We start from the raw sequence: 113,817 nt of genomic DNA, 5'->3' as shown, positions 1-113,817 counted from the left end.
GGCGACGTCCTTCGACACGCTCGACTTGCCGCTTCCCGCCGGCCCGTCGATCGCGACGGCGCGCACTTCGGCGCCGTCGATGGTCGGGGTGTCAGTCATTCGAGAGGCTCGCAATCTTCCAGCCGCGCGCTTCCAGACCGTCGACCGCGTGGCGAAGCACCGCGGGATCGACGCTGATATCGGCGAGGCCGAACTGGGCACCCGGAGAATGCTCCAGGCGCAGGTCTTCCACGTTCACGTCGAGCTCACCGAGCTCGCCGAAGAGTCGTCCGAGCTGGCCAGGCGTGTCGTCGACCATGACGACCAGCTGCTCGAAGCGGCGGTTCTGCCCGTGTTTGCCCGGCAGGCGCTCCACGCCGTCGTTGCCGCGGCGGATCGTCTCGGCGACCGCACGCCGGGCGCCCGGCTCCTCCGGAGACCGCAGGGCCGCCGCGACCGCCGACAGGTCGTCGGCGAGCGCCTCCAACACGTCGACGACGGGGGCCGCGTTCGCGCCGAGAATCTGCACCCACAGTTCCGGGCCCGACGCGGCGATGCGGGTCGTGTCGCGCACACCCTGCCCGGCGAGGCGGAGCGAGCCGTCGGGCGCGTCGACGAAACGCCCGGCGAGAAGGGATGCCACGAGCTGCGGAACATGGGAGACGAGCGCGACGGCCTGGTCGTGCTCCTCGGGGGTCATCTCGATCGGTGTGGCGCCGAGGTCGAGCGCAAGACCTTCCACGAGGGCGAGGTCGGCGGCCGACGTCTCCTCGTCGCGGCAGACGACCCACGGGCGACCGATGAAGATGTCGGCCCGGGCCGAGATAGCACCGCCCCTCTCCCGTCCCGCCATCGGATGCGACCCGATGTAGTGCGTGAGGTCGACGCCGCGGGCACGCAGGGTGCGCAGCGGCTCGAGCTTGACGCTCGCCACGTCGGTGACGACGGCATCAGGAAAGGCGCCCAGCTCACGTTCGATCACGGCGGCGGTCACGTCGGGCGGCACGGCGACGACGATGAGCGACGGGCGGTCGCCGTCGGCGGCGGGCCGCCCGGCACCGTAGTCGACCGCCAGCCGCAGCTGCGCGGGCGACGCGTCGGCGAGGACCACGTCGACGCCGAGAGACCGCAGAGCGTGGCCGATGCTCGAACCGAGCAGACCGGCGCCGACGATGCGGACGGTCCCCGACGTGCGCGCCGCGCGGGCGCGCGCAGCAACGGAGGTCGAGTCGGTCACGGCAAATCCATCTCAGGTGGCGTCGGCATCGGCCGAAGGAGCGGCCTGGCGCGCGAGAGTGAGCAGCGCGCCGCGTTCCATCGTAGTCAACTCGCGCGCTCGGCCCGCTGGGAGCGTGCCCAGGTGGAGCGGGCCGAACTGTCGTCGAACGAGTTCGATCACCGGGTGGCCGACGGCGGCCATCATCCGACGAACGATGCGGTTGCGGCCCGAGTGGAGCGTGAGCTCGACGAGGCTGGTGTCGCTGCTGGCATCCAGGAGCCGCGCCTTGTCGGCGGCGATCGGACCGTCTTCGAGGTCGACGCCGCGTGTGAGCGTTGCGATCGTCTGCGGCGTCACGCGCCCGTCGACCTTCGCGATGTACACCTTCGTGACGCCGAACGAGGGGTGTGCGAGCACGTGCGCCAGGTCGCCATCGTTCGTGAGCACGAGCAGTCCGCTCGTCTCGGCATCCAGCCGGCCCACGTTGTACAGGCGCTCGGGCCAGTCCTTCGTGAATCGCCGCAGGTCGGGGCGGCCGTGCTCGTCGCTCATCGACGACACCACACCGGTGGGCTTGTTGAGCACGACATACCGCTTCGTCGCGTCGAGCTGGATCGCCGTACCGTCGACGTCGACGAGGTCGACGGCGGGGTCGATGCGGCTGCCCAGCTCTGTCACGACGGTGCCGTTCACCCGCACGCGCCCGTCGACGATGTACTGCTCGCACACGCGACGTGACGCCACGCCCGCATTGGCGAGCACCTTCTGGAGTCGGACACCGTCGGTGCGCTCGGGCAGGATGCTGCTCATCGCAGGACCTCGCTCTCAAATCCCTCGGCGCCGTCATCGAGCAACGGCGAGATGTGCGGCAACTCGTCGAGCGAGTTGATGCCCAGGTTCACCAGTAGGGCGTCGGTCGTGCCGTAGTTGATGGCCCCGGTGTCGGGGTCGGTGAACAGCTCCGTGATGAGGCCGCGGGCCACGAGGGTGCGCACGACGGAGTCGACGTTGACGGCACGGATCGACGCGACCTGGCTGCGGGTCACGGGCTGCTTGTAGGCGATGACGGCGAGGGTCTCCAGCGCCGCCTGCGACAGCCGCGACGGCGCCTGCGCGTTGACGAACTCGCTCACCAGGTCGTCGTGCTCCTCGCGCACGTACAGGCGCCAGCCGCCACCGACTTCCCGGAGCTCGAACCCGCGCCGCGGCCCCGCGCCTTCGCCGTCGTAGTCGGCGACGAGAGACTCGATCGCCTGCCGCACGGCAGGCACGGGCGCACTCACCGCGGCGGCGAGCGCGACCAGGCTGTGCGGCTCGTCGACGACGAGGAGGATCGCCTCCAGCCGCCGGGCCACATCGGCGGGCTCGGACGAGCGCGCGGGCGCCTCGTCGTCGGCATCGCCGGGCACGGCATCCATCACGGGTTCGGTCACATCATCGGTCATAGTCGGCTCCCAGCGAGGCGAGATTCTCTTCGGACCACCGTTCGGCGGTCCAGCGCAGCGTGAGCTCGCCCAGCGGCTCCAACTGCTCGAAGGTGAGGGCGGCGTGACGGTAGAGCTCGAGCACCGCGAGGAACCGCGCCACGACGACACCGGTCTGATCCACACCGGCGATGAGGTCGCGAAAATTCAGCTGTCCGGCGCCGCGCAGCAGCGTCACGACGACGGCCGCCTGCTCCCGGATCGAGATGAGCGGTGCGTGCAGATGGTCGAGGCCCACATGGGGAATCTCCTTGGGTGCGAAGGCCATCATCGCGAGGGCGGCGAAGTCCTCCTTCGACAGCGTCCACACAAGCTCCGGCACGGCGCGTCGATACTTCTCGTCGAGGCGAACGGCCCGCACGTGCCGTCGGTCCTCACGCTGCATGCAGCGCTGGAACCAGGCCGACACCTCCTTGAAGGCGCGGTACTGGAGCAGGCGGGCGAACAGCAGGTCGCGCGCTTCCAGCAGCGCTACCGACTCCGCATCGACGAGTTCACCCTGCGGCAGGAGTCCGGCGACCTTCATGTCCAGCAGCGTGGCGGCCACGACGAGGAACTCTGAGGCCTGTTCGAGCTCCTCATCGTCCTCCAGCCCCTTGAGGTAGGAGATGAACTCGTCCGTGACCTTGCTGAGAGAGACCTCGGTGATGTCGAGCTCGTGCTGGGAGATCAGGCTGAGCAGCAGATCGAACGGACCGTCGAAGTTCGTCAGCGAGACCCGGAAGCCTTCGGCGGCGGCATCGGGCGCCCCGGAAGCATCGGCACCCCCACTCCCGTCGGACGCTGCGACGTCGTCCGTCGCGGTGACCTCGCCGCTCTCGTCAGGCGACGGCGCCACGGGCGACCAGCTCCCGCGCCAGGCGCAGGTAGGCCTGTGCCGCGGCGTGCTCGGGCGCGAACTTCGTGATCGGCACGCCCGAGACGGATGCATCGGGGAACTTGACCGTACGGCCGATGACGGTCTCGAGCACATCGTCGCCGAACGCCTCGACGACCCGCTCGAGCACCTCGCGCGAGTGCAGCGTCCGCGGGTCGTACATCGTTGCGAGCACACCGTCGAGCGTGATCGACGGGTTCAGCCGGTCACGCACCTTGTCGATCGTCTCGATGAGGAGCGCGACACCGCGCAGCGCGAAGAACTCGCACTCCAGCGGGATGAGCACGCCGTGGCTCGCGGTGAGCGCGTTGACCGTCAGCAGGCCCAGGGAGGGCTGGCAGTCGACGAGGATGACGTCGTACTCCCCCGCGACCTTCCTCAGGACGCGAGCGAGGATCGTCTCGCGGGCGACCTCGTTGACGAGGTGCACCTCCGCGGCGGACAGGTCGATGTTGGCGGGGATGACGTCGAGGCCGTCGACCGACGTCGGCACGATGACCTCGTGCGGGTCGCGCTTGGTGTCCAGGAGCAGGTCGTAGATCGTCGGCACGTCGTGCGTCTGGAGTCCGAGGCCCGCCGACAGCGCGCCCTGGGGGTCGAAGTCGACGGCGAGGACACGGCGACCGTACTGGGCGAGCGAGGCCGCCAGGTTGATGGTCGTCGTCGTCTTGCCGACGCCGCCCTTCTGGTTGCACAGCGAGATGATCCGCGCCGGACCGTGACCGTCGAGCGCCGGCGGAGTGGGGAAGCCGTGGTACGGACGACCGGTCGGCCCCATCGGGGTCTCGTCCGGGGAGGCCTTCTTCGTCCCCCGCGTCATCTCCGCCACCGACACTCCTGCTTTCTGTTGCGTGCGTTCGATTCTCGCACAGCAGCGGCAGCGTCAGTCGATGCCCCGCAGGGTGTCGACATCGACCAGCCCGGCCCGCAGCCGCCCCCCGGAGATGAGCGACGGGATGGCGACGGTGCGGATGTCGTCCTCGACGACCTTCCGGGTGCGGGCGAGGGCGGCGGCCACCTCGTCCGACGCGGCGAGCGCGACCAGCTGGGTGATCTGCGGCTGGTCGTAACCGGCCTCTCCGAGCCAGACCTCGAGCTGCGCGCGCGCCTCAGCGTCGGTGGCGTTGTTCATCCAGAGCTGCCAGTCGAGCCCGTCGTCGTTCTGCTCCGAGAAGAGCTTCTCGAGGATGAACCAGTCGGCCGTCACACCCTCGGGCGGATTCTCGGTCCGCGCCTCGAAGAGCCGGATCGCGGTGAGGTACGACGCGACGAGCGGCGAGTTCGCGAACCGCGGCCCGTCGTCCGAGGTGATCGGGTAGACGAGGTACGTGACATTGTGCGTGCCGTCGAACCCGGCCTCGCGCATGTTCCGGAACAGCTGCGCACAGAACCGGCATCCGGGATCGATGACCTCCAGCGCGACCGGGCGGCCCTCGACGTACCCGCCCAGGTAGGTCGCGTCGTCGGTCGCGAACTCCGCGGCATCCCATTCGCGGAGGCGGCTGGGAACGGCGCCGATCGTCTCACCCAGCGACGCGAACTCGTTGCCGAACGCGCCGATGACGTCGCCCGCGCCCACCGACTCCCAGAAGCCGGGGGGCCCCGCGTCGATCGAGCACATCTCGGCGGCGAGCGAGCACGACTGACCGTCCTGCTTGTCGCACGTGCCGTACACGAAGAGGTTCAATCCGCTACGCCCGAGGATGAACAGACTCACGACGAACGAGAGCACCATGATCCAGGCCACGACCTCGATCGCGATGCTCGCCGGGCGCACGAGTCGCGGTGCCCGCAACGCCAGCGGCGCGAGCATCGAGCTCTTCAGGTCTTCGCGGAAGGTCGTGTCGCACGGACGGAAGGTGACTCTGCGCCACACGCAGCCCCACGCGCGCCCGAGGAGCCGACGATACTTCGCCGACACCGCCGAGAGCACGAGCACGACGACGAACGCGACGACGCACAGCATCAGAGCCCCCGCATCAGACGGCCCACGACGGCGAGGGTGCGGTCGACGTCCTCGTCGGTGTTGTGGGCGCCGAGGCTGAACCGGTTGAGAGGGTCGAGGCCGAGCCGCTCCTTCAGCCAGTGGTGGTTGCAGAAGTAGCCGCTTCGGACCATGACGCCCGCCTGGGAGAGGAACACGGCGAGCCGGTGCGCGTCCACGCGCGCGGGCACGGCCGACATGACCGGCGCGGCTCCTCCCAGGAGGCGGAGATGGGGCAGCTCGCTGAGGCCGGCGTGCAGCGTTCGCGCAAGGTGCGACTCGTTCGCTTCGATCGCGTCCACGCGAGGTTCCAGCCATTCCAGCGCCGTCCCGAAGGCGATGATCTCGCCCCACGCCTGCAGTCCCGGCTCCAGCCTCGTCCTCAGCTCCGGGAGGAGCGTGTACCCCTCCTCGGCTACGTCGGAGACCTGCCCGCCTCCGATGAACGAGATGTCCAGGGATGCCACGAGTTCGGTATCGGCGACGATCACCCCCAGCGAGGGCCCGTACATCTTGTGCGCGGAGAAGCACAGCGCGTCGGCCTCCAGACCGCGCAAGCGCGTCAGGGCGTGGGGCGCCGCCTGCGCCGCGTCGACGATCACGACGCCTCCTCGGCGGTGCACGTCGGTGACGAGTTCCGGCAGCCCCGCCGCGAACGTGCCCGACACGTTGTCCATCGCGGAGACCACGACCACGGCGTCCGACAGATCGCCGTCGCCAGCGACGATGCGGCCGTCGTCGCCGCGGGCGACGAGGATGCGCGGCACCCCCAGCCGGCGCGCGGCGGTCATGGTCGCCAGGAACACCGCGTTGTGCTCGGTGTGCGTCGTCACGACCCGCGCGAAACGCCCCACCGGCAGTTGCTGCAGCAGCAGGTTGATCCCATAGGTCGTGTTGAGGGTGAACGCGCAGACATAGCGACGAGCCGGCAGGCGCAGCGCAGCGAGCACGCGGCTGCGGGTGGCTGCCACGCCGTCCTCCACGCGACGACCCCAGGCGTACTTCACGCGATCGCCGCACGCACCGTAGCCCGTGTAGTACTCGGTGAGCGCGTCGATCACCGGGCGCGGCCTCAGTGTCTGACAGGCGCTGTCGAGATAGACGTCATCAGCGCTCAGATAGTCGAAGTCGTCCCGCGTCGCCGCGACGGTAGCCGCCCGACGACCGAAGAGCGAACGAAGCGGGGCGGTCGCGGCCATGGCCCCATTGTGCGTTCCCATCGGGACGCACAGAGCGCCGGTTCGCCGTGAAAATCGAGGGCTACAGGCTGCCCAGCACGTCGAGTCGCAGCTGCGCCGCGACGGCGATCACGAGGTAGTCCAGCAGCACGACCACCGGCAGCCACGACAGCAGCCAGCGGCCCGCTCGCCGCGGCGCGTTCCCCCACACCCCGGCGCGCAGGGTCCACCCCGCGACCGTCCAGAACAGGGGGATCGTGACGAGCCAGACGACCATGCACCACGGGCACAGCGATCCGTACTCGAACACACTGCGGTAGGCGAGGAGATGCACGAACAGGAACGCCCCCGTCACGAAGACGGCGAAGGTGCGCCAGTACCAGTCCGCGAGCCCGTCTCGCGCGGCGAGCGCGCTCACACCCGCGAAAACAGGGCCGAGGAACAGCACGATACCGATGAGCGAGTTGCTGAAGCCGAGCAGGTTCCCGCCCGGCGAGAGCAGGTTGGGTCCGCAGGTGACGATGGGGCTGATGTCGCACGAGATGATCGCATCGGCCCCCGTCAGCTGACCGATGTACTCCAGGTAGAGCAGGAACGACACGATCCACCCCGCTACGCCCGCCGCGATCCAGAAGATCGACAGGGCACGGCCCGGGCGGCGGGGGCCTTCGGTGGGGACGGTCACCGTTCCAGTGTCGGCGCCGACGGCATCCGAGGTCCGTCATGTCGGCCGTGACAAATCCCCTGGCCCGGGAGTGCGAGCTGGATGCCGGCGCCGTTCAGCGCGCTCGCGGGTGTGCGGTGACGTACACGTCGCGGAGCGCATCGACGGTCACGTGCGTGTAGATCTGCGTCGTCGCCACCGAAGCGTGCCCGAGGAGCTCCTGCACGACGCGCACGTCTGCGCCGCCCTGAAGGAGATGCGTCGCGAAGGAGTGCCGGAGGGTGTGTGGCGAGACGTGAGCGGTGAGCGCCGCGCGCTCGGCCGCCTGCTGGATCACGAGCCACGCGCTCTGACGCGACAGCGGAGCGCCGCGAGCGCCGAGGAAGAGCCGCGGTGTCGCCTTCCCCCGCCGCGACAGTTCGGGCCGCACACGGGCGAGGTAGGCGTCCACGGCCGCGCGCGCATACGATCCGACGGGAACGATCCGCTCCTTCGACCCCTTGCCGCGCACGCGCAGCACATCGCCGTGGGCGAGGTCGTCGACATCCAGCTGGATGATCTCCGACACCCGCGCACCCGTCGCGTACAGGAGCTCCAGCAGCGCCCTGTCCCGCAGACGCACGAGACCGGCTTCCCCCGTCTCGACCGCGACAGCAGTCGTCGCCCCGGCACCGGGCGCCTCTCCCCCGGTCGTGGGCGCCGGGCCTGCGCCGTCGAGCAGCGCCTCGACCTGATCGATGGTCAGGGCCTTCGGAAGCCGCTGCGGTGTCTTCGGCGGACGGAGGCGACCCGTCGGGTCGTCGACGGTCACTCCTTCGCGGGCGAGGAATCGGTGGAATCCGCGCACGGAGGACTGCAGCCGCGCGAGGGACGTCGCCGCCGGGGGCGGCTGCGCGGACGCGCGATCGGCGGCGAACGCGACCACGAGCGCCGCGGTGACGCCGTCGGTGTCGTCGACGCCCTGCTCGGCGAGCCACGCCAGGTACACCGCGAGGTCGCGGCGATACGCCGAGACCGTGTGATCCGACAGCCCGCGCTCGATCGTCACGTGACGCAGATACGTCTCGACCGCGCGGGAGAGCCTCATGGCCGCGTCGTCAGCCCTGCGCGGACCGCCGGGCCCGCTCCGCCGCCGCCATCACCCCGGCCGCCAGGATGCCGTTGCGCATGCGTCCGGCCAGCACCGCGTCGACGGCATCCGTGAGCGGCACCCACTCCAGTCGGATGTCGGCCTCCTCCTGCTCGCGGTCGTGCGTGTGAGGCGCCGGTGACAGGCCGCGGGCGAGGAAGATGTGCACGATCTCGTCGTTGCCGCCGGGCGTCGTGAAGATGCTGAGCAGCGGTTCGACCGACGCGGCGACCAGGTCGACCTCTTCGGCGAGTTCCCTGCGTGCCGTGTCGATCGGCGGTTCTCCCGCGATGTCGAGGAGGCCGGCGGGGATCTCCCAGTCACGATGGCGGATGGGGTGACGGTACTGCTGGATGAGCGCCACACGTTCCTGGTCGTCGATCGCGACGATGGCGACCGCGCCGGGATGCGCGACGTACTGGCGTACGATCTCGTCGTCGCCGTAGCGGACGGTGTCGCTGCGGACGTCCCACACGCGCCCCCGGTAGACGAGGTCGCTCGCCACGACCTCGGCGGTCACCGGCTCGTCGGCGAGCGACGTGATCGCCGCGGTTGCACGCGCGTCACGCATCGGCAGCGGTGACGTAGGGCTCGTCGTCGAACAGCTCGCTCGCGCGGTGCCGCTCGAGCGCCGCCGCGATCAGCCCGCGGAACAGCGGATTCGCTTCCGTCGGCCGAGACCGCAGTTCCGGGTGCGCCTGCGTCGCGATGTAGTACGGGTGCACGTCGCGCGGCAGTTCCACGTACTCGACGAGGTTCCGATCCGGCGACAGTCCCGAGAACGAGAACCCCGCCGCCGCGATCTGGTCGCGGTACTTGTTGTTGACCTCGTAGCGGTGACGGTGCCGCTCCGATGCGCGGGTCGCACCGTACACCTCCGCCGCGAGCGAGCCCTCGGCCAGCTCCGCCTCGTACAGCCCGAGACGCATCGTGCCGCCCAGGTCGCCGCCGGCGAGGATGTCGACCTGTTCGGCCATCGTCGCGATGACGGGGAACTCGGTGTCCGGGTCGAACTCACTCGACGACGCGCCGGCCAATCCGGCGACGTTGCGCGCGTACTCGATCACCATGCACTGCAGGCCCAGACAGATGCCGAGCGTGGGGATGCCCTGTTCGCGGGCGAACTTCAGCGCGCCGAGCTTGCCTTCGATGCCCCGGATGCCGAAGCCACCGGGCACCACGATCCCGTCGAGCGGAGCGAGCGCCTTCTCGGCTCCCTCGGGGGTCTCGCACAGGTCGGACGGGATCCAGGTGACCTGGACCTTCGTCTCCTGGGCGAACCCACCGGCCTTCAGCGCCTCGGTCACCGACAGGTACGCGTCCGGGAGGTCGATGTACTTGCCGACCAGGCCGATCGTCACTTCGTGCTTCGGGTTGTGGACGGCCTGCAGCACCTTCCCCCACCGCGTCCAGTCGACGTCGGCGGCCTTCGCCAGCCCGAGCTTGTCGACGATGTAGGCGTCGAGGCCCTGCTCGTTCAGCATCGACGGAATGTCGTAGATGCTCGGGACATCGACCGCGTTGACGACGGCATCCTCGTCCACGTCGCACATGAGGGCGATCTTGCGCTTGTTCGACTCGGTGACGGGCCGGTCGCTGCGCAGCACGAGCGCGTCGGGCTGGATGCCGATGGAGCGGAGCGCGGCGACGGAGTGCTGCGTCGGCTTCGTCTTCTGCTCGCCGGAGGCGCCCATGAACGGCACGAGCGAGACGTGGACGAAGAAGACGTTCTTGCGGCCGAGTTCGTGGCGGATCTGGCGGGCCGATTCGATGAACGGCTGCGATTCGATGTCGCCGACCGTGCCTCCGATCTCGGTGATGATCACGTCGGGCTTCGGCGACTCGTCGGCCTGGAGACGCATGCGGCGCTTGATCTCGTCGGTGATGTGCGGAATCACCTGAACGGTGTCGCCCAGGTACTCCCCGCGCCGCTCGCGCGCGATGACCTGCGAGTAGATCTGACCCGTCGTGACGTTCGCGGCCTGGCTGAGCTCGATGTCGAGGAAGCGCTCGTAGTGGCCGATGTCGAGATCGGTCTCGGCGCCGTCGTCCGTCACGAACACCTCGCCGTGCTGGAACGGGTTCATCGTTCCCGGATCGACGTTGAGGTACGGGTCGAGCTTCTGCATGACAACGCGAAGCCCGCGCGCCGTCAGCAGGTTGCCGAGACTAGCGGCCGTCAGACCCTTGCCCAACGAGGAAACGACACCGCCCGTCACGAAGATGTGCTTGGTGGTGTCGTTCGAAATGATGCCCGCGTCTGAAGTGTCCGTCACGGGCTTTCATCCTATCAGGCCGTTGCGGCACCGAGGCTCAAGAGCTCCCGTGCGTGTTCGAGTGCGGTGTCCGAATCGGCCAGTCCCGACAGCAGCCGCGCCATCTCGGCCTCGCGCTCGGCGCCGTCCAGGCGGCGGACGCTGGAGGCGGTGACCGATCCGTCACCGGACTTCACGACGCTGAGATGATTGCCGGCGAAGGCCGCGACCTGGGCGAGGTGGGTGACGGCGATCACCTGACTCGATCGCGCGAGTTGAGCCAGGCGGCGACCCACCTCGATCGCCGCAGCGCCGCCGATCCCGGCATCCACCTCGTCGAACACGAACGTGGGAACGGGGTCGGTGCTCGCGATGACGACCTCGATCGCGAGCATCACTCGGCTGAGCTCCCCACCGGACGCACCCCGGGCGACGGGCCTCGGATCGGCGCCCGGATGCGGCGCGAGGAGGATCGTGACGTCGTCACGGCCCGACGCGCTCTCCGCCCCCGGCTCGACCGCCACCTGCACGCGGGCGTCGGGAAGGGCGAGGTGTCGGAGTTCTTCCGTGACGGCGGAGCTCAACCGCGTCGCTGCGTCCCCGCGGGCGCGCGTCAGTCTCGCTGCAGCATCATCCAAGGCGGATGCCGCAGCGGCGTGCTCACTCGCCAAACGTTCCACGCGGTCGCCGTCGTCGTCCAGCTCGAGCAGGCGCGCAGACCCGGTCTGCTGAAGGTCGATCGCGGCGGCGAGCGACCCGTGCCTGCGAATCAGCGCGCCCAGCGCCGCACGGCGCTCCTCGACGGCCGCGAGCTCCTGCGGTCCCGCCTCGTCGAGGTCGGCGACGTAGCCCCCGAGCTCCGCCGCGAGGTCGGCGGCCCGGTAGCCCAGTTCCGCCACCTGATCGGCGAGCGCCGCAAGCCGAGGATCGCTCGACGAGGAACGCTCCAGCGCTCGCCTCGCCTCGCTGAGAAGGCCCGCGGCATCCGGTCGGTCATCGTCGTTGGCCAGGGCATCGTGCGCCGTCGCGGCAGCCCACCGCAGCTCCTCGACGTTGGCCAGTCGCTCGGCGCGGCGGGCCAGGTCGAGGTCCTCGTCGGGCTGCGGTTCGAGCATCTCGATCTCCGCGAGCGCCGTGCGCAACTCTTCCGCCTCGCGGGACCGCTCGTCGCGGTGCGCGGTGAGCCGGTCGAGTTCGGCGGCGATCTCGCGCACCCGTGCGAACGTCGACCGGTATTCGTCGAGCGCGTCGGCGACGGGCGCTCCCGCGAAGCGGTCGAGGGCGTCGCGCTGCGCTGCGCCACTGCGCAGGCGGAGCTGATCGGACTGTCCGTGGACGACGACGAGATCGTCGGCGAGGTCGGCCAGCACGCCCGCGGGGGCCGTGCGGCCTCCGACGGTGGCGCGGCCACGCCCTTCCGCCGAGATCGTGCGTCCGAGGTAGAGTTCGGCGCGTCCCGCACCGACCGGCTCGACGTCTCCCCCGGCTTCGCGCACTCGCTCCGCGACGCGCCCACCGTCGGGGACGATCCAAACCCCTTCGACGGATGCCTGGGCGGCTCCCGAGCGCACGGCGCCGGAGTCGGCGCGCTGGCCGAGGAGCAGACCGAGGCCCGTCACGACCATCGTCTTGCCCGCCCCCGTCTCACCCGTGATCGCGGTGAAGCCGGGGCCGATCGGAAGCGTCGCATCGGCGATGACGCCCAGATCGCGCAGTCTCATCTGCTCGATCACTCGGCCTCCATGACCGTGCCGGCGGGACCCCGCCAACCCGCGACCGGAAGTCGGAACTTGCGCACCAGTCGGTCTGTGAACGATGCCGGGTGGAGACGCGCGAGGCGCACCGGACGGCTCGAGCGACGCACGACGACCCGCGCACCGGGCGGCAGATCGTGGGAGCGGCGGCCATCGCACCACAGGATGCCGGTGCCGTACGTGCGCGCGAGCACCTCGATCGCGACGGCCGCTTCGGGGCCGACGACGAGAGGACGGGCGAACAGGGCGTGCGCCGACAGCGGCACCACGGCGATGGCCTCCACGGTGGGCCAGATGACGGGCCCTCCCGCGGAGAAGTTGTACGCGGTGGAGCCCGTCGGGGTTGCGACGACCATGCCGTCGCAACCGAACGTCGACAGCGGCCTGCCGTCGACTTCGATCACGACCTCCATCATGCGCTCACGCGACGCCTTCTCGACCGTCGCCTCGTTGAGTGCCCACGTCTCGTAGATGACCGACCCGTCGGTGTCCTTGACCCGCACCGACAGCGCCATACGCTCTTCGACCGTGTACTCGCGGTCGATCACGCGACGGATCGCTTCGTCGAGGTCTTCGGCTTCGATTTCGGCGAGGAACCCGACATGGCCCATGTTGATTCCCAGCACCGGCGCCGTGCCCTCGCGGACGATCTCCGCCGCGCGCAGGATCGTGCCGTCGCCGCCGAGGACGATGGCGAGCTCGATCTGATCGATCGTCACCTCGGCACCGAGCACGGCGAATCCGCCGACGCTGCGCAGCGCATCGACCAGTGCGTCGTCGTCGCCGGGAAGCACCGGACGGGCACCGGCCGACGACAGCGCGGACACGACGCGCGCGGCGGCGGCGATCGTGTCGGCCCGGTGCGCATGGGCGACGACGAGGATGTCGCGAGTGGTCATCAGGCTCCCGCCAGTCGGTTCACGGTGCTCAACCATTCTGTCGGATTGCCGTGGTCCGAGCCGTCTTCTCGCCTCCGGAAATGGGCGAGATACTCTGCGTTGCCGTGTGTGCCGACGATCGGCGACGCGATCACCCCGAACGTGCCGAGGCCGGCATCCCACGCGGACCAGAGCACTCCGGCGACAGCGTCGGCGCGCTTCCCGGGGTCGGTCACGACGCCTTCGCGCACGCCCGTCCGGCCCACCTCGAACTGCGGCTTGATCAGCAGGACGACGTCGCCTCCGGGGTCGAGGACGGCGGCGACGGCGGGGAGCACGTGCGCGAGCGAGATGAAGGACAGGTCGCCCGTGACGATCTCGGGGCGCACGTCGAACCCCGCGGCCTCGGCGAGGGCGGCGGTCGTCATGTGCCGCACGTTGAACCCCTCGACCGACACCACGTCGGGGTCGTCGGCGATCAGCGGCGACAACTGGCCGTGACCGACGTCGACCGCGACGACCGGCGCCGCCCCGCGCTCGCGGAGCACCTGCGTGAACCCGCCCGTGGAGGCGCCCATGTCCAGCGCAACTCTCCCGTCGACGGCGATCTCGAAGGCGGCGAGGCCGGCGATCAGCTTGTGTGCGGCGCGGCTGACGTAATGATCGGATGCCGCGACCTCGATCCGTGCATCCTCGGCGACCTTCGCGGACGGCTTGACCACCCCCACGCCGTCGACGGTAACCAGTCCCGCCTCGATGAGCTGCGTCGCGTGCGTGCGCGAACGTGCGAGCCCTCGGGCAGCGACCGTGGCGTCCAGCCGACCGCTCATGCGTGGGTGTCGCGCGGCCCGGACTCGAGGCGTCTCGCGAGCTCGTCGTGCAACGCCGCGTAGGCGACCGCCCGCTCCGCGAGCGGCTGCTCCTCGATCACTTCGAGCGTCGAGAGCAGATCTTCACGACGCGCCTCGTGGTCCTCGGCATCCATCGACATGCCCCCAGCCTACGGGGCGGCGGTTCAGGGACGGTGGAATGGATCGGCGTAGAGCCGTTCCGGCACGCGGAATCCGTAGATGGCACGCCCGGTGGACCAGATCGCCGCTGTTCCCGCGCGCACGAGGTCGACAGGTCGGTCGCCTTCGGTGACGATGTGCACGTCGGCGCCGTCGATGCGTACGGAGGCGCCGCCGACGGTGGTCACGTCGCCCTTGACCACGGTTTCCGGGTAGGGCTCGTGGAGTTCGCGGAGGTCCGACAGGATGAAGTCGGGTCGCGAGTGGCTGGGCGCGGCAAGAAGATGCTTGGGTCGGTCGATGCCGGTGAGGACGAGGGCGGATGCCATCCCGGCAGTCTGGGCGCCGGCGATGTCGGTGTCGAGCCGATCGCCGATGAAGAGGGGGCTGTCGGCGGCGAACCGGGCGACGGCTTCGTCGAAGATCGGACGCTCGGGCTTTCCTGCCACGACGGCCAGACGGCCGACCGCGGTGTGCACCGCCGACACCAGCGTGCCGTTGCCCGGCGCGATGCCGCGCGCCTGCGGGATCGTCCAGTCGGTGTTCGTGGCGATCCAGGGGATGCCACCCTCGTCTTCGGGCAGTGCCAACGCGTACGCGGCTTCCGCGAGCTGCGACCAGCCGACGTCGGGTGCGAACCCCTGGACCACCGCGGCGGGGCCGTCGTCGGCGCTTCGGGTCACACGGAAGCCGGCCTTCTCGAGCTCGTAGACCAAGCCGTCGCCGCCGACCACGAGCACGAGCGCCCCTGCGGGCACGCGATCGCGCAGCAAACGCACCGCGGCTTGGGGACTGGTGACGACGTCCTGCGGTTCGGTGCCGAGGCCGAGATCACGGAGGTGGCCGGCCACGGTTGCGTCTCGTCGTGACGCATTGTTCGTGATGTAGCCCAGAGGGCGCGCCTCCGCTGCCCGGTTCAGGCTCTCAACCGCGTGCGGGATCGCACCCGGACCGGCGTAAACGACACCGTCCAGGTCCGCCAGGAGCAGATCGACGCCTTCGAGCGGTGTCGGTCGTGCACGCGAGAACAGCGCCATCAGTCCTCTCGTTCCGAAGAACCGTCGATCCGGGATGCCGCTTCCGTCGCTTCGACCTCGTCGGCGTCATTGTCGTCCTCGGCGTTCGCGTCGCTGACGTCGTCCTCTTCATTCGAGTCGTCGCCCGGGTCGTCGACGTCCGAGTCGTCGACGTCCGAGTCGTCGTCGTACCCGTCCAGCACGCGGTCGTCGTCGACGTCGATCTCCTCGACTTCGTCGACCTCGATCTCTTCGAGATCAGCGTCGTTCGCCCCGAGTGCCTCGGCAGCGATCTCGGCCCGCTCACGCCACTGGGCTGCCTCATCAGCGCGGCCAAGTTCCTCCAGCACCGCCGCGCGAGCGGCGAACAGGCCCGGACTCCAGGTGAACGCCCGATTCGGGTCGAGCTCCGGGATGTCGAGCTCCTGCAGCGCGCGTTCATTCTGGCCAAGGTCGAGGCGCGCGCCGGACATGGCGATGGCGAGTTCCACCCGCACATCGACGGGCAGCGACGCGCGGTCGACCGCGCGCCCGACCTCGAGCGCTCTGTCGGAGCGTCCGACGCCGCGCTCGCTGTCGACCATGAGCGCGATCTGGTCGTCGCGTCCGGAGATCCGACGGTAGGTTCGCAGCTCGCGCAGCGCGAGCGCAAAGTCACCTGTCGCGTAGGCCGTAATCGCGACGGTCTCGCGGACGACGGCGATGCGGCCGGCACGACGAGATGCGGCGAGGGCGTGCTCGTGCGCAAGCGCGGGATCTTCCTCGATCAGCCGTGCGGCCATGGCCAGGTGTCGAGCGACCTCTTCGGCATTCTCCTTGCTGAGGGTCTTCAGCTCGTTGCGTGCCGGCCCGTTGAGATCGCGACCCGTGACGTCGTCCGGGATGACCGGCCCGCGCTCACGACGCCGATCGTCATCCTGGGGAGGACGGGACGCGCGACGGTCTCCGTCACGCTGAGTGTAGGGACGGTCCCCGTCGCGCTTCGCGTACGGACGGTCCCCGTCGCGCTTCGCGTACGGACGATCCCCGTCACGCTTCGCGTACGGACGATCCCCGTCGCGCTTCGCGTACGGGCGGTCCCCCTCCCGCTTGGCGTACGGACGATCCCCGTCGCGCTTCGCGTACGGACGATCACCCTCCCGCTTCGCGTACGGGCGGTCACCCTCGCGCTTCGCGTTCGGACGATCGCCGTCGCGTTTGGCGTACGGACGGTCACCCTCGCGCTTCGCATACGGACGGTCGCCGTCGCGCTTCGCATAAGGACGATCCCCGTCACGCTTAGCGTACGGACGGTCACCCTCGCGCTTCGCATAAGGACGATCCCCGTCACGCTTCGCATAAGGACGATCCCCGTCACGCTTGACGTACGGACGGTCACCCTCACGCTTAGCGTACGGACGGTCACCCTCGCGCTTGACGTACGGACGATCCCCGTCACGCTTAGCGTACGGACGGTCACCCTCGCGCTTGACGTACGGACGATCCCCGTCACGCTTAGCGTACGGACGGTCACCCTCGCGCTTGACGTACGGACGATCCCCGTCGCGCTTCGCGTACGGACGATCACCCTCCCGCTTCGCGTACGGGCGGTCACCCTCGCGCTTGACGTACGGACGATCCCCGTCACGCTTAGCGTACGGACGGTCACCGTCGCGCTTCGCATGGGGCTTCTCGCCATCCCGCTTCTGACCGTCACGAGGACTCGAGTCTCGCGAGCCCTGGCGGTCGGGGCGGCCACGACGTGAACCACTATCGGCAGGGGCGTACCGCGGCCTATCGTCGCGGCGGGGTCGCTCTTCTTCTGCCATCGCAGCAGTCCTCTCATGCGCGTTAACGAGAAATGGCCACCCAACTTTGGGTGGCCATTTCACGAAAGAAGTCCGGCGGTGTCCTACTCTCCCACAGGGTCCCCCCTGCAGTACCATCGGCGCTGTGAGGCTTAGCTTCCGGGTTCGGAATGTAACCGGGCGTTTCCCTCACGCTATGGCCGCCGAAACACTATTGATGTTTCAGTCTGCACAACGTTGATCACGAAGATCATTTCGTTATGCGGTTCTCGACCGTACATCGAGAACCACTCAGTGGACGCAAGCACCTAAAACGGTGTGTTATCAAGTCATCGGCTTATTAGTACCGGTCAGCTTCACGTGTTACCACGCTTCCACATCCGGCCTATCAACCCAGTAGTCTGGCTGGGAGCCTCTCGCCCGAAGGCATGGAAATCTCATCTTGAGGCCGGCTTCCCGCTTAGATGCTTTCAGCGGTTATCCATCCCGAACGTAGCTAACCAGCGGTGCTCTTGGCAGAACAACTGGCACACCAGAGGTTCGTCCAACCCGGTCCTCTCGTACTAGGGTCAGATCCTCTCAAATTTCCTACGCGCGCAGCGGATAGGGACCGAACTGTCTCACGACGTTCTAAACCCAGCTCGCGTACCGCTTTAATGGGCGAACAGCCCAACCCTTGGGACCTACTCCAGCCCCAGGATGCGACGAGCCGACATCGAGGTGCCAAACCATGCCGTCGATATGGACTCTTGGGCAAGATCAGCCTGTTATCCCCGAGGTACCTTTTATCCGTTGAGCGACAGCGCTTCCACAAGCCACTGCCGGATCACTAGTCCCGACTTTCGTCCCTGCTCGACCTGTCAGTCTCACAGTCAAGCTCCCTTGTGCACTTACACTCGCCACCTGATTGCCAACCAGGTTGAGGGAACCTTTGGGCGCCTCCGTTACTTTTTGGGAGGCAACCGCCCCAGTTAAACTACCCACCAGGCACTGTCCCTGAACCGGATTACGGTTCGAAGTTAGATATCCAGAGTGACCAGAGTGGTATTTCAACAATGACTCCACAAGAACTGGCGTCCCTGCTTCAAAGTCTCCCACCTATCCTACACAAGCCACACCGAACACCAATACCAAGCTGTAGTAAAGGTCACGGGGTCTTTCCGTCCTGCTGCGCGTAACGAGCATCTTTACTCGTAATGCAATTTCGCCGAGTTCGCGGTTGAGACAGTTGGGAAGTCGTTACGCCATTCGTGCAGGTCGGAACTTACCCGACAAGGAATTTCGCTACCTTAGGATGGTTATAGTTACCACCGCCGTTTACTGGGGCTTAAATTCTCAGCTTCGCCTTGCGGCTAACCGGTCCTCTTAACCTTCCAGCACCGGGCAGGCGTCAGTCCGTATACATCGTCTTGCGACTTGGCACGGACCTGTGTTTTTAGTAAACAGTCGCTACCCACTAGTCTCTGCGGCCTCCAAACGCTTTCGGAGCAAGTCCTAATACGTCGAAGGCCCCCCTTCTCCCGAAGTTACGGGGGCATTTTGCCGAGTTCCTTAACCACGATTCTCTCGATCTCCTTGGTATTCTCTACCTGACCACCTGAGTCGGTTTGGGGTACGGGCGGCTAGAACCTCGCGTCGATGCTTTTCTTGGCAGCATAGGATCACCCACTTTTTATCCGCATCGTGTCTCAGCCTATGTGAGAGACGGATTTGCCTATCTCTCGGCCTACGCACTTGCACCAGGACAACCATCGCCTGGCTTGGGCTACCTTCCTGCGTCACACCTGTTAATACGCTAACCGCACCAGCATGGGGTCGTGCGCTAGCTCCAACGTTCTCACCCCGAAGGGATCGATACAGAGGAATTCGGGCACTTAGCACCACTGGATTAGATTGGGGCGGTTCTTCGCCGGTACGGGAATATCAACCCGTTGTCCATCGACTACGCCTGTCGGCCTCGCCTTAGGTCCCGACTTACCCAGGGAAGATTAGCTTGACCCTGGAACCCTTGGTCTTTCGGAGGACGTGTTTCTCACACGTCTTTCGCTACTCATGCCTGCATTCTCACTCGTGTGGCCTCCACGGCTGGTTTACACCGCCGCTTCGCTGGCCACACGACGCTCTCCTACCCATCAACACGGCTGGACCACGAAGGCCTACCAATAATGTCAATGCCACAACTTCGGTGGCGTGCTTGAGCCCCGTTACATTGTCGGCGCGGAATCACTTGACCAGTGAGCTATTACGCACTCTTTCAAGGGTGGCTGCTTCTAAGCCAACCTCCTGGTTGTCAAGGCAACTCCACATCCTTTCCCACTTAGCACGCGCTTTGGGACCTTAGTTGGTGGTCTGGGTTGTTTCCCTCTCGACTATGAAGCTTATCCCCCACAGTCTCACTGCTGCGCTCTCACTTACCGGCATTCGGAGTTTGGCTGACGTCAGTAACCTTGTAGGGCCCATCGGCCATCCAGTAGCTCTACCTCCGGCAAGAAACACGCAACGCTGCACCTAAATGCATTTCGGAGAGAACCAGCTATCACGAAGTTTGATTGGCCTTTCACCCCTATCCACAGCTCATCCCCTCAGTTTTCAACCTAAGTGGGTTCGGCCCTCCACGACGTCTTACCGTCGCTTCAGCCTGGCCATGGATAGATCACTTCGCTTCGGGTCTAGGACACGCGACTGAATCGCCCTATTCAGACTCGCTTTCGCTACGGCTACCCCTCTCGGGTTAACCTCGCCACGTATCGCTAACTCGCAGGCTCATTCTTCAAAAGGCACGCTGTCACAGCTGCTAGGGCTGCTCCAACGGTTTGTAAGCAAACGGTTTCAGGTACTATTTCACTCCCCTCCCGGGGTACTTTTCACCTTTCCCTCACGGTACTTGTCCGCTATCGGTCATCTGGGAGTATTTAGGCTTATCAGGTGGTCCTGACAGATTCACACGGGATTTCTCGGGCCCCGTGCTACTTGGGATACTCTTCGCGCCAAGGGAGGCATTTCGACTACGGGGTTGGCACCCTCTATGACCTGGCTTTCAATCCAGTTCGTCTATACCTTCTTGTAACGCCGGCTGCTCGGCAGAGCAGCCTGAAAAGTCCCACAACCCCGAATACGCAACTCCTGCCGGATATCACACGTACTCGGTTTAGCCTGTTCCGGTTTCGCTCGCCACTACTAACGGAATCGCGGTTGCTTTCTCTTCCTGTGGGTACTGAGATGTTTCACTTCCCCACGTTCCCTCTACCCGCCCTATATATTCAGGCGGGAGTCACTGGGTCGGCACGCCGCCCAGCGGGGTTTCCCCATTCGGAAATCCTCGGATCAAAGTGTGCTTATCCACTCCCCGAGGCTTATCGCAGATTGCTACGTCCTTCTTCGGCTCCAGATGCCAAGGCATCCACCGTTTGCTCTTAAAGACTTGAAATCACATGAGTTTGAATCGTCAATTGAAATTGACTAATGATCTTTAAGATCATCTTCACGAGATGATGAATCATCTCGAAGATGCTCGCGTCCACTGTGTAGTTCTCAAAGTACGGGCGGTACCTTCCCCGCTTGCCGATTCGGCAGCCAGAAAAGGTCCTGAGGTTGGCTGGCTCCGAAGAGCTCATCCGGTCCCTCAGGACCCAACAGCGTGCATGTGCCGGCTGGCTTGCCCCGAACGTTTCCAGCTGCAAGCAGCGTACTGAGTTCGGAGGTCGCCCTCCGGCACCTTGTCAAATGTTCCACCCATGAGCTAACCGGCAGGACGCATTCGGTCCTGATCCGGCGCCTGGACACCCGAGGGTGCCAGATGCTCCTTAGAAAGGAGGTGATCCAGCCGCACCTTCCGGTACGGCTACCTTGTTACGACTTAGTCCTAATTACCGATCCCACCTTCGACGGCTCCCTCCACAAGGGTTGGGCCACCGGCTTCAGGTGTTACCGACTTTCATGACTTGACGGGCGGTGTGTACAAGACCCGGGAACGTATTCACCGCAGCGTTGCTGATCTGCGATTACTAGCGACTCCGACTTCATGAGGTCGAGTTGCAGACCTCAATCCGAACTGGGACCGGCTTTTTGGGATTCGCTCCACCTTACGGTATTGCAGCCCTTTGTACCGGCCATTGTAGCATGCGTGAAGCCCAAGACATAAGGGGCATGATGATTTGACGTCATCCCCACCTTCCTCCGAGTTGACCCCGGCAGTATCCCATGAGTTCCCACCATTACGTGCTGGCAACATAGAACGAGGGTTGCGCTCGTTGCGGGACTTAACCCAACATCTCACGACACGAGCTGACGACAACCATGCACCACCTGTTTACGAGTGTCCAAAGAGTTGACCATTTCTGGCCCGTTCTCGTATATGTCAAGCCTTGGTAAGGTTCTTCGCGTTGCATCGAATTAATCCGCATGCTCCGCCGCTTGTGCGGGTCCCCGTCAATTCCTTTGAGTTTTAGCCTTGCGGCCGTACTCCCCAGGCGGGGAACTTAATGCGTTAGCTGCGTCACGGAAACCGTGGAATGGTCCCCACAACTAGTTCCCAACGTTTACGGGGTGGACTACCAGGGTATCTAAGCCTGTTTGCTCCCCACCCTTTCGCTCCTCAGCGTCAGTTACGGCCCAGAGATCTGCCTTCGCCATCGGTGTTCCTCCTGATATCTGCGCATTCCACCGCTACACCAGGAATTCCAATCTCCCCTACCGCACTCTAGTCTGCCCGTACCCACTGCAGGCCCGAGGTTGAGCCTCGGGTTTTCACAGCAGACGCGACAGACCGCCTACGAGCTCTTTACGCCCAATAATTCCGGATAACGCTTGCGCCCTACGTATTACCGCGGCTGCTGGCACGTAGTTAGCCGGCGCTTTTTCTGCAGGTACCGTCACTTTCGCTTCTTCCCTGCTAAAAGAGGTTTACAACCCGAAGGCCGTCGTCCCTCACGCGGCGTTGCTGCATCAGGCTTTCGCCCATTGTGCAATATTCCCCACTGCTGCCTCCCGTAGGAGTCTGGGCCGTGTCTCAGTCCCAGTGTGGCCGGTCACCCTCTCAGGCCGGCTACCCGTCGACGCCTTGGTGAGCCGTTACCTCACCAACTAGCTGATAGGCCGCGAGCTCATCCCTGACCGAAGTTCTTTCCAGCTGCTGAAGATGCCTTCGCAGCTCGTATCCGGTATTAGACGCCGTTTCCAGCGCTTATCCCAGAGTCAGGGGCAGATTGCTCACGTGTTACTCACCCGTTCGCCACTGATCCAGCGGAGCAAGCTCCGCTTTCACCGTTCGACTTGCATGTGTTAAGCACGCCGCCAGCGTTCATCCTGAGCCAGGATCAAACTCTCCGTAAAGAAATGTTGCTGCGATCAGTCGGAAATTGACTGAAGCAGCGAGTTTGATCTGACCAAAGGGATGTCATTGCTGACTATCCGTTGCCGACACCGAAGTGCCGGACTTTGATCCAAAGGAATCTCATTCAGCCGAAGCTGAATCGAGGTTTTTTGGCATTTGACAAGTGCACGCTGTTGAGTTCTCAAGGATCGGATGCTCCTGCTGTTCGGCCTCTCAGCCTCCCCCGCAGGGCAACTTCTCTATCTTATCCGTCCCGTTCCGTCTGTCAAATCGACGCGCCGGGATCTTCAGATCCACGGAGACAGTCAACGACCGCGGTCCACGGGGTGGAAACTCCATCCTAGACCCGAAGGTCATGTTTCCTCTACGAGGAGTTTGGGTTGGAGGTGGTTCTCCGCTTGAGGGGGCGAGGCCTTCCGGCCTTCTCGCTCTTCCCTGTGGGGCGAACAAGTAATAAGTTACGTGGGTTCTGGCACTTGGGCAAATCGGGCTCGCATCCCGGGCGTGTCGCGCGCGAGAACCCCGTAATTCCGCGGATTCTCGAGGATCCGGCTTCCGTGCCCCGCGCGCCGCGGCGTAACGTCGGGCCATGAGCGACGGCAATCCCCTGCGTGCAGCACGCGCTCCCGTCCTGGGACTCGCCGTCGCGGCCGTGTCCGCAGCGAATGCGGCGGCGGCGCGCCTCGCAGGCCGTCCCGCTTCCGACGTAGACCCCGATCGTGTCGCCGTGGCCTACTCGAGCGAACGCTGGTTCCGTCTGGACGCCCGACAACCCCGAGCCTTCGCTCCGGAATCGGCCTTCTTCCCGACGCGCGACGGATGGGTGCGCACGCATGCCACCTACCCGCATCACGCGCGGGCACTTCTGGCCGCCCTCCGACTCCCCTCCTCGTCGACCGCCACAGAGGTCGCCTCGGCACTCGCTGCGGGGACGACGCAGACGGCTGTCGCCTCCGTCGCGGCGAGCGGCGGGCTTTGCGTCGCCGTGCTCCCGGTGTCCGAGACCGAGGACGCGCGCCTTCGCAAGGAACCGCTCGTGCACCTCGACCGCATCGGCCGGTCTCCCCGACGGGCGGCACTCGTCGGCGACGCCAGCGCGCCTCTGCGCGGCATCCGCGTGCTCGACCTCACGCGCGTGCTCGCGGGGCCCGTCGCCACGCGCACCCTCGCCCTGCTGGGCGCGGATGTCCTCCGCATCGACAGTCCGCGACTCCCGGAGATCGCCTGGCAGCACCTCGACACGGGCCACGGCAAGCGTTCGACGTTGCTCGACCTCGCCACGGCGCCCGACCGTTCGGTCTTCGACAGCCTGCTCGAGACCGCAGACGTCATCGTGCTGGGGTACCGCCCCGGCACCCTGGAGAGGTTCGGACTCTCGCCCAGCGCTCTCGCCGAGCGGCGCCCCGGCATCGTCATCGCGCGGGTGAGCGCCTGGGGCGAGACAGGTGGGCGCGGCTTCGACAGCCTCGTGCAAGCAGCGAGCGGAATCGCGCTGCACGAGTCAGCGAACGGTCACACCCCTACGGCGCTGCCGGCCCAGGCCCTCGACCACAGCGCCGGCTATCACCTCGCCGCCGCGATCCTCACCGCGATCGACAGGCAGACCGAGGAGGGAGGCTCGTGGCTGGCGACCACGAGTCTTCGGCGAATGGCAGCCCAACTGCTCGACGGGCACCGAGGCGAGCGCGGCGGCGAACACCGCGGCGAACACCGCGACGAACCGGATCTCCCGGTCGCCGAACACAGACCTTTCGACGCGGCGAGCCACCTTCAGCACTTCACGGTGGGCGAGCACGCGCTCACGACCACGGCACCGGCGATCTCCTACCTCGACGGCCCCGCCGCCTTCGCGCCTCCCCGCCCCTGGGCGGACGACTCCCCCGCATGGAAGGACACCCGCGATGCTCCCTGATTCGCGTCTGCGTCCACGCGAACGCGCCCTCGCCGCGTGCGAACTGTTCGGCCACCAGCGTGTGGTGACGTGGTGCGGCGAGCTGCTATCCGGTCGTGCGCGCGAGGACGATCCCCACTGGCCGGACATCGCTTGGCTGGGAGGCACCGTCGGGTGGCCCGAGTACTGGGCGCGGGTGTGGGGAGCGCGCGGGCTGCTCCACCTCGGACCGCCGGCGGATCCCGCCATCGTGCTCGCCGCGCTAGACGACCCGGCATGGCGGGTGAGAGAGATGGCCCTCAAGGTCATAGCCGCCCACGACCTCGAGGATCCGCTCGGGCACGTCGACTCGTGCACCGACGACCCGGTGGCGAGAGTGCGAGCTCAAGCGTGGCGCGTGCTGGGCATGCCGCCCTCGCTCTGACGACGTCGCATCACCAGAAGCGCGACGCACAGGGCGAGCGATCCGGCTCCCCACACGGCGCACGCCGGGGGAAGCACGCGGTAGCTCAAGTGGGCTGCCGTGAAGGTGCCCTCGATCGGCCCGAGGACCGCCAATCCGATGAGCCACGCGGTGACCAGGATCACCGGCAACGACAGCCACCAGACTGCGCGGACGACGGGCGGCAGCATCCGGACGGGCTCCGAAACCGGACGACGGCGCAACCACACGGCCGTGAACACGGTGAGCACCGCGAGACCGAGCGCCGTCGATCCGTACTGAAGCCACTTGAAGCCCAGCAGCGGACCCCACTGCTCTTGGAGCGCCGGAAGGACCTGAAGACCCCACCGACCCTCGTGCGTGAAGGCGTCCCAGACGATGTGCGAGACGACGCCGATGAGCAGCGAGAGGGCGACGAGTACCGGAAAGACCGCGCCCGTGCGCCAGACGTGAGCGCGCGAGCCACGTCGGGGGGCGCGAACGTGCCGCCAGGCGGCGGCGCCCGTGGCATCCCACTCCGGGGGAAGACGCCGGGCGAGCCACGCCGGCGAAAGCTCCCGCACCGCCGGCCGCAGGATGCCGTACCAGAGCGCCAGAAGCACGAGCGCCAGCAGCATCGTGAGGAGGACGTTGGTGTGGGTGAGCTGGTACGTGAGCGGCGTGAAACGGACGAAGAGCGGCAGATCCGGAGTCATCGCGCCGACGGCGATCCCCGCGGGAAGCAGCGGCGTGCGGACGAACGGCAACGCGACGATCGCGTGCGACGGCGTGAAGGGCACGATCAGACGACGAAGAGACCGGCGAGCGTCTTCTTGCCGCGCCGCAGCACGGAGACTCCCCCGGGAAGCGCCCCCGACACGACCGCACCCTCGTCGTCGACCTTGATGCCGTCGAGCGTGACGCCGCCCTGTGCGATCGCGCGCCGCGCTTCGCTCAGGCTCGCGACGAGACCCGTGTCGAGGAGCGTCTGCACGACGAGCGATCCCCGCGCCACCTCTGCGTGCGGAAGCTCACGCAGCGCGCTCCGCAAGGTCTCGGCGTCGAGTGCCGCGAGGTCACCCTGTCCGAACAGAGCCTCGGATGCCGCGATGACCGCCAGCGTCGCGTCGACGCCGTGGACGATTGTGCAGGCTTCCAGCGCCAGCCGCTTCTGGGCGGCACGACGGAAGGGCTCCGTCTCCACGAGATGTGCGTACTCGCCGATCTGCGCGCTCGTGAGGAAGGTGAACACCTTCAGCCGCTCGATCACGTCCGCGTCGGCGGTCGAGAGCCAGAACTGGTAGAACGCGTACGGGCTCGTCAGCTCGGCATCGATCCAGATGGCGTTGCCCTCGCTCTTGCCGAACTTGGTGCCGTCGCTGTTGGTGATGAGCGGCGTGCCGATGGCGTGCACCGACACCCCCTCCACCCGATGGATCAGATCGGTGCCGCTCGTGAGGTTTCCCCACTGGTCGGACCCGCCCGTCTGCAGCACGCAGTCGTACTGCCGGTAGAGCTCGAGGAAGTCCAGACCCTGCAGGATCTGGTAGCTGAACTCGGTGTAGCTGATGCCCGCGTCGGAGTTCAGTCGCGCCGCGACGGCATCCTTCTTGAGCATCGTGCCGACGCGGTAGTGCTTGCCGATCTCCCGCAGGAAGTCGATCGCGCTGAGCGGCGCGGTCCAGTCGAGATTGTTGACCATGCGCGCAGCGTTCTCGCCGTCGAAACTGAGGTACCGCTCGACCTGCGCACGCAGACTGGCCACCCAGGCGGCGACCGTCTCGCGGGAGTTGAGCGTGCGCTCCGCGGTCGGGCGCGGATCGCCGATGAGGCCGGTAGACCCGCCGACGAGACCGAGCGGCTTATGCCCCGCCAACTGAAGGCGACGCAGCGTCAGCAGCTGCACGAGGTGACCGAGGTGCAGCGAGGATGCCGTCGGGTCGAACCCGCAGTAGTAGGTGATCGGCTCGCCGCCCAGAAGCGCACGCAGCGCCTCCTGATCGGTGGACACGTGCACCAGGCCACGCCAGACGATCTCGTCCCACACGTTGTCGAACGCAGGATCGTTCGCGGGCGCCAGCGCACTGATCTCGGGAAGCGCGCTCACGTCGGAATCAGACACGCGCTCCAGGCTATCAGCGGCGGAACAGCCGTCCGGGCGGTGTCAGCCCTGGCCGCCCCACCACAAGAGGAACGCCGCCCCGAGCGCCGTCGCCCAACTGACGAGACTGCCGATGAGGAAGTACTCCGCACGCGTGCCGTTCTCCGTGTCGCGAGAGATCTCCGGAAAGCGGACGATCCCCTTGGCGGCCAGGACGGCCGCCAAGAGAGTGAATGCGCCCGTGAGGGTGAGCGAGAAGACGAGGATGCGTTCGAGTGGTCCGATGAGGCGCCCGCCTTTCAGCGCCGCAGGCTCTTCGTCGGAGAGCGCGCCGTCTCGGAGGGCGGCGCGCACGACCACGTTGCCGGACTCGGCCAGGAAGGCCAGGGCTCCGACGACGAGGACGGCGGCGTCGAAACTGAGGGCACCCAGCGGAGTATCGGTCGGCCACGCGTCAGACAAGGGCCCCTGCTCCGCCCGCACCCCCAGCGCAGCGACGGCGAGGACGCACAGCGCCGCGATCAGGACCACCGGCCACAGACCCGCCCTTCCGCCCGTGCGGCGAGGAGTGCCGAGCATCCACAGGACCGTGGCGCCGACCGCGACGAACATCCACGCGACGGCGTCGGCACCGGCAGACAGCACCAGCAGCACGATGGCGGCGCCGGCCAGCGCGAACGGCCGTCCTCGCGACGGGGTGTACTTCCGGATGAGGTCTCCGCTCCCGACTGCGAGCAGGATAAGTCCCGCACCGATCATGCGTCCTCCTCGAGCGCCGCGAGACCCGCCAGCAGTGCGGGCACTCCGGCCGACGACAGCGTCTGCGAAACCGCGGGTTGGGTGATGCCTTCGTCAAGCGCGAGTTCGCGCTGCGTGCGCCCGAGGGCACGACCGTAGGCCAGCCGCCGCGCGCGCTCGCTCATGCCGCCGACGAGCTCGTCGCGCACGCGGAGATACGCGTTTGCCAAGGGGACACGTGCAGACATAGCGGCATCCTCCTCCTGGGCTCCGACGACGCACGTGCGCGCCCGCGGCATGCCGCGATCCTGGAGCCGGTGCGCCTCATCGACGGCGGCGCGGGCGGCCCACCACCCGGGACCGTCGACGATGGCATCCGTGGCCGAGCCGACCGCGTCGACGGTGCCGATGCCGACGCCGAAACGCAGTTCGATTCCCTCCGGCAGTGCGAGCTGGATGAGCAGGAGCGACCGGAGCGCGTCGCTCACACAGCCGTACTCCCCCTGGAACTCGTCGCCCACCGTGGCCGCCAGAGGTCGACGTGCGATCGGGTGGTCACGCTCCGTGCGGGCGACTGCGTCTTCGATGGCGCGCTGGGCGGCCGTGCGGTCAGGCAGCGTGCGCGATCCGACGATGTCGGCGATGACTACAACGGCAGAGGTCATGCAATAAGACTATCACTTATTTCTCGGATCGATAAGCCTATTGCTTATTACTTGCCCGCATAAGCTCATATGCCCAGCGCGCGAGCAGCCTCCTGAGCTCGGGCTACGAGCTCGGCACGCTGTTCGGCGACGCGAACCGGTGCCGTGCCGCCTGCACCCGTGCGGCTGGCCACCGATCCCTCGATGGAGAGCACGTCTCGCACCGCGGGGGTCAGGTGGGCGGACACGGATGCCAGGAGAGCGTCATCGGCGTCCTCCAGTCCCATCCCCTTCTCCTCGCACGCGCGCACGAGAGAGCCGGAGACCTCGTGCGCGTCGCGGAAGGGAACTCCCTGCTTCACGAGCCACTCGGCGACATCGGTGGCGAGCGAGAATCCCTCCGGTGCAAGCGCCGCCATGCGCGCCGTGTCGAAGCGCAACGTCGCGATCATCCCGGCGAAGGCGGGAAGGACGACCTCGAGGGTCGTCACGGAATCGAACACCGGCTCCTTGTCCTCCTGAAGGTCGCGGTTGTACGCCAGCGGCAAAGCCTTCAGCGTCGCGAGCAGCCCGGACAGATTGCCGATCAAGCGACCAGCCTTCCCGCGCGCCAGTTCGGCGATGTCCGGGTTCTTCTTCTGCGGCATGATGCTCGACCCCGTCGAGTAGCCGTCGTCGAGCGAGACGAAACCGAACTCACGCGTGTTCCAGATGATGACGTCCTCCGCGAACCGCGACAGGTCGACACCGATCATGGCCGCGATGAACGCGAACTCCGCCACGACATCGCGGGCCGCGGTGCCGTCGAGCGAATTCTCCGCCGGCCGGGCCAGGCCCAGCGCGTCGGCGACCCGCTGCGGATCGAGCCCCAGCGTCGCACCGGCGAGCGCTCCCCCGCCGTAGGGAGAGACCGCCGCGCGCGCCGACCAGTCGCGCAAACGCTCGAGGTCCCGCACCAGCGGCCATGCATGGGCCTGAAGGTGATGCGCGAGGAGGATGGGCTGCGCGTGCTGCAAGTGCGTGCGCCCCGGCATGATCGCCGCCGCGTGCGCCTCTGCCTGGGCCACCACCGCGTCCACCAGCCGCAGCAGGTCGCGGGCGATCACCCGCGCGTGATCGAGGAGATACAGGCGGACCAGCGTCGCGATCTGGTCGTTGCGGCTGCGGCCGGCGCGCAGCTTCCCGCCCAGCTCCGGGCCGACCTCCGCGATGAGCGCCGCCTCCAGCGCACCATGGACATCTTCGTCGCCCGGCAACGCGACGAGCGAGCCGTCGTGCACGGAGCGCTCGAGGACATCCAGGCCCGCGTGCATGCGCGCCTCCTCGTCGGCCGTGAGATACCCCGCGGCAGCGAGCGCGGCGGCGTGGGCGTGGGACCCGGCCAGATCGTACGGTGCGAGCACCCAGTCGAAGTGGGTGGACCTGCTCAGTGCCTGGAGCTCGGGAGAAGGTCCGGTGGCGAATCGGGCGCCCCAGAGCGCCCCCTCGTTCGTGCCATGCGCTGCAGTTTCGCTCACCAGCCCAGCCTAGCCGGGCCGTCGAGGGCACCCTTCGACGTCAGGGACGGACGACCACCGCGGCGGCCCACGCGGTGACGCGCTCGAGCGGGCCGCGCCCCCACAGGAGCGCCCACGCCGTGCAGAGGGCGAGCGTGGTCCACACAAACGGACCGAGCGGATCGAGGGCGCGGAATCCGCCGAGGTCGCCGGTGTCGCCGAGCACGAGGGACGCGACGATCGCCCAGGCCACGAGTTGTCCGACGTAGGCCGTCAACGGCATCGAGCCGACAGCGCGAATCGGAAAGGCGACCCAGCGCACGAATGTGCGGCACACGAGGAGCGATGCCCCGAGGACGGCGACCGCGAAACCGCCCGAGCCGATGACCTCCGGGATGCCGACGGAGTGCGGCGCAGCGCTCCACACCGCGGCCGCCCATCCCTCGCGCGCAACGCCCGCCGCCGAACCCCACGCCGCCGCGCCGTACCCGACGGCAGCGGCCCCGATCCCGCCGACGAGGAGCACGAGCTGCGTGCGCAGTGCGGTCAGTCGGCTGCGCCCCACGGCCATCCCCGCGGCGACGAAGGAGATCCAGACGGTGAACGGGTAGTGCCAGCCCAGGACCAGTTCCACGTCGGGGCCGGCGAGCGCGACGACCTCGTCGATGCCGGGTTGAAGGAGCGGCATGATCAGGGCGGTGGCGCCGGCCAAGGCCCAGAGAGCGAGCGGACGCCACTGTAGGAGCGGAACAGCCAGGAGGAACAACAGCGCATACGCCGGCAGGATGACGAACACCGGCACCCCCGTGAGGATGAGAGCCGCACCGAGCACCCAGAGCACAAGTGCCCGGACGGCGAGCCTCCCCCGCACGATCCTCAGCCGGTCTCCATCGACCGCGGACCTGCCACCGCTGAGAAGCGCGATCGACACCCCTGCCAGGAGCGCGAACAGGATGGACGATCGGCCGTCGACGATTCCGCTCCACGTACCGGGGTCACCCCACCGCAGTTCCTCGGTCGTCGCCAGATGGGCGGTGAGCATCCCGAGAACGGCGAGCCCGCGCGCGAGGTCGACGCCCGCCAACCGGCCGTCGGCGTCCAGCAGGGTTCTCGCCCGCGTCACGGCGACCGGGTCACTGCTGTCGGAGCAGCCACACCAGGAGAGCCTTCTGCGCGTGCAGGCGGTTCTCGGCCTCGTCCCACACGACGCTCTGCGGTCCGTCGATGACCTCCGCGTCCACCTCGTAGCCGCGGTCGGCAGGGAGGCAGTGGATGAAGATCGCGTCGTCGTGTGCCAGCGACATCGTCTCCTGCGTCACCTTGTACGCGCCGAGGTCGCGGAGCCGCGCGATCTTCTCCTCCTCCTTACCCATCGACACCCAGGTGTCGGTGACGACGACGTCGGCGCCGCCAGCCGCTTCCAGCGGGTCCGTGTAGAGGGTCACCGAGCCGCCGGTCTGCGCGGCGATCGCGTCGGCATCCGCCACGACGTCCTCCCGGGGGGCGTAGTCCTCAGGGGACGCCACTCGCACATGCATCCCGGCCGTGACGCCGGCCAGCACGTACGAGTGCGCCATATTGGACTTGCCGTCGCCGAAGAAGGTCAACGTGAGTCCCGCCAGATCTCCCTTGTGCTCACGGATCGTGAGAAGGTCGGCCAGCAGCTGGCAGGGGTGGAAGTCGTCGCTGAGAGCGTTCACCACCGGGACGCGCGTGTCACGGGCCATCTCCTCGAGACCGGCCTGCGCATAGGTGCGCCACACGATCGCGGCCACCTGCCGCTCGAGCACCCGTGCGGTGTCCGACGGCGTCTCCTTGCCTCCGAGCTGACTGTTGGCGGTCGAGATGATGAGCGGCGATCCGCCGAGGTCGGCGATCCCCACGGCGAACGACACGCGCGTCCGGGTGGAGGACTTGTCGAAGATGACCGCGACCGTCTGCGGTCCCTCGAGGGGCTTGAGCTTCCAGCGATCCTTCTTGAGCGCGAGTGCGAGGTCGAGGATCTCCGCCTGCTCGGCGGGGCTCAGATCGTCGTCACGAAGCAGATGGCGGGTCATGCGGGATCCTCCGGGGTCGTGGGGGTGTCTTCCAAGAGCAGCGAGTCCGCGACGGTGTGAAGAGCGCGCGCGAACAGGTCGAGGAACTCGTCGACCTCGACATCGCCGATGTTCAGCGCCGGGGCCAGACGCACCGTCTCGTCGTTGGCGGCGTTCACGATCAGTCCGTGCTGCTGCGCGGCGGCGACGACGGCGCCGGCGACGGGATGCCGCAGGCTCACCCCGATCAGAAGGCCCTGCCCGCGAGTGGACTCGACGAGCGGGGAACCGAGATGCTCGATCGCGTAGCGGAGCTGAGTGCCGCGCTCGGTCGCGTTGGTCAGGAGATCGGCGCGCTCGATCTCGCGCAGCACAGCCGTGGCGACCGCGGTGCCCAGCGGGTTGCCGCCGAAGGTCGACCCGTGGGTGCCCGGGTAGAACAGGTCACCGGCCTCGCCGAAGGTGATGAGCGCACCGATTGGGAAGCCGCCCCCGATCCCCTTCGCGACGGTGATCGCGTCGGGCACGATCCCGCTGTGCTGGAAGGCGAACCAGGCGCCCGTGCGCCCGGCGCCGGTCTGGATCTCGTCGATGATGAGCAGTGCACCATGCGCACGGGTCAATTCGCGCGCGGCGACGAGGAACCCCTCGGGCAGTTCGACGACACCCGCCTCACCCTTGATGGGTTCGACGAACAATGCGGCGACGCGGTCGTCTATCGCCGCCTCCAGCGCCTCCACCGTGGCGTCGATGAACTCGACGCCCGGGATCATCGGAAGGAAGGGCTCCTGCATGGAGGGCTTCCCGGTGATGGCGAGGGTGCCCATCGTGCGCCCGTGGAAGGCGTTTTTCAGAGCCAGGATGCGAGGGCGGGCGGTGCCGCCGTTGCGATCAGCAGCGCCGTGGAGGCGAGCGAGCTTGAACGCCGCCTCGTTGGCCTCGGCGCCCGAGTTGCCGAAGTACACGCGACCGGCGTCGCCCGCACCTGCGAGCTCCTTGAGCAGCGCGGCGAGCTCCAACTGAGTCGGGGTCGCGAAAAAGTTCGACACCTGCGCGAGGGTCGCGGCCTGCCGCGAGATCGCGTCGACGAAGACGGGGTGCGCGTGACCCAGCGACGTCACGGCGATCCCGCCGAGGAAGTCGAGATAGCGTCGCCCGTCCTGGTCCCACAGGTACGCACCCTCGCCCCGCGTGAACATCGCCAAGCGGTCGGAGGCGTTGCGTACGAGGTCGCGCGAGGCATCCTCCTGCCAGCGTGCCTGCGTCGTCGTGTCGGTCACTTCGCCACCACCTCTGTTCCGATTCCCTGCTCCGTGAAGATCTCCACCAGCACCGAGTGCGGCTGCCTGCCGTCGATGATCGCCGCCGTCTCGACGCCGCCGTCGACCGCGTCGAGGCACGCCTGCATCTTCGGGATCATGCCCGATTCCAGACGGGGCATCATCGTCCGCAGCTCTGCGGCGGTGAGGTGGGAGACGAGGGAGTCGCGGTCGGGCCAGTCGGCGTAAAGGCCCGCGACGTCGGTGAGCACGACCAGCTTGGTCGCTCCGAGGGCGACGGCGAGCGCCGCCGCGGCGGCATCCGCGTTGACGTTCAGGGAGTGTCCCGGGTTGTCGTGATCGGGCGCGATGGACGACACGACCGGGATACGACCCGCGTTGAGCTGATCGATGACCGGCTGCGGGTCAACGCCGACGACATCACCGACGTAACCCAGATCGTGTTCGACGCCGTCGAGCAGGACGCCCCGGCGGCGACCGCGGAAGAGACCGGCATCCTCACCCGAGATACCGGTCGCCAACGGCCCGAAAGCATTGATACGAGCGACGAGCTGGGGATTGATCTGACCGGTGAGGACCATCCGCACGACGCCGATCGCCTCGGTCGAGGTCACGCGGTACCCACCCTTGAACTCGCTCGGGATCGACAGCCGGTCGAGCATCCGGGAGATTTGCGGTCCACCACCGTGCACGACGACGGGCTTTACCCCGACAAAGCGGAGATAGGCGATGTCCTGCGCGAACGCGTCCTGGAGCTCCTCCGAGATCATCGCGTTGCCGCCGTACTTGATGACGATGATCTGATCGCGGAAGCGCTGCAGCCACGGCAGCGACTCGATGAGGACGGCTGCCTTCTCCGCGGCCTCCTCCGGAGTGGTGTGCTGGAGATCGGTCATGAGGAGTAGGCGCTGTTCTCGTGGACGTAGTCGTGCGTGAGGTCGTTGGTCAGGATCGTCGCTTCGGCCGGGCCGACCTTGAGGTCGATGAGGATGTCGGTCGCGCGCGGGGTGAGATCGACGTCGTCCCGCGGGCGGTCGGGAGCTCCGGCGCTGCACACCCGGACGCCGTTGAACCAGACATCGACGTCGTAGGGGTCGAACGCCGCGTCGGTCGTGCCGATCGCGGCGAGCACGCGGCCCCAGTTGGGGTCGTTGCCGAAGATGGCCGCCTTGAAGAGGTTGTTCCTCGCGACGGAGCGTCCGACCACGACGGCGTCGGCGTCGGTCGCGGCGTGCGCGACGCGGATGGCGATGTCGTGGCTGGCACCCTCGGCGTCACCCTGCAACTGGGTGGCGAGGTCCTGGCACACCTGCACGAGCGCGGACTCGAAGGCATCCGCGGCGGGACGGATGCCGCTGGCACCGCTCGCCAGCAGGGTCACCTGGTCGTTCGTCGACATGCAGCCGTCCGAGTCGAGGCGATCGAAGGTCACCGCCGTCGCGCGGCGGAGAGCCGCATCCAGGTCTGCGGAGTCGACCACTGCGTCGGTCGTCACGACGACGAGCATCGTGGCCAGTCCGGGCGCGAGCATTCCCGCGCCCTTGGCCATGCCTCCGATCGTCCAGCCGTCGCGCGTGACCACGGAGCGCTTCGGGCGGGAGTCGGTGGTCATGATGGCGAGCGACGCGTCGTCTCCCCCGTCCTCGGACAAGGCTTCGATGGCGGCGGTCGTTCCGGCGAGGACCTTGGCGCGGAAGACCTCGTCGCCGGTGCCGATGAGCCCTGTCGAGCACACCAGGACATCTCCCGGGCTGACACCCAGGAGCGTCGCGGCGGTCTCGGCGGTCTGATGCGTCGTCTGGAAGCCGAAGGCACCCGTGAAGCAGTTCGCTCCCCCGGAATTCAGCACCACGGCCTCCGCGACGCCGTCGGCGATCGCCTGCTGCGACCACAGGATCGGATTGGCCTTTGCCCTGTTGCTGGTGAAGACGGCCGCGGCCGCTTTGCGGGGGCCGCGGTTGACGACGACGGCGACGTCCTTGGCTCCGGTGGACTTGAGGCCGACCGCGACGCCGGCGGCGACGAAGCCCTGTGCTGCGGTGACGCTCACGGGGCGACTCCGTTCACGGTCAGGCCCGTGGCCTCGGGGAGACCGAGGGCGATGTTCATGGACTGCACGGCGGCTCCGGCCGTGCCCTTGACGAGATTGTCGACGGCGGCCACGACGATCACGCGGTCCGCGGACCGGTCGATGGCGAGCCCCAGGAGTGCGGTGTTGGCTCCGAGCACGTCTGCGGTGCGGGGGAACTGCCCCTCGGGAAGCAGCTGTACGAACAACTCGTCCGCGTACGCCGACTCCCATGCCTGCCGGATCTCGGCGTCGGACACGCCGGGTGCGATCCGTGCGGAGCTGGTAGCGAGGATGCCGCGGGCCATCGGGACGATGACCGGTGTGAACGACAGCCGCACGTCGGCTTCGTCGATCCCCGACCCCGCGGCAACCAGCGCCTGCCGGATCTCCGGAATGTGACGATGCGTGCCGCCGACGGCGTAGGGGTTGGCCGAACCGAGGATCTCGGATGCCAGCAAGTGGGTCTTCGCGCTCTTGCCTGCGCCGGACGGGCCGACGGCCAGGACGCTCACGATGTCGCCGGGCTCGATCACCCCCGCCGCGACGCCCGGCGCGAGGCTCAGGGCGACGGTGGAGGCGTTGCAGCCGGGCGCGGCGATCCGCGTGGCCCCCTCGATCCGCTCGCGCTGACGTCCGCCGGCGACCGGCAGCTCCGGGACGCCGTACGCCCACGGCTCATGGAAGGTGCCACCGTAGAACGCGTCCCATGCCGACGCGGAGGTCAGCCGGTGGTCGGCACCCGCATCGATCACGAGCGGCACGTCGCCGAGCGCGTCGGTGTACCGGCCGGACTGCCCGTGGGGAAGGGCGAGGAAGACGACATCGTGACCCGCGAGGACCTCGGGGGTCGTGTCCTGCAGCGTGAGGTGTGCCAGCGAGCGCAGGTGCGGCTGATGCTCGGCGAGGGGTTGCCCCGCGTTGGAGTGGGCCGTGACGGTGCGGATCTCGACGTCGGGGTGGGCGGCGAGCAGGCGAAGGATCTCGCCGCCGGCGTAGCCGGATGCGCCGGAGACGGCGACCGAATAGGTCATTGTTCAACCTTATTGTCTGGGGAACGGGCCCCTCGACGGGGCGCGGCTTGAGGGACGGGACTCGGAAGACCACGGCGACACCGGGAGCTCGACCCGCGGGTGCGGGGAGCGCGCAGCATCGCCTAGCGTCGGCGCCCGGCCCGGCGTCGGCGCACGTCGAGCACCGTCGAGACGGTGAACGGGGCGGCCGAGGACATGCGGCGACCATATCGCCGGTGCCGCCGGTGCGCCAAATCGACCGTCATCCGCGGTCGTCGGCGGCGAGCGCATCAAGGAGGGCGACCTCGTCCTCGCGGCTGAGGCCCGCGCGCCGTGGACGATCCAATCCGCGCGCCCGCTCGTCGGCGAGGACGCGCGCGATCGTCTCGGGGAGCGCCCGGGAGCGTCCGCCGGCCGCCCGGAAGGCGCGCCCGTCGCGGGAGGCGAATCCGGGCATGTCGTCCGGCAGCCACAGCGGCAACGAACGCGGTCCGGCCCAGTACGCGACGTCATGTGCCGCCAGTCGAGCGGCCGGCACGGGAACGACGGCGCCCGTGTGACCGGCCGCCTCCCTCGCCGCCGTCAGCACCTCGGCGAGGGGAGTCGACTCCCCCACGGCGTTGACGACGCCGCGCCAACCCCTCGCGGCGGCAGAAACGACGAAAGCGGCGAGATCGTCCACGTCGATGACCTGCGCCCACGATCCCTCCGGCTCGGGGATCACGACGGGTTCGGCGGCGGCCGCCGCGAACCGGGCCGGCCAGTAGCCGAAGCGGTCGGTCGGATCGCCCGGGCCGACGATCAGACCCGGTCGCGAAATCGCCAGGCGATCGCCCAGCACTCCGACCGCCTCCTCGGCCGCAGCCTTCGCACGGGCGTAGTCGTCCGCCGCCCCGTACCGCGCGGGTTCGACGATCGCGGCCGACTCGTCGGCTCCGGGCTCCGCAGCCGAAGCGTAGACGGACACGCTCGACACATAGCTCCAGTGCACGGCCCGAGACTCCAGCGCCGATACGGCATCCACGACGTGACGCGGATGGGAGGAGATGTCGACGACCTCGTCCCACTCCCGCCTGGCGACTTCCTCGTACGCGCCCGGGCCATCCCGATCTGCCGTCACGAGGTGCGCGCCTGCCGGGGCGGGTCGGCCGCCCCGAGCCAGGCAGGTCACCTGCGCTCCCCTGTCGAGCCACGCCTGCGCGATGCGCCCGCTCACCCATCCCGTGCCGCCGAGGATCAGGACATCCGTCATGCGCTCAGCCCATCACGCGACGACCGCAGACGCCAGCGCGTCCGCTATGGGCGGAGCGTCAGACGGGGAAGGCCTTGATGCGCGCCAGAAGTTCGGGCGCCGTGCGGTCGAACGTTCGGCCCCCGAGAAGGACGCCGACAACGATCGACGCGGCCCCGAGGACGAGGCCGACCCCCAGCGCGACCCATCCCAGGGCAGCGTCGTCGCTCGCCACCGCGACCACCGCGACAACGACCGCGGGAGAGGCCAGCACCAGGGTCGCCGCCCACACCACGAACACCAGCAGGCTGTTGAGGAAGGTCTGACCGGGAACGGAGCGGAACGGACTGTCGCCCGGCGACGGTACCGGCGTGACGATCAGCGCGGAGGAGACGGCTGTCACGCCGTAGCCGCACAGCAGAAGCCCGAGGGCTGCCCCCAGGAGCGCCGGAAGCCACGCGGTCGATCCCGCCAGCACGCTCGTGACGACGGCGAGTACGACCAGGAGCGGGATGCCGACGCAGGCCGCCCCGGCGAGTCGTCCCCGTCGGTCGTCGCGACCCCTGACGCCGGCGGCGAGGACGGAGGCGAACGCCGTCCCGTCGTACGACACGTCGGCGTACCCCGCGATCGAAAGGACGAGGGCGGCGAGCACGGCGGACCCCGCGAAGAGCCAGCGGTCGACACCGGCGACCAGGCCGAAGACGACGGGAAACAGCGGAACGACGAGCAACTGCCGGAGGTAGCGGGGATCGCGGAGCCAGCCGGAGAGCGATCGCGCCCACGTCGCACCCGTCGCGCCGGTCGGGAACCGACCGAACACGTGCAAGGCGCCGGAGCGGGCGGAGCGCACCTTCGCGCGCGCGGGCGACCCCGTCGTCGTGTCCACGGTTCGCCACCATGCGCCCGCGAGCACCGCGAGCCCTGCAACGGCGATCGCGAACTTGGCGACCGCCTCTCCCCCGGCGCCGGCAGCCACGGCGGCGGGCACCGACCACGCAGCGCCCAGCGGCGTCCAGCCGAGGACCGCGGCGGCATCCGCGAACTTCTCCGCCAGATCGCTCGTCGCCCGATCGAGCACCGACAGCAGCCCCGTCACGATCGGACCGGCGAGCACCAGCAGGATCAGCACGATCGTGCCCATGACCTCCCGGCCGCGCCGCGAGCCGCTCGACTGTGCCAGAGACGCCATCAGTTGCGTGGCCACGATGCACGTGGCGACCCCGACGACGACCGCCGGCAGCGCCGCCGCCACGGCAGCGGGCTGCGGCATCCACAGCAGCAGCGAGGAGAGCGCGGCGAGGGAGGTCATGATGCCGGGGATGCCGGTAAGACCGGTCGCGGCGAGCGCGGCCATCAGCTCTCCTCGGCGCAGTGGGAAGGGTGCCAGCCGGGCCGCATCGACGGTCGAATCGAGGCCAGCCAGCAGCAGCGGTCCGAGGAGCCAGCCGAGCAGTAGCGCTGATCCCCCGAGGACCATCACGGCGCCCTTCACCTCGACCGCCTGCGTCGCCGAAAGGAGCACGAACGCGGCGACCACCGCGACGAGCAGTCCGAGCGCCCAGAGGACGCCCAAGCAGAAGCCCACCAGCTGCCAGGGGCGCCGGGACAGGTTGTTCCCGAGTACCCGGTACCGCAGCTTCAGGACGGTCAGGACGGTCGCAGCCACTGCGGACCCTCCGAAGTGTGCCGGCCTCCCACGAGCGCGACGAAACGGTCCTGCAGCGACTCCCCCGCACGCACTTCGTCGACCGTTCCTGCCGCCCGCACCCGCCCGGCGGCGATGATCGCGACGTGGTCGCACATGCGCTGAACGAGGTCCATCGAGTGGCTCGACACGATCACCGTTCCTCCTGAACGGGTGTAGCCGCGCAGCACGTCTTCGATGTTGGCGGCCGACACAGGGTCGACGGACTCGAACGGCTCGTCCAGCACGAGCAGCCTGGGCGCGTGGACGAGCGCGCACGCCAGGGCGACCTTCTTCGTCATGCCGGCGGAGTAGTCCGCGACGATCATTCCCGCCGCCTCACCGAGGTCCATCAGGTCGAGCAGATCGGCGACGCGCGGAGCGATCTGCGGGCGCCGGATGCCGAACATCATCGCGGTGTAGGTGATGAGCTGCTCGCCCGTGAGCCGGTCGAACAGCCGAACACCGTCGGCGAGGTTCCCGATCATGCGCTTCGCGGCGATCGGGTCGGCCCAGACGTCCACGCCGTGCACGTACGCTCCGCCGGCGTCCGGCCGCAGCAATCCCGTCGCCATCGACAGGGTCGTGGTCTTTCCGGCGCCGTTGGGGCCGACGAGACCGAAGAAGGAGCCGGTCGGCACGGTGAGGTCGATCCCGTCCACGGCGACCTTCGGACCGAACTGCTTCCGAAGCCCGGTCAGGTGCAGGGCGGGAGGGCTCGACGTCGGATCGCTCACCGTCCCGAGCCTATCCCGACCGCCGTGCCGCGTGGCCGGCGTGCTACTCCCGAAGTGCGGCGCCAAACCGCTCCGCTGCCACGGCCACCCCGGCGAGCTTCGCCTCGGTTGCCTCGGCCGCCGTGAGCGTACGATCGTCGGCGCGGAAGCGCAGTGCGAAGGTGACGCTCTTCGTGCCGTCCTCGACGCCATGACCGCGATAGTCATCGACCAGGCGGACCGACTCCAGGAGCGGACCCGCGCCCTCGGTGAGCGCGCGGCGCACCTCGGCCGCCGGGATGTCCGCACCGATCACGAGGGACACATCCTGCGTGGCGGCCGGATAGCCCGACAGCGACTCGGCGACCACACGAGTTCCGGCGGCCTCCAGGAGCGCATCGAGGTCGAGTTCGGCGACGATCACGCGACCCGGCAGGTCAGCGGAGGCCGCGACAGCCGGCAGCAGTTCGCCGACATAGCCGACCTCTGCGCCCGCCACCGAGACCGAACCTGCGCGGCCGGGATGCAGTGCCGCGCGCTGCGACTGCGCGATGTCGACGTCTACCCCCGCCGCTGCCGCAATCGCACGGACCGCGTCGACGCCGTCGGCCAGGTCGAAGGGTTCCGCCGCGACACCGGGCTGCTTCGCGATGCGGTCGCCCGTCAGCAGCACGGCGACACGACGAGGTTGCGGGGGCAATGAGGCGTCGAGCGCGGCGAGGGTCGCGGCATCCGGGCGCACCGCGGCGGGCGGGACCACGGTCGTCCCGTAGCGCACGCCGGGGGCGGGGAGGAAGACGGTTCCGGTCTCGAACAACGCGAGATCCGTGAGACCGCGCGACTGATTGCGGTGAGCGACCTGCAGGAGGCCGGGCACCAGGGAGCGGCGCAGGAAGGGCGCCTGCCCGTCGAGCGGGTTCGCGAGCTTCACACTCGGCAGGTGCTCTCCGGAGGCCGACCCGTGGAGGTCGTTCTGCTCTTCGGTGGTGAAGCCGAATGAGGGGGTCTCGACGAACCCCGCCGCCGCCAGTGCGTTCGCCACGCGCCGACGCCCGGCTTGCTCGGGGGTGAATCCGCGTCCCGAAGGCGGCACGGGCAGAACGGAGGGGATGCGGTCGTAGCCCGTGATGCGAGCGACTTCCTCCGCCAGCGTCCACTTGTCCGTGAGGTCGGGGCGCCACGACGGCGGGATGACCGCCCAGGCGTCGTCATCGTCGGCGGCGACCTCGGCTCCGATGGTCTCCAGCGCAGCGACCACCTCGGCATCCGTGTAGTCCACGCCGATGAGCCCCGACACGAACGGGCGTGGCAGGGTGACGGCCTCGACGAAGACCTCGGCGAACAGCGCGCCGCCACGGTCGTCGAGCGTGCCGCCCGCGTACTCGACCATGAGGTCGGCAACCCGCCGCGCCGCGACGAACGGCACCAGCGGATCGACACCGCGCTCGAAGCGCTTGGAGGCCTCGCTCGGCAGCTTGTGGCGACGGGCGGTGCGCGCGATCGTGACCGTATCGAAGATCGCGGCCTCGATGAGAACGTTGCGCGTCGCGTCGGTCATCTCGGTCGTGCTGCCGCCCATCACGCCCGCCAGTCCGATCGGACCGGACTCGTCGGTGATGAGGAGGTCTTCGGCGTGGAGCGCGCGCTCCTTGCCGTCCAGGGTCGTCAGCTTCTCGCCGGCATGTGCCCGGCGTACCGTAATGCCGCCGGAGAGCCGGTCGAGGTCGTAGCCGTGGATGGGGTTGCCGAGTTCAAGCATCACGTAGTTCGTGATGTCGATGAGGATGCCGAGAGGACGGATGCCGGCGAGTGTCAGACGCGCCACCATCCACGCCGGCGTCGGCTTGGTGGGGTCGACGTCGCGCACGGCCCGCACGACGAACTCGGAGGCGCCGACGCGTCCCCGCACCGGCGCGTCATCGACCACGCGCACCTCGAAGCCGTGGGTCGGTTGGGCGAGCTCGTCGAACGGCCGGTCCGCGGGGTCGCGGAACGGCGCGCCGGTCGCGTGCGAGTACTCTCGCGCCACACCTCGCAGGCTCAGCGCGTAACCGCGATCCGGCGTCACGTTGATCTCCACGGCCACGTCGTCGAGACCGAGGAGCGCAATCGCATCCGATCCCACCTCGGGGTCGAGGCCCAGCTCGACCAGGCGAAGGATGCCGCTGTGCTCCTCACCCAGTCCGAGCTCCTTCGCCGAAGCGATCATGCCGTCGGACACGTGACCGTAGGTCTTGCGCGCGGCGATCGGGAACGGGCCGGGCAGTACGGAACCGGGAAGGGTGACGACGACCTTGTCACCGGCGAAGAAGTTGCGGGCACCGCACACGATGCCGCGGACGCCGCCGTGCGCGTCGCCGACGTCGACCTGGCACCAGCGGATCGTCTTGCCGTTGGCCTGGGGCTCCTCGACGAACTCGACGACCTGACCGACCACGATCGGGCCGGTGAGGTCGAAGCCGTGGACGTCCTCCTCTTCGAAGCCGACGGACACCAGCGACGCCAGCACGTCGTCGGGGGTCGCATCGGCGGCGACATCGACGTACTCGCGGAGCCACGAAAGCGGGACGCGCATCAGACCACCATTCCGAACTGCTCACTGAAGCGGACATCGCCCTCGGCCATGTCGCGCATGTCCTTCACGTCCGAACGGAACATGAGGGTCCGCTCGATGCCCATGCCGAACGCGAAGCCGGAGTACTCCTCCGGGTCGATCCCGGCGGCGCGCAGCACGTTCGGGTTGACCATTCCGCACCCGCCCCACTCGATCCAGCGCGCCCCGCCCTTGAAGGTGGGGTGCCAGAGATCGAGTTCCGCAGACGGTTCGGTGAAGGGGAAGTAGTTGGCGCGGAGTCTGGTCTTCGCCTCGGCCCCGAAGAGCGCGCGAGCCACGTGGTCGAGCGTGCCGCGCAGGTTCGCCATCGTGATGCCCTTGTCGATGACGAGACCCTCGAACTGGCTGAAGACGGGCAGGTGCGTCGCGTCGAACTCGTCGGTGCGGTACACGCGCCCCGGCGAGACGATGTAGATCGGCAGTTCGCGGGTCAGCATCGACCGCATCTGCACGGGGCTGGTCTGCGTGCGCAGGAGGAGGTGGGCGGCGACCGGGTCGACGTAGAAAGTGTCCTGCATCTGCCGGGCGGGGTGGTCGGCATCGAGGTTGAGAGCATCGAAGTTGTACCACTCGTGCTCCAGCTCCGGCCCTTCCGCGACCTCCCAGCCCATCCCGACGAAGATGTCGCCGATCTGGTCCTGCAGGAGCGTGAGGGGATGCCGTGCGCCGACGCGTGTGCGCTGCGGCAGCGCGGTGATGTCGACGCGTTCCGCTTCGAGGCGGGCAGCCGTCTCGGCCTCGGCGAGTGTCTCCTCACGTGCGGAGTATGCCTGCGTCACCCGCGCACGAGCCTGTCCGACGAGCTTGCCGAGCTCGGCCTTCTTGTCGTTGGGCACGTGACGCAGCTGCGCGTTCAGACGCGCCAGAGCAGATCCCTCGGCCGTGTGAGCGTTGCGCGCGATCTTCAGGTCCGCAGACGTCGCGGACGCCTCGAACGCACGCAGCGCCTCGTCGATGGCGGACTCCACCGCCTCTGGCGTGATCTCTACGGGCTGGTTGTCGGGTGCGTCAGACACGAGAATCGAGTCTACCGGCGGCCGGTGATGCGACCGCGCGCGCTACACGGCGTTCGAGTCGTGCTTTCCGAGCCCACGACGCGCCGCCGCGATGTCCGCGGCGCTCTGCGCGCCGATGACCTGGGTGTCGGTGATGTCGTGCGCAGCGACATCCGCGCGCGTGATCCCGGAGTTGCGCGGAGAGCGCCCCAGTCGCTTCTGCGCGATGAAGGCCAGATAGCTGAGCGCGAGGCACATCGCGATGTAGATGACGCCCGCGATCATCGCCGACGGGATGAGCGGCGATCCGAACTGGGCGTTCGAGCCGAGGAGCTTCGCGGTGTAGAGGAGCTCCGGGTAGGTGATGATGAAGCCCAGCGCTGTGTCCTTGAGGGTGACCACGAGCTGCGCGATGATGACCGGCATCATGGCCCGGATGGCTTGGGGCAGCAGGATGAGACGGAGGACCCCCGCCTTACGGAGGCCGATCGCATACCCGGCCTCCTTCTGGCCGCGGGGAAGCGACTCGACTCCCGCCCGGATCACCTCGGCCAGGACGGATCCGTTGTAGGCGATGAGGGCGATCACCACCGCCCAGTAGCTGCTCACCCGGACGCCGATGACGGGCAGGCCGTAGAACAGCAGCATCATGAAGACGAGAACGGGCACTGCGCGAAGGATCTCTACGACGGCGGCGAACGGTCCGCGCACCCAGGCGTGATCCGACATCCGGCCGATGGCCAGCACGAAGCCCAGGATCACCGCGCCCACTCCGGCAGCGGCGAAGGCGGAGACGGTCGCGAGGGTGGCCTGCCCGATCATCTCCCACACGCGCGTGTAGGTGAACAGGTTCCACTTCTCGGCCGACAGCTGGCCGGTGTCGAGCAGCCGCCAGAAGAAGAATGCGAGGACGGCGGCGACCACGACGACCGTGAGGATGCCGATGAGGCGGTTGCGGACGATCGCGCGCGGACCGGGGACGTCGTAGAGCACAGAGCTCATCGTGCGATCCTCCACTTCTTCTCGAATGCCCGCTGGGCGGCTGCCAGCACCAGCACGAGCGCCACGAAGATGGCCATGACGAGGAGGATGGTCACCATCTGGTTCTCGCCGTTCTCGCTCATGTTGGCGCGGATGCTTCCGAGGTTCATGACGGAGAACCCCGATGCGACGGTGGTGTTCTTCAACAGGGCGATGAACACGCTCATCATCGGCGGGATGACCGAGCGCGCAGCCTGCGGGAGCACGACGTAGCCCATGACCTGGCCGAAGCCCATGCCGAGGGCGCGCGCTGCTTCGGCCTGCCCCACCGGCACGGTGTTGATGCCCGAGCGCAGAGTCTCGGCCACATAGGTCGCTGTGTAGATTCCGAGCCCCAGAATCGCCAGCAGGAGGAAGCTGCCGCGCGGGACCTCGATGAGGATCGGTACCGCGAAGGCGAAGAAGAACAGGACGAGGGTGAGCGGGGTGTTGCGGATCGTGTTGACGTAGACGGCCCCCACGACTCGCGCCGCCGGGATCGGCGAGACGCGCATCGCACCCACGACGAAGCCGAGCACGAGCGCGATCACCCCACCTGCCGCGAAGAGCACGAGGGTGCCCACCACGGCCTGTTGCCACAGCTCCGGGTACTCGAAGATCTGGTCCATCACGCTCCTCCTGGCGTCGGACGGGGTCCGGGGCGGCGCTACGCCGCCCCGGACGTAACTCACTCCGCGGGATCGACGGCGGGCTGGGTGCCCTCGACGCCGGCAGCGCCGAGGTTCTTGTCGAAGATCTCCTGCCAGACGTCGCCGCCGTCGGTGAACAGCGTGTTGACGTGCTCGACGAATGCGGTGTCGCCCTTGACGATGCCGACGCCGTAGCGCTCCTCGCTGAAGGGCTCACCGACGACCTTCAGGTTGTCGGGGTCGTTGGCCGCGTAGCCGATGAGGATCGCCTCGTCGGTGGTGACGGCATCCGCCTGACCGTTCTTGACCTGCTCGACGCACTCGGAGTACTTGCTGAGCTCGACCGTCTTGGACGGGGTCTCCTCCTTGATCCGCTGGATCGAGGTCGAACCCGTGACCGAGCACACGACGGTGTCGGCGGTGAGGTCGTCGACGCCCGTCAGCGCAGAGTCCGCGGCTACGAGCAGGCCCTGACCGGTGATGAAATAGGGACCCGCGAAGCTGATCTGCTCCTTGCGGTCATCGGTGATGGAGTAGGTGCCGACGTAGTAGTCGATCTGTCCGTTGATGATGGCCTGCTCACGGTTGGCCGAGTCGACGACCGTGTACGTGATCTTGTCTTCGTCGTAGCCGAGGGATGCCGCGATCCAGCGGGCGATGTCGACGTCGAAGCCGCTGCGCTCACCCGTGGTCGGGTCGAGATAGCCGAGGTTGGGCTGGTCTTCCTTGACGCCGATGTTGACGGAGCCGCGCGAGGTGATCGCGTCGAACGTGGGGCTCCCCTCGAGCGTGACGTCGGTTGCGACGGTCCAGGGGTTCTCCGCCGGCTCGTCACCGCCCTGGCTGGGGTCGGCGCCGGGCGTGCCGCTGTTGCACGCGGTCAGGGCCAGCGCTGCGACGGCAATGCCGGCGAAAGCGCCGGCGACACGGGTGATACGCATGTGATTCTCCTGGTTTCGTTTCGTATCTTCTGGGGCACGCGTCGCTGCAGGACGCGTGGGTCTCAATGGGTGATGAGCTTGGAGAGGAAGTCTTTGGCGCGGTCGCTCTTCGCGTTCGTGAAGAACTCGTCGGGGGTCGCCTCTTCGACGATCTGCCCGTCGGCCATGAACACGACCCGGTCGGCGGCCTTGCGCGCGAATCCCATCTCGTGGGTCACGACGATCATCGTCATGCCTTCCTGCGCGAGGGTGACCATGACGTCGAGCACCTCGTTGATCATCTCGGGGTCGAGCGCGCTCGTGGGTTCGTCGAAGAGCATCACCTTCGGCTTCATGGCCAGCGCGCGGGCGATGGCCACGCGCTGCTGCTGACCGCCCGAGAGCTGCGCGGGGAGCTTCGCCGCCTGATGCCCGACGCCGACGCGGTCGAGCAGCTCCTTGGCGAGCTTCTCGGCCTCCGCCTTCTTCATGCCCTTCACCTTGATGGGTCCGAGCGTCACGTTCTCGAGAATCGTGAGGTGGGAGAACAGGTTGAAGGACTGGAACACCATGCCGACGTCGGCGCGGAGGGCGGCGAGACCCTTCCCCTCCTTGGGGAGTTCCTTCCCGTCGATCGTGATGCTGCCGCTCGTGATGGTCTCGAGGCGATTGATCGTGCGGCACAGCGTCGACTTCCCCGAACCCGACGGACCGATGACCACGACGACTTCGCCGCGGTTGACCGTGAGGTCGACATCTTTCAGGGCGTGGAAATCTCCGTAGTGCTTCTGCACGTTCTCGATGACCACGAGGGGGTCGCCGCGGCGGACGGAGATGTTGGACGTGGCCGGTGCTGACTCGTGTGCTGCGTCGTGCTCAGAAGCCGTCATCCGGCCAGCGTAGGCGCTACCGGGGGTGCGTGCTGGGGTTTTCCACAGCACCTTTACCGATCTGTAACAGGTCCGGAACCTGGCACGCGCGCGTCGCCCGCTGTCCTCAGGATCGGCGGAACAGCGATCGCAGCCAGGCTGCCACACGGCGCCACCAGGGCGGACGCGGGCCCTCGGTGCGGCTGTTCGTCTTGGAGAACGGGCTCACGGCCGCGCTCCGCTGCGCTGCGCGAACGCGCTCTCGTAGAGGCAGACGCTCGCGGCGGTCGCGAGGTTCAGCGACTCGGCTCGACCGTAGATCGGGAGGCGCAGCGTGAGGTCGACCAGCGAGAGCGCGCCGTCTTCCAGCCCCCTCGCCTCGTTGCCGAAGAGCCAGGCGGTCGGCTCGGCCAGTGTCGGCCGATGCGCGAGGAAGTCCTCGCCGCCGACATCCGCCGCGACCACACGCAGCCCGACGCTGTGCGCGCGCGTCACGATGTCGGCGAGGTCGGCTCCGACGGCGATCGGCAGATGGAAGAGCGAGCCCGTCGTCGCGCGGACGACCTTCGGATTGTAGGGGTCGACCGTCCTCCCGGTGAGGATGACGGCATCCGCACCTGCGGCATCCGCCGCGCGGATGATGGTTCCGAGGTTGCCCGGGTCGCGCACCTCTTCACAGATGGCGATGAGTGAGGGCGAAGCCGCGAACACATCCTTCACCGCAGACGGCGACTGCCTCGCCACCGCGACGATCCCCTGAGGCGTCACGGTGTCCGCCATCGCGTCGAGCACGGCCTCTGTCGTGAACTCGATGTCCAGACCGGCGTTCCGGGCGGCGTCGCGCACATCCTGGTGCTTGTCCATCGCCGCGGGAGTCGCGAAGATCTCCACGATCGTGTCGGGGCGGTAGGCGAGAGCCTCACGAGCCGCTTGGGGACCTTCCAGGAGGAAGAGTCCGGTCTCCTGACGGGCGCTGCGCTTGGTCAGCTTGGCAACGGCGCGCACACGCGGGGAACGGGGGTTCTCGAGCACGGTCTCAGTGTAGAGCCGACGCGCTCCCCCGCCGGGAACGACGACAGGGCGCCCTCCGAGGAGGACGCCCTGTCGGGAGTGCGTGGACGCTTACGCCTTGGGTGCGTTGACGTCAGCCGGCAGCGCCTTGCGGGCCGTCTCGACCAGCGAGGTGAACACGGCGGGCTCGTTCACGGCGAGCTCGGCGAGCATACGGCGGTCGACCTGCACACCCGCCAGGCCGAGGCCCTGGATGAAGCGGTTGTAGGTGAGGCCGTTCTGGCGGCTCGCAGCGTTGATGCGCTGGATCCACAGGCGACGGAAGTCGCCCTTGCGCTTGCGACGGTCGCGGTACGCGTAGACGAGCGAGTGGGTGACCTGCTCCTTCGCCTTGCGGTACAGACGCGAACGCTGGCCGCGGTAACCGGAGGCGCGCTCGAGGATGACGCGACGCTTCTTGTGGGCGTTGACAGCCCGCTTGACTCTTGCCATTTCTTCTTACTTCCCTGTGTTCTTCAAACGCTCGATGCGCCGGCGATCAGATGCCGAGCAGCTTCTTGGCGACCTTGGCGTCGCCGGGGGCCAGGATCTTGTCGGCCGACAGACGGCGCGTACGCTTGGTCGGCTTGCCCTCGAAGTTGTGGCGGAGGTTCGCCTGCTGCTTCTTGATCTTTCCGCTTCCGGTGACCTTGAAGCGCTTCTTGGCACCCGAGTGGGTCTTCTGCTTCGGCATGGTTCTTCCTTCGTTGTGGTTCCCGCTGAGCGGGAGTCTGGGGGCCGGCGTGGCCGGAGTGCTTATTCCGCTTCGACCGTCTCGGTGGCCGGAGCCTGACCGGTACGAGCCTCGCGAGCAGCCTGCTTGTTCGCTGCGCGGGCGGCATTCTGCTCGGTCTTGACCTCGGACTTGTTCTTGTGCGGGGCGATCACCATCACCATGTTTCGGCCGTCGATCGTGGGGTTGGACTCCACGGTTCCGAACTCGGCCACGTCTTCCGCGAACTTGCGGAGGAGCCGCACGCCCTGCTCCGGGCGCGACTGCTCGCGACCGCGGAAGAGGATCATCGCCTTGACCTTGTCGCCCGCCTGGAGGAAGCCCTCCGCGCGCTTGAGCTTGGTCGTGTAGTCGTGCGCCTCGATCTTCAGACGGAAGCGCACCTCCTTGAGGATGGTGTTGGCCTGGTTGCGTCGTGCTTCCTTGGCCTTCTGCGCCGCTTCGTACTTGAACTTGCCGTAGTCCATGATCTTGACCACGGGCGGCTTCGAGTTGGGAGCCACCTCGACCAGATCGAGATCGGCTTCCTGTGCAAGACGCAGCGCCACCTCGATACGGACGACGCCGACCTGCTCACCCGCGGGGCCGACGAGGCGGACCTCGGGGACACGGATGCGGTCGTTGGTGCGGGGATCGCTGATGTGCGGAACTCCTCTTCGTGCGGGGACTGCCACCGTGACACAGATGAGTGTCGCGGGCGGAAGATGATCACGTCCACCAGCACGATGCGCGCGCATCGGCTTCCCGTCTTCTGCACCCTGTTCCATGACGGACTACCCTGCGCGAGCGGGGCGGAGTGCGTGACCCGGTAGCCTGGAGCGGCAAGCGCGGGTGGGATGTGATCCTCTTTCGATCCGGAGTAGAACACTCCGGTGCGCGCCAAGTCTAGCAGAGAGCAGCACGTGAACACGATTCGGCCCGAACACGGCGACCAGGGCGAGAGCCACGACGCGCGGCACCAGCGCTGGGAGGAGCAGGAGCGAGCGGCACAGGCAGCCACGCGCGACATCGCCGACGTGCCCGCCGTCGAGGTCATCACGACAGCGGCCGTTCACCTCATGAGCGCCGCCGCCGTCAAGGTGGGGCTGGCCGACGCACCCGAGACGCAGACCGACCTCGACGAAGCGCGCAAGCTGATCAACGCGCTCGCGGGCCTCATCACCGCCGGAGCACCAGAGATCAGCGACATGCACGCCCGGTCGCTGCGCGACGGTCTGCGGTCGCTGCAGCTCGCCTTCCGGGAGGCATCGGTCCTTCCGGACCCCATCGGGCAGGGGCCGGGCGAGAAGTACACCGGACCGGTGAACTGAACGCCGGGATCAGGCTCCTCGTCGAAGCTTGACGGTCACCGAGTCGGCGAGCACAGCGATCCGATCGTCGGCGGCCCAGCGCTGAGCCAGCCGGCCGAGCACGGCGTCGAGCGCTTCGCGGGCCAATCCGTCCATCAGCTCCAACACCACCACGAGCTCGGGACCGCGCAGCCGCGCGTCGGGGTCACCCGCGACGACGGCGACGTCGATCACGGACAACTCGGATGCCACGCTCTCCTGCAAGGCGCGGAAGACCTCCGGCGAGTGGAAGCTCGGCTCCCACGGGATGCCCTGGGCGATGGCCCAGACGGCGGGTCTCCTCACCACGAACTCCGTCTCGGACGTCGGATCGATGACGATCAGATCGGTGTCCTCCGACGACGCCGACAGCGCGACGCGCACCGCCTCGACCGGGATCGGCCGCGCCGTGGCATCCCATCGACGCATCGTGTCGACCGAGCTGAACACCGGTTGCACGCGTCGACCGTCGGGCGCAGCGACCGTCACGATGGAGAGCTCCTGCGTCTTGTCGACGCGGAGACCGCTGGGCGCGAGTCCTTCCTCGCCCTTCTCCGCGATCAACGGAATGAGCACACGCGCCGACCGCAGCGCGTCGACGACCTCCACCTGATCGCCCGTGCCGGCGCGAAACCTCATCAGGGCAGCGAGCAGGGCTGGGTCGGCCGACCCATCGTCGGCCGCGTGCGGGTTGTCCTGGAAACGTCGCCCCTCCCAGGGCACTCCCGCGGAGTCGGCGGCGGGGTGACAGGCGTCGTCAGCCTGCGGCGACATCCAGCGCCTCGGCCAGGGTGAACGCCCCGGCGTACAGGGCCTTCCCGACGATCGCACCCTCGACGCCCAGCGGGACGAGCGCGCGAAGCGCGGCGATGTCGTCGAGGCTGGAGATGCCACCCGATGCGACCACGGGCTTCGGGGTGCGCGCGACGAGTTCGCGGAGCAGCTCGAGATTCGGGCCGCGGAGGGTGCCGTCCTTCGTTACGTCGGTGACGACGTAACGGCTGCACCCGGCATCCTCGAGACGCTCCAGCACCTCCCACAGGTCGCCGCCGTCACGCGTCCAGCCGCGCGCCGCGAGGGTCGTGCCCCGCACGTCGAGGCCGACCGCGATGGCGTCGCCGTAGCGGCCGATGACGTCGGCTGCCCACTCCGGGTTCTCCAGGGCCGCCGTGCCGAGGTTGATGCGCGCCGCGCCCGACTCCAGCGCGGCTTCCAGGGTCGCGTCGTCACGGATGCCTCCGGACAGCTCCACCCGCACGCCCCGCAGCTGCTTGATGACCTTGCGGAGGATCGCGGTGTTGCTCCCCCGGCCGAATGCCGCGTCGAGGTCGACGAGGTGCACCCAGGAAGCGCCGTCCTGCGCCCACTGGAGCGCGGCGTCGACGGGGTCGCCGTAGCTCGTCTCCGTGCCGGCCTCGCCCTGCGTCAGACGGACGGCCTTGCCGCCGGCGACGTCGACGGCGGGAAGGAGGATGAGTTCAGGGGTTGACGCGAAATCGTTCATGGCTCCGGGAGATCTGTCGAGGGCGCGCGTCTGGCGCGCATGCACAAGGAGAGAGGTTATCCCTGCGGGAGGGAATCGACCCAATTCGCGAGAAGACGGATGCCGGCCTCGCCGCTCTTCTCGGGGTGGAACTGCGTCGCCGACAGCGGCCCGTTCTCCACGGCGGCGAGGAACGGGCTGCCGTAGTCGCACCAGGTCACAGCCGGCTCCCGGAACGGACGCATGACCTCGAGCGTCCACTGCTGCACACCGTACGAGTGGACGAAGTAGAACCGCTCCTGCTCGAGACCGCGGAACAGCACGGAACCCTCACCGGGACGCACCGTGTTCCACCCCATGTGCGGCAGCACGGGGGCGTCGAGTTCGATCACCGTCCCCGGCCATTGCGCGAGTCCGTCGGTGACGTCACCGCGCTCGACACCCTGCTCGAAGAGGACCTGCATTCCGACACAGATGCCCAAGACGGGGCGCCCTCCGGCCAGGCGCCGCTCGATCGCCTCGTCGCCTCGGCTGGCACGCAGGGCATCCATCACGGCCCGGAACGCACCGACGCCCGGTACGAGGAGCCCCGCCGCGTCCTGAATGAGTCCGCGATCGGAGGTCAGCCGTGCGTCCGCCCCCGCGGCCACGAGCGCTTTGACGGCGGAGTGCACATTGCCCGATCCGTAATCGAGTACGGCGACCAGAGGTGCGGGGTCGCTCACAGAGCGCCCTTCGTGCTGGGCACACCCTTCACGAGCGGATCGAGTGACTTCGCCTGCCGGAACGCGCGGGCCAGCGCCTTGTACTCGGCCTCCGCGATGTGGTGCGGGTCGCGGCCGCCCAGGACGGTCACGTGCATCGTGAGGCCCGCGTTGAAGGCGATCGCCTCGAAGGTGTGGCGCACGAGCGAACCCGTGAAGTGGCCGCCGATGAGGTGGTGTTCGAAGCCGGCGGGCTCACCCGTGTGCACGAGGTAGGGCCGGCCGCTGATGTCGACGACGGCCTGCGCGAGCGCCTCGTCGAGCGGGACGAGTGCGTCGCCGTATCGGGAGATGCCGGTCTTGTCGCCGAGGGCCTGGCGGATCGCCTGGCCGAGCACGATGGAGACATCCTCGACCGTGTGGTGTGCGTCGATGTCGGTGTCGCCCGACGCGCGCACCGTCAGGTCGGTGAGGGAGTGCTTCGCGAACGCGGTGAGCAGGTGATCGAAGAACGGGACGGTCGTGTCGATGTGGCTGACCCCGGACCCGTCGAGGTCGAGTTCCAGCTCGACGGTGGACTCGCTCGTCGCGCGGCGCAGTGTCGCCGTCCGGGAGGTGCTCATGGGCCGATTGTACCGAGGCGGGGGCGCACCCCGCGTCGTGTTGCGGGGGCGGTGACCTCGCTCGCGACCCAGGGTGGACGAACGTCAGAGCGAGGCGAGCGCCTCGAGGAAGGCGGTGGACTCGTCGGCCGTTCCCGCCGTCACACGAAGGCTGTGGGCGATCCCGACGTCGCGGATGAGCACGCCCCGGTCGTAGAGGCCCTGCCACGTCGCGGCCGGATCGTCGACTCCCGAGAAGAGGACGAAGTTGGTCCAGCTCTCGAACGGGGTGTAACCGAGCGCATCGAGGGTGGCGGAGATCCGATCGCGCTGAGCGACGATCTCGTCGACCATCGACAGCATGGTGGGAGCATGGCGCAGCGCGGCCGTCGCCGCCGCCTGCGTCAGGGCACTGAGGTGGTACGGAAGGCGCACGAGACGCAGCGCGTCGATGACGCCCGGGTCGGCGGCGAGGTACCCGACACGCGCACCCGCGAAAGCGAAGGCCTTACTCATCGTGCGCGAGACGACCAGCCGCTCCCGGCCGGGCAGCAGGGTCAATGCCGACCGCTCCTCGCGCGGCGCGAACTCCTGGTAGGCCTCGTCGACGATCACGATCCCGCGGGATGCCTCGTAGACGGCGTCGATGACCTCGAGCGACATGGGGGTGCCAGTGGGGTTGTTGGGTGCGCAGAGGAAGATGACGTCCGGGTCGGCCGCGGCGACCTGAGCGGATGCCGAGTCCGACGACACCGTGTAGTCGGGGTCGCGCACGCCGGCGACGTACTCGGCGCCGGTCGCCCGGGTGAGGAGCGGATACATCGAATAGGTGGGTCCGAATCCGAACGCCCGGCGTCCCGGCCCTCCGAAGGCCTGGAGCAGGTGCTGGAGCACTTCGTTCGACCCGTTCGCCGCCCAGATCTGATCGCGATCGAGCCCGTGTCCCAGGTAGTCCGCGAAGCCCTCGCGCAGGGCGGTGAACTCCCGGTCGGGATAGCGATTGACCTCACGCAGAGCGAGGGCGATGCTATCGAGAATGTCGTCGGCGACCTCTTCGGGCACCGGGTGCGTGTTCTCGTTGACGTTCAGCGCGACGGGGAGAGGCGCTTGCGGAGCACCGTAGGGCGTCAGCCCACGAAGATCGTCGCGGAGGGGAAGATCCTCGAGGCGGGCGCGTCCGTCGGTAGGAGAACTCACTCCCCCATGCTACGGCGCGCCTCAACGCGAGCGAGAAACGCACGTAGCCGAGAGTGACACATCACGACGCGCGCGGGGAGCCGCTCACGAGCTGCAGGAATGTCAGTCGCGAGGCGCGTACTCGGCCGGGATCGCGAGAGTGTCGCCCGCGACGAGCTCCGCGGAGCCAAGGGCGTTGAGCCGGGCGATCGCGTCGACGACGTCACGGGGATCGGCCGCTGGCGCGACCTCTTCCGCGATGGACCACAGGCTGTCACCGGGAAGCACGGTGACAGAGGTGAACGCCCCCTCCGGCGCCCCGTGATCGGCCGACGCCAGCGCGCCACCTCCGGAGACGATCGCGATGCTCAGCGCGGCGATCGCCGGGAGAGCGGCGAGGAAGGCCACGACACGGCGGCCGCGCACCGTCAGGCGCAGACGCGTCGCCGAGGTCAGCGAGGGTGCTGCGGCGATATCGATGGTGGTCATGAGTCCTCCTGGGGTTCGGAACTTCGTACCCGACCCTCGGCCGGGAGAGCCGGGTACGAAGTTCTTTTCCGAATCTATCTTCGATACATCTAGAGTGTCAAGCACGTCCGACATCGGAGATGAATCGAACGCGACACGCGATCCACTCCCGTCCACCAGCGGCGGAACCGGATACGGTTTCGACAACAAGACCCCATCACCTACCTCCGACATTCGAAGGCGTAGACCTTCCGGAGGGCTCGAGAGGAGCGCGGCCATGGACGAGATCCGGTCATCCCGGGACAGGCCCCAGACCCGACGGCGCACGTCGCTGAGCGACAAGCAGCTGGCTATCCTCGAGGTCATCCAGCGCTCGATCGCCCACCACGGCTACCCGCCGAGCATGCGGGAGATCGGCGACGCGGTCGGCCTGAAGTCACTCTCGAGCGTCACGCACCAGCTCAACCAGCTCGAGCTCAGCGGATACCTGCGGCGCGACCCGGGCAAGACGCGCGCCATGGAGGTGCTCATCGACCTTCCCGGCAGCGCCGCCGAGAACCCCGCCGACGAAACCCCCTCGGTGGGGGACGCGGCGATGGTGCCGCTCGTCGGCCGGATCGCCGCCGGCATCCCCATCACGGCCGACCAGCAGGTCGAAGAGATCTTTCCGCTCCCCCGCCAGCTCGTCGGCAAGGGCGACCTGTTCATGCTGAAGGTCAGCGGCGAGTCCATGATCGACGCGGCGATCTGCGATGGCGACTGGGTCGTCGTCCGATCGCAGGCGACGGCCGACAACGGCGAGATCGTGGCCGCGATGCTGGACGGCGAGGCCACCGTGAAGACGTTCCGCCAGCGCGACGGTCACACCTGGCTCCTGCCGCGGAACACCGCCTTCGAGCCGATCCTTGGCGATGAGGCCGTCGTCCTCGGAAAGGTCGTGGCGGTGCTCCGCGCCGTCTGAGCGCAGCGCCGATCATACGGAGGCCGCGAGCTTCTCCCTCACACGCGCCGTGGCATCGACGAGATTCCTCAACGACGCGACGGTCTCGTCGTAACCGCGGGTCTTGAGCCCGCAGTCCGGATTGACCCACACCTGCGCGAGCGGTAGACGCGCCGCGGCGCGTTCGAGCAGTTCGGCCACCTCGTCGGTGGACGGGACGCGCGGTGAGTGGATGTCGTAGACACCCGGGCCGACGCCATGCCCGAAGCCCGACGCGGCGATGTCGTCGATCACCTCTCCGCGGCTGCGCGCGGCTTCGATCGAGGTCACGTCCGCGTCGAGGGCCTCGATCGCGCCGATCACGACGTCGAACTCGGAGTAGCAGAGGTGGGTGTGCACCTGCGTGTGCGGTTGCGCGCCGGCGGTAGCCAGCGTGAACGATCCGACGGACCAGTCGAGGTACGCGGGCTGATCCGCGGCCTTGAGGGGAAGGAGCTCGCGCAACGCGGGTTCGTCGACCTGGATGATGCGGACCCCTGCTGCCTCCAGGTCGGTGATCTCGTCGCGCAGCGCGAGGGCCACCTGGTTCGCCGTCTCACTCCACGGCTGATCGTCGCGTACGAAGGACCATGCGAGGATCGTGACCGGTCCCGTCAGCATGCCTTTGACGTGGCGATCCGTGAGCGACTGCGCGAACCCCGTCCAGGCGACCGTGATGGGCGCCCGACGCGCGACATCCCCCCACAGGATCGACGGTCGCGTGGCTCGAGATCCGTACGACTGGACCCACCCATGGCGCGTCACCGCGAAGCCGTCAAGATGCTCGGCGAAGTACTGCACCATGTCGTTGCGCTCGGCCTCGCCGTGCACGAGGACGTCCAGACCCAGCTCCTCCTGCAGAGCGATGACGCGTGCGATCTCCTCGCGCAGGAACCGGTCGTACTCCCCCGCGGAGAGCTCTCCCCGCGCATGCGCCGCGCGAGCACGTCGGATGTCTGCGGTCTGCGGGAAGGAGCCGATGGTCGTCGTGGGCAGGACCGGCAGATCCAGGTCACGCTGCGCCTGTCGACGCGCTTCGTCGTCGACGCGAACGAAATCGGCGTCGTTCAGTGCGGCCGTGCGCTCCCGCACCGCACCGTCACGAACACCCCGCGCCGCGGCACGGTCGGCGAGCGCGGCTGTGGCGTCGTCGAGGTCGGGCCGGATCGCGTCGACACCCTCGCGGAGTCCGTGCGCCAGCGTGACGACCTGCGCGGTCTTCTGGTCGGCGAAGGCCAGCCAGCCCACGAGTCGGGGGTCGAGGTCGGGCTCGTCGGTCACGTCGTGCGGCACGTGCTGCAACGACGTCGACGTGGTCGCCACGACCTGCGCAGCACCCAGGCCGCTCAGTGCGCCGAGGTCGCTCCAGGCACGTTCCAGGTCACCGCGCCAGACGTTTCGGCCGTCTATGACACCGCCCAGGAGCACCTTCTCGGTCAGGCCCGGCACGGATGCCGGCACTTCACCACGCCGAAGGTCCAGCGCGATCGCCTCGACGGGCGCGGCCGCGAGCACCCGCCAGGCGTCGTCGGAGAGCTGAGCGTACCCGGCGGCCACCAACAGCTGCGGTCGCCCGGCGGCTGCTCCCAGTACGGCGTAGGCGCGCTCGGCGGCGTCAGCCAACTCGCGCTCCGTCAGCGCAAGAGACTGACTGACCAGCGCCGGCTCGTCGACCTGCACCCACTCGGCGCCCGCGTCGCGGAGCTCCGCGAGGAGCGCCGAGTAGACGGGCAGGAGGTCATCGAGCCGGTCGAGGGGACGGAAACCCTCGGGTGCGCCGTCCGACGGCTTGGAGAGGGCGAGGAACGTCACCGGGCCTACGAGCACGGGCCGCGTGAGGTAGCCCTCGGTGCGCGCTTCCCGAAGCTGCGCGGCGAATCGGTCGCCCGACCGCGAGAACAGCGTCTCGGGCCCGATCTCGGGAACCAGGTAGTGGTAATTGGTGTCGAACCACTTCGTCATCTCGAGCGGCGCTCGCTCCTCGTCGCCGCGCGCGACGGAGAAGTACGCCGAAAGGCCGATGTTGCCGTCGGCATCCCTCAGCGGATCGAACCGCGACGGGATGGCTCCGACGGCCACCGCCAGATCGAGGACCTGGTCGTAGTACGAGAACGTCTCCGGGATGGAAGAGTCGTCACGCCCGAGCCCGAGGCTCGCCAAGCGCGCGCGCGTCTGAGCGCGCAGCGTCGCCGCGGTCTGCTCCAGTTCCGTCTCCGAAGACCGCCCTGCCCAGTGCGACTCGACCGCACGCTTGAGTTCGCGACGTCGACCGATGCGGGGATAGCCGAGGATCGTTCCGGCGGGGAAGGTCATGCGGGGTTCTCCTGTTCGAGGGGACGGATACCGGCCTCGCGGAGCACCGCGAGCACCGTGTCGTGATTGTTGAAGGCGTACAGGTGCACACCAGGGGCACCACCGTCGAGGACGGCGTGGGCGAGCCCGGCCGCGTGGGCGATACCGACCTCACGCTGTTCCTCGGTGTTCGATGCCCGATCGAGCGCGCTGCCGAGCCCGGCGGGGCGCGCGTCGCCGGTGAGTTGGAGCACCCGAGCGAGACGTCCCGGGGAGGTGAGCGGCATGAAGCCGGGAAGGATGGGGATGCGGACACCGGCATCCCGGGCCCGATCGACGAAGTCGAGATAGTCGTCGGCCTCGAAGAACAGCTGCGTGATGGCCAAAGTCGCGCCCGCGGCCTGCTTGGCCAGCAGCGCGTCGATGTCCTCGTATCGGTGGCGTGACCGGGGGTGGCCGTTGGGGAAGGCGGCGACCGAGATCTGCACGCGCTCGCGCGGGGCGACTCGAGCGGCCCCGGGGACGCCGGGCACCTCCGCCTCGCTGTACGGCGCCCGCTCCGCCTGGACGCGATCGATCAGCTGCACGAGCTGGGCGGCGCTCTCGAGGTCGCCGAGGAAGGCGTCACCCTCGGACGCGCCGACGGGCGGGTCTCCGCGCAGCGCCAGGAAACGGGTGACTCCGGCGTCGAGGAACTCGCGGATGAGTGCCGTCGCGTCGGCGAGCGTGCTGCCGACGCAGGTCAGATGCGCCAAGGGCGGCACCGACGTCTCTCGCAGGATGTGCGTGAGCACCTCGAGCGAACGGCCACCAGACGAGCCGCCCGCGCCGAACGTCACCGAGATGAACTCGGGCGACACGCGCGCGAGCTGCCGGATGGTCTCGTGCAGCGCCGGCATCCCTTCGGGCCGGCGCGGCGGGTACACCTCGAAGGAAACGGGCACGGATGCCGGGGCGGCGGCCTCGGCGGCGGGATGCGACATGACAGATGGGTCCAGGGCGGGTCAGCGGGGGTGAGGCCGGTCGGCCGCGACCGCAACAGGCTGCGGTCTGCGGGCGGGTGCCGGGCTCGGCTGTCGCTCCTGCCCGTGGCGCGATAGGCGGCCTCCGGGCTGTCCCGGCCGGAGCCGGGTCGATGCCCCCACTCTAGGACCCCGCCGGGACGAGCCGCCCTTCTGTGACGTGTTGTTTCGCATCGACGGTCCCGGCACGGCGCGTACCGTGGAGGGATGGTCGACACACTCCCCTACGGCTCCTGGCCGTCCCCGCTGTCCGCCGCCGCTGCCGCCGCGGCCGCGCCGCGCTTCGACGGGGCCGCGTTCGTCGGCGACGAGATCTGGTGGGGAGAATCGATCCCCTCGGAGGGCGGACGGACCGCCGTACGCCGCCGTGACGCGGGCGGGCGGATCGTCGACGTGCTCCCCGCACCGTGGAACGCCCGCTCCCGGGTGCACGAGTACGGCGGTGGATCGTGGGCGGCGTCGCCCGACGGGCTCCTGTTCTTCGTGGAGAAGAGCGATCAGCGCATCTGGCTCCTCCGGGCCGACGGAACGACCGTCGCGCTCACCGACGACGACGGCGACGTCCGCTACGGCGGACTGTCCTGGCAGCAGGGGACGCTGCTGGCCGTACGCGAAGCGCACGGGCGCTCGCCCGTTCCCGCACGATCGATCGTCGCGATCTCGACGGCGGGGCACCTGACCACGTTGACCGAGGGCAGCGACTTCCTCGCCCAGCCCGCGCTCTCCCCCGACGGCGGACGACTCGCGTGGGTCGCGTGGAATCATCCCGACATGCCGTGGGATCGCACGACCCTCCAGCTGGGACGGGTCGCGCACGGCCGGGTGACCGAGGTGCGCACCGTCTCGTCGGGCCGCACGGCGGCGCTGCAGCCGGAGTGGACCGCGGAGGGAGATCTACTCTTCCTCGACGACCCGACGGGACGATGGAACATCTTCCGCGTCTCGGACGAGACCGCTCCCGCGGCCGTGTCCCCCGCCGATGCCGACACCGGCGGAGCACTGTGGGTTTTGGGTTCGCGCTGGTACGCGCCCCTACCGGACGGCGGTGCCCTGGCGGTGCGCACCGACGGTCACGATGAGGTCGTCCTGGTGGACCGGGCTGGAGTCGTCACGTCTGTGGACATCCCCGTCCGCAGCCGTGCACTCGTGGAGGCCGTCGATGGTCCGCGCGTACTCCTGTCAGGCGCCGCGCCGGGTGTGAGCGGCGTGTGGGCCGTGGACACCGTCCATGGATCGGTCGAACTCGTCCGCGGCGGCGGCTTCGAGGGCGATCCGGCCTGGCTGCCGCAGGGGCGCGGCGTCACCTTCGACGGCCCCCACGGCCCCGTCCACGCCGTCGACTACCGGCCGACGCATCCTCATGTCGTCGGTCCCGACGGCGAGCGGCCTCCCTACCTCGTGTGGGTGCACGGCGGGCCGACGGCGCACGTGGGCGACGTGGCCGAGCCGAAGGTGGCCTACTTCACGAGCCGCGGCATCGGCATCCTGGACGTCAACTACGGCGGGTCGACGGGGTACGGGCGCGCGTACCGCGAGCGGCTGCGTGGCCAGTGGGGGGTCGTCGATGTCGACGATGTCGTGGCAGCAGCGTCGGGCTTCGCAGCCGAGGGTGGAGCCGATCCCGCCCGGTTGGCCATCGAGGGCGGTTCCGCGGGCGGGTGGACGGTGCTTGCCGCCCTCGTCGGCAGCGACGCCTTCGCGGCGGGGGTGTCGAGGTACGGCGTCGGCGATGCGCGCGCCCTGGCCGCCGACACGCATGACTTCGAGGCCCGCTACCTCGACGGCCTGATCGGCCCATTGCCCGAGGCGGAGCAGCTCTATGTCGAGCGCTCGCCCCTCAGCCGCCCCGAAGGATTCCGCGTGCCGCTGCTCATTCTGCAGGGCGCCGAGGATGCCGTCGTGCCGCCGGCGCAGTCCGAAGCCATCCGCGACGCCCTCGCCGCGCGCGGGGTGCCTCGCGCGTACGTGCTGTACGACGGTGAAGGCCACGGCTTCCGGCGCCAGGAGACGGTCGTCCACGCCCTGGAGACCGAACTGGCCTTCCTGGGGGCGGTGTTCGGATTCCCCACGCCGGACGTGCCGCCGATCGACCTCCGTCCCGGAACTCGGGATGCCGGAGCTCCGGCGACCGACGTTGAGACGACCGAGGGTCGAACGACGGAGGATCAGACGAGGTAGGGCGAGAGCTCTGCGGCCAGACGCGCGTCGACGTGGGCGTGCACCGCGGTGCCGCCCTCCTCGTGAGCGGTCGAGACGATGTGACCCGATTCGTGCACCGCGTTGACGAGGTCGCCACGGTCGTAGGGCACGAGGGCACGCACCTCCACGGCAGGCAGCGGCAGCGCGGATTCGACGGCCGCGCGGAGTTCGGCGACGCCCTCCCCCGTCCGTGACGACACGAAGAGAGAATCCGGCTCGAGACCCCGCAGCACCAGCCGGGTGTCGGGGTCGACGAGGTCGGCCTTGTTGAACACCACGAGCTCACGAACCGAACGCGCGCCGACGTCGGCCATCACGTCACGAACGGTCGCGAGCTGAGCCGCGGGGTCCGGGTGCGAGCCGTCGACGACGTGGACGATCACATCGGCATCGGCGACCTCTTCCAGCGTGGAACGGAACGCCTCGACGAGCTGGTGCGGGAGATTGCGGACGAAGCCGACGGTGTCGGTGAGCGTGTAGATACGACCGTCGGTCGCCTGCGCGCGGCGCACCGTGGCATCCAGGGTGGCGAACAACGCGTTCTCCACCAGGACTCCGGCGCTGGTCAGCCGGTTCAAGAGGCTCGACTTTCCGGCGTTCGTGTATCCCGCGATGGCCACGGAGGGGATGGTGTGGCGCTTGCGCTCCGCCCGCTTCGCCTCGCGCGCCGGCGCGAAGTCACGGATCTGACGTCGAAGCTGAGCCATGCGGGTACGGATGCGGCGCCGGTCGAGCTCGATCTTCGTCTCACCCGGTCCGCGCGAGCCCATTCCCGCACCTCCCGCGCCGACCTGTCCACCGGCCTGACGGGACATCGACTCACCCCATCCGCGCAGGCGCGGAAGAAGATACTCGAGTTGGGCGAGTTCGACCTGCGCCTTGCCCTCACGGCTCTTCGCGTGCTGGCTGAAGATGTCGAGGATGACGGTGGTGCGATCGATGACCTTGACCTTCACCACGTCCTCGAGGGCGCGCCGCTGGCTGGAGGCCAGTTCGGTGTCGGCCACGACCGTGTCGGCGCCGACGGCGGCGACGAGGTCGCGCAGCTCGGCAGCCTTGCCACGGCCGATGTAGGTCGCGGGGTCGGGGTGGGGACGACGCTGCAGGACACCGTCGAGGACGACGGCGCCGGCCGTCTCTGCGAGGGCGGCGAGCTCGCGGAGCGAGTTCTCGGCATCGTCCTGCGAGCCCTGGGCGTACACGCCGACCAACACGACGTTCTCCAGCCGGAGCTGCCGGTACTCGACCTCCGTGACGTCTTCGAGTTCGGTGGACAGGCCCGCGACACGGCGCAGCGCGGCCCGCTCTTCGCGGTCCCACTGTTCACCGTCGACGTCGCCGTACGCGACGGTCGATGCGTCCTGAAGCGCCTGCGCGGCACCGAAGACGCGCACCCCGGATCGCCCGTCGGCGTGTGCGAGCACGCGGTCCACCGGGTCCACCGGCGTCTCGTCGGTGCTCTGCGGGGTGGTCGTGTCGGTCATGTGGTCCTTTCGCCGTGGTCCGCACAGACGTGCGGCCATCGTGCACTCTAGCCTCCCGTACTGGGAGGTCCTCCGCTACGCTCGGAGTCGATGTCGAGCGATCACTACTTCAGTGCGTCCCCGGCCAGTGCGGAGAACCTCCGTCGCATCCGCGTCTCGCTCGCCGGACGTGACGTCGAGGTCACCACGGCCGGCGGCGTCTTCAGTCCTGACCATGTCGACTCCGGCACGGCCGTTCTCCTGGCGAACATGCCGCCCGCGCCCCCGGGAGGCCACATCCTCGACCTCGGGTCAGGATGGGGTCCGATCGCCCTCACTCTCGCGCTGGAAGCACCGCACGCGACGGTGTGGGCGGTCGATGTCAACGAACGCGCACTCGACCTTGTGCGACGCAATGCTGCCGCCCTCGGCCTTACCAATATCAACGCCGCGCTCCCCGACGATGTTCCCGACGACGTCACCTTCCGCACGATAAGGTCCAATCCCCCCATCCGGGTCGGGAAGCACGAGCTCCACGGCCTGCTGGAGCGTTGGATACCGCGGCTCGATGAACGCAGTGACGCGTGGCTCGTCGTGCAGCGCAATCTCGGCTCCGATTCGCTGCAGCGCTGGTTGGCCGCCACGTGGGAGCACGGCTACAGCGTGTCTCGAGCGGCGACAGGTCGCGGCTTCCGGGTCCTCAGGGTGCGGCGGCACGGATCGCCGCCGACCGCAGCCATCCCGCTTCCGGACGGCACCGAGACCGCGTGAGGAGCCTCGCGCTCAGGCGAGGGTGACCTGTCCCGAGTAGACGAGGACAGCCGGGCCGGACAGGAGCACGTGCTCGCCGTCTTCGTGGTGGGTGATGCGCACACCCAGGCGGCCTCCGGGAACGTCGACGCGCCAGCGTTCCGGGGCTCGCTCACCCGCCCACAGCCGCACCGCGAGCGCCGTCGCGGCGACTCCCGTGCCGCAGGACAGCGTCTCACCCACACCACGTTCGAAGACGCGCATCGTCACCGCACCGACGCCGTCGTCGACGAGGGGATCGGCAGGGACGACGAACTCGATGTTCGCCCCTGCGGGCGGCTCCGGTGTGAGCCGCGGCTGCACGGTGAGGTCGAGCCCCTCGAGCTCGTCCGCGCTCGAGAGAGCCACCACGACGTGAGGGTTGCCGACATCGATCGCCTGGCCCGGGCGCGGGATGTCGAGCCCTCGAGCCCGCACGGTGACCTCGTCTGCCTCGCCGCGCCACCGGCCGAGGTCGACTTCGAAGCCGTCCTCACTCCGCGTCAGCGTCTTCGTTCCGGCGCGCGTGCCCACGAGGAGCGTCGCACCGTCGGGGAGGTCGACGAGTCCACTGTCGACGAGGTAGCGCGCAAATACGCGGATGCCGTTGCCGCACATTTCGGCAGCGGACCCATCGGCGTTCCGGTAGTCCATGAACCACTCCGCGTCGGGGGTGGCGGCACCTTCCGGGAGGTCTCGGGAGCGCACGACCCGCAGGATGCCGTCGCCGCCGATGCCGAACCGGCGGTCGCACAGCGCCGCAACCTGCCCATCGCTCAGCGACAGCACGCCGTCGACATCCGGGACGATCACGAAGTCGTTGCCGGTGCCGTGGCCCTTGGTGAACGGGACGGTGAGCGCAGTGGACACCCGTCAAGTCTAGGCGGGCCGGATGCGGGGCATCAGTCCGCGATGAGTCGCTTCCCGGTCGTCCACACCTCGAAGGGCTCGAAACCGAGCGAGGAGTAGAAGTCGTGCACCTCGACATTCTCGGTGCGCACCATCAATTGCACCTTCGGGCACCCCAGGTCGATCAGGAGTTCCTCCGCGCGCTCCACGAGACGGCGGCCGATGCCTTCGCCCCGGCGATCGGGACTGCTGGCGAGATAGTAGAGCCATCCGCGGTGGCCGTCATAGCCCGCCATCACCGAGCCGACGATCTCAGAGCCGTCGACGGCAACGAGGAACAGCTCCGGCTGGACGCGGAGCTTGCGTGCGATGTCCTGGTGCGGATTGTTCCACGGGCGGGTGAGCCCTGTCTCCTGCCACAGCGAGATGACGGGTTCCGTGTCGGCGAGTTCGAAAGCGCGGATGTCGAGGGTCATGCCGTCGAGTCTGCCAGCGCACCGGGGTCCGTGTCGGGCGGATACCAGGCGATCTCCGGGTACCGACGGAACCAGGACACCTGCCGACGGGCATAGCGGCGGGTGAGCGACTGCGTGGCGGCGATCGCTTCCGCCTCCGTCAGCCGTCCATCGAGCTGGTCCGCGGCCTGCGCGTACCCGATGGCACGGGAGGCAGTGGGTCCGTCGGCGAGCCCGAGCCCCTGCAGGTGGCGAACTTCGTCGAGGAGCCCGCTCGCCCACATCTGCTCCACGCGGCGGTCGAGGCGGGCCACGAGCTCTGCGCGGTCGAGATGGACGCCGAGCAGCGTCGTGCGCGGATGCCACAGCACCGGCGTATCGGGGAGGGCCGCGCCGTGCGTGGGCTCACCCTGAGCGAGGACTTCCAGTGCGCGCACGATGCGACGCCCGTTGCGCGGATCGACGCGGTCGGCCGTGTCGGGGTCGAGCGCGCGCAGTCGGGCGTGCAGGGCCTGCGTCCCTTCGCGGGCGAGGTCTTCCTCCAACCGCGCGCGGAGCGCGTCGTCGTGTGGCGGGAATCGGAAGTCGTAGACGACGCTGGACACGTACAGGCCCGACCCGCCGACGAGGATGGCGTCCGAGCCGCGGGAGAAGATGGCTTCGATGGCGCCCCGTGCCTGGCCCTGGTACCACGCGACTGCTGCTTCGTCGGTCACCTCGAGGACGTCGAAGAGGTGATGCGGGATGCCGCGCCGCTGCGCGGGCGGCAGCTTGGCGGTGCCGATGTCCATGCCGCGGTAGAACTGCATGGCATCCGCGTTGACGATCTCGGCGGGGCGGCCCCGCGAGGCCAGTTCTTCGCCGAGCCGCAGCGACAGCTCGGTCTTGCCGGTTCCGGTAGCGCCCACCACCGTCCACAGGCGTGGCAGGCGGGTCGATTCGCCGGCTGCCCGAACGGATGGCCCTGGCGTGGTCACGCCCCTGCGGGACGCAGCGCCGGCAGCCCCAACGACACGGCGCGCGGTGCCCCGTCGACAGCGGACGCGGGGACGCCGCACGACTCTGCCTGCGCCCGATCCCATGCGTCCCCTGCGCGAGTGCGTCGGATGCGCAGCGATCCGCCGTCGGTGCTGTCGGCGAGGAGGTGGAAGGGGGCGGCGTGCGTCACGGTGACGGTGACGACATCGCCCGGACGGGGCACGGCCGATCCGGCCGGCAGCTCGAAGTGGACGAGGCGGTTGTCCTCGGCGCGTCCGGTGAGCCGGTGGGTCTCGGCATCCTTCTTGCCCTCGCCGGCGGAGACGAGCACCTGCAGTTCGCGCCCCAGCTGACGCTGGTTCTCCTCGAGCGAGATGCGCTCCTGCAGGGCGACGAGGCGCTCGTACCGGTCTTGGACGACGGCCTTCGGCACCTGGTCGGGCATGGTGGCTGCGGGGGTGCCTTCGCGGATCGAGTACTGGAAGGTGAACGCGCTCGCGAAGCGCGACTCCTCGACGACCCGGAGAGTCTCCTGGAAGTCCTCCTCGGTCTCTCCCGGGAAGCCGACGATGATGTCGGTGGTGATCGCCGCGTGCGGCATGCGGGCACGCACGCGATCGAGGATGCCGAGGAACCGCTCGCTGCGGTACGAGCGGCGCATGGCCTTGAGGATGCGGTCGGACCCGGATTGGAGCGGCATGTGCAGCTGCGGCATCACCGCCGGGGTGTCGGCCATCGCGTCGATGACGTCATCGGTGAAGGCGGCGGGGTGTGGACTGGTGAACCGGATGCGCTCGAGCCCGGGAATCTCGCCCGCGGCGCGGAGGAGCTTGCCGAAGGCCTGGCGATCGCCGAACTCCACGCCGTAGCTGTTGACGTTCTGTCCGAGGAGCGTGACTTCGATCGCGCCGTCGTCGACGAGCAGCTTGATCTCGCTGAGGATGTCGCCGGGACGGCGGTCCTTCTCCTTGCCGCGGAGGCTCGGGACGATGCAGAAGGTGCAGGTGTTGTTGCAGCCGACCGAGATCGAGACCCAGCCGCTGTGGACGGCATCGCGCTTGGTCGGCAGCGTAGACGGGAAGACCTCCAGCGCCTCGAGGATCTCCAGTTCCGCATCACCGTTGTGTCGCGCGCGCTCGAGCATCCCCGGCAGAGACCCCATGTTGTGGGTACCGAAGACGACATCCACCCACGGCGCCTTCTGGAGCACCGCGTCTTTGTCCATCTGGGCAAGGCACCCGCCGACAGCGATCTGCATGCCTTCGTGTCGGTCTTTGCGGCTCTTGAGGTGCCCGAGCGTGCCGTACAGCTTGCCGGCGGCATTGTCGCGGACCGCGCACGTGTTGATCACGACGACGTCGGCCTCGCTGCCGGCCTCCGCGCGGACGTAGCCTGCGCTCTCCAGGGAGCCGGAAAGCCGCTCGGAGTCGTGCACGTTCATCTGACAGCCGAAGGTGCGCACCTCATAGGTGCGCGCCGTACCGTCGGCGGCGATAGACGCCGGCGAGCTTTCGATGATCGTCGGGGCGGAGGACGGGGAAGTCATGATGGGCTCCATTGTACGAGCCACCCTCCCCTCACCTCTCCGACCGACCGAGCGGCGCACTCATCGTTGCGCGTCAGCGGAATCGGACACCCGACGATGGGCCGCCCGCTTCGTCGAGCGCCTGTCGCGCCGCCGACATCGCGAGACTCCCCGCGAACCCGCGGCGCGCCAACTGACCGTGCAGACGCCGCATCGCCGTGTCCCGATCGAGCGAGACGAGATTGCGGGCCTTCTGCCGCGCAAACGCCAACGCACGCTCGGCATCGTCGTCGGGAAGCTCCGCCAGAACGGCATCAATCACCTCTCGACCGAGACCCCGCGCCGCGAGCGTCTGTGCGACCGAGTGCCGGCCTTGCGCCTTACGATCTGTCGCCACGTGCACCAGCTGCTCGGCCAGACGCATGTCATCGAGGTAGCCGTGCCCGAGAAACGCCGCCACGATCGCGTCGATCTCCTGCGGGTCGAGTTCGTGCTGCGCCAGCACGCCTCTCGCCTCGCGTTCGGACAACGAGCGCCCTCGCAGCTTCGTCAGTAAGGCCGTCTCGGCGTGCCTTCTGACGTCGGCCCGATCGCTCTCCAGTAACGGGACGTCCCCCGCCGAGGTCTCGGCCTCTGTGTGGTCGACGATCCAACTGCGATGCCAGTCGCCTGCACGCGCATGCGGTGAAGCAGACGGCTCGGCCGCATTCGCCCGCTCACCCGCCCCGAAGAGCGGGATGACGGGGGCGAGCCGGTCCCCCCGGTCCGGCCCACCCCCGTGCGAGTCCCCCGTCAACATGAATGAACCGAGCGCTCGTCCGGCTCACGCGGGTCGGCGCGCGGCCAGCTCGTCGGCTGCGGGCGCCGCCGTCTTGGGCTGACCGATGCCGAGCTTCTGCTTGATCTTCGTCTCGATCTCGGCCGCCACATCGACGTTCTTGATCAAGAAGTTGCGAGCGTTCTCCTTGCCCTGCCCGAGTTGCTCACCGTCGTACGTGTACCACGCACCCGACTTCTTGACGATCGTGTGCTCGACGCCGAAGTCGATGAGACTTCCCTCGCGGGAGATGCCGACCCCGTACAGGATGTCGAACTCTGCCTGCTTGAAGGGCGGAGCCATCTTGTTCTTGACGACCTTGACGCGCGTACGGTTGCCGACTGCGTCGGTGCCGTCCTTCAGCGTCTCGATGCGACGGATATCGAGACGAACCGACGCGTAGAACTTCAGCGCCTTTCCTCCCGCGGTCGTCTCCGGCGATCCGAAGAACACACCGATCTTCTCGCGCAGCTGGTTGATGAAGATCATCGTGGTGTTGGTCTGGTTGAGACCACCGGTGAGCTTGCGAAGTGCTTGCGACATCAGGCGAGCCTGCAGACCGACGTGCGAATCTCCCATCTCGCCCTCGATCTCCGCCTTCGGCACGAGCGCGGCCACCGAGTCGATGACGACGAGGTCGATTGCCCCCGACCGCACGAGCATGTCGGCGATCTCGAGCGCCTGCTCACCCGTATCGGGCTGGGATACCAGCAGCTGGTCGATGTCGACCCCGAGCTTCTGTGCATAGTCGGGGTCGAGCGCGTGCTCCGCGTCGATGAACGCGGCGATGCCGCCCGCACGCTGGACGTTGGCGATCGCGTGCAGCGTCAGAGTGGTCTTGCCGGATGATTCGGGTCCGTAGATCTCGATGATTCGACCACGCGGCAATCCGCCGACGCCGAGAGCGACATCGAGCGCGATGGAACCGGTGGGGATGACCTCCACCGGTGCACGCTCGTCACTGCCCAGCCGCATGACCGAGCCCTTTCCGAATTGGCGGTCGATCTGGGCGAGGGCCGACTCCAGGGCCTTCTCGCGGTCTGCGGGTGATGGCATGACGTGCTCCTTCGTGCTCGCGTTTCCGTCGCCTGTAGGCTGTCGCGCTCCCACCGGTGGAGGGACGCTGCGACAAGGCGGAGGTGTCTCGATGACGCCGTCGACGCTACGCCGGGGTTCCGACATCTGTCGGGCGTCTCCGGCTCACGGGGGACGACTTCTCTGCGATACCTCTTGTGGAGGACACTACGCTCTATCGAACACCTGTTCGATGCGACACGCGGAAAGTCACCGACGAGATTCGACGCGACCGACGCCGTGACGCCGCGCCATCGGGACATCGGCCTCAGCACACAGCGCCAGCCACACCTCGCGCGTATCGACCCCGTCGGTCAGGGCCTGCGACGCGGTGCGATACGACAGCGCGCTCAGCGCCAGATCCGAGACGAGCGCATCGCCCTGCGTACCGAACTCCGCCGTCACGGCGCGCGTGAACTCACTCAAACGCATGAACGGAACGAAACCGCGCTCAGCGCAGGGACAGCTCGGGCTGCGCGAAGTCCTCGTCGAGCGACGCGAGGTCGTCGGGGACGACATCGGGGAAGGTCTGCAACCCCTCGAGGACGGAGATGCGGTCGCCCACCTCGCGCATGATGGTCGAGATGGGCACATCGAGCGCGTCGGCCACGGCGGCCAGGATCTCGCTGGAGGCTTCCTTCTGACCGCGCTCTACCTCGCTGAGGTAGCCCAGCGCCACACTGGCGCGTCCCGCGACCTGCCGGAGCGTCTTGCCCTTCTGCAGGCGCATGTCACGAAGGACGTCACCGATCTCTTGACGAACCAGGATCATGTCAGGCCCCCTTCTGTGACGATGATTCCGCGGTCGCGGATGGACCACGGTACAGCACTTGGCTGTCACCCTAGCCCCGTAGTGCTGGAGAAAGGGTGGGAATCGCTCAGATGTAACGGAGGAGAAACACCGGCTATTCCCGGTGTCAGAGTGCGTCGAACGCGAGACGCAGGGCGAGTGCCGCCGCCTCCGCGCGGATCTCCTGCCGATCGCCGGTCAACACCAGCGATTCCACGCGCGAACCGAGCGGGGTCGAGACCGCCAGGTGCACGGTGCCCACCGGCTGCCCGTCGGGTGACACCGGCCCCGCGATGCCCGTCGTCGCGATGCCCACGTCGGCCGCGTCGTCTCCACGTCCGAGTACGCGGCGGGCGCCCTCAGCCATTTGGCGCGCGACGCGCGGATGCACGGGTCCGTGGGCGGCGAGGAGCGTCGCATCGACCCCTAGGACGGTCTGCTTGATGTCGGTCGCGTAGGCGACGATGCCGCCGCGCAGCACGGCAGACGCACCCGGGACCGAGACGACGGATGCCGCCACGGCTCCGCCCGTCAGAGACTCCGCGACCCCGAGGGTCCAGCCGAGCTCCTTGAGCCGGTTGACGAGGCGTTCGGCATCCGAGGGGCGTCCATGCGACACGAGCGTCGCTTCGACATCGTCCACCTCCCCCGCCTGACGTGCGGCCCGGGCTTCACGACGTGTCGTCATGCGCTCTTCCTCCGTGTCGAGCGCGCGCCGCGGATTTCGGTGAGGGCGTAGTCGAGACCGCTCGCCACGGTGAGGACCACCGCGACGGTCATGGCGACCGCGTTGACGACGTGGATCCACTCGCCGACCACCGTCCACAACGGCAGCAGCGCGAGCGAGAGGGCGACCGCCTGAGCGACCGTCTTGAGCTTTCCCATCCACGCGGCGGCCACCACATGATCGCTCGCGACGACGAGTCGATGCACCGTGATCCCCACCTCCCGCACCAGGACGAGGATCGTGATCCACCAGTCCAGTTCGCCGAGGAGGGACAGCCCCACGAACGCCGCGCCGGTCAGCACCTTGTCGGCGATCGGATCGAGCAGCTTGCCGAGATCGGTGACGATGTCGTGCCGGCGCGCGAGGTAGCCGTCGATGCCGTCTGTCGCGATCGCGACGACGAACAGCGCCGCCGCGCCCCATCGAAGAGGGCCGTCGGCACCGTCGTCCGCCAGGAGCATCCAGACGAAGACAGGGGCGCAGAGGATCCGAACGATCGTGATCGCGTTGGGGAGCTGCCGAGGGATCGTCACGTCGCCGAGCCTATCCGAGCCGGTTCCACCGCGAACCGGTCAATCGCGTCCCGTGAGGCCCCAGGCATCCTCATCTCCCGCGTCGCCGTCCACGACCTCGTACCCGTCGAACTGGGCTTCCACGGCATCCGACGATCCACCGGAGGCGGCCCCGGCGGGCGGATCTACGCCGCGGAGTCGGGCGAGTACGGTCGGCAACTGCTCGGGCGTGACCAGCACGTCACGAGCCTTCGAACCCTCGGACGGGCCCACGATCTCGCGAGACTCGAGGAGGTCCATCAGGCGGCCCGCCTTCGCGAAGCCGACGCGGAGCTTGCGCTGCAGCATCGACGTCGAGCCGAACTGGGTCGAGATGATCTGCTCCGCCGCAGCCAGCAACAGCTCGAGATCGTCGCCGATGTCGGCATCGATCTCTTTCTTCTCCGCGACCGCCTGGACATCGGAGCGGTACTCCGGCTGCGCCTGCTTCTTGACGTGCGCGACGACCTTCTCGATCTCGCTCTCGGCGACCCACGCCCCCTGCACGCGGACCGCCTTCGACGCGCCCATCGGAAGGAAGAGCCCGTCACCCTGCCCGATCAACCGGTCTGCGCCCGGCTGGTCGAGGATGACGCGCGAGTCGGTGACGCTCGTGACGGCGAAGGCGAGGCGCGAAGGCACGTTCGCCTTGATGAGCCCCGTCACGACGTCGACCGACGGTCGCTGCGTCGCCAGGACGAGGTGGATGCCGCTGGCCCGCGCGAGCTGGGTGATGCGCACGATCGAGTCTTCGACGTCGCGGGGTGCCACCATCATGAGATCGGCGAGCTCGTCGACCACCACGAGAAGGTACGGGTAGGGCTTGAGCACGCGCTCGCTGCCGGCGGGGAGGGTGATCTCCCCCGCGACGACCGCGCGATTGAAGTCGTCGATGTGACGGAAGCCGAACGACGCGAGGTCGTCGTAGCGCATGTCCATCTCCTTCACCACCCACTGCAGCGCCTCGGCCGCCTTCTTGGGATTGGTGATGATGGGCGTGATGAGGTGCGGGACGCCCGCGTAGGAGGTCAGCTCGACCCGCTTGGGGTCGATGAGCACCATGCGGACGTCGCTCGGCTTCGCGCGCATGAGCAGGCTCGTGATCATCGAGTTCACGAAGCTGGACTTGCCCGAACCGGTCGAGCCTGCGACCAGGAGGTGCGGCATCTTCGCGAGGTTCGCGACGACGTACCCGCCGCCGACGTCCTTGCCCACGCCGATGGTCATGGGGTGGGTCTGCGCGGCGGCGGCCTGAGAGCGCAGCACGTCGCCCAAGGTCACGATCTCACGGTCGGCGTTGGGGATCTCCACGCCGATCGCGCTCTTGCCAGGGATGGGCGCGAGGATGCGGACCTCGTTGGAGGCCACCGCGTAGGCGATGTTGTTGGTGAGCGCGGTGATGCGCTCCACCTTGACGCCCGGGCCGAGCTCGATCTCGTACTGCGTGACCGTCGGCCCACGGGAGAAGCCGGTGACACGTGCATCGACGGAGAACTGCTCGAACACGCCCATGATGGCCCGCACGACCTGGTCGTTGGCTTCCGAGCGCGCCTTGTGCGGCGTGCCTGCGGCGAGCGCCTCGACCGAGGGCAGCCGGTAGGGAAGAGCAGGCGGACGACCGTCGTGGTCGCCGCCGAGACCCGACAGTCCAGGAAGCAGACCGTCGTCGTGGACCTCTTCCGCGTCTTCGCGGATGCCGAGATCCGCGCCCCGTGCGGCGCGCTGCGCACCGGCCACGACGCGCGGATCGATGATCTCCGTCGGAGCCTCCGACGGCGGTGCGGGAGGCGCGACCGCCGGAACGGCCTGGTCGAAGCCTCCCGTGGCCGACGACTCCAGCAGCGCCGTGAGGTCGTCCGAACCCAGGTGCCCGTCGACATCCTCTTCTCGGCCCGACTTGTTGCGGCGCCACCACGGCAACGCGTCGTCGTCCTTCTCGTCCTTGTCGGCCTTGCCGAAGGCGACGGTCGCGGCATCCGAGCCGGCCTCGCTGCGCTCTGCGCCGAACATCCAGGCGTACAGATCGCCCAGGCGCGCTCCGATGCGGTTCGGCGGAGTCTTAGTGAGGATGAGGACGCTCAGCACGGCCAGCAGTCCGAGGACGATGTAGGCGGGGATGAGAGTGAGGTAGCTCAGCGGCTGCCCGATCATCCAGCCGAACAAGCCGCCCGCCGCGCTCAGCTTCAGCACACCCTGAGCGGGTTGCGGGGCACCCCCGGCGAGGTGACAGAAGCCGGAGAGAGTGAGAACGAACAAGCCGAAGCCGATCCCGATGCGTCCGTTGTCGTACACGGAGGAGGGATGCCGGAACAGCCACCCCGCCAGGAGCACGAGAAGGATCGGGAGCAGGAACGACGCGCGTCCGATGATGAGCCCGAACGTGTAGGCGCTGATATTCGTGCCGATGTCGGTGCCGATGAAGAACCACTCGTTGACGCCGCCGGCGACAGCCAGCAGCACCAGGAAGAACGGGAAGCCGTCGCGACGCTGCTCCTTCTCGAGCGTCTCGGGCCCGAACGCACGGAACATACCCCCGACACCATGGGCCAGGCCGAGCCACGCGCGCACGAGCGCGGGAGGCCGGTCGACGTCGTCGACGTATCGCTTCGGAGCCGGCTCGGGCTTCTTGGCGCGCGACGACGTCGAGCTCTTCGCGGACGTGCGCGGGCTCGTGGTCGGGTTCGTGCTCCTGGCCATTCCTCCACGGTACGACCGACACCTGACGTTCCCGCGTAGCGACGCGACCCTCCGGCGGCACGGACCGGACGGTCAGCGCAGGCGCTTGACCATCGTGTCGCGCCCGATACCGGCGGTCGTGACCGCGAAACCCTCGCTCCGATACAGCGTCCGGGCGAAGTTGCCGCGCTCCACCGAGAGGCTCAGTCGTCCGTAGCCCTCCGCGCGCGCCTGGTCGCACAGACGTTGCAGCAGGGCGCGACCGACACCGTGGGCGCGCCAGATGGGCCGGACGCCGATGATCAGTTCCGGCACCCCGGTTCCCACGTACCCGAAGCCGGGTTCGGTGCGCGGCAGCATCCGGTACCACGCCGCCCCGATGGGCGTGTCGTGGGGGTCGATCGCGACGACCCCCGCGTCGCCCGGCCTCATCCAGCCGGAGAGGTATCGCGCATGGTCGGGCTGGGACAGCACCTCGTGTCGGGGCCGCGCCCCCTCCGGACGCCAGTTCGCCGCCTCGACCACCATGTCCGCGAGGAACGCGCCATCGCCTTGGACGGCAGGGCGCACACGAAAGACAGCGGGCATGTGGCGATTGTAGAAGCAGCCGCACCCGGGGCCGACGCCGGGATGGGCCTGTGGTGCTTACGCTTCGATAACGAGGGGGACGATCATCGGCCGTCGGCGGAGCGACTGGTTGACCCAGCGTCCGATCGTGCGGCGAACCACCTGCGACAGCGCGTGCGTGTCGCGCACCCCCGACTGGGCGGCCTCGGTGAGCGCCGCAGCGATCTTCGGTTTGACCGACTCGAACACCGCGTCGTCCTCGGCGAAGCCGCGGGCGTGGATCTCCGGCCCCGTGATGATGCGACCCGTCGACGCGTCGACGACCACGATCACGGAGATGAACCCCTCCTCGCCGAGGATGCGGCGGTCCTTGAGGTCGGCGTCGGTGATCTCTCCGACGGTCGACCCGTCGACGTAGACGAATCCGAGGTCCAACTGGCCGGCGACGCGAGCGACACCGCCCTTCAGGTCGATGACCGTGCCGTTCTCGCCGAGGATCGTGTTCTCCGCGGGCACACCCGAGTCCTGCGCCAGCTTCGCGTTGGCCATCAGATGCCTGTACTCGCCGTGGATGGGCAGCACGTTGCGCGGGGTCAGGATGTTGTAGCAGTAGAGCAGTTCGCCGGCCGCAGCGTGTCCGGAGACGTGCACCTTCGCGTTGCCCTTGTGGACGACGTTCGCCCCCAGCTTGGTGAGACCGTCGATGACCCGGTAGACCGCGTTCTCGTTGCCCGGGATGAGGCTCGAGGCGAGGATGACCGTGTCTCCCGGACCGGGCTCGATGGCGTGATCGAGGTTCGCCATGCGCGAGAGGACGGCCATGGGCTCGCCCTGCGAGCCGGTCGACATGTAGACGATGCGGTCGTCGGGGAGGTCCTTCGCCTTCTTGTAGTCGATCAGCACCCCCTCGGGCACATGGAGGTAGCCCAGCTCCTCTGCGATCGTCATGTTGCGCACCATGCTGCGACCGAGGAAGGCCAGTCGACGTCCGTGCGCGTGCGCGGCGTCGATCACCTGCTGCACGCGATGGACGTGGCTGGAGAAGCTCGCGACGATGACGCGGCGGGGCGCCTTCGCGATGACCTGGTCGAGCACTGGTCCGATCGACCGCTCGAGCGGCGTGAACCCCGGTACGTCGGCGTTCGTGGAGTCGACGAGGAAGAGGTCGACCCCCTCCTCGCCGAGGCGCGCGAACGCGCGCAGATCGGTGATGCGCCCGTCCAGCGGAAGCTGGTCCATCTTGAAGTCACCGGTGGCCAGAACCAGGCCGGCGGGCGTGCGGATCGCGACGGCCAGAGCGTCGGGGATCGAGTGGTTGACCGCGACGAACTCCAGGTCGAAGGGGCCGACCTGCTCTCGCTGGCCCTCCTTCACGGTCAGCGTGTAGGGCTTGATCCGGTGTTCCTTGAGCTTCGCCTCGATGAGCGCCAGCGTCAGGCCGGAACCCAGCAGCGGAATGTCGTTCTTCAGCCGCAGCAGGTACGGGACGGCGCCGATGTGGTCCTCGTGTCCATGGGTGAGCACGACACCGACGACGTCGTCGAGACGGCCCTTGATGGGCTCGAAGTCGGGCAGGATCAGGTCGACGCCGGGCTGATGCTCCTCGGGGAAGAGCACGCCGCAGTCGACGATCAGGAGCTTGCCGTCGTACTCGAACACGGTCATGTTGCGGCCGACCTCGCCCAACCCGCCGAGCGGGGTGACGCGGAGGGTGCCGGGTTCGAGGGGGGCCGGTTCGGACAGGATGATGGGCATGACACGCCTTTCGCGGGTGCCGTCACGGCATCCGCTGTCGGTGGTGGATGCCGTCACGGCATCCGATGTTCGGTTGTGCTGCTCTCAGCGCGTGGTGCCGTGCACCTTGGGCAGCGCGCCGCCGGCGGCGGCATTGCGATCGGGGCGGAAGTTCGAGAAGTCAGCACCCTCGACCTCCGTGACGAGGGCGAGTTCGTCCTCGATCACGGCCGCCTCCCACTCCTCCGGGCCGACGAGGGGAAGGCGCACGCGAGGGCTGGAGATGCGGCCGAGGCCGTGGAGGATGTATTTCGCGCTCACCGTGCCGGGCACGTGGGTCATCACGGCGCGGACGAGGGGCTCGAGCTTGCGGTGTGCGGCGGTCGCCGTGGCCAGATCGCCGCGGTTCACCGCGTCGACGATGGTGCGGTACGGAGCAGGGGCGATGTTGGCGGTGACACCGATGAGCCCGGCAGCGCCGATGGCGAGATGCGGGAGGACGTTCGCGTCGTCGCCGGAGAAGTAGAGCAGATCGGTCTGGTTGAGCACGCGGCTGACCTCGCTGAAATCGCCCTTGGCATCCTTGATGGCGAGGATGTTGGGGTGTTTGGCGAGGCGGAGGATGGTCTCGTACCTGATCGGGACGCCCGTGCGGCCCGGGATGTCGTACAGGATCACCGGCAGATCGGTGGCATCGGCGACGAGTCGGAAGTGCGTGAGGATGCCGGCCTGGGTCGGCTTGTTGTAGTACGGCGTGACGATCATGATGCCGTCGGCGCCGGCCTTCTCGCTCGCGCGGTACAACTCGATCGCGTGCGCGGTCTCGTTCGACCCGCCGCCCGTGATGATCTTCGCCCTGCCTGCGGAGACGGACTTGCCGACCTCGACGAGTCGGAGCTTCTCGGGGTCGGTGAGCGTGCTCGTCTCCCCCGTCGTCCCTGTGACCACGATGCCGTCGGCACCGGCCGTGATGACGTCGTCGATGTGCTTCTCCACGGCGGGCCAGTCGACTTCACCGTCGGCGGTCATCGGGGTGACCAGCGCGACGAGGACCTGTCCGAAGGGATTGCCCGAATGCGTCATGCCCCCAGGGTATCGGTTCGGCCACGGCACCCGCTTTCGCCCTCCCCACCGGATCGACGGGGCGGGTCAGCGACCGGTGCGCGCCAGTCGGGCCGCGAGCGCGGCCGGCACGAGGCGTGTTGCCGCCACGAGCAACTTGTACCGCAGCGACGGAATCGACACGGCCTTGCCGCGGGCCGCGTCGTGCAGCCCTTCCCGGACGACGTCGTCGGCCGAGAGCCACATCCACCCCGGAACGCCCTCCTGCCCGGGCGGCAGACCCAGCCGCTCGTGGAAGTGGGTGTGGGTGAAGCCGGGACAGACCGCCGTCACCGTCACCGGTGCGTAGGCCGCGTTCGCCCAACGACTGAACGAGACGATCCATGCCTTGACCGCCCCGTACGTGCCACGGGGAAGGAAGGCCGCGACCGAGGCGACGTTGATGATACGTCCGCTCCCCCGCGCCGTCATCGCGCCGAGTGCCGCGTGCGACAGGCGCATCGTCGCGCGCACGTGCAGATCGAGGTGACGCTCCTCGTCGACGATGTCGTTGGAGGCGAAGTCGAGGTCGAGCCCGAATCCCGCGTTGTTGACGAGGATGCCGATGGGGCGGTCGGGGTCGACGAGCCGTGCGGCCACGGCATCCCGTCCAGCCTCGGACGTGAGGTCGGACGGTAGCACCTCGGCCCTCACCCCGTAGCGGTCGCGCACCTCTCGGGCCACCTCGTCGAGCGCCGCAAGGTCACGCGCGACCAGTACGACGTCGGCACCCGAGGCCGCCAGCTGCCGAGCGAACTCCGCGCCGAGGCCCGAGCTCGCGCCCGTGATGAGTGCCGTCTTCGCCATGCGCGCCAGCCTACGCGGCGGCTGACGAGCTCAGCGTTCGTGCGTGACGAAGCGGTAGCGGATGCCGGTGCGTGAGACCTGCCAGTCGCCGATGGCGGTGACGGGCCACCCGTCGCGAGACGGCGCACGGGTGTCGCCGTCGACGTCGAGGTCGAGCTCGGTGACCTCCAGGACGTCCACGACGTCCATCGCCTCCGCATAGAGCTGGCCGCCGCCGATGATCCACGCGTCTGCCACGCCGTCGACGAGGGCGAGGGCCTCGGCGAGACTCCCCGCGCGATCAGCACCCTCGGCCGCCCACTCCGGCGAGCGCGTGACGACGATGTTGCGTCGGCCCGGCAGTGGGCGGAAGCGATCCGGGAACGACTCCCACGTGCGTCGGCCCATGATCACGGGAGCTCCCATCGTGACGTCCCGGAAGTGCGCGAGGTCTTCGGGAACGTGCCAGGGCATCCCGCCGTCCGCACCGATCACACCGCCGTGCGCCTCCGCCCAGATCGCGCCGACGCGACTCACGGTCATACCGCGACGGCTCCGCGGATCGCGGGGTGGTGCTGGTAGTCCTCCACGACGAAGTCGTCGAAGCAGTAGTCGAGGATCGAGTCGGGCGTGCGGGCGATGCGTACCGTGGGGTACGGGTACGGCGTGCGGCTGAGCTGCTCGCGCACCTGGTCGAGGTGGTTGTCGTAGATGTGGCAGTCGCCGCCCGTCCAGACGAAGTCACCGGGCTCCAGCCCGGTCTGCTGGGCGATCATGAGCGTGAGCAGGGCGTAGGAAGCGATGTTGAACGGCACACCGAGGAACATGTCGGCACTGCGCTGATACAGCTGGCACGAGAGCCGGCCGTCGGCGACGTAAAACTGGAAGAGCGCGTGACACGGCGCCAACGCCATCTCGGGGATGTCGGCAGGGTTCCACGCCGAGACGATCAGCCGGCGCGAGTCGGGGTTCGTACGGATCTGCTCGATGACCTGAGCGATCTGGTCGATCGATGCACCGTCGGGCGCAGGCCAGGAGCGCCACTGCACCCCGTAGACGGGTCCGAGCTCACCGTCGGCGTCGGCCCACTCGTCCCAGATCGAGACGCCGTTGTCCTGCAGCCACCGGACGTTCGACTCGCCGCGCAGGAACCACAGCAGCTCGTAGGCGACCGACTTGAAGTGCACCCGCTTGGTCGTGATGAGCGGGAAACCCTTCGAGAGATCGAAGCGGATCTGCCGGCCGAACACGCTCGTGGTGCCGGTGCCCGTGCGGTCATCCTTGTGCACACCCTCGGCCAGCACGTCGCGCAGGAGGTCTTCGTACGGGGTGGGAACGGATGCCACGTCTGTCACGCCTGCCAGACTACCGGCGCCCGGCGACACCGGCTCTGTTACACGCCCGGCGTCATACCCGGCCCGAGGGCGCCCGCGGTGCGCCGATCCCGTTACCATGGTGGGTCGTGACCCTCGTCGGAGCTCTCATCGTCCTCGCCGCCCTGCTCGTGGCGACGATCGCCTTGGGCATCTACCTCCGCTGGCAGCAGAACCGCCCCCGACGACTCAACCCCGACGAGGTGGTCGACCCCGCCCGCTTCGGAGCCCCTGCCCTCGGCGAGCGCGCCACTCTGCTGCAGTTCAGCACCGAGCTGTGCTCCCGCTGTCCCGGAGTGCACCGCACGCTCGACGCGATCGCTTCGGCTCAGCCCGGTGTGGTCCATCTCGACGTCGATCTCACGCACCGCCCCGACATCGCCCAGCACTTCCACGTGCTGCAGACGCCGACGACGTTCATCCTCGACCGGGACGGTGTCATCCGCTCCCGCTTCGGTGGAGCGCCCCACCGCGACGTCGTCGAGCTCGAGCTCGCCCGCGTGAGCGCCGGCGTCGGGGTCTGACCGGTTCCCTCCGCCCGGCCCCCGGTCTACGCTCGGAACGGGCGCATCCGGCGCCGACCGACGGGAGGACACCGATGAGCGTCACGAGCGAAGCGAGCACCAGCTGGAAGGGGAGCCTCTTCGAAGGTTCCGGCGAGATCGCGCTGGAGAGCTCCAACCAGGGCCCCTTCCGCGTCGACTGGAAGGCTCGCAGTGAGGGCTCCACGTCGGTGACGACGCCCGAGGAGCTCATCGCCGCCGCCCACTCCTCGTGCTTCAGCATGGCACTGTCCCACGCCCTCACCGAGAACGGAACACCGCCAGAGACGGTCGAGACGACGGCGTCGGTCACGTTCATCCCGGGTACCGGGATCACCGGCTCCCACCTCAACGTGAACGCCGTCGTGCCGGGCCTGTCCGCGGAGGATTTCGCGCGCATCGCGAACGAGGCGAAGGCGGGCTGCCCCGTCTCCGCCGCACTGTCGGGCATCGAGATCACGCTCGAGGCGACGCTTGGCTGATGACGCCGGGCGAGTCGTCGTCGCCGGCGCGTCGGGCCTCATCGGGAGAGCGCTGACCGCTTCCCTCGTGGCCGACGGCATCCCGGTGACGCGCCTCGTGCGGCGAGAGGCCGGGTCCCCGGACGAGGTCTCGTGGGATCCGGCATCCCGACCCCTCGACCCCGACGTCCTGCGCGGCGCTCGCGCGGTCGTGTGCCTCAACGGCGCGAGCATCGGGCGCTTCCCGTGGACCAAGCGGTACAAGCACGAGCTGCTGTGGTCGCGTATCCAACCGACGCAGGCGATCGCGGCCGCCCTGCGCGCTCTCGGCGACGATGCGCCGCACTTCGTCAGCGCGTCGGCCGTCGGGTACTACCCGTCGCTCCCCGGTGTGCGGCTGACCGAGACCTCGCCGCGCGGCGACACCTTCCTGGCGGATCTGTGCGGCGAGTGGGAAGCGGCGGCGCGCGCTGCCGGCCCCGGCGCGCGGGTGTCGATGCTTCGGACGGCTCCGCTCATCCACCCCGAGGGCGTACTCAAGCCGCTGCTCCTCCTCACCCGGCTCGGGCTCGCCGGCCCGATCGGCTCGGGCCGTCAGGTGTGGCCGTGGATCTCGCTCGATGACGAGGTGGGCGCGATCCGTCACATCATCGACACCGGCCTCGACGGCCCCGTCAACCTCGTCGGTCCGCAGCGGGCCACGGCGAACGATCTGGGGTTCGCGCTCGCACGCCGCATGAACCGGCCCTACCTGTTCCGCGCCCCGGTGTGGGGCGTGAAGCTCGTCCTCGGCGCCGACGCGACCGAGGCGCTGCTGACGAGCGACATGGACGTCGTGCCCGAGCGGCTCACGGCTTCCGGGTACACCTTCGTGCACGCCACCGTGGAGGATGCCGTCGCGGCTGTCGTGCCGGCCTCCTGACCACGGGCCTCAGCGGTCGGAACGCTCCAATGCGATGGCGGTGCGGACCGCATGGCGCGCTCGGCGGCGATCGCCCGCGCCGTCGTAGGCCAGTCCCAAGCGGAACCAGGCCCGCCAGTCGTCGGGGTGCGCCTCCACATCGGCGCGGTAGGCGGGGAACAGCGCGTCGGCCTGCGTCCGGTCGGGCCGGCCGCTCTCACGCACGTCGATCTCCTCGGCGGGAAGTCCACCCTCGGCCTCGAGACGGCGCGCGAGAGACTGCGCGCGCGAACCGAACCGCAGCTCACGCCACAGCCCCCACGCACCCAGCACGGGCAGCAGGAGCAGCGAGGCGCCCATCGCGATGGCGATCGGCTCACCACTCGCGAGCAGGAGCCAGGCGCGCTGCGCGACGAGGACGATGTACAGCGCGAGGGCCGCCGCCATCAGGACGACCCCGAGTCGCGCGGTCATGCGCCGGTGGTGCGTGCGACCTGCCCCGGCACGCCACCCTCGTCCAACGGCACGGGCGCATGCGTGCGCGGCGAGCGGAAGCCGATGTCGAGGAAGCTGTCGAGACCCACGACCACGCCACGCTGCGTGCGCGCTGCGGCGAGGGCCACGCGGATGCCGGGGCCGTAGGCGGCCGCCGGGTCGATCGTGTCGTGGGTGACGGTGAGCGATTCGCCCGCTCCGGACAGAATCGTCTCCTGCCGTGCGACGACACCCGGGCGACGCAGGGAGTGGATCGGAACGCTCGCGACCTGCTGGCCCCGCGCGCGCTGATCGACGTGAGGCGACTCGACCGGGCCGGCATCTGCTCGCGCGGTCGCGATCAGCTCCGCGGTCCGCACGGCCGTGCCGCTGGGCGAATCGATCTTCGTCTCGCGATGCGCCTCGATGATCTCGATGGAGGGGAAGAAGGGCGCGGCGGCAGCGGCGATCGCCGATCCGATCACCGATCCGAGGGAGAAGTTGGGGATGAAGACGGCACCGGTTCCCGCCGCCTCGACGAGCGGACGGACGAGCGCGATGCGTTCGGACGACCACCCGGAGGTACCCACCAGGACGTTGAGGCCACGGTCGATCGCCGCACGCACGACATCGATCGACACGGCGGGGACGGACGCGTCGACCACGAGATCCGCGCCGTCCATCTCGCTCAGATCGCTCGAGGAGCCCAGGACCGCCACGACCTCGAAATCCTCGCTCGCGTCGATCACGTCACGGATGATCCCGCCGAGTTTGCCGGTCCCGCCCACGAGGGCGACGCGCGTCGTCGTCATGCCTCCAGCCTAGACGCGCGCCCAGCTCCCGGCCGGGAGGGCGCGGCGCGCGGAGTAGCCTCGAAGGCATGGTGTCCCTGGAGCCACTCCCCGCCGACGACCCCCGATCGCGCGCGCTGTTGACGGAGTACTTCGCCATGCGCGGTGAGGCATTTCCGCAGGGTCAGACCTACCGGCCGGTCTTCCCCGACGCCGCGGTCTTCACCCCGCCGGCCGGAGTCTTCCTGGTCGTCGTGGACGACGACGGCATCGACGCCGGCTGCGGGGGCATCCGGCGCATACCCGACGGGCCGGACGGCATCCGATACGAAGTGAAGCACCTCTACCTGCAGCCCCGAACGCGGGGGCGTGGATGGGGCCGCGTGCTGCTCACCGCCCTCGAAGAGCAGGCCCGGGCATGGGATGCCGCGGAGATCGTGCTCGACACGCACCACACCCTCGAAGCCGCCGGCGCGCTCTACACCCGTGGCGGGTACACCACGATGGAGCCCTACAACGACAACCCCAACGCGACGCGCTGGTACGGGAAGCCGCTCCGATAGCGGGCGCTCGCCCGGCGCTCCTGCGTCACTCGGCGCGGAGCTGGTCGATCGCGTGCGCGGACATGTCACGAAGCCACGCGTCGTCGGCATCGGCGAGGAGGGTGGCGAAAGACACCGCCCAGGCCCGAGCGCGCACCCACGTCGCGTCGTCGTATCGTTCGCCCAGAGCCTCACGCAGCCGAAGTCGACCTCGAGGCCCGAACACCGTCCACGCGACTGCCAGGTCGCACGCCGGGTCGCCCGCACACACGTCACCGAAGTCGATGACGGCGGCGAGGCGACCGTCTCGGGAGATCAGGTTGCCCGCGTGCACGTCGCCGTGCACCCAGACGTCGGGTCCCGCCCACACGGGCGCCTGCAGCCCGGCATCCCACAGCTGCTCCAGCCCAGAGTCCCGCAGTCTCGGGCGCACGACGGCGTCGCGATCGCGCAGGGGCACTCCCCTCACCGGATTCCGCGGCGCACCGGGTGGCGCGTTCCGGTGCAGCGCCCGGAGAACGGCCGCGACGTCGCCCGCGAGGCCGTCTCGGTCGGCCACGGCGTGGTCGGCGACGCGGTCCCCCGCGAACCAGGGGACGACGCTCCAGTGCCAGGGGTAGTCCGCATCCGGGATGCCGACGGCCACCGGCACCGGGACGGGCACCGGCAGCAGCGGCGCGAGGTGCGGCAGCCAGCGTTGCTCGTGTCGGACGAGGCGGGCCGCGGCCTCACGACGCGGGAGACGCACGGCGAGGGCGTCGCCGAGGCGGAAGACGTCGTTGTCCCATCCGTGCGCGACGTGGCGCAGCGCGCCGCCGAGAGCAGGATGCTGGGCGGCGAGGAGCCGGGCGACGTCAGCCGTCGTCAGCGAGATCTCGGCGGGCGGTTGCGGCATCCGCTCAGATGCGCGGGGTCTCGGGGAGTCCCGTGCGCAACTCCATGGGAAGGTGCGCCAGATCGTTGTGCGACACGAGCGTCCACGGCCGGCCGGGGCGCTGGGCCAGCACCGTGAGCCCGCAGTGAGCCTGGCTGAGCGTCAGCCATCTCCAGGCGGGCGCCTCGAGCACCTCGCGCACGAACCAGGCGATCACGAAGTTGTGGGTGATGAGCAGCTCGTGAGCGTCGGGCTTACGCGCCAGGAACTCGCCGATCGCGTCGGACATCTGCGCCGCACCCGCTTCGATCTCGGCCTCGGTGATGCCCCCGAAGAAGGCTTCGTAGGCGGCGGGAGTGTCGAGAGTCATCCCCGTCGGCACACAGTCGAACAGGAGCGCCGACGGCTCAGGAGCGACCGACGGCAGCCGCTGAGCGACCGCGCGGGCGGTCTCCGCGGCGCGCTCCAACGGCGAGTGCCACACGGCCGACAGCGGCACTCCCGACAGTCGATCCGCGAGGAGCTCAGCCTGTCGGCGCCCACGGGGAGACAGCGGGCCGTCTTCGAGTCCGTGCTCCGCGTCGAGGTGCTCGCCGTGGCGCACGAGGTAGAGATAGTGCGTCACAGGCGTCTCGATTCGCAGCGAAGGGGGGTCCTTCCCACCCTACGTCAGCGAGTCGGAGATCACTCCGATGCGCGCGCGATCTCGGCCAGTTGGGTGCGGCTGAGGCGCACTCCCACGCCCTGGAGAATCTCCTCCACGTGTGCCGCGGCATAGACGTTGACGATCGGCGCGGCGACGATGCGCTGTGCGAGGAGCCACGCGATCGCGACCGCTGCCGCCGGCACCGAGAGCTCCGCACCGATACGGTCGAGCGCCCGGAGCGTGCGCGTGCCACGACGGTTCATCGACGCGGCGAGCTGGACTCCCCGCACCGTCGAGGCGACGCGTTCGCGCGACCGGTGCGCACCCGCGAGGAAGCCGTGCTCCAGCGCCTGCGACGACGTGACGGCGATGTTCTGCGCCCCGGCGACGAGCCGCAGGTCACCGTCGAGATCACCCCGTCGCAAGATGTTGTACGGCACGTCGAGCACGGTGAGCCGGGGGTACCCCGCGGATGCCAGGATGCGCGCTTCGACCAGTTGAGCGGCCGAGTGACCGTAGGCGCCGAGGGCGCGGACCTTGCCTGCCTCGACGAGCCACTCCGCGGTCGCCAAGGTGTCCTCCAGCGCCGTCTTCCCGTCTGCGCTCGCATCGAGATAGAGCAGATCGATACGGTCGGTCTGCAGGCGCGTGAGTGAGGCCTCGACGGCACGGATGAGGTTCACCGGCCCGAGTCCCGGGTGGTCGGCGTTGGTTCCGACGCGCACGCTCACGATGAGATCGTCGCGGCTGCCCCGCGAGCGCATCCACTGTCCGATGATGTGCTCGCTGCGCCCCGCGCTGTACCCGTCGGACGTGTGGAGGGCATTGCCGCCCCGCGCCACATAGGTGTCGAGGATCGTCTGCGCGGCGCCCGAGTCGACGTGCCAGCCGAACTCGCCGCCCCCGAGGATCAGCGGAAAGGCGTGTAGGCCACTCTCCCCCAGCGGCACGCGGAGCGCCTCACCCACACCGCTGCCTTGCACGGGAATGGGAGCCGAAGGATGCTGCGCGGCATCGGCGACGGTCGCGACACGACCCGCTCCCTCAGAGACGGGAGGCGAGGCGTGAGGAGTCGCGGCGGTGGATCCGGCTCCGAAGAATCCCATCTGCACGCACCCCCTCACGTTGTCGTGGAGATCCGTGGCGTGCACGCATACCCCGATGCGTTACCTCCGAGGGTAGGCCCTGCTCGTGTGCAGGTGCGGTATTGCGGCCAACACGGGGTAAACATTGCATAACGCTTTGCCCCGACGGAGACGAGTCGCTCCGCCGATCATCTTTCCCGTGACGACCTGCCCTTTCGTGCGGGGTCCAAACGAAAACGACGGATGCCCGCCGCTCCGCGTCGTGAGACGCGAGGCGACGGGCATCCGTGCGGACTCGGAGGGATCAGCCCTCGGCGGGCGCGTCTCCCGGACCCTCGCTGGCAGCAGCGGAGCCTTCCTGGTCAGCGGCCTCCTCGAGCACCGGCTCGAGTGACAGCTTGCCGCGGTCGTCGATCTTCGTGATGCGCACGAGCAGCTTCTGCCCGACGCCCAGCACGTCCTCGACGTTCTCGACGCGCTTGCCGCCGGCGAGCTTGCGGACCTCGCTGACGTGCAGCAGGCCGTCCTTGCCGGGCAGGAGCGAGATGAACGCACCGAACGTCGCGATCTTCACGACCGTGCCCAGGAACTGCTCGCCGACCTCCGGGTTGGTGGGGTTGGCGATCGCGTTCACCTGCGCACGGGCCGCCTCGGCCGACGGACCATCGGTCGCGCCGATGTAGACGGTGCCGTCCTCCTCGATCGAGATCTGCGCGCCGGTCTCGTCCTGGATCGCGTTGATCGTCTTGCCCTTGGGGCCGATCAGCTCACCGATCTTGTCGACCGGGATCTGCACGCTGATGACGCGCGGCGCCGTCGGAGCCATCTCGTCCGGACCGTCGATCGCGGCGTTGAGGACGTTGAGGATCGTGAGGCGCGCCTCCTTGGCCTGCGTCAGCGCAGCCGACAGCACCGACGACGGGATGCCGTCGAGCTTCGTGTCGAGCTGGATCGCCGTGACGAACTCGCTCGTGCCGGCGACCTTGAAGTCCATGTCGCCCAGCGCGTCTTCGGCGCCGAGGATGTCGGTGAGCGCCGCGTAGCGGGTCTGACCGTCGACCTGGTCGGAGACGAGACCCATCGCGATACCGGCGACGGGGGCGCGCAGCGGCACACCCGCGTTCAGCAGCGACAGCGTGGACGCGCAGACCGACCCCATCGACGTCGACCCGTTGGAGCTGAGGGCCTCGGACACCTGACGGATCGCGTACGGGAACTCCTCGCGGCTGGGCAGCACGGGCACGAGGGCGCGCTCGGCGAGGAAGCCGTGCCCGATCTCGCGACGCTTCGGGCTGCCGACACGACCGGTCTCACCGGTCGAGTAGGGCGGGAAGTTGTAGTGGTGCATGTAGCGCTTGCTCGTGACGGGCGACAGCGAGTCGATCTGCTGCTCCATCTTGAGCATGTTCAGCGTCGTGACACCCAGGATCTGGGTCTCGCCGCGCTGGAAGATCGCCGAACCGTGCACGCGCGGGATCACCTGGACCTCGGCGTCGAGCGCGCGGATGTCGGCGAGGCCGCGACCGTCGATGCGGACGCCCTCGCTGAGGATCCGGCCGCGCACGATCGTCTTGGTGACCGACTTGTACGCCGCGGAGAACTCAAGCGTCGCGACGGCGGGCAGCTGGCCGGCCTCGACGGCGGCGAGCAGCTCGGCCTTCACGGCATCCTTGATCGCGTCGTCGGCGTTCTGGCGCTCCTGCTTGTCGGCGATCTGGTAGACCGGCACGAGCTGGTCGTACGCGCGGCCGGCGACGAAGTCGTAGACCTCCTGGCTGTACGCGGGGAAGACCGGGTAGGGCTGGATCTCCTTGGCGGCGGTGTTGGCGACCGCGTTCTGGGCGGCGACGAGCTCCTTGATGAAGGGCTTGGATGCCTCGAGGCCCTGGGCGACGATCTCCTCGCTGGGCTTCACGGCACCGGCCTTGATGAGGTTCCAGCTGTGCTCGGTGGCCTCCGCCTCGACCATCATGATCGCGACATCGCCGTCGGGCAGCACGCGACCGGCGACGATGAGGTCGAAGACGGCCTCCTCGAGCTGCGTCACGGTCGGGAAGGCGACCCACTGGTCGGCGTGCTCGCCGTGGCCCGGGATGAGCGCGAGGCGGACACCGGCGATGGGGCCCGAGAACGGGAGACCCGAGATCTGGGTCGACAGCGACGCGGCGTTGATCGCGAGCGCGTCGTAGAACTCGCCGGGAGCGATCGACAGGACGGTGACGACGATCTGCACCTCGTTGCGGAGGCCGTCGACGAACGACGGGCGCAGCGGGCGGTCGATGAGACGGCAGACCAGGATGGCCTCGGTGGAGGGGCGGCCCTCGCGGCGGAAGAACGAGCCGGGGATCTTGCCGGCGGCGTATGAGCGCTCCTCGACGTCGACCGTCAGCGGGAAGAAGTCGAACCCTTCGCGCGGGTTCTTGCCGGCACTCGTGGCCGACAGGAGCATCGTCTCCTCGTCGAGGTAGGCGGCGACAGCGCCCTGGGCCTGCTGCGCGAGGCGGCCGGTCTCGAAGCGGATGGTGCGGGTGCCGAAACGTCCGTTGTCCAGGACGGCCTCGGCGGCGGTGATTTCAGGACCTTCCAAGAGGTCTCTCCTTCTTTGTTTAGACTCGCACGCGCGTTTCGCGCACGAGGTCGTTCGAAGGAGCAGGAACAGGCAGATCTCGACGCGCCACGCGGTCGCGGGACTCGTCAGCACTGGCCACCAGTAGAAAGTCACCGTGCGAGACGGGAACCCACCACAGGGGACCAGCTTCCTGCCGGCCTGCTCCAGGTTCTCAATGTGTCATTGAGAGCTCAGTGTGTAGTTGAGCGGATGCCAGACGGCAACCTGACCAAGCCTACCAGTCGGCTCCTCGCCTGCGTATCGTGGGGGTATGAGTAGTAGTGACGAGACCGCCCCCGGGGCGTCCGAGGACATGAAGCGCAAGTTCAAGGAGGCGCTCGACAAGAAGAACGCGCAGCACCGCGAAGGCGAGTCGCACCTGGACGGCGACTCCGCCGTGCACGGCACGCACAACGCGATGACCAGGCGCGAGTTCCGCCGCAAGAGCGGCTGACCCGCACACGCACGACGACGGCCCGGCGCTCGAAGGAGCGACCGGGCCGTCGTCGTGTGCTCACACCGTCAGCGCACCTCGACGACCTCGCGCTCGGGCAGCGGCGCGGGCGTACCGCCGTGGTCGTGGTCGCCGGAGAGGGTCGACTCGTCGAACGGGAGGCGACCGGCGAGCACCTCGTGGGCCCGCGTGCGGTCGAACTGCTTGGTCCACGTCCCGATGAGCAGCGTCGCCACCGCGTTGCCGGTGAAGTTCGTCAGCGCGCGCCCCTCGGACATGAACCGGTCGATCCCGACGATCACACCGACGCCGTTGACGAGGTCGGGGCGGTAGGCCTGCAGGCCGCCGGCGAGGGTGGCGAGGCCCGCGCCGGTCACGCCGGCCGCTCCCTTGCTGGCGATGATCATGAACACCAGCAGACCGATCTGCTCCGGAATGGACATCGGCGCTCCCATACCGGCCGCGATGAACAGCGACGCCATCGTCAGGTAGATCGCGGTGCCGTCGAGGTTGAACGAGTACCCGGTGGGGACGGTGATGCCGACGACGGGCTTGGAGACGCCGACGTGCTCCATCTTGGCGATGAGGCGCGGCAGAGCGGACTCGCTCGACGACGTGCCGACGATGAGCAGGTACTCGCGGCCGAGGTACTTCATCAGACGGAAGATGTTGATTCGCGACACCGCCCACAGCAGAGTCCCGAGGACGCCGACGATGAACAGGATGCAGGTGATGTAGAAGGCGACCATCAGGATGCCGAGGCTCACGATCGCGGCGGCACCGGTCTTGCCCACGACAGCGGCGATCGCACCGAAGGCGCCGACGGGGGCGAGCCAGAGGATCATGCCGAGGATGCGGAAGACGAGCGTCTGGAGCTGCTTGACGGCGAACATGATCGGTTCGCCCTTCTGACCGAGGCCCTGCAGCGCGAACCCGACGAGCAACGCGATGAACAGCACCTGCAGCACGCTCTCCCCCGTGAAGGCCGAGAAGAACGTCGTCGGGATGATCCCGAGGAGGAACTCGGTCGTGGACTTGGCCTCGGGGAGTTCGCTCGTGTCGTAGACGGCGGACTGCATGTTCAGCCCCTCGCCCGGGTGGATGAGGTTGCCGACGACCAGTCCGATGCCGAGCGCGAACGTCGACATGAGCATGAAGTAGCCGAGAGCGAGGCCGCCGATCTTGCCGACCGTCGCGGCCTTGGCGATGGAACCGACGCCGACGACGATCGTGCAGAAGATGATCGGCGCGATCATCATCTTGATGAGCCCGACGAACGCCTTGCCGAGCGGCTCGAGGGAGATGCCGACCTCCGGCCAGACGAGACCGATCGTCGCCCCCAGGACGACCGCGGCGATCACGGAGACATAGAGCCAGGTGTGCTTGTCCCAGGACTTCCCGGGACGCCGGATGAAGTCCGGGATGCGGATGGATGTCGTCGAGAGGGCCATGTCTTCCTCCAGGGTGAACGGTCGTTGTTCGAAGTCGCCGACGGTGGCGCTGACTTCAGATTCGGCGCCATTCCCGTCCCCGTCGATTTGTGGTCGTATTGGTCGCGAGGTTTCGGAAAGGACCGTGATGAGACGGAGCGAAGGGCGCAGCGCCGCGTCGCGCGTGTTCCTCGCCCTCTCGGCGGCGGTCATCGTCACCGCGCTCCTCACCTCCGGGCTCCTGCTCCTGGAGGGCCAGCGCAGCGGCCGCGCGGAGGCCGAGCGTGTCACGCGTGCCGTCGCGCAGACGCTCGCCGACTCCCCCGACGTACGCGAGGCGCTGACGGACGCCGCCGACGGGGTGGATGCGACGGCCCTTCTCCAGCCGGTGGCGACCGCGGTCGTCGCCGACGCGCCGGTCGACTTCGTCACGATCATGGATGCCGACGGCATCCGGGTCACCCACCCCGACGCTGATGAGATCGGTCGGCCGTACCTCGGGACCGTCCCCGGGTCGCCTCGCCCGCTCACGGAGGAGTTCACCGGAACGCTCGGCCCGTCGCTTCGGACGATCGTGCCCGTGCAGTCCGCGGGCCGTCTCGTGGGCTGGGTGGCCGTCGGAGTCACCGTCGAGACGGTTTCGGCCGCGCTAGTTCCCCGGCTGCTCGCCGCGCTCGGCATCGGCGCCGCGCTCGTCGTGGCCGGTGTCGCCGGGGCGCTGTTCGCGCGCCGCTTCACGCGCCGGGTCGCCGGGGACCTGCCCGCCGGTCAGATCCGCGACACGCTTGCCGCGGCCGAGTCGATGCGAACGCTCGGGGAGGCCCTGCGCGCGCAGACGCACGAGCACGGCAATCGCCTGCACGCGGCCGTCGCGCTGCTGGAGCTCGGACGCACCGACGAGGCGATCGAGCTCCTGTCGGAATCGGCGCAGCGCAGTCAGACGCTCGTCGACCAGGTGACGGCGCGCACCGACGGCGACCCGACGGTGGCGGCGCTGCTGCTGGGGAAGACCTCGCAGGCTGCCGAGCGAGGCGTCGAGCTCATCGTCGACCTCGATCCGGGCGCTCCCTCGTCCCTCCTGTCCCCCATCGACCAGGTCGCCCTCGTCGGCAACCTCCTCGACAACGCCCTCGATGCCGCCGCCGGGGGCGCGGAGCCGCGGTGGGTGCGGGTGCGGGTGACGCGTACGTCGGAGTCCGAGCTGCTGCTGGAGGTCGCCGACAGCGGCCCCGGCGTCCCCTCCACGCTGCGCGAGCGCGTCTTCGAACGCGGCTTCTCGACCAAGCCAGCCGGCGCGGAAGGTCGCGGCGTCGGTCTCGCCCTGGCGCGATCGGTCGTGGACGACATCGGCGGCTCATTGACGCTCGTGGACGGCCCGCCCACCACCTTCCGCATCGTGCTCCCGACGGAGGCGTCATGATCTCGGTGCTGCTCGTGGACGACGAGGCTCTGACCCTCGAACTGCACCGCGACTACATCGCCCGGCTCGAAGGCTTCACGGTCGTCGCGGAGTGCACGGGCGCCCACGCGGCCATCGAGGCCGTGCTGTCGCGTCCCGATCTGGACCTCGTCCTGCTCGACATGACGATGCCCGACGGCAGCGGGCTCGACGTGCTGCGCCACGTCCGTGCACGCGGCAGCGCCGTGGACGTCATCGCCGTGACCGGAGTGAGGGATGCCGACGCGGTCCGCCAGACGGTGGGGCTCGGTGTCGTGCAGTACCTCGTCAAACCGGTGACCTTCGCGGTGTTCGCGGACCGCCTCGCGCAGTATCGCACCTACCACCGCCGCACGCAGGAGTCGTCTGGCCCGTCGACACAGGAGGAGATCGACGCGTTGCTCTCCGCCTCGCGGGCGACGGGAGCCGTTCGAGTCCCGTCGCTGCCCAAGGGGCTCGCCGCGCACACGCTCGAGCGCGTGACGGCCGCCGTCCGCGAGGCGCGCGCCGTCTCTGCCAAGGAACTCGCGGAGCGGCTCGGGATGTCACGCGTCGCCGCGCGGCGCTATCTGGAGCACCTCGTGCAGGTGGAGCGGCTCGAACGGATCGCGCGCTACGGCGGCCAGGGCCGTCCGGAGACTGAGTACCGCTGGCGGTCCTGAGCCTTCGGGGGGCAGGCCTCAGGCCTCAGGCCAGTCCGCGGGACCGTGCGAACCCGCGGCATACTCCTGTAGCGGGACGGCCCCCGCGCGCCACGCCTCCTGCACGGGTGCGATGATGCGCCAGCACTCGACGGCGGCGTCTCCGCGCACGGACAGCGTCGCATCGCCGTCGAGGATCGCGCCGAGCACTTCCGTGTAACTACGCTCCGCACCCGAGCCGAGCTCGGCGGCCAGCGTCGCCCGATGGAGGCGGAAGGGGTCGCCCTCACCGTTCACATTGAGGACGCACTCCATGCGGTCGGGGCCGAGCCAGAAGCGCAGCAGGCCGCCCTCCTCGTCACCGGTGAATCCTCGCGGGAGGTGCCGCACCGGCCGGAAGTGAAGATCGATCCGCATCTGCGCGTCGCCGAGCGCCTTGCCCGATCGCAGCGTAAAAGGCACTCCGCTCCACCGTGCGGTGTCGACGGCGCACACGATCTCCGCGAGGGTCTCGGTCTCACGGTGAGGGTCCACGCCCTTCTCGTCCGCGTAGTCCGGCACCTGGCGTCCGGATATCGTCCCCGCGGTGTAGCGGGCGCGGCGGGAAGATGCGACCGGGTCGTCGCCCCACACCCTCGTCGCACGGAGCGCCGCCGCCGTCGCGGACCGGAAGTCGGCTTCATCGAGGGTTGCGGGAGGCTCCATCGCGACGACGGCGAGCACCTGGAGCAGGTGGCTCTGGATCATGTCCTCCAGCGCGCCGGCGCGATCGTAGTAGCCGGCGCGGCCCTCCAGCGCCAGGGTCTCGTCGAAGACGATCGAGACCGCGGCGACGTTGTCGGCCGACCACACCGGCTCGATGATCCGGTTGGCGAAGCGCACCCCGAGGACGTTCAGAACAGTCGATCTGCCGAGGAAGTGGTCCACGCGGAAGATCTGCTCCTCCGGCACCAGGCCGCGCAGCACCGCGTTCAGCTCGCCGGCGCTGTGAGCATCCGAGCCGAAGGGCTTCTCGAGCGCGAGGATGCAGCCGGCCGGCAGGTCCTCGGGGTGGAGGGCGCGGCACGCTGCCGCGGTTACCGCTGGCGGAACCGCGAAGTAGAGCACCACAGGTCCGGCACCGGCGGCCTCGATGATCGCCCGCATGCCATCACGGTCGGTCGCGTCGGCCGTGACGAAGGGACCCACCTGGAACCGGTCCGCGGGCAGCTCCCGCCCGACCGCCGCATGCACCGCCGTGGCCCACCGCGCGTCGTCCCAGGGCGACTGCCCCGCCCCCACGACGCGAACCCGACGGTCCTCCTGGGCGGCGATGAGGTCGCCCAGTGCGGGAAGGAGCAGGCGCGAGGCGAGATCGCCGCCGCCTCCGATGATGACGAGAGTGGTGTCCGAGGCCATGTTCGCCACCCTAGACGCGCGATCGGTGGCCGACGCTGGGAGACTCGTATGATGAGCTCCCCCATCGAGGACTACGCCCTGCTGAGCAACTGCCGCACCGCCGCCCTGGTCGCGCGCGACGGCTCGATCGACTGGCTGTGCCTGCCGCGGTTCGATGCGGCGTCGGTGTTCGGGGCGCTCCTGGGCGACGACGATCACGGGAGCTGGCGGTTGCGGCCCAGCGATCCCGCCGCGGTCGCGGAGCGCCGCTACGAAGGCGACACCTTCACGCTCGTCACTCGGTGGACGACCGCCTCGGGGGTCGCGGAGGTCCGCGACATCCTCCCGGTGGACACCCGCCGCCTCGACACGGTCCACCGGATGGACCTCGTCCGCCGCGTCGTGGGTGTCGAGGGGTCCGTCGAGTTCGCCCAGCAGTTGCGATTGCGTTTGGACTACGCCCGCGCGCTGCCGTGGGTCCGTCGGGTCGGAGCCGGCGACGAGATCCGCGCGATCGCTGGGCCCGACGCGCTGCGTTTCACCGGCGCCCCGGTCACCGCGACCGATCACGCCCACACCGGAGGGTTCACCGTCGACGCCGGCGACCGCCGGGACCTCGTGCTCACGTGGCACCCGTCGCACCACGAGCCGCCCGCGGTGCTCGACGTCGATGAAGCGATCTCCCACACCGAGGACTGGTGGCAGCGCTGGTCCGACCGTATCGAGGCCGACGGCGTCCATCGCGACGCCGTCGTGCGCTCGCTGCTGCTGCTGCGCGCCCTGACCCACCGCGACACCGGCGGCATCGTGGCGGCCGCCACGACCTCGCTGCCGGAGGACTTCGGCGGGGAGCGGAACTGGGACTACCGCTACGTGTGGCTGCGCGACGCCGCCCTCACTCTCGAGGCCCTCATCGCGCACGGTTTCCTCGGGGTCGTGGAGCATTGGCGGGCGTGGCTGCTGCGCGCGATCGCGGGCGATCCCGAGCAGATGCAGATCATGTACGGGATCGCCGGCGAGCGCGATCTCGCCGAGCGCACCCTCACGAGCCTGCCCGGCTACGCGGACTCCCGACCCGTCAGGATCGGCAATGAGGCAGCCGGGCAGTATCAGGCGGACGTCATCGGCGAGGTCATGGTCGCCCTCCACGCCGGCCGCGAGGCGGGGCTCGAAGAGTCCGCATTCTCGTGGTCGCTCGAGCGCGCGCTGCTGCGCAATGTCGAGGCGCACCTGCCCGAGCCCGACCACGGCATCTGGGAGATCCGCGGTGAACCGCGAATGTTCACCCATTCCCGCGTCATGATCTGGGCAGCTTTCGACCGAGGCGTCCGCGCCGTCCGCTCGTTCGGCCTCGATGGCCCCGTGGAGCACTGGGAACGCCTTCGAGACCGCATGCGGGAGGAGATCGAGTCGCAGGGCATCGGCGCCCACGGCGGCTTCACTCAGTCGTACGGCACCGACGATGTCGACGCCGCGCTGCTGCAGCTCCCCATGGTGGGCTTCTGTGCGGCGGATGATCCGCGGATGCTCGCCACGGTCGCCGTCATCGAGAAGACCCTGGTCCACGAGGGCCTCGTGCACCGCTACCGCACGGCGACCGGGGTGGACGGGCTGAGCGGCGACGAGCATCCGTTCCTCGCCTGCAGCTTCTGGCTCGCCGAGCAATACGCGGCGTCGGGACGACTCGCCGATGCGGAGCGTCTGCTCGACAGGCTGTGCGCGCTGCGCAACGACGTCGGCATGCTCAGCGAGGAGTACGACCCGGTGGGAGAGCGTCACGTCGGCAACACCCCGCAGGCGCTGTCTCATCTGGCGCTGGTGCGCACCGTCGATGCGATCACCCGTGCACGCGAGGAGGCCTCGATCCGCCCCTCCGCAGACGAGTGATCCGCCGCGTGTCCGACAATGGAGGCATGACTCTTCCGCGCATCGCGATGCCCGCCCGCCTGTCCGACGCCGAGGGCGCCGATGCGCGTGTCGGTCTGGCCAACGCGATCTTCGACGACGTCGCCGAGCTCGTGCGGGCGGAAGACCTCGACGTGGTCGTCGTGCGGACGGCCGACCTCGCGGGATTCGACGGCCTCGTCCTCCCCGGCGGAGGCGACGTCGACCCGGTTCGTTACGGCGGCGACCCGGCAGCGCCGGTCTACGACGTCAACCCCGCTCAGGACGCCCTCGACCTCGACATCCTCGCGGCGGCCGTGGAGCGCGGCATCCCCGTGCTCGGCGTCTGCCGAGGCCTCCAGGTCGTGAACGTGGCGTTCGGCGGCACCTTGATCGAAGACCTTCCCGCCTCCGACGTACGCCACACCGCCGCCTCCGACGGATGCGGCGGGCTCGCGTGGGCATGGCACGACGTCGACGTGACGGCGGACAGCCGGCTGCACGACGTTGTCGGCGCGACGCGGATCCGCGTCGCATCGGGCCACCACCAGGCGATCGACCGACTCGGGACCGGGCTCGTCGCCACCGCCGTGGCCGAGGACGGCATCGTGGAAGCGGTGGAGCACAGCGACGCCCCCGTCCTCGCGGTGCAGTGGCATCCCGAGGCCGAGGGCACGCCGGCCGCGCTGGCGTCCGCGCCGTTCGCGGCGTTCGCCGATCTCGTGCACGCGCGCCGGGCGGCACCCGCGATCGGCTGAGCGGCGTCCGGCTACTCCCCCGCGAGGCCGCCGAGCAGGTGACCGAACGAGCGGCCCTCGCCGAGATAGCTGTCCGGATCGAAGGGATCGGATGCCGTAGCCGGCTCGCGGCGCGCGACCGCTTCGGCGAGTTCGCGCGCGCCGCGTTCGACGCGCGCGCTCAGCGGTGCGACCTCGTCGGCTGCCGCTCCCCAGTCGCTCGACGCGGCGAACACGCCCGTCGAGACGGGCTCTGCGTGCAGGTAGGTGAACAGGGGGCGGATCGCGTAGTCGATCGCGAGCGAGTGTCGTGCGGTCCCCGCGTTGGCCCCGATGAGCACGGGCGTGCCGGTCAGCGCATCGGGGTCGAGCACGTCGATGAACGACTTGAACAACCCGGAGTAGCTCGTCGAGAAGATCGGCGTGACGGCGATCACGGCGTCTGCCGAGACCACCGCGTTGATGGCCGATTCCAGCGCCGCCGGCGCGAACCCGGTCAGCAGGTTGTTCGCGATATCGTGCGCGTAGTCGCGCAGCTCGATCGTGTCGACCGTCGCCTCGATGCCCCGCGCGGCGAGTTCGGCAACGGTGGCGGCGGCGAGCCGGTCGGCGAGCATGCGGGTCGAGGAAGGATTCGACAGCCCTGCCGAGATGACGGAGATCCTGCGTGCGCTCATCGTCCTGCCCCCAGACCGAAGGCGGCGCCGGCCGGAGCCGGGGTGTCCTGGTAGGGCGAGGGTCCGCTGAGGTTGTCGCCGCGGTTGGCGCGCGGTCGCGCCTCGCGCACCGGGCCGTCACCGTACTCGGCGAGCACGCGAGCGGCGTGGGTCGGAGCGTCGGGCACCGTGGTCGGGCGGTTCTCGGCGAACTCGCGGCGCAAGACGGGGACGACCTCGCCGCCGAGGAAGTCGAGCTGCTCGAGCACGGTCTTCAGCGGCAGGCCGGCGTGGTCGACGAGGAACAACTGACGCTGGTAGTCGCCGAACAGCTCACGCATCCCGGCGTAGCGGTCGATGACCTGCTGCGGCGAACCCACGGTGAGCGGCGTCATCTCGGAGAAGTCCTCCAGCGAGGGCCCGTGGCCGTAGACGGGTGCGTTGTCGAAGTAGGGACGGAACTGCGACACGGCATCCTGCGAGTTCTTCGCCATGAACGCCTGGCCGCCGAGGCCGACGATGGCCGTTTCCGGACCGCCGTGGCCGTAGTGCTCCCAACGCTGACGGTAGAGGGCGATGAGGCGCTGGTAGTGCTCAGCCGGCCAGAAGATGTTGTTCGCGAAGAAGCCGTCGCCGTAGTAGGCGGCCTGCTCGGCGATCTCGGGCGTGCGGATCGATCCGTGCCACACGAAGGGCGCGATGCCGTCGAGGGGCCGCGGGGTGGAGGTGAAGCCCTGCAGGGAGGAGCGGAACTTGCCTTCCCAGTCGACGACGTCCTCACGCCAGAGCTTGTGCAGGAGGGCGTAGTTCTCGATCGACAGCGGGAGTCCCTGGCGGATGTCCTTGCCGAACCAGGGGTAGACGGGGCCGGTGTTGCCGCGGCCGAGCATGAGGTCCATGCGACCACCCGAGAGGTGCTGCAGCATGGCGTAGTCTTCGGCGATCTTGACCGGGTCGTTCGTCGTGATGAGGGTCGTCGCGGTCGACAACACGAGCCGCTCGGTCTGTGCGGCGATGTAGGCGAGGGTCGTGGTGGGAGAGCTCGACCAGAAGGGCGGGTTGTGGTGCTCGCCGAGGGCGAAGACGTCCAGTCCCACCTCTTCGGCGTGCTTCGCGATCTCCACCGTCGCGGCGATCCGCTCGCCCTCGCTCGGTGTGTGGCCCGTGGTCGGGTCCTGGGTGATGTCGCTGACGGTGAAGATGCCGAACTGCATCCCCGGCCAGGTGGTGGTGGTCTCGCTCACGGTTTCTTCCGCTTCCTGGATGCCCGCGGCATCCGATCCATGCAAGTGAATGTATCTCGTACAACGTGGCCACGTCCAGGTTATTCCCGGCCGTGCGGGGCGGTAACGAACGGCAACAACCGCGTCGCCGGAATGCGCGGCTGCCTATCCTCGGGGGATGCCGGAGCTGAACCTGCCTGTCCTCGACCTGTCCCTCCTGACGCAGGGGCCTGAGGCCGCCGCCCGCTTCCGCGACGATCTGCGTCGCGCCACACACGACGTCGGGTTCTTCTACCTCGTCGGCACCGACATTCCCGCCGGGCTCGAAAGCCGGCTGCACGAGACCGCGCGCGCCTTCTTCGCGCTGTCCGAGGCGGACAAGCTCGCGATCGAGAATGTCGGCAGCCCGCACTTCCGCGGATACACCCGCATCGGCGGCGAGCGCACGCAGGGAGCGATCGACTGGCGCGAGCAGATCGACATCGGGCCCGAACGGGATGCCGTGGACGACCCCGCCGCGCCAGACTTCGCCCGACTCATCGGGCCCAACCTGTGGCCGGCGGCCCTTCCCGAGCTGCGCGACGTCACCGACCGGTGGCAGACCCACCTCACCGGCGTCGCACGCCGGCTGCTACGTGCGTGGGCGCTCGCCCTCGGAGCCGAAGAGAGCTACTTCGACCAGCACTTCGGAGAACCCTCGACGCTGCTCAAGATCGTCCGGTACCCCGGCACCGACGCTCCCGAGCCGCAGCAGGGCGTGGGCGCGCACAAGGACTCGGGAGTCCTCACGCTCCTGTGGGTGGAACCGGGCAAGAGCGGCCTGCAGGTCGAGCGCGACGGAGCGTGGGTCGATGCACCGCCCGTGCCGGGGGCGTTCGTCGTCAACATCGGGGAGATGCTCGAATACGCCACCCGCGGGTATCTTCTCGCCACGAACCACCGCGTCGTCTCGCCGCGCCTTCCCGACGACCGAATCTCGGTGCCGTTCTTCTTCAACCCGGCGCTGGACAGCCGACTCCCCCTCATCGACCTACCCGGCGAGCTCGCGGCTCAGGCGCGCGGGGTCACCCAAGACCCGTCGAACCCGATCCACGCCCTCTATGGCGAGAACGCGCTCAAGTCGCGCCTGCGGGCCCACCCCGACGTCGCGGAGCGGTGGCACGCCGACCTCCTCGTCGCGCGGGCCTGACCGGCATCCGCTCGGTGCGGGAATGACGAAGGCCGCCCCACACCTGGGGCGGCCTTCTCAAGAATGTTCTGCGCGATTGAACGCTGCTCGCAATGCTTAGCGGCGGAGTCCGAGACGCTCGATCAGCGAACGGTATCGCGTGATGTCGATGTCCTGGAGGTAGCCGAGCAGACGACGACGCTGACCGACGAGCAGGAACAGCCCACGACGCGAGTGGTGGTCGTGCTTGTGCTCCTTGAGGTGCTCGGTGAGGTCCTTGATGCGCTGCGTCAGCATCGCGACCTGCACCTCGGGGGATCCGGTGTCACCGGGGTGCGTCGCGTACTCTTCGATGATCGCCTTCTTGACGTCTGCTTCCAGTGCCATAGTTGATCCCCTCTCTCTTCGTTGCGCGGCGCCCGACGCCTGATGCGTGGGCTCTCTTTATCCGCGGCCGATCGAACGGCAACCTGACGAGTCTACCAGCGATTAGGCTCGATCCGTGCCGTCTCCCCGCCCCTCCGCGACCGACCGCTCCCCCGTCGACGCGCGGCGATGATGGCCCGATTGACCCGGGACTCCTTCCTCGACCTGCGCCCGTTCCGCCACAGCCCCGCGTTCGCTCGAATGTGGATCGGGTCGACCCTCGCGGGACTCGGCGGACAGCTCACGGTGGTCGCCGTCATGCTGCACATGTTCGCCCTCATGGGCTCGACCTTCGCGGTCGCGATGATCGCGGTCGCGGGTCTGCTCCCGATGGTCGTGGCGGGGCTGTACGGCGGCATGCTCGCCGATGCGTTCGATCGGCGCCGCGTCGCGCTGGTCGCCGCGTCGGTGACCTTCGCCTCCACGCTCGTACTGGCCGTCCTCGCCTGGTCGGCGCAGGAGACCGTGTGGTGGCTGTACGCGCTCAGCATCATCAACTCGGCGGCGAACTCCATCGTGATGGCGGCGCGGCAGTCGATCGTGCCGCGCCTGCTCCCCCGCGAGCTGCTGCCGGCGGCATCGGCGCTGGGCGGCATCACCATGGGGATCATGGTCATGGGCGGGCCGGCCCTGGCCGGCGTGCTCGTCGCCTTCACCGGCTACGCCTGGACCTACTCGATCGACGTCGTGCTCATGCTGGCGAACTTCCTCGGGTTGTGGACGCTGCCGGCGATCCTCCCCGAGGGGACGGTCATGCGCCCGGGGTGGGCATCGCTGAGGGACGGCTGGCGGTTCCTGCGTCGAGCCTCGAACATCCGACTGCAATTCCTGCTCGATGTCATCGCGATGACGTTCGGGCAGCCGATCGCGCTCTTTCCCGCACTGGGCACGGTCGTGCTCGGCGGCGGGGCGATCACGACGGGGCTGCTCACCGCGTCGATCGCCGCGGGCGCATTCCTTTCCAGCGTGTTCTCCGGGCCGGTGGGACGCGTGCGGCATCAGGGCCTCGGCATCCAGCGAGCGATCACCGCCTACGGGGTATCGATCGCCCTGTTCGGGATCGCCGTCCTCGCCGGATCGCTGGGGCTGTTCGCGCCGACACCCGTCGACGCCTCCCACGCCAACATCGCGGTGATCGCCTTCGCGATGGTCGCTCTGGCGGGAGCGGGAGCGGCGGACAACGTGAGCTCGATCTTCCGGAACACGATGGTGCAGGCGGCCGTGCCGGATGCCATCCGCGGCCGACTCCAGGGGATCTTCATCGTCGTCGTCGCCGGCGGACCGCGGCTCGGATCGCTGTACGCGGGATCGCTCGCGACGATCGCGGCTCTGTGGTTCCCGCCGCTGCTGGGCGGCATCCTCATCGTCGTCCTCGTGGGCGTGCTCGTGCGACTCAGCCCTCGGTTCCGCGCCTACGACGCGCTCGAGCCGGCGCCCTGACGCCGGCGCCCCGACGCCCGGCGCCGTGGCGCTACGGGCCGTCGGCGCTCAGTAGCGCGACGGGACGCCCAGGTACTCGTCGAGCGTGAGCGCGTTTTTGTAGAGGTGCGTCGCGACCTCGACTCCGACGTGGCGCAGATGCCACGGCTCGTACGAGTAGCCGGTGAAGGAGGTCTTGCCCTTCGGATACCGCACGATGAAGCCGTAGCGGTGCGCGTTCTTGGCGACCCATCTGCCCGCGCGGGAGTCGCCCCACGCCTGCGAGATGGAGTTGACGTCGATGGCGAGCCCCGTCTGGTGCTCGCTGTGACCCGGACGTGCCGAACGCTTCTCCGCCATCTCGAAGCCGTACTGACGGATCTTCGAGGCGTAGACCGACTTCTGCGACGCGTAGGAACGGAACCCGGAGATGATCCAGAGGGAGACGCCGTCTCGCGCCGCCGCCGCACGCATCTTCGAGAACGCCGAAGTGAGTTCGGGTCGGAGCCCGTTGCCGAAGGTCGACGGCAACGGGAGCGACTTGTTCACGATCAGGAGGTCGCGGATGTACATCGGTTTGCTCGGGGAGACGGTGCGCACCGTCGGAGACCCGGCAGCCTTCCACTGCGCGCGGGTGACGGGTGTGAGGTAACCCCGTGAGCGGTGGTAGATCGTGGTGCCGATGGACAGACGCACGAACGAGTCGCCCGGGACACGGGGGCGCACCTCGGCCTTCGGCTTGCCGATCTTGGCGTACTGGGCGGACGTCAGACGCACGACCTGGTCGACGGAGCGGTCGCCCTTCTTGTGCGGCCAGGTCATGAGCGCGTGCACCGGACTGTACGACGTCTTGACGTAGACGGTGGGTGCGATCGCGACGCGCGGCCGACCGGCCGCAGCGTATTGCGTCGACGACACCGCACGCTTGGTCCCGCTCGAGGAGACGAAGTAGATGTTTGACGACCACCTTGCGCGGTAGTACCCGCCGTAGACGATCTTCAGCGCGGGAGCCCCTGCGGCACGGTACTGCGAGGCAGTGAGCTTGTGTCGAATCCCGTCGGGAGTGCGAACGTAGCGGTCGGTGGAACTCGATGCGTATCGCGAGTACGTCGAGGTCGGTACGTGCGGGACCGTCGACACACGCGGCGCACCGGCCGCGCGGTACTGCGTCGCGGTGAGGGTGCGCACGCGATCGACCTTCGTGTCGCCGGCGCGCTGCGGGAAGACGATGAGCGCGTAGCGCGAGTCGGACCACGACGTCTTGACGAACCGCACCGGGGCGGGCTTCTTGGCGACACCGGTGGCCTTCCACGCGGCCTGCGAGATCTCCTTGACCGTGCCGTTGGTCCACGACTGGTAGACGGTCGTCGTCCACGGGAGCGAGTAATAGCCGTACACGGTCGGCGCCGGAGCGGGCGTCGGTGTCGGGCTCGGGGTCGCTGTGGGCGTCGGCGTCGGCGTCGGCGTCGGCCAGTTCGTCGGGGCCGGACTCTCGTCGGGAGCGATGGTCTCCGTCACGCTCGGCGACGGTACGGGTTCGCCCTCGTCGGCGGCGGCGGGCGGGACCAGCGAGAGCGCGACGACCAGCGCCGTGCCGACGGCGAGAAGGCGCCCGCGAACGGTCGTCGTCATGATGGTGCTCCCCAGACTGTGGCGTCAGACTACACGACGGCCTGGTCGGGCAAGGAAAACGGGGTGGATGCCGGTTGGCATCCACCCCGTTTCAGGTCTGATGTCAGGCCTGGAGCGACCCCTGCAGGTCGAGCGTGATGGTGACGTCCTTGCCCACGAGCACGCCGCCGGTCTCGAGCGCGGCGTTCCACGTCAGGCCGAAGTCCTCGCGGTCGATGACCGTCTTCGCGGTCGCGCCCGCCTTGTAGTTGCCCCACGGGTCGGTGCCGAAGCCGCCGAACTCGAGCTCGAACGTCGCGGGCTTCGTGGTGCCGCGGATCGTCAGATCGCCGTCGACGAGGAAATCGCCGCCCTCGTAGCGCACGCCGGTGGAGACGAAGTCGAGCGTCGGGTAGTTCTCCGTGTCGAAGAAGTCGCCGGAGCGGAGGTGGTTGTCACGCCCCTCGTCCTTCGTGTCGATGGACGCGACGTCCACCGACGCCTCGACGCGAGCCTCGAGCGGGTTCTCGGGAGCGACGATCGTGGCGTTCTTCAGGCCGAAGGAGCCGCGCACCTTCGAGATCATCATGTGGCGGACGCTGAACGAGACCTCGCTGTGGGCGGGGTCGAGCACCCAGGTGCCCGTCTTGTATCCGGGAATCTCGATCGTGGCGGTGGAGTCGGTCATGTCATTCCTTCGTGTCGGTCGCCGCTCTGTGCGGCAGGCATGACTGGTCCAACAGCAGGCGTGAACGAATCTATTCCCATGCATGCAAAACTTTGTGGCGCGTTCCCCGCGGGGGCGCCTGAGCGGCGCGTGTTCGCGGTCCCGCGTGCGCGAATCGCGGAGATGTACCCGATCGCGGATCCCGTATGCCCGAGGCATCCGCGATTCTGAACATCTCCGCGATTCTGCACACACCGCGATCTGCGCGACCGGGATCCGCACGCCCACGATTCGCACGGGCGGGAAAAGCAGGAGGGGCGGATGCCGTGGCATCCGCCCCTCCTCGGGTACGCGTGACTCAGCCGACAGCGAGGAGGTCGATGATGAACACGAGGGTCTTGCCGCCGAGGAAGTGGCCGCCAGCGGGACCGTAGGCCAGGTGGGGCGGGATGACGAGCTCGCGGCGCCCGCCGACCTTCATGCCCGGGATGCCGTCCTGCCAGCCCTGGATGAGGCCGCGCAGCGGGAACTGGATGCTCTCGCCGCGACCCCACGACGAGTCGAACTCCTCACCGGAGTCGTACTCGACACCGGCGTAGTGGACGGTCACGGTGTCGCCGGGCTTCGCCTCGGCGCCCTCGCCCACGATGAGGTCGCGGATGACGAGGTCGGAGGGAGCGGGGCCCTCGGGCGCATCGAACTCGGGCTTGGTGCGGTCGTCAGTCATGCGTCCATCCAAGCACGTCGGCGCGTGTCACGCCGCCCCACCGGCCTCGCCAGCGGGTCCCTTGACAGCGCCGCGAGGGCGTGGGGACAATGGGAGAAGACCAACTCAGCGCTCGGTAGACACGCAGGCATCGCCGCGGCACCGGGCGCTGAGTCTGTGTGGGGCACCCCGCGGTGGCTCGTCGAAGCGACGCAGCCGAGGGGCCGCTCAGGGCGTGAGGAGTCGGGACCGCGCCGCGATCGTGCGAGCCAGGTACACCCGCTCGTCGTCGGCAGCGGCGGCATCCCTTCCCGTGAGCGCTCGCTGACGCGCGGCGGCGAGCGCGGTCGCCTCGGCGATGAAGTCCGCCATGAGTGCACGGCGGTCGCCCGGAAGGGTCCGTGCCCAGGCCAGCGCGTGACGACGGCCCCGCCCCGTCGCGAGCATCTCCACCTCTCCCGCACTGAACCATCCCGCGGCCGCGTACTCGCCCAGGCGCGCCCGGGTGAGGCGCGCCTCCTCCCGTCGCAGCAGGAGCACCCCGGCGACGAAGGCGAGGAAGAGCGGAATCTGAAGGGTCACGTACAGCGCGAAGAAGTCGGCGAAGACGGCCGAGCCGTTCCAGATCGCGTGGAGGACGATCGCCCCGATGAGCCCGAGTGCCCACGGACCGAGAGCTGCGGATGTCGTCGCGCCGTCGCGTGCGGCCCGCCCGAGAGCGTAACCGGTGACGGCGGTGAACATGACGTGCGCGAAGGGCGAGAGGATGCCGCGGAGCACGAACGTGAAGGTGACCTCCGTCACGCCGCCCTCGATGAGGCTGGTGGCGAAGTAGAGGATGTTCTCGGTGAACGCGAACCCCGCCCCGACGAGCGCGCCGTAGACGACGCCGTCGACGGGACCGTCGAAGGCACGTCGACCGAAGATGAAGATGAGGAGCACGCCGATGCCCTTGGCTACCTCTTCGACGACGGGCGCCTGCACGACCGAAGAGAACGCGTCGCCCACGTTCGGGTCGACGACGATCATCGCCGGAGAGAGCGCGAGGTCGACCAGAAGCGAGAGCGCAACGGCCGCGACAGCGCCCCAGGCGACCGCGGCGATCACGAGCCCCCGCGGTTCGGGTTCCCACCGGTCGACGATGCGGACGGCCAGGAGTACGCCCGCCAGGGGGATCAGCGCGAGCACGCCGCCGATCGCCGGCGCGGCGACCCCGAGGAAGGAGACCACGTAGGCGACGAGGCCGAGAGCGAGCACGACCAGCAGCGCGAAGAGCCACACCGGTGCCGTGCGTCCCCGGCGAACCGGCACCGGAAGGGCCGGGGCGGATGCCGTCGAGGCGACGGCCGCGGGCGCTCCGTGCGGAGGCTGGGCGAACGGCGACGGGTGGGCCATGCCCTCAGCCTAGGGTCGGCGGCCGGCGCGCGAACGAACCGGATCGGACGACGGGCCGGAGCGCCCCCTCCCCCGGTCGGGAGAACCGCCGGGTAGCCTGGGGGGATGCGCTTCGCCCACGTGACCTCGGCCGCGTCCGACGATCCGCGGCTGGCCGTCGTCGAAGACGGTCGTGCCCTCCCCGTCGCGGCACTGTTCGACGGTGCGCCCGACGATCTCCAGACCCTCATCGAGGGCGGCCCCGGACTGCTCGAGCGCGTGCGGGCAGCCACCGCGGGCGCGACCGGGTGGATGCCGCTCGACGACCTCGGATTCGCCACGGCGGTCAGTCGGCCCCCCGTCGTCCTCGCGGTGGGGCTGAACTACGCGGCGCACTCGAGCGAACTGGGCCTGAAGGCCGACAAGGCCCCCACGGTGTTCGTCCTGTGGCCTGGCTCGCTCACCGGCCACGACGCGACCACCAGCTGGCCTCGATCCCTCAGCGAATCGGTCGACTACGAGGCGGAGCTCGGCGTCGTCATCGGCTCCCCCGCGAAAGACGTCGCCGAAGCCGACGCGCTCTCGTACGTGTGGGGCTACACGGTGGTCAACGACATCACCGCGCGTGACATCCAGTTCTCGGAGGCGCAGTGGTCGCGCTGCAAGTCGTTCGACGGCTTCACGCCCACGGGTCCTGTCGTCGTGACAGCCGACGAGATCGACGATCCGCAAGACCTCCACATCTGGGCGGTGGTCGACGGTCAGACGGTCCAGGATGCCACGACCGGTCAGATGATCCGGTCGGTGGCGACGCTGGTCTCGCACCTCTCGCAGTCCGCGACGCTCCTTCCGGGCACCCTCATCTCGACGGGGAGTCCCGGCGGAGCGGGATACTCGCGGGATCCTCAGATCTTCCTCCGCGACCGTTCGACGGTCACGGTCGGCATCGACGGCATCGGTTCCCTGACCACGCACTGCCGCATCCTCGGCTGAACCGGCGGACGAACGACGACGGGGGCGGTGCCACGCGGCACCGCCCCCGTCGTGCGAAGGCTCAGTAGCCGCTCGTGACCTGGCTGCAGGGCACCTCGACGCCCCAGAGCGTGACGACGGCCGACGGATCTGCCGCGCACGTCGCCGCCGCCGAGAACGTGGGAAGCAGGAAGGCGAAGAATAGGATCGCGCCGACGATCATCAGCACGACGCTGATGATGATGGCGGCCAGGGCGAAGCCGTTGCTGCGGCCGGCCTTGCGGCTCTGGACGAGCGCGACGATGCCGAGGATCAGCGCGAGCAGCTGGAAGAAGAACGACAGCACGAAGGCGATGATGCCCATCGTCTTGCCGGGAACGGGTCCTGCCGGTGTGGCTGCCGGTCCGCCGGCGTTGTACGCGGGCGCTGCCGGCGGTGCGGCCGGGTAGGCAGGGGTCTCGTAGGCCGGCGGCTGCTGCGGGTTCTGCGGGTCGGTCATGCGGATCTCCTCACGTGGCCGGACGTCCCGGCATGGTGACGTTATCGGCATCCGCCCGCCGGAGCAAAGGGCCGCGCCGTCAGCCGCCCACCACGTTCTCAGCCGGCTGGATGACCGGGATCGCCTGCGTGATCGCTTCGAGACCCGAAAGGCGCGCCGGGGAGAGTTGCTTGTCGACCTCTTCCCGAGACATCAGCCCGGCCTCCACGACGAGGTCCCCCACGTTGCGGTGCGTCAGCAGCGCCGTCTTGGCCAGAGCCGCGGACGCCGCGTATCCGATGAACGGCGTCAACGCGGTGACGACCCCCACCGACGCCCCCACCATGGCGCCGAGGCGGTCACGATTGGCCGTGATGCCGTCGACGCAGTTGATGCGCAGCGTGCGCATGCCGCGACGCATCCAGGTGATCGACTGGAAGATCGAGTGCGCGATCACCGGCTCGAACGCATTCAGCTGCAGCTGCCCGCCCTCGACGGCCATCGTGACGGTGAGGTCGGCACCGGCGACGGCGAACGCCACCTGGTTGACGACCTCCGGCACGACCGGGTTCACTTTGCCGGGCATGATGCTCGATCCGGCTTGGCGTGCGGGGAGGTTGATCTCCCCGAGACCGGCCTGCGGGCCCGACGAGAGCAGCCGCAGGTCATTGCAGATCTTCGAGAGCTTGATCGCGTTGCGCTTGAGCGACGAGGAGAACGACATGAACGAGCCGGTGTCGCTCGTGGCCTCCACGAGATCGTCCGCGGTGGCGAGGTCGAGACCCGTGATCTCGCGCAGGTGCCGCAGGACAGCGGATGCATAGCCCGGGTGGGTCGTGATCCCCGTGCCGATGGCCGTGGCCCCCATGTTGATCTCGTACAGCAGGTAGGCGTTCTCGGTGAGTCGCTGGTGGTCGTAGCCGAGCGTCGTCGCGAACCCGTGGAACTCCTGCCCCAGCGTCATCGGTACGGCATCCTGCAGCTGGGTGCGACCGATCTTGAGGATGTCGTGGAACTCGACCGCCTTCGCGAGGAACGACTCTCGCAGGAGGTCCAGCTCCTCGAGGAGGGTGAGGAGATCCAGGCTGAGGCCGATCTTCACCGCGGTGGGGTACACGTCGTTGGTGGACTGGCTGCGGTTGGTGTGGTCGATCGGCGACAGGTAGGCGTAGTCGCCCTTCTCCCGGCCCGCCATCTCGAGGGCCACGTTGGTGATGACCTCGTTCGCGTTCATGTTGGTCGACGTGCCGGCGCCGCCCTGGATGACTCCCACGACGAACTGATCGTGGAACTCGCCGTCGATGACCCGTTGCGCCGCGCGGTCGATGAGGTCGGCACGCTCCGGATCGAGCACCCCGATCTCGAGGTTGGCCCGTGCGGAGGCCTGCTTGACCATCGCGAGCGCCTTCACCAGGTCTTTGTAGACCGAGATCGGGCGCTGGGAGATCGGGAAATTCTCGAGGGCCCTCGCGGTGTGGATGCCCCAGTAGGCATCTGCGGGGATCTCGAGAGATCCGAGGGAGTCGGATTCGGTGCGCGTCGTTGCGTCCAGAGCCATGTGTGGAGTCCTTGTGGGTCTCGGTGGGGGTCGGCGGATCGCCATCGAGCCTAGCCCGACGCGCGGAAGGCGACGATGTACGCGGTGTACATCGTCGCCTTCCACGTGTACGACGCGGCGCTCAGCGGTTGAGTGGCGACATATCGGCGTAGCGGTCGCCCACCGGCGCGTCCAGGGCCCCGAGCCGCGCCAGCTGCTCCGGCGACAGCACGAGCGCGTCCGCTCCGACGTTCTCCTCGAGCCTTTCCACACGGCGCGTGCCGGGGATCGGAGCGATGTCGTCGCCCTGCGCGAGCAGCCACGCCAGGGCCACCTGCGCGGGCGTCGCGTCCACCTCCGCCGCGACGGCCTCCACCTCGGCGACGAGCTGGAGATTCTGCGCGAGGGCGTCGGCGGCGAACCTCGGGTTCGAGCGGCGGAAGTCACCCTCGGCGAGCTGGTCGGCGGAGCGGATCGTTCCCGTGAGGAACCCACGCCCGAGCGGTGAGTAGGGAACGAAGGTGATGCCGAGCTCGCGCAGGGCCGGCAGGAGCTCCGTCTCGGGGTCGCGGCTCCACAGGGAGTACTCGGTCTGCACGGCCGTCACGGGGTGCACGGCGTGCGCGCGGCGGATCGTCGATACCGCCGCCTCCGACAACCCATAACCGCGGATCTTCCCCTCCTGCACGAGCTCGGCGAGCGCCCCCACCGTGTCTTCGATCGGAGTCGCGGGGTCCATCCGGTGCTGGTAGTACAGGTCGATGTGGTCCGTGCCGAGACGGCGAAGCGAGCCCTCGACGGAGAGCCGGACGTTGGCGGGTGACCCGTCGAGACCGTTCACGTCACCGGCCGTGTGGCGGATCGTTCCGAACTTCGTCGCGATGACCGCGTCGTCCCGCCGTCCGGCGAGCGCGCGCCCCAGCAGTTCCTCGTTCGCGTACGGCCCGTAGATCTCCGCCGTGTCGAGGAAGTTGACGCCGAGCTCCAACGCGCGGTGGATCGTCCGCACGCCTCCCTCGTCGTCTTCGCCGGCTCCCGCGTAGAAGGCGCTGATGCCCATCAGCCCGAGGCCCAACCGACCGATGTGGGGACCGTCCTGTCCCAACCGGATGTTCTTCATGCGTTCTCCTCCTTCTGCCGATACACGGCGATCTTGTAGTCGATGGCGGCGAGGCTCGCCGTGAACTCCTCGAGCTGCGCGAGCACCCCGATGCGATGGCGCAGCAGGAGCTCCCGCCGTTCGTCGACCGTGTCCTCCCCCGCACGCACAAGCTCGGTGTAAGCCCGCACGGTGGCGATCGGCATCCCGGTCGAGCGCAGGCGCGTGAGGAACTGCACCCACGCGATGTCTGCATCGCTGTAGCGGCGGTGGGTCGACGATGCGCGGTCTACGGGCGAGAGCATGAGCCCGGCCCGTTCGTAGTAGCGCAGGGTGTGCGTCGACAGTCCCGTCGCGGCGGCGGCATCCGAGATCGAGAGTCCTTCGCGGATCATGGTCATGACGCCACGCTAGAACTTCGAGTGCACTCGAAGTCAACCCCACCCCCTCGCGGCCCGGCTAGCGTGGAAGGATGCCACTCGCCTCGCGTACCGCCCCCCGCCCGCCCCGCCCGGTCCTCACGCTCGAGGTCGTGGCCGCGCACCGGCTGACCCCCCACCTGGCGCGAGTGACCCTCGGTGGCGACGCCTTCTCCCAGTTCGAGGATCGTCCCGAGACCGACAAGTACGTCAAGCTCCGCTTCACCTCCCCCGACGGGATGCCGGTGACGCGCACCTACACGGTGCGCCGCGTGGATCACGCCGCCCGCACGCTCGACATCGACTTCGTCCTCCACGGTGACGAGGGACTCGCCGGACCATGGGCCGCCCGGGCCGTTCCCGGCCAGACGATCGATCTGATCGGCCCCGGCGGAGGCTACGCGCCGCGAGCGGATGCCGATGCCCACCTGCTCCTCGGCGACCTGGCCGCCGTCCCGGCGATCGCCGCGGCGTTGGAGGCCCTTCCCGCGGACGCCGTCGGGCACGTCCTCATCGAGATCGACGCGGCAGACGCCGAGTTCCCGCTGGCCGCGCCCGCCGGCGTGACGGTCACGTGGGTCATCGACCCGACGCACGACGTCGACCTGCTGGCATCCCGCCTGCGCGCCTTGGACTGGCCGGAAGGCGACGTGCAGGTCTTCGCGCACGGCGAGCGGGAGTCGATGAAGGCGCTGCGCCGCGTGCTGTTCGACGAGCGCGGCCTCGACCGGGCGCAGGTGTCGCTGTCGGGCTACTGGGCACGGGGGCGCACGGAGGACCGCTTCCAGGCGGAGAAGCGCGAGCCGATCGGTCGGATTCTCTGAGACGCCTCACGCCCCAGACCCCTCACGAGCCGGGAAGGCCGACCATCTCGGCGCTGCGCTCCCACAGAGTGGCCGCGAGGTGCGCGTCGGCGGCACGCGGGTGGGGCTTCGCGGGGCGGTTCCGCTCGTAGTAGGCCCCCGGCGTCCAGTCCCGACCGGGCACCCCGAGAGCCAGCCACGTCAGGCGCGCCCCTCCGACATCGACCGGTGTGAGCAGGCGACGTGAGAGGGGGTTCGTGTACAGCCAGCGCCACGGCCCTCGGGAGTCCGCGGCGAAACCGCTCGCGATCACCCCCGGATGGAACGCGACGGCCGATACCCCCGGACGGCTCGCCGATGCGCCGTGCCGACGCTGCAGCTCCACCGTGAACAGGATGTTCGCCAGCTTCGCGTTGCCGTACGCCGTCGTCCGCGAGAACCGACGGGTACCGTCGAGGTCGTCGACGTCGAACCGTGAGAAGCGCTGCGCGGCCGCACTGGAGGTCTGGATGACCGACGCTCCGTTCTCGGTCAGCAGGTCCTGCAGCAGCGCGGTCAGCAGGAAGGGTGCCAGGTGGTTCACCTGAAACGTGCGCTCGTGCCCGTCGATCGTGAGCGTGCGCTCGCCGAAGACCCCGCCCGCGTTGTTCGCGAGCACGTCGATCCGCGGGTGATGGGTCCGCACGTCGGCGGCGAGGGCGCGCACCTGGTCGAGGTCGGCGAAGTCGGCGACATACCGCGGTGCTTCGAGCGCATCGGCGACACGCGCCGTCTTGACGGGGTCGCGCCCGACGATGATCACCCGCTCCCCCGCGTCGTGCAGCTGACGCGCGGCGGCGGCCCCGATGCCGTCGCTCGCGCCGGTGATGAGGATGGTGCGACTCACGGGACCACCGTCCGCCGTGCGCGGAGCGATCTCAGCGCAGCCGCCAGGAGGCGCCAGCCCACCACGAAGAGCAGCAGCGTCAGGGTGGCGACGACGACGAACGCGAACGCCGTGCCCTGACCGCTGGCGGCACGCAGGAGCATGCCGCCGGTGACCGTCACCAGCCAGACGATGATTCCCGTCCGCCAAGGTGCGAGCGGATCCCGCCACGCGCGCGCGAGAGTCCAGCCGGCCGCGAGGGCCACGAGGAACGGCCATGCCGTCTGCGCGAGACCCGGGAGCACCGCCGACTCGTGGCTCGCACGGCCGACAGCGGCGAACGTCGTCACGAGCACGGCATCCGTCACGAGCGCGATCGCCGCACGAGCCCTCACGCGCTTGCCTTCCGCGAGAACGCGTCGAGCCGCTCCTCCGGGGTGAGCGCGGCCATCGCCGCCACCCACTCCGGCGAGAAGTACTCTCCCGTCGGCGCCTCGACCACCGGCACCACCGTGTGGGTGACGGCGTCGTCGTACACGTGGACGAGGTGGAACGACTGACCGGCATCCATCCCGTTCACCGACGCGGGAGGCCGTTGCAGGTTCATCGTGTAGCAGGTGGCAGCCGCGACACTGACCGGGATGCCCCCGTACGTGCCACTCATCGAGTAATGCAGGTGGCCCGCGAGGATCGTCCGGACGTCGGAGCCGGCAAGCGCCTCGGCCAACTCCGCCTGATGACGCAACTCGAGGATGTCGAAGAACGGGACGTGACTGGGAAGCGGAGGGTGATGCAGCGCGAGGATCGTCCCGAGCGGTGCGGGCTCGGCCAGCACGTCCCGCAGCCACGCCAGCTGGGCGTCGTCGAGGTCGCCGTGGTGCCAGCCCGGCACCGTGGAGTCGAGCGCGACGAGGCGGAGCCCGTCGAGGTCGAGAACCTGGGTGATGGGCTCCTCAGTCGCCGGCGATCCGAACAGACCCGCCCGCATGGCCGGACGCTCATCGTGGTTCCCCGCGACCCACACGACGGGCGCGTCCAGGCGAGCGGCGAACGGCTCGATGGTCTCTCGCAGTGCGCGGTACGCGTCGGGCTCCCCCAGGTCGGTGAGATCACCCGTGAAGACGATCGCGTCGGGACGGACGCCACTGCGCTCCACGGCGGCGAGGGTCGCGTCGAGGTTCGCCGCGGTGTCGTAGCTGCCGCCGAGCGGACGGTTGCCCGCCAACAGGTGGGTGTCGCTCAGGTGCACGAGGGTGCGACGGGCGGGCGGGTGCAGACCGAACTGCACGGGGGCGGCATCCATGTCCGTCAGCCTACGCGGCGGCGCCGACGGTCCCGGCCGAGCTCACAGAGACGTCGGCCCCGAGGAGGGGCACGAGGTCAGTGGAGGACGAGCAGGAGGAGTCCGCCCAGGACGGCGAGCGCCGACACCGCGAAGGAGCCGTAGGCCGCGATCAGCGCGAGCGTCTTCTGCCCCTCCGTCAACGGACTCTTCTTCGCGGCCTTCGCGGCCGCCTTGGCTGCTCGGTTGGCTTCCTTCTCCGTGATGATCGTGATCGCGTCGGTGAACTCCGCGGGGGCGACGACCGGCGCGCGGCCGGCACGCACGAGCAGTCGCAGGCCGAGCGCATAGAAGCCGACGACGAGTGCCGCGCCGGCCAATGCCGCCGCGAACACTTCAAGGAAGGCGAACCAGTCGATCGCGACGCTCACTTGTTCTTCCCCTTGGACTTCGTTCCGGCCTGACGAGCGCGATCGGCCGCGCGCCGGTCTTCGGCGGCCTTCTTGGCATCCGCCTTCGCCTTCGCCTTCCGGGCCGCCTTCTCCCGCGCCTCCTGCTCGGCCTTCAGCCGCGCCTGCTCGCGCAGGATCGCGCGCTGGCGACGCGTGGGCGGCGGGTTGCGCTTGACCTTGACGGCGTGCCCGGAGTCGGCGACCTCGCTCATCGCGTTGCCCGCGTGAACGGCGTCGCGGCGGGAACGCCAGAAGATCGCGAAGATGATGACCACGGCGATCACCGCGCCCACCAGCACACCCCAGATGGGGCCGAGCCAGACGACGATGAGGGCTGCGAGTGCCCCGACGGCCCCCGCGGCCGGCAGCGTGAGAAGCCAGCCGATGGCGATGCGGCCCACCGTACGCCAGCGGACCTTCGATCCGCGGCGACCGAGACCCGAGCCGATGACGGAGCCGGAGGCCACCTGCGTGGTCGAGAGCGCGAACCCGAAGAAGCTCGACGCCAGAATCGTGGAGGCCGTCGACGACTCGGCGGAGAAGCCCTG

The 113,817-nt window shown here is 68.9% G+C and carries 112 protein-coding genes and 3 rRNA genes (2 of these 115 running past the window's edge); 20 read left to right on the top strand and 95 right to left on the bottom strand.

What is annotated here, in order from left to right; all coding sequences use genetic code 11:
- The 18 genes from cmk to P0Y48_02340 form a co-directional block, all read right to left on the bottom strand.
- Window positions 1-99: the 5' portion of a (d)CMP kinase gene (cmk, locus tag P0Y48_02425; GenBank protein ID WEK14084.1), read on the bottom strand. Its footprint begins 600 nt before the window's first position; the window shows 99 of its 699 coding nt (coding positions 1-99); it begins with the start codon at window positions 97-99; its stop codon lies beyond the left edge, outside the window.
- Window positions 92-1,216, bottom strand: a complete 1,125-nt coding sequence (locus tag P0Y48_02420; protein WEK14083.1) for a prephenate dehydrogenase — start codon at window positions 1,214-1,216, stop codon at window positions 92-94. The genes cmk and P0Y48_02420 overlap by 8 nt, the downstream gene beginning before the upstream one ends.
- Window positions 1,217-1,228: 12 nt before the next feature.
- Entirely contained in the window at window positions 1,229-2,008 is a 780-nt protein-coding gene (locus tag P0Y48_02415; GenBank protein ID WEK14082.1) for a pseudouridine synthase, read from the bottom strand.
- Complete coding sequence (gene scpB, locus P0Y48_02410) at window positions 2,005-2,616, bottom strand: SMC-Scp complex subunit ScpB (protein ID WEK14990.1); 612 nt, start codon at window positions 2,614-2,616, stop codon at window positions 2,005-2,007. Before scpB ends, P0Y48_02415 begins: the two co-directional genes overlap by 4 nt.
- A gap of 16 nt (window positions 2,617-2,632) precedes the next feature.
- Window positions 2,633-3,394: a ScpA family protein gene (locus tag P0Y48_02405; protein WEK14989.1), complete on the bottom strand. Its 762-nt coding sequence runs from the start codon at window positions 3,392-3,394 to the stop codon at window positions 2,633-2,635.
- Window positions 3,395-3,503: 109 nt separating this feature from the next.
- On the bottom strand, window positions 3,504-4,379 hold the full coding sequence (locus P0Y48_02400; protein WEK14988.1) for a ParA family protein: 876 nt from the start codon (window positions 4,377-4,379) through the stop codon (window positions 3,504-3,506).
- A gap of 63 nt (window positions 4,380-4,442) precedes the next feature.
- Window positions 4,443-5,525, bottom strand: a complete 1,083-nt coding sequence (locus tag P0Y48_02395; GenBank protein ID WEK14081.1) for a hypothetical protein — start codon at window positions 5,523-5,525, stop codon at window positions 4,443-4,445.
- Window positions 5,525-6,742, bottom strand: coding sequence for an aminotransferase class V-fold PLP-dependent enzyme (locus tag P0Y48_02390; protein ID WEK14080.1), 1,218 nt, complete (start codon window positions 6,740-6,742; stop codon window positions 5,525-5,527). Before P0Y48_02390 ends, P0Y48_02395 begins: the two co-directional genes overlap by 1 nt.
- A 61-nt stretch (window positions 6,743-6,803) precedes the next feature.
- Entirely contained in the window at window positions 6,804-7,406 is a 603-nt protein-coding gene (locus P0Y48_02385; protein ID WEK14079.1) for a vitamin K epoxide reductase family protein, read from the bottom strand.
- A gap of 94 nt (window positions 7,407-7,500) precedes the next feature.
- Window positions 7,501-8,472: a site-specific tyrosine recombinase XerD gene (xerD, locus tag P0Y48_02380; GenBank protein ID WEK14078.1), complete on the bottom strand. Its 972-nt coding sequence runs from the start codon at window positions 8,470-8,472 to the stop codon at window positions 7,501-7,503.
- A gap of 10 nt (window positions 8,473-8,482) precedes the next feature.
- Window positions 8,483-9,085 (bottom strand): NUDIX hydrolase, encoded by a 603-nt coding sequence (locus P0Y48_02375; GenBank protein WEK14077.1) that lies wholly within the window; start codon window positions 9,083-9,085, stop codon window positions 8,483-8,485.
- The gene (locus P0Y48_02370; GenBank protein ID WEK14076.1) at window positions 9,078-10,790 is read right to left on the bottom strand and encodes a CTP synthase; all 1,713 of its coding nucleotides are present in this window, start codon (window positions 10,788-10,790) and stop codon (window positions 9,078-9,080) included. Before P0Y48_02370 ends, P0Y48_02375 begins: the two co-directional genes overlap by 8 nt.
- A gap of 14 nt (window positions 10,791-10,804) precedes the next feature.
- A complete protein-coding gene (gene recN / locus P0Y48_02365) occupies window positions 10,805-12,502 on the bottom strand; it encodes a DNA repair protein RecN (GenBank protein ID WEK14075.1) in 1,698 nt (565 codons plus the stop codon).
- Window positions 12,499-13,422 (bottom strand): NAD kinase, encoded by a 924-nt coding sequence (locus P0Y48_02360; GenBank protein WEK14074.1) that lies wholly within the window; start codon window positions 13,420-13,422, stop codon window positions 12,499-12,501. Before P0Y48_02360 ends, recN begins: the two co-directional genes overlap by 4 nt.
- Window positions 13,422-14,231: a TlyA family RNA methyltransferase gene (locus P0Y48_02355; protein ID WEK14073.1), complete on the bottom strand. Its 810-nt coding sequence runs from the start codon at window positions 14,229-14,231 to the stop codon at window positions 13,422-13,424. Before P0Y48_02355 ends, P0Y48_02360 begins: the two co-directional genes overlap by 1 nt.
- Complete coding sequence (locus tag P0Y48_02350; GenBank protein ID WEK15098.1) at window positions 14,228-14,392, bottom strand: hypothetical protein; 165 nt, start codon at window positions 14,390-14,392, stop codon at window positions 14,228-14,230. The genes P0Y48_02355 and P0Y48_02350 overlap by 4 nt, the downstream gene beginning before the upstream one ends.
- A 24-nt stretch (window positions 14,393-14,416) precedes the next feature.
- Window positions 14,417-15,448, bottom strand: coding sequence for an HAD-IIA family hydrolase (locus P0Y48_02345; GenBank protein ID WEK14072.1), 1,032 nt, complete (start codon window positions 15,446-15,448; stop codon window positions 14,417-14,419).
- The gene (locus tag P0Y48_02340; protein ID WEK14071.1) at window positions 15,448-16,209 is read right to left on the bottom strand and encodes a hypothetical protein; all 762 of its coding nucleotides are present in this window, start codon (window positions 16,207-16,209) and stop codon (window positions 15,448-15,450) included. The genes P0Y48_02345 and P0Y48_02340 overlap by 1 nt, the downstream gene beginning before the upstream one ends.
- Here P0Y48_02340 and P0Y48_02335 point away from each other — a divergent pair.
- Window positions 16,168-17,172: a hypothetical protein gene (locus tag P0Y48_02335; protein ID WEK14070.1), complete on the top strand. Its 1,005-nt coding sequence runs from the start codon at window positions 16,168-16,170 to the stop codon at window positions 17,170-17,172. The two genes, P0Y48_02340 and P0Y48_02335, sit on opposite strands and share 42 nt — an antisense overlap.
- Before the next feature lie 133 nt (window positions 17,173-17,305).
- Here the strand turns inward: P0Y48_02335 and rrf are convergent.
- The 3 genes from rrf to P0Y48_02320 form a co-directional block, all read right to left on the bottom strand.
- Window positions 17,306-17,422: ribosomal RNA gene (rrf, locus tag P0Y48_02330) — 5S ribosomal RNA — on the bottom strand.
- A gap of 112 nt (window positions 17,423-17,534) precedes the next feature.
- Window positions 17,535-20,641: ribosomal RNA gene (locus P0Y48_02325) — 23S ribosomal RNA — on the bottom strand.
- A gap of 380 nt (window positions 20,642-21,021) precedes the next feature.
- A 16S ribosomal RNA gene (locus tag P0Y48_02320) occupies window positions 21,022-22,545 on the bottom strand.
- The 16S, 23S and 5S rRNA genes sit together here, the layout of an rRNA operon.
- Before the next feature lie 590 nt (window positions 22,546-23,135).
- On the opposite strand from P0Y48_02320, the gene P0Y48_02315 reads away from it, so the two are divergent.
- The gene (locus tag P0Y48_02315; GenBank protein ID WEK14069.1) at window positions 23,136-24,458 is read left to right on the top strand and encodes a CoA transferase; all 1,323 of its coding nucleotides are present in this window, start codon (window positions 23,136-23,138) and stop codon (window positions 24,456-24,458) included.
- On the top strand, window positions 24,448-24,861 hold the full coding sequence (locus P0Y48_02310; protein WEK14068.1) for a HEAT repeat domain-containing protein: 414 nt from the start codon (window positions 24,448-24,450) through the stop codon (window positions 24,859-24,861). The genes P0Y48_02315 and P0Y48_02310 overlap by 11 nt, the downstream gene beginning before the upstream one ends.
- On the opposite strand, the gene P0Y48_02305 is transcribed toward P0Y48_02310, so the two are convergent.
- The 24 genes from P0Y48_02305 to infC all read right to left on the bottom strand — a co-directional run bounded on the left by P0Y48_02305 (window position 24,822) and on the right by infC (window position 49,393).
- Window positions 24,822-25,658 (bottom strand): DUF4184 family protein, encoded by an 837-nt coding sequence (locus P0Y48_02305; protein WEK14067.1) that lies wholly within the window; start codon window positions 25,656-25,658, stop codon window positions 24,822-24,824. The two genes, P0Y48_02310 and P0Y48_02305, sit on opposite strands and share 40 nt — an antisense overlap.
- 2 nt (window positions 25,659-25,660) lie before the next feature.
- On the bottom strand, window positions 25,661-26,980 hold the full coding sequence (gene tyrS, locus P0Y48_02300) for a tyrosine--tRNA ligase (GenBank protein WEK14066.1): 1,320 nt from the start codon (window positions 26,978-26,980) through the stop codon (window positions 25,661-25,663).
- A gap of 42 nt (window positions 26,981-27,022) precedes the next feature.
- Window positions 27,023-27,718 carry a hypothetical protein gene (locus tag P0Y48_02295; GenBank protein ID WEK14065.1) on the bottom strand — a complete coding sequence of 232 codons (696 nt, stop codon included), beginning with the start codon at window positions 27,716-27,718 and terminating at the stop codon, window positions 27,023-27,025.
- Complete coding sequence (locus P0Y48_02290) at window positions 27,715-28,362, bottom strand: SatD family protein (protein ID WEK14064.1); 648 nt, start codon at window positions 28,360-28,362, stop codon at window positions 27,715-27,717. Before P0Y48_02290 ends, P0Y48_02295 begins: the two co-directional genes overlap by 4 nt.
- Before the next feature lie 65 nt (window positions 28,363-28,427).
- Window positions 28,428-29,858 carry an argininosuccinate lyase gene (gene argH, locus P0Y48_02285; protein WEK14063.1) on the bottom strand — a complete coding sequence of 477 codons (1,431 nt, stop codon included), beginning with the start codon at window positions 29,856-29,858 and terminating at the stop codon, window positions 28,428-28,430.
- A 40-nt stretch (window positions 29,859-29,898) separates the two neighbouring features.
- A complete protein-coding gene (locus P0Y48_02280; protein ID WEK14062.1) occupies window positions 29,899-30,960 on the bottom strand; it encodes a heparan-alpha-glucosaminide N-acetyltransferase domain-containing protein in 1,062 nt (353 codons plus the stop codon).
- A gap of 10 nt (window positions 30,961-30,970) precedes the next feature.
- On the bottom strand, window positions 30,971-31,894 hold the full coding sequence (gene argF, locus P0Y48_02275) for an ornithine carbamoyltransferase (protein WEK14061.1): 924 nt from the start codon (window positions 31,892-31,894) through the stop codon (window positions 30,971-30,973).
- Window positions 31,891-33,153 (bottom strand): acetylornithine transaminase, encoded by a 1,263-nt coding sequence (locus P0Y48_02270; GenBank protein WEK14060.1) that lies wholly within the window; start codon window positions 33,151-33,153, stop codon window positions 31,891-31,893. Before P0Y48_02270 ends, argF begins: the two co-directional genes overlap by 4 nt.
- Entirely contained in the window at window positions 33,150-34,049 is a 900-nt protein-coding gene (gene argB / locus P0Y48_02265) for an acetylglutamate kinase (GenBank protein WEK14059.1), read from the bottom strand. Before argB ends, P0Y48_02270 begins: the two co-directional genes overlap by 4 nt.
- Window positions 34,046-35,203 carry a bifunctional glutamate N-acetyltransferase/amino-acid acetyltransferase ArgJ gene (argJ, locus tag P0Y48_02260; protein ID WEK14058.1) on the bottom strand — a complete coding sequence of 386 codons (1,158 nt, stop codon included), beginning with the start codon at window positions 35,201-35,203 and terminating at the stop codon, window positions 34,046-34,048. The genes argB and argJ overlap by 4 nt, the downstream gene beginning before the upstream one ends.
- Window positions 35,200-36,255 carry an N-acetyl-gamma-glutamyl-phosphate reductase gene (argC, locus tag P0Y48_02255; protein ID WEK14057.1) on the bottom strand — a complete coding sequence of 352 codons (1,056 nt, stop codon included), beginning with the start codon at window positions 36,253-36,255 and terminating at the stop codon, window positions 35,200-35,202. Before argC ends, argJ begins: the two co-directional genes overlap by 4 nt.
- A 241-nt stretch (window positions 36,256-36,496) precedes the next feature.
- Window positions 36,497-37,486 (bottom strand): NAD-dependent epimerase/dehydratase family protein, encoded by a 990-nt coding sequence (locus tag P0Y48_02250; GenBank protein WEK14056.1) that lies wholly within the window; start codon window positions 37,484-37,486, stop codon window positions 36,497-36,499.
- A 58-nt stretch (window positions 37,487-37,544) separates the two neighbouring features.
- Complete coding sequence (locus P0Y48_02245; protein WEK14055.1) at window positions 37,545-39,134, bottom strand: hypothetical protein; 1,590 nt, start codon at window positions 39,132-39,134, stop codon at window positions 37,545-37,547.
- Window positions 39,116-39,889, bottom strand: coding sequence for an ABC transporter ATP-binding protein (locus P0Y48_02240; GenBank protein ID WEK14054.1), 774 nt, complete (start codon window positions 39,887-39,889; stop codon window positions 39,116-39,118). The genes P0Y48_02245 and P0Y48_02240 overlap by 19 nt, the downstream gene beginning before the upstream one ends.
- Before the next feature lie 43 nt (window positions 39,890-39,932).
- Window positions 39,933-42,443 carry a phenylalanine--tRNA ligase subunit beta gene (gene pheT, locus P0Y48_02235; protein ID WEK14053.1) on the bottom strand — a complete coding sequence of 837 codons (2,511 nt, stop codon included), beginning with the start codon at window positions 42,441-42,443 and terminating at the stop codon, window positions 39,933-39,935.
- On the bottom strand, window positions 42,443-43,498 hold the full coding sequence (gene pheS, locus P0Y48_02230) for a phenylalanine--tRNA ligase subunit alpha (protein ID WEK14052.1): 1,056 nt from the start codon (window positions 43,496-43,498) through the stop codon (window positions 42,443-42,445). Before pheS ends, pheT begins: the two co-directional genes overlap by 1 nt.
- Before the next feature lie 42 nt (window positions 43,499-43,540).
- Window positions 43,541-44,479 (bottom strand): amino acid ABC transporter permease, encoded by a 939-nt coding sequence (locus P0Y48_02225; protein WEK14051.1) that lies wholly within the window; start codon window positions 44,477-44,479, stop codon window positions 43,541-43,543.
- Window positions 44,476-45,126 carry an amino acid ABC transporter permease gene (locus P0Y48_02220; protein WEK14050.1) on the bottom strand — a complete coding sequence of 217 codons (651 nt, stop codon included), beginning with the start codon at window positions 45,124-45,126 and terminating at the stop codon, window positions 44,476-44,478. Before P0Y48_02220 ends, P0Y48_02225 begins: the two co-directional genes overlap by 4 nt.
- 59 nt (window positions 45,127-45,185) lie before the next feature.
- A complete protein-coding gene (locus P0Y48_02215; GenBank protein WEK14049.1) occupies window positions 45,186-46,088 on the bottom strand; it encodes a glutamate ABC transporter substrate-binding protein in 903 nt (300 codons plus the stop codon).
- Window positions 46,089-46,150: 62 nt separating this feature from the next.
- Window positions 46,151-46,957: an amino acid ABC transporter ATP-binding protein gene (locus tag P0Y48_02210; GenBank protein ID WEK14048.1), complete on the bottom strand. Its 807-nt coding sequence runs from the start codon at window positions 46,955-46,957 to the stop codon at window positions 46,151-46,153.
- A gap of 204 nt (window positions 46,958-47,161) precedes the next feature.
- The gene (locus P0Y48_02205) at window positions 47,162-47,968 is read right to left on the bottom strand and encodes an RNA methyltransferase (protein ID WEK14047.1); all 807 of its coding nucleotides are present in this window, start codon (window positions 47,966-47,968) and stop codon (window positions 47,162-47,164) included.
- 90 nt (window positions 47,969-48,058) lie between these two features.
- Window positions 48,059-48,439 (bottom strand): 50S ribosomal protein L20, encoded by a 381-nt coding sequence (gene rplT / locus P0Y48_02200; GenBank protein ID WEK14046.1) that lies wholly within the window; start codon window positions 48,437-48,439, stop codon window positions 48,059-48,061.
- A gap of 46 nt (window positions 48,440-48,485) precedes the next feature.
- Window positions 48,486-48,680, bottom strand: a complete 195-nt coding sequence (rpmI, locus tag P0Y48_02195) for a 50S ribosomal protein L35 (protein ID WEK14045.1) — start codon at window positions 48,678-48,680, stop codon at window positions 48,486-48,488.
- A 62-nt stretch (window positions 48,681-48,742) separates the two neighbouring features.
- The gene (gene infC / locus P0Y48_02190; protein ID WEK14044.1) at window positions 48,743-49,393 is read right to left on the bottom strand and encodes a translation initiation factor IF-3; all 651 of its coding nucleotides are present in this window, start codon (window positions 49,391-49,393) and stop codon (window positions 48,743-48,745) included.
- A 228-nt stretch (window positions 49,394-49,621) separates the two neighbouring features.
- Between infC and P0Y48_02185 the strand changes: the two genes are divergently transcribed.
- Window positions 49,622-50,029, top strand: coding sequence for a DUF1844 domain-containing protein (locus tag P0Y48_02185; protein ID WEK14043.1), 408 nt, complete (start codon window positions 49,622-49,624; stop codon window positions 50,027-50,029).
- A 9-nt stretch (window positions 50,030-50,038) separates the two neighbouring features.
- Here P0Y48_02185 and P0Y48_02180 read toward each other — a convergent pair whose 3' ends face one another.
- From P0Y48_02180 to P0Y48_02155, 6 genes are all read right to left on the bottom strand, one after another.
- Window positions 50,039-50,821, bottom strand: coding sequence for an SseB family protein (locus tag P0Y48_02180; protein WEK14042.1), 783 nt, complete (start codon window positions 50,819-50,821; stop codon window positions 50,039-50,041).
- Window positions 50,805-51,551, bottom strand: coding sequence for a bifunctional 1-(5-phosphoribosyl)-5-((5-phosphoribosylamino)methylideneamino)imidazole-4-carboxamide isomerase/phosphoribosylanthranilate isomerase PriA (gene priA / locus P0Y48_02175; protein ID WEK14041.1), 747 nt, complete (start codon window positions 51,549-51,551; stop codon window positions 50,805-50,807). The genes P0Y48_02180 and priA overlap by 17 nt, the downstream gene beginning before the upstream one ends.
- 56 nt (window positions 51,552-51,607) lie before the next feature.
- The gene (gene hisH, locus P0Y48_02170; protein ID WEK14040.1) at window positions 51,608-52,255 is read right to left on the bottom strand and encodes an imidazole glycerol phosphate synthase subunit HisH; all 648 of its coding nucleotides are present in this window, start codon (window positions 52,253-52,255) and stop codon (window positions 51,608-51,610) included.
- Window positions 52,252-52,857 carry an imidazoleglycerol-phosphate dehydratase HisB gene (hisB, locus tag P0Y48_02165; GenBank protein WEK14039.1) on the bottom strand — a complete coding sequence of 202 codons (606 nt, stop codon included), beginning with the start codon at window positions 52,855-52,857 and terminating at the stop codon, window positions 52,252-52,254. The genes hisH and hisB overlap by 4 nt, the downstream gene beginning before the upstream one ends.
- An 84-nt stretch (window positions 52,858-52,941) precedes the next feature.
- Complete coding sequence (locus P0Y48_02160) at window positions 52,942-54,033, bottom strand: histidinol-phosphate transaminase (GenBank protein ID WEK14038.1); 1,092 nt, start codon at window positions 54,031-54,033, stop codon at window positions 52,942-52,944.
- A 102-nt stretch (window positions 54,034-54,135) separates the two neighbouring features.
- Window positions 54,136-54,501 carry a LysM peptidoglycan-binding domain-containing protein gene (locus P0Y48_02155; protein ID WEK14037.1) on the bottom strand — a complete coding sequence of 122 codons (366 nt, stop codon included), beginning with the start codon at window positions 54,499-54,501 and terminating at the stop codon, window positions 54,136-54,138.
- A 256-nt stretch (window positions 54,502-54,757) separates the two neighbouring features.
- Here P0Y48_02155 and lexA point away from each other — a divergent pair, with 256 nt between their 5' ends.
- Entirely contained in the window at window positions 54,758-55,441 is a 684-nt protein-coding gene (gene lexA, locus P0Y48_02150) for a transcriptional repressor LexA (GenBank protein WEK14036.1), read from the top strand.
- Between the two features lie 12 nt (window positions 55,442-55,453).
- Here lexA and metE read toward each other — a convergent pair whose 3' ends face one another.
- Window positions 55,454-57,772, bottom strand: coding sequence for a 5-methyltetrahydropteroyltriglutamate--homocysteine S-methyltransferase (metE, locus tag P0Y48_02145; GenBank protein WEK14035.1), 2,319 nt, complete (start codon window positions 57,770-57,772; stop codon window positions 55,454-55,456).
- Window positions 57,769-58,734, bottom strand: coding sequence for a methylenetetrahydrofolate reductase (locus tag P0Y48_02140; protein ID WEK14034.1), 966 nt, complete (start codon window positions 58,732-58,734; stop codon window positions 57,769-57,771). The genes metE and P0Y48_02140 overlap by 4 nt, the downstream gene beginning before the upstream one ends.
- A gap of 246 nt (window positions 58,735-58,980) precedes the next feature.
- Here P0Y48_02140 and P0Y48_02135 point away from each other — a divergent pair, with 246 nt between their 5' ends.
- Window positions 58,981-60,951: a prolyl oligopeptidase family serine peptidase gene (locus P0Y48_02135; GenBank protein ID WEK14033.1), complete on the top strand. Its 1,971-nt coding sequence runs from the start codon at window positions 58,981-58,983 to the stop codon at window positions 60,949-60,951.
- On the opposite strand, the gene hflX is transcribed toward P0Y48_02135, so the two are convergent.
- Complete coding sequence (gene hflX / locus P0Y48_02130; GenBank protein ID WEK14032.1) at window positions 60,939-62,456, bottom strand: GTPase HflX; 1,518 nt, start codon at window positions 62,454-62,456, stop codon at window positions 60,939-60,941. The two genes, P0Y48_02135 and hflX, sit on opposite strands and share 13 nt — an antisense overlap.
- A 90-nt stretch (window positions 62,457-62,546) precedes the next feature.
- Between hflX and P0Y48_02125 the strand changes: the two genes are divergently transcribed.
- Window positions 62,547-63,206, top strand: coding sequence for a methyltransferase (locus tag P0Y48_02125; GenBank protein WEK14031.1), 660 nt, complete (start codon window positions 62,547-62,549; stop codon window positions 63,204-63,206).
- Window positions 63,207-63,218: 12 nt separating this feature from the next.
- Here P0Y48_02125 and dapF read toward each other — a convergent pair whose 3' ends face one another.
- From dapF to P0Y48_02040, 17 genes are all read right to left on the bottom strand, one after another.
- Window positions 63,219-64,094 (bottom strand): diaminopimelate epimerase, encoded by an 876-nt coding sequence (dapF, locus tag P0Y48_02120; protein WEK14030.1) that lies wholly within the window; start codon window positions 64,092-64,094, stop codon window positions 63,219-63,221.
- A 32-nt stretch (window positions 64,095-64,126) separates the two neighbouring features.
- Window positions 64,127-64,549 (bottom strand): GNAT family acetyltransferase, encoded by a 423-nt coding sequence (locus P0Y48_02115; protein WEK14029.1) that lies wholly within the window; start codon window positions 64,547-64,549, stop codon window positions 64,127-64,129.
- Window positions 64,546-65,439 carry a tRNA (adenosine(37)-N6)-dimethylallyltransferase MiaA gene (miaA, locus tag P0Y48_02110; protein WEK14028.1) on the bottom strand — a complete coding sequence of 298 codons (894 nt, stop codon included), beginning with the start codon at window positions 65,437-65,439 and terminating at the stop codon, window positions 64,546-64,548. Before miaA ends, P0Y48_02115 begins: the two co-directional genes overlap by 4 nt.
- A gap of 62 nt (window positions 65,440-65,501) precedes the next feature.
- Window positions 65,502-67,052, bottom strand: a complete 1,551-nt coding sequence (miaB, locus tag P0Y48_02105) for a tRNA (N6-isopentenyl adenosine(37)-C2)-methylthiotransferase MiaB (GenBank protein ID WEK14027.1) — start codon at window positions 67,050-67,052, stop codon at window positions 65,502-65,504.
- Between the two features lie 73 nt (window positions 67,053-67,125).
- On the bottom strand, window positions 67,126-67,536 hold the full coding sequence (locus tag P0Y48_02100) for a regulatory protein RecX (protein ID WEK14026.1): 411 nt from the start codon (window positions 67,534-67,536) through the stop codon (window positions 67,126-67,128).
- 318 nt (window positions 67,537-67,854) lie between these two features.
- On the bottom strand, window positions 67,855-68,904 hold the full coding sequence (gene recA / locus P0Y48_02095; protein WEK14025.1) for a recombinase RecA: 1,050 nt from the start codon (window positions 68,902-68,904) through the stop codon (window positions 67,855-67,857).
- Between the two features lie 228 nt (window positions 68,905-69,132).
- Complete coding sequence (locus P0Y48_02090; GenBank protein WEK14024.1) at window positions 69,133-69,354, bottom strand: DUF3046 domain-containing protein; 222 nt, start codon at window positions 69,352-69,354, stop codon at window positions 69,133-69,135.
- 19 nt (window positions 69,355-69,373) lie between these two features.
- Complete coding sequence (locus tag P0Y48_02085; protein ID WEK14023.1) at window positions 69,374-69,694, bottom strand: helix-turn-helix transcriptional regulator; 321 nt, start codon at window positions 69,692-69,694, stop codon at window positions 69,374-69,376.
- Between the two features lie 145 nt (window positions 69,695-69,839).
- The gene (locus tag P0Y48_02080; protein ID WEK14022.1) at window positions 69,840-70,400 is read right to left on the bottom strand and encodes a CinA family protein; all 561 of its coding nucleotides are present in this window, start codon (window positions 70,398-70,400) and stop codon (window positions 69,840-69,842) included.
- Window positions 70,397-70,972, bottom strand: a complete 576-nt coding sequence (pgsA, locus tag P0Y48_02075; GenBank protein ID WEK14021.1) for a CDP-diacylglycerol--glycerol-3-phosphate 3-phosphatidyltransferase — start codon at window positions 70,970-70,972, stop codon at window positions 70,397-70,399. The genes P0Y48_02080 and pgsA overlap by 4 nt, the downstream gene beginning before the upstream one ends.
- Before the next feature lie 39 nt (window positions 70,973-71,011).
- A complete protein-coding gene (locus P0Y48_02070; protein ID WEK14020.1) occupies window positions 71,012-73,687 on the bottom strand; it encodes a DNA translocase FtsK in 2,676 nt (891 codons plus the stop codon).
- A 72-nt stretch (window positions 73,688-73,759) separates the two neighbouring features.
- Window positions 73,760-74,254 (bottom strand): GNAT family N-acetyltransferase, encoded by a 495-nt coding sequence (locus tag P0Y48_02065; GenBank protein ID WEK14019.1) that lies wholly within the window; start codon window positions 74,252-74,254, stop codon window positions 73,760-73,762.
- A gap of 57 nt (window positions 74,255-74,311) precedes the next feature.
- On the bottom strand, window positions 74,312-75,988 hold the full coding sequence (locus P0Y48_02060) for a ribonuclease J (protein ID WEK14018.1): 1,677 nt from the start codon (window positions 75,986-75,988) through the stop codon (window positions 74,312-74,314).
- Between the two features lie 84 nt (window positions 75,989-76,072).
- Window positions 76,073-77,050, bottom strand: coding sequence for a 4-hydroxy-tetrahydrodipicolinate synthase (gene dapA / locus P0Y48_02055; protein ID WEK14017.1), 978 nt, complete (start codon window positions 77,048-77,050; stop codon window positions 76,073-76,075).
- Window positions 77,051-77,116: 66 nt separating this feature from the next.
- The gene (locus tag P0Y48_02050) at window positions 77,117-77,875 is read right to left on the bottom strand and encodes an SDR family NAD(P)-dependent oxidoreductase (protein WEK14016.1); all 759 of its coding nucleotides are present in this window, start codon (window positions 77,873-77,875) and stop codon (window positions 77,117-77,119) included.
- 30 nt (window positions 77,876-77,905) lie between these two features.
- A complete protein-coding gene (locus tag P0Y48_02045) occupies window positions 77,906-78,391 on the bottom strand; it encodes a dihydrofolate reductase (GenBank protein WEK14987.1) in 486 nt (161 codons plus the stop codon).
- Between the two features lie 2 nt (window positions 78,392-78,393).
- A complete protein-coding gene (locus P0Y48_02040; protein WEK14986.1) occupies window positions 78,394-79,218 on the bottom strand; it encodes a thymidylate synthase in 825 nt (274 codons plus the stop codon).
- A gap of 98 nt (window positions 79,219-79,316) precedes the next feature.
- Between P0Y48_02040 and P0Y48_02035 the strand changes: the two genes are divergently transcribed.
- From P0Y48_02035 to P0Y48_02025, 3 genes are all read left to right on the top strand, one after another.
- Complete coding sequence (locus P0Y48_02035) at window positions 79,317-79,751, top strand: thioredoxin family protein (GenBank protein ID WEK14015.1); 435 nt, start codon at window positions 79,317-79,319, stop codon at window positions 79,749-79,751.
- A 74-nt stretch (window positions 79,752-79,825) separates the two neighbouring features.
- Window positions 79,826-80,251, top strand: a complete 426-nt coding sequence (locus P0Y48_02030; GenBank protein WEK14014.1) for an OsmC family peroxiredoxin — start codon at window positions 79,826-79,828, stop codon at window positions 80,249-80,251.
- On the top strand, window positions 80,244-81,152 hold the full coding sequence (locus P0Y48_02025; GenBank protein WEK14013.1) for a TIGR01777 family oxidoreductase: 909 nt from the start codon (window positions 80,244-80,246) through the stop codon (window positions 81,150-81,152). The genes P0Y48_02030 and P0Y48_02025 overlap by 8 nt, the downstream gene beginning before the upstream one ends.
- Window positions 81,153-81,161: 9 nt before the next feature.
- Here P0Y48_02025 and P0Y48_02020 read toward each other — a convergent pair whose 3' ends face one another.
- Complete coding sequence (locus tag P0Y48_02020; GenBank protein WEK14012.1) at window positions 81,162-81,605, bottom strand: hypothetical protein; 444 nt, start codon at window positions 81,603-81,605, stop codon at window positions 81,162-81,164.
- Entirely contained in the window at window positions 81,602-82,417 is an 816-nt protein-coding gene (locus P0Y48_02015; GenBank protein WEK14011.1) for a dihydrodipicolinate reductase C-terminal domain-containing protein, read from the bottom strand. The genes P0Y48_02020 and P0Y48_02015 overlap by 4 nt, the downstream gene beginning before the upstream one ends.
- A gap of 68 nt (window positions 82,418-82,485) precedes the next feature.
- Between P0Y48_02015 and P0Y48_02010 the strand changes: the two genes are divergently transcribed.
- On the top strand, window positions 82,486-82,959 hold the full coding sequence (locus P0Y48_02010; protein WEK14010.1) for a GNAT family N-acetyltransferase: 474 nt from the start codon (window positions 82,486-82,488) through the stop codon (window positions 82,957-82,959).
- Between the two features lie 25 nt (window positions 82,960-82,984).
- Here the strand turns inward: P0Y48_02010 and P0Y48_02005 are convergent, their stop codons facing one another.
- The 4 genes from P0Y48_02005 to P0Y48_01990 form a co-directional block, all read right to left on the bottom strand.
- Window positions 82,985-83,833, bottom strand: a complete 849-nt coding sequence (locus P0Y48_02005) for an aminoglycoside phosphotransferase family protein (GenBank protein WEK14009.1) — start codon at window positions 83,831-83,833, stop codon at window positions 82,985-82,987.
- A gap of 4 nt (window positions 83,834-83,837) precedes the next feature.
- Window positions 83,838-84,437 (bottom strand): histidine phosphatase family protein, encoded by a 600-nt coding sequence (locus tag P0Y48_02000; GenBank protein WEK14008.1) that lies wholly within the window; start codon window positions 84,435-84,437, stop codon window positions 83,838-83,840.
- Between the two features lie 59 nt (window positions 84,438-84,496).
- Window positions 84,497-85,564, bottom strand: a complete 1,068-nt coding sequence (locus P0Y48_01995) for an aldo/keto reductase (protein WEK14007.1) — start codon at window positions 85,562-85,564, stop codon at window positions 84,497-84,499.
- A 283-nt stretch (window positions 85,565-85,847) separates the two neighbouring features.
- Window positions 85,848-88,130 (bottom strand): polyribonucleotide nucleotidyltransferase, encoded by a 2,283-nt coding sequence (locus P0Y48_01990; protein ID WEK14006.1) that lies wholly within the window; start codon window positions 88,128-88,130, stop codon window positions 85,848-85,850.
- Between the two features lie 292 nt (window positions 88,131-88,422).
- On the opposite strand from P0Y48_01990, the gene P0Y48_01985 reads away from it, so the two are divergent.
- Window positions 88,423-88,605 (top strand): DUF5302 domain-containing protein, encoded by a 183-nt coding sequence (locus tag P0Y48_01985; protein ID WEK14005.1) that lies wholly within the window; start codon window positions 88,423-88,425, stop codon window positions 88,603-88,605.
- Window positions 88,606-88,673: 68 nt separating this feature from the next.
- On the opposite strand, the gene P0Y48_01980 is transcribed toward P0Y48_01985, so the two are convergent.
- On the bottom strand, window positions 88,674-90,056 hold the full coding sequence (locus tag P0Y48_01980; GenBank protein ID WEK14004.1) for a cation:dicarboxylase symporter family transporter: 1,383 nt from the start codon (window positions 90,054-90,056) through the stop codon (window positions 88,674-88,676).
- A 127-nt stretch (window positions 90,057-90,183) separates the two neighbouring features.
- Here P0Y48_01980 and P0Y48_01975 point away from each other — a divergent pair, with 127 nt between their 5' ends.
- Both P0Y48_01975 and P0Y48_01970 read left to right on the top strand, forming a co-directional pair.
- Window positions 90,184-91,455, top strand: coding sequence for an ATP-binding protein (locus tag P0Y48_01975; protein ID WEK14003.1), 1,272 nt, complete (start codon window positions 90,184-90,186; stop codon window positions 91,453-91,455).
- Window positions 91,452-92,135, top strand: a complete 684-nt coding sequence (locus P0Y48_01970) for a response regulator (protein ID WEK14002.1) — start codon at window positions 91,452-91,454, stop codon at window positions 92,133-92,135. Before P0Y48_01975 ends, P0Y48_01970 begins: the two co-directional genes overlap by 4 nt.
- An 18-nt stretch (window positions 92,136-92,153) precedes the next feature.
- Here the strand turns inward: P0Y48_01970 and P0Y48_01965 are convergent, their stop codons facing one another.
- Complete coding sequence (locus tag P0Y48_01965) at window positions 92,154-93,512, bottom strand: glucose-6-phosphate dehydrogenase (GenBank protein WEK14001.1); 1,359 nt, start codon at window positions 93,510-93,512, stop codon at window positions 92,154-92,156.
- Between the two features lie 51 nt (window positions 93,513-93,563).
- Between P0Y48_01965 and P0Y48_01960 the strand changes: the two genes are divergently transcribed.
- A complete protein-coding gene (locus P0Y48_01960) occupies window positions 93,564-95,378 on the top strand; it encodes a glycoside hydrolase family 15 protein (protein ID WEK14000.1) in 1,815 nt (604 codons plus the stop codon).
- A gap of 26 nt (window positions 95,379-95,404) precedes the next feature.
- The gene (locus P0Y48_01955; GenBank protein WEK13999.1) at window positions 95,405-96,133 is read left to right on the top strand and encodes a gamma-glutamyl-gamma-aminobutyrate hydrolase family protein; all 729 of its coding nucleotides are present in this window, start codon (window positions 95,405-95,407) and stop codon (window positions 96,131-96,133) included.
- A gap of 11 nt (window positions 96,134-96,144) precedes the next feature.
- On the opposite strand, the gene P0Y48_01950 is transcribed toward P0Y48_01955, so the two are convergent.
- Together P0Y48_01950 and P0Y48_01945 are read right to left on the bottom strand one after the other, a co-directional pair.
- Window positions 96,145-96,789 (bottom strand): NAD(P)H-dependent oxidoreductase, encoded by a 645-nt coding sequence (locus P0Y48_01950; protein WEK13998.1) that lies wholly within the window; start codon window positions 96,787-96,789, stop codon window positions 96,145-96,147.
- Entirely contained in the window at window positions 96,786-97,982 is a 1,197-nt protein-coding gene (locus P0Y48_01945) for an LLM class flavin-dependent oxidoreductase (protein WEK14985.1), read from the bottom strand. The genes P0Y48_01950 and P0Y48_01945 overlap by 4 nt, the downstream gene beginning before the upstream one ends.
- 187 nt (window positions 97,983-98,169) lie before the next feature.
- Between P0Y48_01945 and P0Y48_01940 the strand changes: the two genes are divergently transcribed.
- On the top strand, window positions 98,170-99,180 hold the full coding sequence (locus P0Y48_01940) for a 2-oxoglutarate and iron-dependent oxygenase domain-containing protein (protein WEK13997.1): 1,011 nt from the start codon (window positions 98,170-98,172) through the stop codon (window positions 99,178-99,180).
- Between the two features lie 96 nt (window positions 99,181-99,276).
- Here P0Y48_01940 and rpsO read toward each other — a convergent pair whose 3' ends face one another.
- Entirely contained in the window at window positions 99,277-99,546 is a 270-nt protein-coding gene (rpsO, locus tag P0Y48_01935) for a 30S ribosomal protein S15 (protein ID WEK13996.1), read from the bottom strand.
- A gap of 171 nt (window positions 99,547-99,717) precedes the next feature.
- Between rpsO and P0Y48_01930 the strand changes: the two genes are divergently transcribed.
- A complete protein-coding gene (locus P0Y48_01930) occupies window positions 99,718-101,025 on the top strand; it encodes an MFS transporter (GenBank protein WEK14984.1) in 1,308 nt (435 codons plus the stop codon).
- A 48-nt stretch (window positions 101,026-101,073) separates the two neighbouring features.
- Here the strand turns inward: P0Y48_01930 and P0Y48_01925 are convergent, their stop codons facing one another.
- The 4 genes from P0Y48_01925 to P0Y48_01910 all read right to left on the bottom strand — a co-directional run bounded on the left by P0Y48_01925 (window position 101,074) and on the right by P0Y48_01910 (window position 105,383).
- Complete coding sequence (locus P0Y48_01925; GenBank protein WEK13995.1) at window positions 101,074-102,636, bottom strand: M15 family metallopeptidase; 1,563 nt, start codon at window positions 102,634-102,636, stop codon at window positions 101,074-101,076.
- Window positions 102,637-102,739: 103 nt separating this feature from the next.
- A complete protein-coding gene (locus P0Y48_01920) occupies window positions 102,740-103,303 on the bottom strand; it encodes a YceI family protein (GenBank protein ID WEK13994.1) in 564 nt (187 codons plus the stop codon).
- A gap of 337 nt (window positions 103,304-103,640) precedes the next feature.
- Window positions 103,641-104,009 carry an FKBP-type peptidyl-prolyl cis-trans isomerase gene (locus tag P0Y48_01915; GenBank protein ID WEK13993.1) on the bottom strand — a complete coding sequence of 123 codons (369 nt, stop codon included), beginning with the start codon at window positions 104,007-104,009 and terminating at the stop codon, window positions 103,641-103,643.
- A gap of 207 nt (window positions 104,010-104,216) precedes the next feature.
- Window positions 104,217-105,383, bottom strand: a complete 1,167-nt coding sequence (locus tag P0Y48_01910; GenBank protein ID WEK13992.1) for a PrsW family intramembrane metalloprotease — start codon at window positions 105,381-105,383, stop codon at window positions 104,217-104,219.
- A gap of 105 nt (window positions 105,384-105,488) precedes the next feature.
- On the opposite strand from P0Y48_01910, the gene P0Y48_01905 reads away from it, so the two are divergent.
- On the top strand, window positions 105,489-106,355 hold the full coding sequence (locus tag P0Y48_01905; GenBank protein WEK13991.1) for a fumarylacetoacetate hydrolase family protein: 867 nt from the start codon (window positions 105,489-105,491) through the stop codon (window positions 106,353-106,355).
- A gap of 61 nt (window positions 106,356-106,416) precedes the next feature.
- Here P0Y48_01905 and P0Y48_01900 read toward each other — a convergent pair whose 3' ends face one another.
- From P0Y48_01900 to P0Y48_01885, 4 genes are all read right to left on the bottom strand, one after another.
- On the bottom strand, window positions 106,417-106,833 hold the full coding sequence (locus P0Y48_01900; protein ID WEK13990.1) for a DUF4190 domain-containing protein: 417 nt from the start codon (window positions 106,831-106,833) through the stop codon (window positions 106,417-106,419).
- Between the two features lie 79 nt (window positions 106,834-106,912).
- Window positions 106,913-108,370, bottom strand: a complete 1,458-nt coding sequence (locus tag P0Y48_01895; protein WEK13989.1) for an aspartate ammonia-lyase — start codon at window positions 108,368-108,370, stop codon at window positions 106,913-106,915.
- 121 nt (window positions 108,371-108,491) lie between these two features.
- The gene (locus P0Y48_01890) at window positions 108,492-109,469 is read right to left on the bottom strand and encodes an aldo/keto reductase (protein WEK13988.1); all 978 of its coding nucleotides are present in this window, start codon (window positions 109,467-109,469) and stop codon (window positions 108,492-108,494) included.
- A complete protein-coding gene (locus P0Y48_01885; protein WEK13987.1) occupies window positions 109,466-109,849 on the bottom strand; it encodes a MerR family transcriptional regulator in 384 nt (127 codons plus the stop codon). Before P0Y48_01885 ends, P0Y48_01890 begins: the two co-directional genes overlap by 4 nt.
- Window positions 109,850-109,920: 71 nt before the next feature.
- Here P0Y48_01885 and P0Y48_01880 point away from each other — a divergent pair, with 71 nt between their 5' ends.
- Window positions 109,921-110,691 (top strand): siderophore-interacting protein, encoded by a 771-nt coding sequence (locus P0Y48_01880; protein ID WEK13986.1) that lies wholly within the window; start codon window positions 109,921-109,923, stop codon window positions 110,689-110,691.
- A 22-nt stretch (window positions 110,692-110,713) separates the two neighbouring features.
- Here the strand turns inward: P0Y48_01880 and P0Y48_01875 are convergent, their stop codons facing one another.
- The 5 genes from P0Y48_01875 to P0Y48_01855 all read right to left on the bottom strand — a co-directional run.
- Entirely contained in the window at window positions 110,714-111,556 is an 843-nt protein-coding gene (locus P0Y48_01875; protein WEK13985.1) for an SDR family NAD(P)-dependent oxidoreductase, read from the bottom strand.
- Window positions 111,553-111,930, bottom strand: a complete 378-nt coding sequence (locus tag P0Y48_01870; GenBank protein ID WEK13984.1) for a DUF3054 domain-containing protein — start codon at window positions 111,928-111,930, stop codon at window positions 111,553-111,555. Before P0Y48_01870 ends, P0Y48_01875 begins: the two co-directional genes overlap by 4 nt.
- On the bottom strand, window positions 111,927-112,838 hold the full coding sequence (locus tag P0Y48_01865) for a phosphodiesterase (GenBank protein WEK13983.1): 912 nt from the start codon (window positions 112,836-112,838) through the stop codon (window positions 111,927-111,929). Before P0Y48_01865 ends, P0Y48_01870 begins: the two co-directional genes overlap by 4 nt.
- Window positions 112,839-112,915: 77 nt before the next feature.
- The gene (locus P0Y48_01860) at window positions 112,916-113,248 is read right to left on the bottom strand and encodes a peptidase (GenBank protein ID WEK13982.1); all 333 of its coding nucleotides are present in this window, start codon (window positions 113,246-113,248) and stop codon (window positions 112,916-112,918) included.
- On the bottom strand, window positions 113,245-113,817 hold the end of the coding sequence (locus P0Y48_01855) for an inorganic phosphate transporter (GenBank protein WEK13981.1). Its footprint extends 780 nt past the window's final position; 573 of the gene's 1,353 nt are visible here — the last part of the coding sequence; its start codon lies off the right edge, out of view; its stop codon occupies window positions 113,245-113,247. The genes P0Y48_01860 and P0Y48_01855 overlap by 4 nt, the downstream gene beginning before the upstream one ends.

The organism is Candidatus Microbacterium phytovorans, assembly GCA_029202445.1.
Lineage (GTDB): Bacteria > Actinomycetota > Actinomycetes > Actinomycetales > Microbacteriaceae > Microbacterium > Microbacterium phytovorans.
The sequence above is the reverse complement of the archived record's forward strand: the minus strand, read 5'-3'. Positions and strand labels throughout refer to the sequence as shown.

Bases quoted from the DNA above. Each gene is read 5' to 3' on its own strand.
- P0Y48_02415 (WEK14082.1), bottom strand. From the start codon at position 2,008: ATGAGCAGCATCCTGCCCGAGCGCACCGACGGTGTCCGACTCCAGAAG.
- scpB (WEK14990.1), bottom strand. From the start codon at position 2,616: ATGGATGCCGTGCCCGGCGATGCCGACGACGAGGCGCCCGCGCGCTCG.
- P0Y48_02400 (WEK14988.1), bottom strand. From the start codon at position 4,379: ATGACGCGGGGGACGAAGAAGGCCTCCCCGGACGAGACCCCGATGGGG.
- P0Y48_02395 (WEK14081.1), bottom strand. From the start codon at position 5,525: ATGCTGTGCGTCGTCGCGTTCGTCGTCGTGCTCGTGCTCTCGGCGGTG.
- P0Y48_02390 (WEK14080.1), bottom strand. From the start codon at position 6,742: ATGGCCGCGACCGCCCCGCTTCGTTCGCTCTTCGGTCGTCGGGCGGCT.
- xerD (WEK14078.1), bottom strand. From the start codon at position 8,472: ATGAGGCTCTCCCGCGCGGTCGAGACGTATCTGCGTCACGTGACGATC.
- P0Y48_02375 (WEK14077.1), bottom strand. From the start codon at position 9,085: ATGCGTGACGCGCGTGCAACCGCGGCGATCACGTCGCTCGCCGACGAG.
- P0Y48_02360 (WEK14074.1), bottom strand. From the start codon at position 13,422: ATGACCACTCGCGACATCCTCGTCGTCGCCCATGCGCACCGGGCCGAC.
- P0Y48_02355 (WEK14073.1), bottom strand. From the start codon at position 14,231: ATGAGCGGTCGGCTGGACGCCACGGTCGCTGCCCGAGGGCTCGCACGT.
- P0Y48_02350 (WEK15098.1), bottom strand. From the start codon at position 14,392: ATGTCGATGGATGCCGAGGACCACGAGGCGCGTCGTGAAGATCTGCTC.
- P0Y48_02345 (WEK14072.1), bottom strand. From the start codon at position 15,448: ATGGCGCTGTTCTCGCGTGCACGACCGACACCGCTCGAAGGCGTCGAT.
- P0Y48_02340 (WEK14071.1), bottom strand. From the start codon at position 16,209: ATGGCCGCACGGCTGATCGAGGAAGATCCCGCGCTTGCGCACGAGCAC.
- P0Y48_02315 (WEK14069.1), top strand. From the start codon at position 23,136: ATGAGCGACGGCAATCCCCTGCGTGCAGCACGCGCTCCCGTCCTGGGA.
- P0Y48_02310 (WEK14068.1), top strand. From the start codon at position 24,448: ATGCTCCCTGATTCGCGTCTGCGTCCACGCGAACGCGCCCTCGCCGCG.
- P0Y48_02295 (WEK14065.1), bottom strand. From the start codon at position 27,718: ATGATCGGTGCGGGACTTATCCTGCTCGCAGTCGGGAGCGGAGACCTC.
- P0Y48_02290 (WEK14064.1), bottom strand. From the start codon at position 28,362: ATGACCTCTGCCGTTGTAGTCATCGCCGACATCGTCGGATCGCGCACG.
- argF (WEK14061.1), bottom strand. From the start codon at position 31,894: ATGACCCGCCATCTGCTTCGTGACGACGATCTGAGCCCCGCCGAGCAG.
- argB (WEK14059.1), bottom strand. From the start codon at position 34,049: ATGACCGATCTCCAGCACACCACTCCGGAGGAGGCCGCGGAGAAGGCA.
- argC (WEK14057.1), bottom strand. From the start codon at position 36,255: ATGACCTATTCGGTCGCCGTCTCCGGCGCATCCGGCTACGCCGGCGGC.
- P0Y48_02250 (WEK14056.1), bottom strand. From the start codon at position 37,486: ATGACGGATGTCCTGATCCTCGGCGGCACGGGATGGGTGAGCGGGCGC.
- pheT (WEK14053.1), bottom strand. From the start codon at position 42,443: ATGCGCGTCCCGCTTTCGTGGCTCCGCGAGTACGTCGATGTCGCCGCC.
- P0Y48_02225 (WEK14051.1), bottom strand. From the start codon at position 44,479: ATGAGCTCTGTGCTCTACGACGTCCCCGGTCCGCGCGCGATCGTCCGC.
- P0Y48_02220 (WEK14050.1), bottom strand. From the start codon at position 45,126: ATGGACCAGATCTTCGAGTACCCGGAGCTGTGGCAACAGGCCGTGGTG.
- P0Y48_02215 (WEK14049.1), bottom strand. From the start codon at position 46,088: ATGCGTATCACCCGTGTCGCCGGCGCTTTCGCCGGCATTGCCGTCGCA.
- P0Y48_02210 (WEK14048.1), bottom strand. From the start codon at position 46,957: ATGACGGCTTCTGAGCACGACGCAGCACACGAGTCAGCACCGGCCACG.
- rplT (WEK14046.1), bottom strand. From the start codon at position 48,439: ATGGCAAGAGTCAAGCGGGCTGTCAACGCCCACAAGAAGCGTCGCGTC.
- rpmI (WEK14045.1), bottom strand. From the start codon at position 48,680: ATGCCGAAGCAGAAGACCCACTCGGGTGCCAAGAAGCGCTTCAAGGTC.
- P0Y48_02180 (WEK14042.1), bottom strand. From the start codon at position 50,821: ATGTCGCCGCAGGCTGACGACGCCTGTCACCCCGCCGCCGACTCCGCG.
- priA (WEK14041.1), bottom strand. From the start codon at position 51,551: ATGAACGATTTCGCGTCAACCCCTGAACTCATCCTCCTTCCCGCCGTC.
- hisB (WEK14039.1), bottom strand. From the start codon at position 52,857: ATGAGCACCTCCCGGACGGCGACACTGCGCCGCGCGACGAGCGAGTCC.
- P0Y48_02155 (WEK14037.1), bottom strand. From the start codon at position 54,501: ATGACCACCATCGATATCGCCGCAGCACCCTCGCTGACCTCGGCGACG.
- lexA (WEK14036.1), top strand. From the start codon at position 54,758: ATGGACGAGATCCGGTCATCCCGGGACAGGCCCCAGACCCGACGGCGC.
- metE (WEK14035.1), bottom strand. From the start codon at position 57,772: ATGACCTTCCCCGCCGGAACGATCCTCGGCTATCCCCGCATCGGTCGA.
- P0Y48_02140 (WEK14034.1), bottom strand. From the start codon at position 58,734: ATGTCGCATCCCGCCGCCGAGGCCGCCGCCCCGGCATCCGTGCCCGTT.
- P0Y48_02135 (WEK14033.1), top strand. From the start codon at position 58,981: ATGGTCGACACACTCCCCTACGGCTCCTGGCCGTCCCCGCTGTCCGCC.
- hflX (WEK14032.1), bottom strand. From the start codon at position 62,456: ATGACCGACACGACCACCCCGCAGAGCACCGACGAGACGCCGGTGGAC.
- P0Y48_02125 (WEK14031.1), top strand. From the start codon at position 62,547: ATGTCGAGCGATCACTACTTCAGTGCGTCCCCGGCCAGTGCGGAGAAC.
- P0Y48_02115 (WEK14029.1), bottom strand. From the start codon at position 64,549: ATGACCCTCGACATCCGCGCTTTCGAACTCGCCGACACGGAACCCGTC.
- miaB (WEK14027.1), bottom strand. From the start codon at position 67,052: ATGACTTCCCCGTCCTCCGCCCCGACGATCATCGAAAGCTCGCCGGCG.
- recA (WEK14025.1), bottom strand. From the start codon at position 68,904: ATGCCATCACCCGCAGACCGCGAGAAGGCCCTGGAGTCGGCCCTCGCC.
- P0Y48_02090 (WEK14024.1), bottom strand. From the start codon at position 69,354: ATGCGTTTGAGTGAGTTCACGCGCGCCGTGACGGCGGAGTTCGGTACG.
- P0Y48_02085 (WEK14023.1), bottom strand. From the start codon at position 69,694: ATGATCCTGGTTCGTCAAGAGATCGGTGACGTCCTTCGTGACATGCGC.
- P0Y48_02080 (WEK14022.1), bottom strand. From the start codon at position 70,400: ATGACGACACGTCGTGAAGCCCGGGCCGCACGTCAGGCGGGGGAGGTG.
- P0Y48_02070 (WEK14020.1), bottom strand. From the start codon at position 73,687: ATGGCCAGGAGCACGAACCCGACCACGAGCCCGCGCACGTCCGCGAAG.
- P0Y48_02065 (WEK14019.1), bottom strand. From the start codon at position 74,254: ATGCCCGCTGTCTTTCGTGTGCGCCCTGCCGTCCAAGGCGATGGCGCG.
- P0Y48_02060 (WEK14018.1), bottom strand. From the start codon at position 75,988: ATGCCCATCATCCTGTCCGAACCGGCCCCCCTCGAACCCGGCACCCTC.
- dapA (WEK14017.1), bottom strand. From the start codon at position 77,050: ATGACGCATTCGGGCAATCCCTTCGGACAGGTCCTCGTCGCGCTGGTC.
- P0Y48_02050 (WEK14016.1), bottom strand. From the start codon at position 77,875: ATGGCGAAGACGGCACTCATCACGGGCGCGAGCTCGGGCCTCGGCGCG.
- P0Y48_02030 (WEK14014.1), top strand. From the start codon at position 79,826: ATGAGCGTCACGAGCGAAGCGAGCACCAGCTGGAAGGGGAGCCTCTTC.
- P0Y48_02020 (WEK14012.1), bottom strand. From the start codon at position 81,605: ATGACCGCGCGACTCGGGGTCGTCCTGATGGCGGCGGCCCTCGCGCTG.
- P0Y48_02015 (WEK14011.1), bottom strand. From the start codon at position 82,417: ATGACGACGACGCGCGTCGCCCTCGTGGGCGGGACCGGCAAACTCGGC.
- P0Y48_02010 (WEK14010.1), top strand. From the start codon at position 82,486: ATGGTGTCCCTGGAGCCACTCCCCGCCGACGACCCCCGATCGCGCGCG.
- P0Y48_02005 (WEK14009.1), bottom strand. From the start codon at position 83,833: ATGCCGCAACCGCCCGCCGAGATCTCGCTGACGACGGCTGACGTCGCC.
- P0Y48_01995 (WEK14007.1), bottom strand. From the start codon at position 85,564: ATGGGATTCTTCGGAGCCGGATCCACCGCCGCGACTCCTCACGCCTCG.
- P0Y48_01985 (WEK14005.1), top strand. From the start codon at position 88,423: ATGAGTAGTAGTGACGAGACCGCCCCCGGGGCGTCCGAGGACATGAAG.
- P0Y48_01980 (WEK14004.1), bottom strand. From the start codon at position 90,056: ATGGCCCTCTCGACGACATCCATCCGCATCCCGGACTTCATCCGGCGT.
- P0Y48_01975 (WEK14003.1), top strand. From the start codon at position 90,184: ATGAGACGGAGCGAAGGGCGCAGCGCCGCGTCGCGCGTGTTCCTCGCC.
- P0Y48_01970 (WEK14002.1), top strand. From the start codon at position 91,452: ATGATCTCGGTGCTGCTCGTGGACGACGAGGCTCTGACCCTCGAACTG.
- P0Y48_01965 (WEK14001.1), bottom strand. From the start codon at position 93,512: ATGGCCTCGGACACCACTCTCGTCATCATCGGAGGCGGCGGCGATCTC.
- P0Y48_01960 (WEK14000.1), top strand. From the start codon at position 93,564: ATGAGCTCCCCCATCGAGGACTACGCCCTGCTGAGCAACTGCCGCACC.
- P0Y48_01955 (WEK13999.1), top strand. From the start codon at position 95,405: ATGACTCTTCCGCGCATCGCGATGCCCGCCCGCCTGTCCGACGCCGAG.
- P0Y48_01950 (WEK13998.1), bottom strand. From the start codon at position 96,789: ATGAGCGCACGCAGGATCTCCGTCATCTCGGCAGGGCTGTCGAATCCT.
- P0Y48_01945 (WEK14985.1), bottom strand. From the start codon at position 97,982: ATGCAGTTCGGCATCTTCACCGTCAGCGACATCACCCAGGACCCGACC.
- P0Y48_01940 (WEK13997.1), top strand. From the start codon at position 98,170: ATGCCGGAGCTGAACCTGCCTGTCCTCGACCTGTCCCTCCTGACGCAG.
- rpsO (WEK13996.1), bottom strand. From the start codon at position 99,546: ATGGCACTGGAAGCAGACGTCAAGAAGGCGATCATCGAAGAGTACGCG.
- P0Y48_01930 (WEK14984.1), top strand. From the start codon at position 99,718: ATGGCCCGATTGACCCGGGACTCCTTCCTCGACCTGCGCCCGTTCCGC.
- P0Y48_01925 (WEK13995.1), bottom strand. From the start codon at position 102,636: ATGACGACGACCGTTCGCGGGCGCCTTCTCGCCGTCGGCACGGCGCTG.
- P0Y48_01920 (WEK13994.1), bottom strand. From the start codon at position 103,303: ATGACCGACTCCACCGCCACGATCGAGATTCCCGGATACAAGACGGGC.
- P0Y48_01915 (WEK13993.1), bottom strand. From the start codon at position 104,009: ATGACTGACGACCGCACCAAGCCCGAGTTCGATGCGCCCGAGGGCCCC.
- P0Y48_01910 (WEK13992.1), bottom strand. From the start codon at position 105,383: ATGGCCCACCCGTCGCCGTTCGCCCAGCCTCCGCACGGAGCGCCCGCG.
- P0Y48_01905 (WEK13991.1), top strand. From the start codon at position 105,489: ATGCGCTTCGCCCACGTGACCTCGGCCGCGTCCGACGATCCGCGGCTG.
- P0Y48_01900 (WEK13990.1), bottom strand. From the start codon at position 106,833: ATGACCGACCCGCAGAACCCGCAGCAGCCGCCGGCCTACGAGACCCCT.
- P0Y48_01895 (WEK13989.1), bottom strand. From the start codon at position 108,370: ATGGCTCTGGACGCAACGACGCGCACCGAATCCGACTCCCTCGGATCT.
- P0Y48_01890 (WEK13988.1), bottom strand. From the start codon at position 109,469: ATGAAGAACATCCGGTTGGGACAGGACGGTCCCCACATCGGTCGGTTG.
- P0Y48_01885 (WEK13987.1), bottom strand. From the start codon at position 109,849: ATGACCATGATCCGCGAAGGACTCTCGATCTCGGATGCCGCCGCCGCG.
- P0Y48_01880 (WEK13986.1), top strand. From the start codon at position 109,921: ATGCCACTCGCCTCGCGTACCGCCCCCCGCCCGCCCCGCCCGGTCCTC.
- P0Y48_01865 (WEK13983.1), bottom strand. From the start codon at position 112,838: ATGGATGCCGCCCCCGTGCAGTTCGGTCTGCACCCGCCCGCCCGTCGC.